This window comes from Roseomonas genomospecies 6 (assembly GCF_008365375.1).
In the GTDB taxonomy this organism is placed as follows: Bacteria; Pseudomonadota; Alphaproteobacteria; order Azospirillales; family Azospirillaceae; genus Azospirillum.
This window is the reverse complement of sequence record NZ_QOKW01000008.1, coordinates 1-115,343: the sequence shown is the minus strand read 5'-3', so window position 1 is coordinate 115,343 and position 115,343 is coordinate 1. Positions and strand designations below refer to the sequence as shown.

The 115,343-nt window shown below is 68.6% G+C and carries 88 protein-coding genes and 3 pseudogenes (1 of these 91 running past the window's edge); 59 read left to right on the top strand and 32 right to left on the bottom strand.

The window, feature by feature from the left end; genetic code table 11:
- The 3 genes in view from DS843_RS12620 to DS843_RS12610 are tightly spaced (at most 8 nt apart) and all read right to left on the bottom strand, a layout consistent with a single transcriptional unit that may run on beyond the window.
- On the bottom strand, positions 1-1,579 hold the 5' portion of the coding sequence (locus tag DS843_RS12620) for an ATP-binding protein (RefSeq protein WP_149469235.1). 830 nt of this gene lie to the left of the window's left edge; 1,579 of the gene's 2,409 nt are visible here — the first part of the coding sequence; the start codon lies at positions 1,577-1,579; its stop codon lies off the left edge, out of view.
- Complete coding sequence (locus tag DS843_RS12615) at positions 1,576-2,967, bottom strand: ABC transporter substrate-binding protein (RefSeq protein WP_149469234.1); 1,392 nt, start codon at positions 2,965-2,967, stop codon at positions 1,576-1,578. The genes DS843_RS12620 and DS843_RS12615 overlap by 4 nt, the downstream gene beginning before the upstream one ends.
- 8 nt (positions 2,968-2,975) lie before the next feature.
- Positions 2,976-4,337, bottom strand: a complete 1,362-nt coding sequence (locus DS843_RS12610; RefSeq protein ID WP_149469233.1) for a lipopolysaccharide biosynthesis protein — start codon at positions 4,335-4,337, stop codon at positions 2,976-2,978.
- Between the two features lie 107 nt (positions 4,338-4,444).
- Here DS843_RS12610 and DS843_RS12605 point away from each other — a divergent pair, with 107 nt between their 5' ends.
- On the top strand, positions 4,445-4,801 hold the full coding sequence (locus tag DS843_RS12605; RefSeq protein WP_149469232.1) for a hypothetical protein: 357 nt from the start codon (positions 4,445-4,447) through the stop codon (positions 4,799-4,801).
- A 53-nt stretch (positions 4,802-4,854) separates the two neighbouring features.
- Here DS843_RS12605 and DS843_RS12600 read toward each other — a convergent pair whose 3' ends face one another.
- Positions 4,855-5,679, bottom strand: a complete 825-nt coding sequence (locus tag DS843_RS12600) for an FkbM family methyltransferase (RefSeq protein WP_149469231.1) — start codon at positions 5,677-5,679, stop codon at positions 4,855-4,857.
- Between the two features lie 353 nt (positions 5,680-6,032).
- Between DS843_RS12600 and DS843_RS31750 the strand changes: the two genes are divergently transcribed.
- The 8 genes from DS843_RS31750 to DS843_RS12560 all read left to right on the top strand — a co-directional run bounded on the left by DS843_RS31750 (position 6,033) and on the right by DS843_RS12560 (position 15,520).
- Positions 6,033-8,111, top strand: coding sequence for an exopolysaccharide transport family protein (locus DS843_RS31750; protein ID WP_286192071.1), 2,079 nt, complete (start codon positions 6,033-6,035; stop codon positions 8,109-8,111).
- Positions 8,112-8,116: 5 nt separating this feature from the next.
- Positions 8,117-8,857 carry a polysaccharide biosynthesis/export family protein gene (locus DS843_RS12590; protein WP_149469229.1) on the top strand — a complete coding sequence of 247 codons (741 nt, stop codon included), beginning with the start codon at positions 8,117-8,119 and terminating at the stop codon, positions 8,855-8,857.
- Positions 8,854-9,663 carry a WecB/TagA/CpsF family glycosyltransferase gene (locus DS843_RS12585; RefSeq protein ID WP_149469228.1) on the top strand — a complete coding sequence of 270 codons (810 nt, stop codon included), beginning with the start codon at positions 8,854-8,856 and terminating at the stop codon, positions 9,661-9,663. The genes DS843_RS12590 and DS843_RS12585 overlap by 4 nt, the downstream gene beginning before the upstream one ends.
- Positions 9,660-10,991 carry a hypothetical protein gene (locus DS843_RS12580; protein ID WP_208852230.1) on the top strand — a complete coding sequence of 444 codons (1,332 nt, stop codon included), beginning with the start codon at positions 9,660-9,662 and terminating at the stop codon, positions 10,989-10,991. The genes DS843_RS12585 and DS843_RS12580 overlap by 4 nt, the downstream gene beginning before the upstream one ends.
- A complete protein-coding gene (locus DS843_RS12575; RefSeq protein WP_149469227.1) occupies positions 10,988-11,917 on the top strand; it encodes an FkbM family methyltransferase in 930 nt (309 codons plus the stop codon). Before DS843_RS12580 ends, DS843_RS12575 begins: the two co-directional genes overlap by 4 nt.
- A gap of 204 nt (positions 11,918-12,121) precedes the next feature.
- The gene (locus DS843_RS12570; RefSeq protein WP_286192070.1) at positions 12,122-12,970 is read left to right on the top strand and encodes a class I SAM-dependent methyltransferase; all 849 of its coding nucleotides are present in this window, start codon (positions 12,122-12,124) and stop codon (positions 12,968-12,970) included.
- A gap of 10 nt (positions 12,971-12,980) precedes the next feature.
- Positions 12,981-14,513: an exopolysaccharide biosynthesis polyprenyl glycosylphosphotransferase gene (locus DS843_RS12565; protein ID WP_149469226.1), complete on the top strand. Its 1,533-nt coding sequence runs from the start codon at positions 12,981-12,983 to the stop codon at positions 14,511-14,513.
- Positions 14,514-14,557: 44 nt separating this feature from the next.
- Positions 14,558-15,520, top strand: a complete 963-nt coding sequence (locus DS843_RS12560; RefSeq protein ID WP_149469225.1) for a glycosyl hydrolase family 18 protein — start codon at positions 14,558-14,560, stop codon at positions 15,518-15,520.
- A 74-nt stretch (positions 15,521-15,594) separates the two neighbouring features.
- Here DS843_RS12560 and infC read toward each other — a convergent pair whose 3' ends face one another.
- The 3 genes from infC to DS843_RS31165 all read right to left on the bottom strand — a co-directional run bounded on the left by infC (position 15,595) and on the right by DS843_RS31165 (position 16,651).
- Complete coding sequence (infC, locus tag DS843_RS12555; protein WP_149469224.1) at positions 15,595-16,128, bottom strand: translation initiation factor IF-3; 534 nt, start codon at positions 16,126-16,128, stop codon at positions 15,595-15,597.
- Between the two features lie 92 nt (positions 16,129-16,220).
- Positions 16,221-16,424, bottom strand: coding sequence for a 30S ribosomal protein S21 (rpsU, locus tag DS843_RS12550; protein ID WP_149469223.1), 204 nt, complete (start codon positions 16,422-16,424; stop codon positions 16,221-16,223).
- Positions 16,425-16,498: 74 nt separating this feature from the next.
- Positions 16,499-16,651, bottom strand: a complete 153-nt coding sequence (locus tag DS843_RS31165) for a hypothetical protein (protein ID WP_167525286.1) — start codon at positions 16,649-16,651, stop codon at positions 16,499-16,501.
- Positions 16,652-17,034: 383 nt separating this feature from the next.
- Here DS843_RS31165 and DS843_RS12545 point away from each other — a divergent pair, with 383 nt between their 5' ends.
- Both DS843_RS12545 and DS843_RS12540 read left to right on the top strand, forming a co-directional pair.
- Entirely contained in the window at positions 17,035-17,448 is a 414-nt protein-coding gene (locus tag DS843_RS12545; RefSeq protein ID WP_208852229.1) for a CopG family transcriptional regulator, read from the top strand.
- An 80-nt stretch (positions 17,449-17,528) separates the two neighbouring features.
- Positions 17,529-18,725, top strand: a complete 1,197-nt coding sequence (locus DS843_RS12540; protein ID WP_149469221.1) for an extracellular catalytic domain type 1 short-chain-length polyhydroxyalkanoate depolymerase — start codon at positions 17,529-17,531, stop codon at positions 18,723-18,725.
- Positions 18,726-18,757: 32 nt separating this feature from the next.
- Here the strand turns inward: DS843_RS12540 and DS843_RS12535 are convergent, their stop codons facing one another.
- Both DS843_RS12535 and DS843_RS12530 read right to left on the bottom strand, forming a co-directional pair.
- Positions 18,758-19,606, bottom strand: a complete 849-nt coding sequence (locus DS843_RS12535; protein WP_149469220.1) for a sugar phosphate isomerase/epimerase family protein — start codon at positions 19,604-19,606, stop codon at positions 18,758-18,760.
- Between the two features lie 130 nt (positions 19,607-19,736).
- A complete protein-coding gene (locus tag DS843_RS12530) occupies positions 19,737-20,468 on the bottom strand; it encodes a GntR family transcriptional regulator (RefSeq protein WP_149469219.1) in 732 nt (243 codons plus the stop codon).
- Between the two features lie 365 nt (positions 20,469-20,833).
- Here DS843_RS12530 and DS843_RS12525 point away from each other — a divergent pair, with 365 nt between their 5' ends.
- The 13 genes from DS843_RS12525 (at position 20,834) to DS843_RS12465 (ending at position 35,365) form a co-directional block, all read left to right on the top strand.
- Positions 20,834-21,832 (top strand): C4-dicarboxylate TRAP transporter substrate-binding protein, encoded by a 999-nt coding sequence (locus tag DS843_RS12525; RefSeq protein WP_149469218.1) that lies wholly within the window; start codon positions 20,834-20,836, stop codon positions 21,830-21,832.
- A gap of 140 nt (positions 21,833-21,972) precedes the next feature.
- Complete coding sequence (locus tag DS843_RS12520) at positions 21,973-22,476, top strand: TRAP transporter small permease (RefSeq protein WP_149469217.1); 504 nt, start codon at positions 21,973-21,975, stop codon at positions 22,474-22,476.
- A gap of 2 nt (positions 22,477-22,478) precedes the next feature.
- Positions 22,479-23,759, top strand: a complete 1,281-nt coding sequence (locus tag DS843_RS12515; RefSeq protein WP_149469216.1) for a TRAP transporter large permease — start codon at positions 22,479-22,481, stop codon at positions 23,757-23,759.
- A 114-nt stretch (positions 23,760-23,873) separates the two neighbouring features.
- Complete coding sequence (locus DS843_RS12510; RefSeq protein ID WP_149469215.1) at positions 23,874-24,617, top strand: SDR family oxidoreductase; 744 nt, start codon at positions 23,874-23,876, stop codon at positions 24,615-24,617.
- Positions 24,614-25,741 carry an Ldh family oxidoreductase gene (locus DS843_RS12505; RefSeq protein ID WP_286192069.1) on the top strand — a complete coding sequence of 376 codons (1,128 nt, stop codon included), beginning with the start codon at positions 24,614-24,616 and terminating at the stop codon, positions 25,739-25,741. The genes DS843_RS12510 and DS843_RS12505 overlap by 4 nt, the downstream gene beginning before the upstream one ends.
- Positions 25,742-25,840: 99 nt before the next feature.
- Positions 25,841-28,738, top strand: a complete 2,898-nt coding sequence (locus DS843_RS12500) for a monovalent cation/H+ antiporter subunit A (RefSeq protein WP_149469214.1) — start codon at positions 25,841-25,843, stop codon at positions 28,736-28,738.
- 1 nt (position 28,739) lies between these two features.
- Positions 28,740-29,117: a Na+/H+ antiporter subunit C gene (locus DS843_RS12495; protein ID WP_149469213.1), complete on the top strand. Its 378-nt coding sequence runs from the start codon at positions 28,740-28,742 to the stop codon at positions 29,115-29,117.
- The gene (locus DS843_RS12490; protein ID WP_149469212.1) at positions 29,114-30,649 is read left to right on the top strand and encodes a monovalent cation/H+ antiporter subunit D; all 1,536 of its coding nucleotides are present in this window, start codon (positions 29,114-29,116) and stop codon (positions 30,647-30,649) included. The genes DS843_RS12495 and DS843_RS12490 overlap by 4 nt, the downstream gene beginning before the upstream one ends.
- Positions 30,650-30,651: 2 nt before the next feature.
- Positions 30,652-31,143, top strand: a complete 492-nt coding sequence (locus DS843_RS12485; RefSeq protein WP_208852228.1) for a Na+/H+ antiporter subunit E — start codon at positions 30,652-30,654, stop codon at positions 31,141-31,143.
- Complete coding sequence (locus tag DS843_RS12480; RefSeq protein ID WP_149469211.1) at positions 31,140-31,409, top strand: K+/H+ antiporter subunit F; 270 nt, start codon at positions 31,140-31,142, stop codon at positions 31,407-31,409. The genes DS843_RS12485 and DS843_RS12480 overlap by 4 nt, the downstream gene beginning before the upstream one ends.
- 9 nt (positions 31,410-31,418) lie before the next feature.
- On the top strand, positions 31,419-31,829 hold the full coding sequence (locus DS843_RS12475) for a Na+/H+ antiporter subunit G (RefSeq protein ID WP_149469210.1): 411 nt from the start codon (positions 31,419-31,421) through the stop codon (positions 31,827-31,829).
- 112 nt (positions 31,830-31,941) lie between these two features.
- Positions 31,942-33,972 carry an FAD-dependent oxidoreductase gene (locus DS843_RS12470; RefSeq protein WP_286192068.1) on the top strand — a complete coding sequence of 677 codons (2,031 nt, stop codon included), beginning with the start codon at positions 31,942-31,944 and terminating at the stop codon, positions 33,970-33,972.
- 13 nt (positions 33,973-33,985) lie between these two features.
- On the top strand, positions 33,986-35,365 hold the full coding sequence (locus DS843_RS12465) for an OmpP1/FadL family transporter (protein ID WP_149469209.1): 1,380 nt from the start codon (positions 33,986-33,988) through the stop codon (positions 35,363-35,365).
- 39 nt (positions 35,366-35,404) lie between these two features.
- On the opposite strand, the gene DS843_RS12460 is transcribed toward DS843_RS12465, so the two are convergent.
- Positions 35,405-36,370, bottom strand: coding sequence for an acetoacetate decarboxylase family protein (locus DS843_RS12460; protein WP_149469208.1), 966 nt, complete (start codon positions 36,368-36,370; stop codon positions 35,405-35,407).
- The gene (locus tag DS843_RS12455) at positions 36,367-38,649 is read right to left on the bottom strand and encodes an NAD(P)-binding protein (RefSeq protein ID WP_208852227.1); all 2,283 of its coding nucleotides are present in this window, start codon (positions 38,647-38,649) and stop codon (positions 36,367-36,369) included. Before DS843_RS12455 ends, DS843_RS12460 begins: the two co-directional genes overlap by 4 nt.
- A 263-nt stretch (positions 38,650-38,912) precedes the next feature.
- On the opposite strand from DS843_RS12455, the gene DS843_RS12450 reads away from it, so the two are divergent.
- The gene (locus DS843_RS12450; RefSeq protein WP_149469207.1) at positions 38,913-44,669 is read left to right on the top strand and encodes a trifunctional serine/threonine-protein kinase/ATP-binding protein/sensor histidine kinase; all 5,757 of its coding nucleotides are present in this window, start codon (positions 38,913-38,915) and stop codon (positions 44,667-44,669) included.
- Between the two features lie 194 nt (positions 44,670-44,863).
- Positions 44,864-44,989: a PIN domain-containing protein gene (locus DS843_RS12445; RefSeq protein WP_149469206.1), complete on the top strand. Its 126-nt coding sequence runs from the start codon at positions 44,864-44,866 to the stop codon at positions 44,987-44,989.
- 126 nt (positions 44,990-45,115) lie between these two features.
- On the opposite strand, the gene DS843_RS12440 is transcribed toward DS843_RS12445, so the two are convergent.
- The 11 genes from DS843_RS12440 to DS843_RS12390 all read right to left on the bottom strand — a co-directional run bounded on the left by DS843_RS12440 (position 45,116) and on the right by DS843_RS12390 (position 54,610).
- On the bottom strand, positions 45,116-45,463 hold the full coding sequence (locus DS843_RS12440; RefSeq protein WP_149469205.1) for a RidA family protein: 348 nt from the start codon (positions 45,461-45,463) through the stop codon (positions 45,116-45,118).
- 25 nt (positions 45,464-45,488) lie between these two features.
- Positions 45,489-46,268: a transporter substrate-binding domain-containing protein gene (locus DS843_RS12435; RefSeq protein ID WP_149469204.1), complete on the bottom strand. Its 780-nt coding sequence runs from the start codon at positions 46,266-46,268 to the stop codon at positions 45,489-45,491.
- A 48-nt stretch (positions 46,269-46,316) separates the two neighbouring features.
- Complete coding sequence (locus DS843_RS12430; RefSeq protein ID WP_167525285.1) at positions 46,317-46,679, bottom strand: RidA family protein; 363 nt, start codon at positions 46,677-46,679, stop codon at positions 46,317-46,319.
- A gap of 32 nt (positions 46,680-46,711) precedes the next feature.
- Positions 46,712-47,839 (bottom strand): NAD(P)/FAD-dependent oxidoreductase, encoded by a 1,128-nt coding sequence (locus DS843_RS12425; protein WP_149469203.1) that lies wholly within the window; start codon positions 47,837-47,839, stop codon positions 46,712-46,714.
- Between the two features lie 13 nt (positions 47,840-47,852).
- Positions 47,853-49,271, bottom strand: coding sequence for an FAD/NAD(P)-dependent oxidoreductase (locus tag DS843_RS12420; protein ID WP_208852226.1), 1,419 nt, complete (start codon positions 49,269-49,271; stop codon positions 47,853-47,855).
- Positions 49,268-49,528: a 2Fe-2S iron-sulfur cluster-binding protein gene (locus tag DS843_RS12415; RefSeq protein WP_475849106.1), complete on the bottom strand. Its 261-nt coding sequence runs from the start codon at positions 49,526-49,528 to the stop codon at positions 49,268-49,270. Before DS843_RS12415 ends, DS843_RS12420 begins: the two co-directional genes overlap by 4 nt.
- Positions 49,529-49,544: 16 nt before the next feature.
- Entirely contained in the window at positions 49,545-50,675 is a 1,131-nt protein-coding gene (locus tag DS843_RS12410) for an NAD(P)/FAD-dependent oxidoreductase (protein WP_149469201.1), read from the bottom strand.
- Between the two features lie 8 nt (positions 50,676-50,683).
- Positions 50,684-51,484 carry an ABC transporter permease gene (locus DS843_RS12405; RefSeq protein ID WP_149469200.1) on the bottom strand — a complete coding sequence of 267 codons (801 nt, stop codon included), beginning with the start codon at positions 51,482-51,484 and terminating at the stop codon, positions 50,684-50,686.
- Positions 51,481-52,431: an ABC transporter permease gene (locus DS843_RS12400; protein WP_286192067.1), complete on the bottom strand. Its 951-nt coding sequence runs from the start codon at positions 52,429-52,431 to the stop codon at positions 51,481-51,483. Before DS843_RS12400 ends, DS843_RS12405 begins: the two co-directional genes overlap by 4 nt.
- Entirely contained in the window at positions 52,428-53,480 is a 1,053-nt protein-coding gene (locus tag DS843_RS12395) for an ABC transporter ATP-binding protein (RefSeq protein WP_149469199.1), read from the bottom strand. The genes DS843_RS12400 and DS843_RS12395 overlap by 4 nt, the downstream gene beginning before the upstream one ends.
- 95 nt (positions 53,481-53,575) lie before the next feature.
- On the bottom strand, positions 53,576-54,610 hold the full coding sequence (locus DS843_RS12390) for an ABC transporter substrate-binding protein (protein WP_149469198.1): 1,035 nt from the start codon (positions 54,608-54,610) through the stop codon (positions 53,576-53,578).
- 160 nt (positions 54,611-54,770) lie between these two features.
- On the opposite strand from DS843_RS12390, the gene DS843_RS12385 reads away from it, so the two are divergent.
- The 5 genes and pseudogenes from DS843_RS12385 (at position 54,771) to DS843_RS12365 (ending at position 60,445) form a co-directional block, all read left to right on the top strand.
- A complete protein-coding gene (locus DS843_RS12385) occupies positions 54,771-55,676 on the top strand; it encodes a LysR substrate-binding domain-containing protein (protein ID WP_149469197.1) in 906 nt (301 codons plus the stop codon).
- Between the two features lie 54 nt (positions 55,677-55,730).
- Positions 55,731-55,911: pseudogene (locus tag DS843_RS12380) on the top strand (IS630 family transposase); the annotation flags it as partial.
- A gap of 231 nt (positions 55,912-56,142) precedes the next feature.
- Positions 56,143-57,198 carry a ferritin-like domain-containing protein gene (locus DS843_RS12375; RefSeq protein ID WP_149469196.1) on the top strand — a complete coding sequence of 352 codons (1,056 nt, stop codon included), beginning with the start codon at positions 56,143-56,145 and terminating at the stop codon, positions 57,196-57,198.
- Positions 57,199-57,254: 56 nt separating this feature from the next.
- A complete protein-coding gene (locus DS843_RS12370) occupies positions 57,255-59,297 on the top strand; it encodes a LodA/GoxA family CTQ-dependent oxidase (RefSeq protein ID WP_149469195.1) in 2,043 nt (680 codons plus the stop codon).
- A complete protein-coding gene (locus tag DS843_RS12365) occupies positions 59,294-60,445 on the top strand; it encodes an NAD(P)/FAD-dependent oxidoreductase (protein WP_167525284.1) in 1,152 nt (383 codons plus the stop codon). The genes DS843_RS12370 and DS843_RS12365 overlap by 4 nt, the downstream gene beginning before the upstream one ends.
- Positions 60,446-60,497: 52 nt before the next feature.
- Here the strand turns inward: DS843_RS12365 and DS843_RS12360 are convergent, their stop codons facing one another.
- Entirely contained in the window at positions 60,498-61,382 is an 885-nt protein-coding gene (locus DS843_RS12360; protein ID WP_149469193.1) for a heme-binding protein, read from the bottom strand.
- Positions 61,383-62,226: 844 nt separating this feature from the next.
- On the opposite strand from DS843_RS12360, the gene DS843_RS12355 reads away from it, so the two are divergent.
- The 23 genes from DS843_RS12355 (at position 62,227) to DS843_RS12245 (ending at position 86,003) form a co-directional block, all read left to right on the top strand.
- Positions 62,227-63,108 (top strand): outer membrane lipoprotein-sorting protein, encoded by an 882-nt coding sequence (locus tag DS843_RS12355; protein WP_149469192.1) that lies wholly within the window; start codon positions 62,227-62,229, stop codon positions 63,106-63,108.
- Between the two features lie 149 nt (positions 63,109-63,257).
- Entirely contained in the window at positions 63,258-65,741 is a 2,484-nt protein-coding gene (locus DS843_RS12350) for an efflux RND transporter permease subunit (protein WP_149469191.1), read from the top strand.
- The gene (locus tag DS843_RS12345; protein ID WP_149469190.1) at positions 65,731-66,435 is read left to right on the top strand and encodes a phosphoribosylanthranilate isomerase; all 705 of its coding nucleotides are present in this window, start codon (positions 65,731-65,733) and stop codon (positions 66,433-66,435) included. Before DS843_RS12350 ends, DS843_RS12345 begins: the two co-directional genes overlap by 11 nt.
- Positions 66,347-67,222: a beta/alpha barrel domain-containing protein gene (locus tag DS843_RS12340; protein WP_353618350.1), complete on the top strand. Its 876-nt coding sequence runs from the start codon at positions 66,347-66,349 to the stop codon at positions 67,220-67,222. Before DS843_RS12345 ends, DS843_RS12340 begins: the two co-directional genes overlap by 89 nt.
- Entirely contained in the window at positions 67,219-68,694 is a 1,476-nt protein-coding gene (locus DS843_RS12335) for a UbiD family decarboxylase (protein WP_149469189.1), read from the top strand. The genes DS843_RS12340 and DS843_RS12335 overlap by 4 nt, the downstream gene beginning before the upstream one ends.
- Before the next feature lie 4 nt (positions 68,695-68,698).
- The gene (locus DS843_RS12330; RefSeq protein ID WP_149469188.1) at positions 68,699-69,595 is read left to right on the top strand and encodes a hypothetical protein; all 897 of its coding nucleotides are present in this window, start codon (positions 68,699-68,701) and stop codon (positions 69,593-69,595) included.
- Positions 69,592-70,734, top strand: a complete 1,143-nt coding sequence (locus tag DS843_RS12325) for a beta-ketoacyl synthase N-terminal-like domain-containing protein (protein WP_149469187.1) — start codon at positions 69,592-69,594, stop codon at positions 70,732-70,734. Before DS843_RS12330 ends, DS843_RS12325 begins: the two co-directional genes overlap by 4 nt.
- Positions 70,735-70,751: 17 nt before the next feature.
- Positions 70,752-71,006: an acyl carrier protein gene (locus tag DS843_RS12320; RefSeq protein ID WP_149469186.1), complete on the top strand. Its 255-nt coding sequence runs from the start codon at positions 70,752-70,754 to the stop codon at positions 71,004-71,006.
- A gap of 13 nt (positions 71,007-71,019) precedes the next feature.
- Entirely contained in the window at positions 71,020-72,585 is a 1,566-nt protein-coding gene (locus DS843_RS12315; RefSeq protein ID WP_149469185.1) for a class I adenylate-forming enzyme family protein, read from the top strand.
- Positions 72,563-72,820: an acyl carrier protein gene (locus DS843_RS12310; RefSeq protein ID WP_149469184.1), complete on the top strand. Its 258-nt coding sequence runs from the start codon at positions 72,563-72,565 to the stop codon at positions 72,818-72,820. The genes DS843_RS12315 and DS843_RS12310 overlap by 23 nt, the downstream gene beginning before the upstream one ends.
- A 3-nt stretch (positions 72,821-72,823) precedes the next feature.
- Positions 72,824-73,900: an anthranilate phosphoribosyltransferase gene (locus DS843_RS12305; RefSeq protein WP_149469183.1), complete on the top strand. Its 1,077-nt coding sequence runs from the start codon at positions 72,824-72,826 to the stop codon at positions 73,898-73,900.
- A complete protein-coding gene (locus tag DS843_RS12300; RefSeq protein ID WP_149469182.1) occupies positions 73,893-75,263 on the top strand; it encodes an FAD-dependent oxidoreductase in 1,371 nt (456 codons plus the stop codon). The genes DS843_RS12305 and DS843_RS12300 overlap by 8 nt, the downstream gene beginning before the upstream one ends.
- On the top strand, positions 75,260-76,081 hold the full coding sequence (gene trpA / locus DS843_RS12295) for a tryptophan synthase subunit alpha (protein WP_149469181.1): 822 nt from the start codon (positions 75,260-75,262) through the stop codon (positions 76,079-76,081). Before DS843_RS12300 ends, trpA begins: the two co-directional genes overlap by 4 nt.
- Positions 76,078-76,908, top strand: coding sequence for an AfsA-related hotdog domain-containing protein (locus tag DS843_RS12290; RefSeq protein ID WP_149469180.1), 831 nt, complete (start codon positions 76,078-76,080; stop codon positions 76,906-76,908). The genes trpA and DS843_RS12290 overlap by 4 nt, the downstream gene beginning before the upstream one ends.
- A 21-nt stretch (positions 76,909-76,929) precedes the next feature.
- Positions 76,930-77,304: an ectoine synthase gene (locus DS843_RS12285; RefSeq protein ID WP_149469179.1), complete on the top strand. Its 375-nt coding sequence runs from the start codon at positions 76,930-76,932 to the stop codon at positions 77,302-77,304.
- A 79-nt stretch (positions 77,305-77,383) separates the two neighbouring features.
- On the top strand, positions 77,384-78,523 hold the full coding sequence (locus tag DS843_RS12280) for an acyl-CoA dehydrogenase family protein (protein WP_149469178.1): 1,140 nt from the start codon (positions 77,384-77,386) through the stop codon (positions 78,521-78,523).
- A 141-nt stretch (positions 78,524-78,664) separates the two neighbouring features.
- Positions 78,665-79,474, top strand: a complete 810-nt coding sequence (locus DS843_RS12275; RefSeq protein ID WP_149469177.1) for an ABC transporter ATP-binding protein — start codon at positions 78,665-78,667, stop codon at positions 79,472-79,474.
- Entirely contained in the window at positions 79,471-80,847 is a 1,377-nt protein-coding gene (locus DS843_RS12270; protein WP_149469176.1) for an ABC transporter permease, read from the top strand. The genes DS843_RS12275 and DS843_RS12270 overlap by 4 nt, the downstream gene beginning before the upstream one ends.
- A gap of 13 nt (positions 80,848-80,860) precedes the next feature.
- Positions 80,861-81,679, top strand: a complete 819-nt coding sequence (locus DS843_RS12265; protein ID WP_149469175.1) for an outer membrane lipoprotein-sorting protein — start codon at positions 80,861-80,863, stop codon at positions 81,677-81,679.
- A gap of 1 nt (position 81,680) precedes the next feature.
- Complete coding sequence (locus tag DS843_RS12260; RefSeq protein ID WP_149469174.1) at positions 81,681-83,141, top strand: hypothetical protein; 1,461 nt, start codon at positions 81,681-81,683, stop codon at positions 83,139-83,141.
- Positions 83,142-83,222: 81 nt separating this feature from the next.
- Positions 83,223-83,987 carry a response regulator transcription factor gene (locus DS843_RS12255; RefSeq protein WP_149469173.1) on the top strand — a complete coding sequence of 255 codons (765 nt, stop codon included), beginning with the start codon at positions 83,223-83,225 and terminating at the stop codon, positions 83,985-83,987.
- A gap of 14 nt (positions 83,988-84,001) precedes the next feature.
- Complete coding sequence (locus DS843_RS12250) at positions 84,002-85,294, top strand: sensor histidine kinase (protein ID WP_149469172.1); 1,293 nt, start codon at positions 84,002-84,004, stop codon at positions 85,292-85,294.
- A gap of 13 nt (positions 85,295-85,307) precedes the next feature.
- Positions 85,308-86,003 (top strand): transglutaminase-like domain-containing protein, encoded by a 696-nt coding sequence (locus tag DS843_RS12245; RefSeq protein ID WP_149469171.1) that lies wholly within the window; start codon positions 85,308-85,310, stop codon positions 86,001-86,003.
- Between the two features lie 72 nt (positions 86,004-86,075).
- On the opposite strand, the gene DS843_RS12240 is transcribed toward DS843_RS12245, so the two are convergent.
- From DS843_RS12240 to DS843_RS12230, 3 genes are read right to left on the bottom strand one after another with little or no spacing between them, the layout of a single operon-like run.
- Positions 86,076-87,440 carry a TrpB-like pyridoxal phosphate-dependent enzyme gene (locus DS843_RS12240; protein WP_149469170.1) on the bottom strand — a complete coding sequence of 455 codons (1,365 nt, stop codon included), beginning with the start codon at positions 87,438-87,440 and terminating at the stop codon, positions 86,076-86,078.
- Between the two features lie 53 nt (positions 87,441-87,493).
- Positions 87,494-88,111 (bottom strand): LysE family translocator, encoded by a 618-nt coding sequence (locus tag DS843_RS12235; RefSeq protein ID WP_286192066.1) that lies wholly within the window; start codon positions 88,109-88,111, stop codon positions 87,494-87,496.
- Complete coding sequence (locus DS843_RS12230) at positions 88,108-88,716, bottom strand: antibiotic biosynthesis monooxygenase (protein WP_149469169.1); 609 nt, start codon at positions 88,714-88,716, stop codon at positions 88,108-88,110. Before DS843_RS12230 ends, DS843_RS12235 begins: the two co-directional genes overlap by 4 nt.
- A gap of 604 nt (positions 88,717-89,320) precedes the next feature.
- On the opposite strand from DS843_RS12230, the gene DS843_RS12225 reads away from it, so the two are divergent.
- The 3 genes and pseudogenes from DS843_RS12225 to DS843_RS12215 all read left to right on the top strand — a co-directional run.
- The gene (locus DS843_RS12225) at positions 89,321-89,629 is read left to right on the top strand and encodes a hypothetical protein (protein WP_149469168.1); all 309 of its coding nucleotides are present in this window, start codon (positions 89,321-89,323) and stop codon (positions 89,627-89,629) included.
- Between the two features lie 192 nt (positions 89,630-89,821).
- Entirely contained in the window at positions 89,822-91,051 is a 1,230-nt protein-coding gene (locus tag DS843_RS12220; protein ID WP_149469167.1) for an efflux RND transporter periplasmic adaptor subunit, read from the top strand.
- A gap of 14 nt (positions 91,052-91,065) precedes the next feature.
- Positions 91,066-94,212: pseudogene (locus DS843_RS12215) on the top strand (efflux RND transporter permease subunit); the annotation flags it as partial.
- Between the two features lie 393 nt (positions 94,213-94,605).
- Here the strand turns inward: DS843_RS12215 and DS843_RS31745 are convergent.
- Positions 94,606-94,725 (bottom strand): annotated as a pseudogene (locus tag DS843_RS31745) (IS5/IS1182 family transposase); the annotation flags it as partial.
- A 753-nt stretch (positions 94,726-95,478) separates the two neighbouring features.
- Here DS843_RS31745 and rnk point away from each other — a divergent pair.
- A complete protein-coding gene (gene rnk / locus DS843_RS12210; RefSeq protein ID WP_149469165.1) occupies positions 95,479-95,871 on the top strand; it encodes a nucleoside diphosphate kinase regulator in 393 nt (130 codons plus the stop codon).
- A gap of 104 nt (positions 95,872-95,975) precedes the next feature.
- Positions 95,976-97,943 carry a hybrid sensor histidine kinase/response regulator gene (locus DS843_RS12205; protein WP_286192065.1) on the top strand — a complete coding sequence of 656 codons (1,968 nt, stop codon included), beginning with the start codon at positions 95,976-95,978 and terminating at the stop codon, positions 97,941-97,943.
- A 16-nt stretch (positions 97,944-97,959) separates the two neighbouring features.
- On the opposite strand, the gene DS843_RS12200 is transcribed toward DS843_RS12205, so the two are convergent.
- From DS843_RS12200 to DS843_RS12180, 5 genes are read right to left on the bottom strand one after another with little or no spacing between them, the layout of a single operon-like run.
- A complete protein-coding gene (locus DS843_RS12200; protein WP_149469163.1) occupies positions 97,960-100,146 on the bottom strand; it encodes an HlyD family efflux transporter periplasmic adaptor subunit in 2,187 nt (728 codons plus the stop codon).
- A complete protein-coding gene (locus DS843_RS12195; protein ID WP_149469162.1) occupies positions 100,131-101,483 on the bottom strand; it encodes an efflux RND transporter periplasmic adaptor subunit in 1,353 nt (450 codons plus the stop codon). Before DS843_RS12195 ends, DS843_RS12200 begins: the two co-directional genes overlap by 16 nt.
- Positions 101,480-102,352 (bottom strand): efflux RND transporter periplasmic adaptor subunit, encoded by an 873-nt coding sequence (locus DS843_RS12190; RefSeq protein WP_149469161.1) that lies wholly within the window; start codon positions 102,350-102,352, stop codon positions 101,480-101,482. Before DS843_RS12190 ends, DS843_RS12195 begins: the two co-directional genes overlap by 4 nt.
- A complete protein-coding gene (locus DS843_RS12185; protein WP_167525283.1) occupies positions 102,349-103,959 on the bottom strand; it encodes a TolC family protein in 1,611 nt (536 codons plus the stop codon). Before DS843_RS12185 ends, DS843_RS12190 begins: the two co-directional genes overlap by 4 nt.
- A 47-nt stretch (positions 103,960-104,006) precedes the next feature.
- Positions 104,007-115,322 (bottom strand): VCBS domain-containing protein, encoded by an 11,316-nt coding sequence (locus DS843_RS12180; RefSeq protein WP_208852224.1) that lies wholly within the window; start codon positions 115,320-115,322, stop codon positions 104,007-104,009.
- Positions 115,323-115,343: the final 21 nt, after the last annotated feature.

The window sequence follows — 115,343 nt, the reverse complement described above, 5'->3', positions numbered from 1 at the left end:
TCATGTCGGTCAGGGTGACGATGAAGCGCTGCTGCCGGCGCCGCCGGAAGGGCCGGATGCCCACCTGCACCGGCACCCGACGTCCGTCCGGCCGCCGCCCGGCGGTCAGGATCGACAGGGACGGTGCCGCCTCGTCCGGAGCCTCGCGGGCCTCGCGGAAGAACTCCTCCACACGCCGCGCGCCGGCGGGTTCCAGCCGGTCCGCCAGCCGTCCGTCTGTGCTTCCTTCCGGCGCGGCGATCAGCCCGGCAGCCGGCGGGTTGACGAACTCGATCACCCCGTCGGCGTCGGTGGTCGCCAGTCCGGCCTGGGCGTTGTCGATGATGGCCTGGGCGTTGGCCTCCTCCACCGCGATGGCTGTGTCGCGGAAGACCAGCAGGGCCGCGGCCATCTGCGACAGCTCGTCGTTGCCGCCCAGCGGAATGTCCGCCTTCAGGTTCCCGGCGGCGATCTCGTGCGCCGCGCTGCCCAGCCGCGTCAGGCGGGAGATGATGCTGCGGTTGACGTAGAGCCAGGCGACCAGCACCGCCACCAGCAGGCTGACCAGCGCGCTCGCCAGCAGGGCCGAGCGCCCCTCGGCGATGGCCTGTGCCGAACGGGCGGCGGCGGCGCGGGAGGTGGTCTCCACCGACTGCACCTGCCGGGCGATCAGGCCGTTCAGCCGGGCCACCAGTTCCCGGTTGTCGGCCAGCAGCGCCTGACCGCGGTCCGCCGCCGCCAGTTCCGCGCGGCGCAGGTCCGGGATGCTGCCCTCGCCGCGGGCCAGTTCCAGCAGGCGGGCGACCACCTGCCCCAGCGAGACGCCGTCCGCCCAGTCCTTCAGCGTGGCGAGGTCGTGCTGCAGCCGGTCGGCGGTCTCCTCCAGGAAGCCCGCGTTGTCGTCCAGCGCTTCGGCGGTGGCCAGAGTCGCGGCCCGCGCGATCAGCCCTACCGCGAGGTTGCCGTTCGCGCCGATCTGAAGCACCGCCTCGCTCCTCCGGCTCTCCTCGCGCAGGATGCGGACCGCTTCGGCGGAACGGGTGCCGGTCTCCACCGAGCCCAGCGCGCTCTGGATGTTGAAGCGGGTGTCGGCGACCAGCGGCTCGATCTCGTCGAGGAAGTCGGCGTGCAGCCAGCGCAGCCGCTCGATGCTCTCCTGGTTGCGGCGGGCCAGGGTCAGCCGGTGCCGCACCGTGGCGTCGAGGTCGCTCAGGTTGCGGCCAAGCGCGTCCACCATCGGGCGCAGTCCGGGAACGCCCCGCTCCCCTTCCGCGGCCAGAAGGCGGAGCGCGGCGAGCCGGCGGCCCAGAACGTCGCGGATGGCTCCCAGTTCCGCCTCCGTCTGCGCGTTGGCGAGGATCGGCGCGGTCGCGATGATGCCGCCGCCCTCCTCCGCGAGGCGCGCGGCGAGGCCGAGGGCGGGCAGGTGGCTTTCCGCGAACTCGTCCAGCGTGCCGCCCAGCCGGTCGTAGGACAGCCAGCCCAGCCCGCAGGCGACCACCGACAGGACGGCGACCGCGACGAAGGCCAACAGAAGCCGCGCCCGGATGCCGAACCGCACGGGGCCGGGGGCCTGCCCGGAAACGGACGCCGCGGTCACGGCCACACCCCCTCGCCGCCGGAGACGCGCAGGATGATGAGCGCGCGCTCCGCCAGGGCCAGCGCCTCGTCCAGCCGCTGCCGGGAGAAGGCCCGCCACGCGGATTCCAGCTCCGCCTGCCGGTCGGACACGGGAAGGCCGCGCGCCGGCCGGCGCAGCGCCGCGGAGAAGGCGGGGTCGGCGGCCTCCGCGGCGGAGACCGGGACGGCGGTTGCCGCCGCCCGCGCGGCGCGCAGCAGGTCCGCCGCGACCGGCTCGTGGTCGGCCGAGCCGTAAAGGGCGGACAGGCGTCCCTCCCCTTCGTGGATGAGCTGCCACACCCGGTTCAGCGTCTTGACCCGGAAGGTCACCAGCTCGTCGAAGAGCAGGTTCACCAGCTCGTAGCGGGCGCCGGACAGGGCGCGGTCGAACAGGAACCGGTCGTCCCCGGTGTCCGTCCGGAACGGGTCGGGATAACCGGGGGGAGCCGCCGCGTAGGCGTCGGGCCGGACCGGCAGGCGCTGGATGTCCGGACGGACCAGCAGGGCCTGACCGGCGGGGGACAGCAGGAAATCGATGAAGGCCGCCGCCCCGTCCGGGTTCGGCGCGCCGCGCAGCACGGCCACGCTGGCCGGCAGGAACAGGCTGTCCGCGGGATAGGCGAAGCGCAGGTCCTCCTCGTCCGACCCGGCGGACTGCCCGAGGAAGTCGATGCTCAGCCCGATGCCGAAGCGCCCCTTGGCGACTCCGTCCACCACGCCGTAGCTGCGCGCCGTCACGGTGGCGAGGTTGCCGGCGATCTCCAGCCACGTCGCCCAACCGCGCTCCCACCCCTGCATCTGAAGCACGGTCTCGACCATCAGATGCATGGTGCCGGACCGCGACGGGGCGGTGATGCCGAGATGCCGGGCATAGACGGGGCGGCGCAGATCCTCCCAGCGCCTGGGCGTCGGCAGGCCGTGACGGTCCAGGTACCGCTGGTTCCACAGCAGCCCGTAGCCGGACAGCGCGAAGCCCAGATAGGCGCCGTCCGGATCGTTGATCGGCTGGTTCCCGACCGTCGGCGGCGCCCCCGTCGGGCGCGGGGACACGGGCTCCAGGCGCCTGGCCGCCTTCAGCACCTCGAAGGCGTCGGGGGCTGAGGCCCAGAAGGCGTCCACCCCGTCCTCCCCCCGGTCCTGCAACTGGCTGATCGCGGCGGTGGTCTTGGTGTTGACGATGCGCAGGCGCCACTGCGGGTGCGCCGCCTCGAACGCTTCCCGCACGGGCTCGTAGAAGCTTGCGGGGAAGGAGGTCAGCACGGTGACGACGGCGCCCGCCTCCCGCCCGGCGGCGATCTCCGGCGGCAGGAACGGGAACAGCAGAAGAGCGGCAGCGAGGCGCCTGGCGAAAGCACGCAATCCAATCATGGCGGCTGTCACTGTGCGGGGCGCGCCGTCTCTTTGTCCAACGGTTCCGTCGCGTCCCGCGGCGGCGCCCCCTCGTCCGCCCGGTTCCGCTGCGGCCCGAACCGCTCGAACACCGCGAAGCTGACCAGGCTCGTGCCGATGGCTCCCTGCGCCACGGCGACGGCGGTCACGAAAGCCGCGCCGGTCATGCCGAAGGCGGGGATCAGGATGGCGCCCAGAGCCGCGCAGGTGGCGAGTTGCAACAGGTTCAACCGGCGCAGGACGTCCCCGCGCCCGGTCATCGCCAGCCGGATATCCTGGCATGCCAGGAGGCAGTTGACCATCTGGCCGGCGGCGAGGATGCACAAGGCCGTCGCCCCGCTGCCGAACCCCTCCCCCACCAGACCGAGCAGCCGGTCCGGCACGGCCATCATGACCGTCACCAGAGGCAGGCCCAGCGCGGCCACGGACAGCATCACCCCGCGGTTCATGGCCTTCAGGCGGGCCATCTCGCCGCGGCGGTGCAACTCGGCGTAGTTGGGCGCGGCGAAGGTCCCGATGCTGATGATGACGACCCAGACGAGCATGGAGATGCGGTTCGCGACGCTGAAGGCGCCGACCGACGCCGCGTCCACGAACATGCCGAGCGCGAGGACCGGCAGGGAGGCCAGGGACACCTGCACCAGTTCGACGACGAAGAGCGGACGCGCCGTGTGCCACAGGGCGGGAAGCGTCTCGGCATGCTCTTCGGCCGGGGTGGGGCGGTCGGCGAAGCGGTGGCGGTCGCGCGCGAGAAGGACCATGCCGGCCAGAGCGCTCAGCGCCAACGCCCCAGAAAGCGCCAGGACAAGGGCGTCGAGATCGCCGACCCCCGCCAGCAGGGCGGCCAGAGTCAGCACCGGCCACAAGGCGTTCTGCACGAATTGCGCCGCGACGCCCCGCTTCAACCCGGCCAGGGCCGACCCGATGGTGATGGTGAGCGTCTGCGGCACCAGGGCGAGGGCCGACAGGCGCAGCGGCGTTTCCAGATCCGGCGCCCCGAACAGCAACTGCGAAACCGGACCGGCCATGGCGGCGGTGAGCAGGGCGATCGCGGCGGCGGCGAGGCCGGTCCAGATCAGCCCCGTCCGCAGGGCGCGCCCGGCGGCCCGCCCCTGGCCGACCGCCAGTTCGGCGGCGACATGCCGCGTGACGGCGCGTTCGAGTCCGAGGCGTGCAAAGGTCGAGGCCAGACCGATCCAGGTCAGGCACAGGAAGAACAGGCCGGCGTCATGGACGCCGAGCGACCGCGCCGCGATGATGTAGAGGCCGAGCTTTCCGGCCACCTCCACCCCGCGCAGCCCGAGGCCGGCGGCGTAGCGCCCGAGGGTATGCCATGTCTGGAGACGCATCACGCCGTATGGGATATAGGGGTGCGGGATATGGGGGCATCGCGGCGGCGGAGCGCCGCACGAGGAGGATGACCGGCGGATGATGACGGTGACGAGGAAGCGGTGCAATGGATAAGGGTCGCGCGGCCCTGGCGATCGGCCTTGCCGGCGCGGCGCTTGCCCTTGGGAGCCCGGCGTGCGCGCAGGACACGGAGACGGAATGGCGCCCCGTCGACATCCGGCAGGAGATCCGCGCCCATTTCGCCCGCCTGCCCTATGGGTGGTGGATACGCGAGCCCGAACTGCACCTGAACGCCTACGAGGTCGAGGTCAACATTCCGGACTGGTGGCATGGAAACCCGACGTCGGCTGTGAACAATTTGTGTCCCGAGCGGCAGAGCCGGATCTGGAAGGTCGCGAAGATTCTCACGCTGCGCCCCTTCTACCAGAAGCGTCCCTGGCCGGAGGTGGATTGCCGTCGCTGATGTTGGGCGTCGCTGATGTTGGGCCCCGCTGACGTCAGGAACGGGCGCCGGTCTCAGCCCGACCGCCCCAGCAGCGCGCGCAGCCGGTCCGCCGCGCCGTCGCGCGCGACGAAGATGAAGTTGTTGATGTAGACGCTTCCCTTCCTGCGGTGGGTGCCGGCCGCGTTCAGGGCCGCCCGCGCCTGATGGCGCTCCGGGTCGAAGCCGTCCAGCGCGCACAGGCGGTCCGACAGGACGAAATAGCCGCAGTAGCCCAGCGGGTCCAGCAGCGTCCGCAGCTTCGCCAGGGCGCCGGGGTTGTGCCGTTCCTCCGCTTCGATCAGCAGGTTGGGCCGGTCGCGCCCGATCAGGCGGAGACCGCCGCCGATCACCGCGGCCTCATGCCCCTCGACGTCGATCTTCAGAAAGCCGACCGGGCCATGGTCGAAGCGGTCGAGCGTGAAGCGCGGAACGGTCACCGCCTCCACCGCCTGTCCGTGGGTGTCCACGGCCCCCGCCTCGACCGACGCCAGGGCGGACGATTGCGGGACGTGGAGCAGGATGGAGCCGTCCGCGTCGCTCAACGCGCAGCCTTCCACCCGCAGCCGCCCCGATGCGATCAGGGGGGCGAACTTGTCCTTCAGCAACGAGACGAGCTTGGGATTCGGCTCGAAGGCCGTCACGCGGTCCGCGGCCCGGCAAAGCCAGAAGGTGTAGATGCCGCTGTTGGCACCGATGTCGTAGGCGGCCTCCCCCGGCGCGCACAGGGCCGGGAGAAGACGCAACTCCGGCTCGGCGTAATAGGGCGCCAACCGGTCGCGCACCCAGGTCAGACGGCGAAACAGGGCGGGGTGACGGGCTTCGATCCCGGCCTTCAGGGCGGACAGTCGGTTGTTCATGGGCGCTGCTCGGATGGGCTCGGTGCGGATCGGAAAGGCTCGCCAAGAATGGGTTGGTTCGGTCGGATCAAATAGCTAAAAATTGAGACAAAATGTTTCAAATGCCCAACCACCTCATGACAGACTTACACCTGACGTGGTAAACCGTGCACCGAAAGTGCCCGCTCCACACCCTCCGGTGCCCGCTAGAGATGCTCTCCCAACATCTGGAAAACCGCAGTCAAAGTCAATCGGCTGGCCCGTCGGATGTCTCTCCGGCGCCGCAGCCGCATGGCGTGCTGTTTTCCGGCGGCGCGCCGGCATTTACGCCGCGGGACCTTCTGATACTCGCTTTTTATCACAAGCGAATAATTTTGATTGTCGTTCTCCTTTCCATCATTGCCGGACTGATCGCGGCAACTTACGCGCGCACGCGCTACGCCGCGGAAAGCCTGGTCCTGATGATGGTCGACCGCCAGCACGCGGGCATCCAGGACATGGCCGGAAACCTGCCCTCCGTCCTGTCCATCGACGGGCTGAAATCGGTGGACAGCGAGATCCGCATCCTGGAAAGCCGCCGGGTGATCGAAGACACGCTGACGGTTCTGGACCCCCTCACCCTGTTCCCGGAACTGGCGCGCCCGCGCCTGTTCGGGCTTCTGCCGGACGATACGCCGCAGGACCGGCTCGAAAAGGCGATCGACAAGTTCAAGCGCCGCCTCCAGGTGGAGCAGCAGTCCTCGTCCAACATCGTGCGCCTCAGCTTCAGCCACGAGAATCCGGACATCGCCGCCGACACCGTCAACGCCCTGGCCGACGCCTATCTGAAACGCCGCCGCGCCATCTTCGACATAGCGCGTTCGCCCTTCCTCGCGTCGGAGCTGGCCCGCCATTCCGATCAGTTGAAAAGCATCGAGAAGCAGATCCAGACCCTGAAGTCCGAATACGACATCGTCGATCTGGGGCAGGAAAGCCTGCTGGCCGCCAACCAGGTGGACAGCATCGTCCAGCGCCGCCGGCAGACCCAGGAGCGTCAGGTGGCGCTCCAGGCGGAGGTCGCGGCGGCCAAGACTCGGCTCGCCGCCCTGCCGGAGCGGGTGTTCGACTTCAGGGAACAGAGCAACCAGTCGCACAACGACGACGACCGGAACGTCCTGCTCCGCCTGGAGCTGGAGCGTGACCGTCTGGCCGCGCAGTTCCTGCCGGAGTACCCTCCCCTTCAGGAGCTGGAGAAGAAGATCAGGACCGTCCGCCAGTCCATGAAGGGCGCGGACAAACCGGTGTTCAGCACCACGCGCGAGGTCCGCAACCCGACCATCCCCTTTCTGAACAACCATCTCCTGACGCTGGAGATCGAGCAGGACGCGGTGGCGCGGCAGTTGGCCGAGCTGGACCGCCAGCACGCGGTGGCGGTGGAGAAGGTCGGGCGTCTGCGCATGGCGGACAGCGAGCTGCGCGACCTGGAGCGCACGCGCGGCGTCCTGGAGGACATCTACCGCGACTACGCCCAGCGGACGGAGGCCGCCCGCGCCGAGGAGGAGGCCGCCAAGGTGCGATTCTCCAACGTGCGCGTGGTGCAGCCGGCGGTGGCCCCGGCGACCGGAACCAGCATGGGGCCGAGCTTCATCATCGCCGGTCTGGTCGGCGGCGTCCTGCTGGGCGGGGCGGCGGGCGTCCTGGCGACGTGGCTGCGCCAGGTGTACATCCTGCCGCACGAGATCGAGCGCGATCTGGGCGTTCCGGCCATCGCCAGCTTCGCCGCCACCGACGGGGAGCTGGTCTCCCCCGGCGCCCAGCAGGAACTGATCCATCTGGCGGCCCAACTGCGCGACCACGGCATGGACGACCAGCCGATGGCCCTGCTTCAGTTCGTGACCGCCAACGATGGCGACGGCGACGCCCCGGTGGCGCGCGGGCTCGCGCTGGAATTCGCCAAGGGCCGTGGCCTGCGCACGCTGGTCATCGACCTCTGTGGCGACGGCACGGGCCAACTGGCCGCGATCAACGCCGCCACCGAGGCCGAATCGGGAGCCGATGCCGAAGCGGAGACCGGGGCGGTGGAACGGCTGCCGGCCATCGACCTGCAGGGGGCCGGCGATCTGGAGGCCGTCCTCTCCGCCGTGCCCCTGCTCTGGGTGTCGCGGCAGGCCCCGGCCTCGGCGCTGGGCAGCCTGCGCACGCCCATCACCCAGTCGCGCCAGATGATGGAAAGGCTGCGCCAGCGCTTCGACATCGTCTTGATCCTGTCCCCTCCGATCGGCGGCAACCATCTTGCCCGCCGCCTGTCGCCGATGGTGGACGCGAACATCCTGGTCGCCCGTGCGGAGCACACCCGCGCGCCGGTCGCGGCCCGGATGCGCGATTCCATCCTGGCCTCCGGCGGCGACATCGCCGGGCTGGTGCTGACCGGCCGGCATTTCCACATTCCCCAGGTGATCTACCGATGGTTGTAAGGCCGATGGCTGTAAAGGCGAAGGCCGCGGCGCGCGGCATTCTTCTGGCGGCGGTGCTGGCGCTCGGCGCGTGCACCGGCCAGTCCGTGCAGCCCAGGGAAGCGATGCCGGAGGGCTTCGCCCGGTGGGAAGATGCCATGCCCCCCTACCGGCTGGGGCCGGGGGACCGCTTCCAGGTCAAGTTCATGCTCGTGCCCGACATGGACGAGGAGGTGCTGATCGGTCCCGACGGGTCCGCCGGCCTGCGCATGGCCGGTCAGGTCGAAGCCGCCGGCCTGACGCCCGCCGAACTCGCCGGGGTGGTCGAGACCCGCGCGCGGCGCTGGATGCGCGCCCCGCAGGTCAGCATCGGCCTGAAGGAGACGCCGTCGAACCGCGCCTATGTCGGCGGCGCCGTCGCCCGCCCCGGCCCCTACCTGCTGAACGGGCGGATCGGCGTGATGGAGGCCATCATGCTGGCCGGCGGCTTCGACCGCGAGGCCCGGTACGAGGAGGTGGTGCTGATCCGCCGCAACCCCGAGAACAAGCCGATGCTGCGCACCATCGACACGCGCCGCTTCCTGGAGACGGGAAAGGCGGAGGGCGACGTGCCGCTGGCGGCTGGCGACATTCTGTTCGTGCCGCGCAGCTCCATCGCCGAAACCGGCCTGTGGGTCGAGCAGTTCATCAACCGCGTCGTGCCGTTCGAGCGCGGTTTCAACTACACCATCAGCCGCCAGACCGGAGCGATCACGACCTTCCCATGACGATCCCGGACACCATCCCGGCAGACATCATTCCGGCAGACACCGTCCTCGGCGTCGCCATCGCCCGCCTGGACGTGGCCGGCGCGGCGGAGGTCATCGCCGGACGCGCGCCGGACGAGCCCTTCGCCTATGTCGTGACGCCGAACGCGCAGCATGTGGTGCGGCTGCACCGCGGCGACCCGCGCTTCCGCGCCGCCTATGACGGCGCCTGGCTGCGGCTGTGCGACAGCCAGATCATGCGGCATCTGGTCCGCCTGCTGTTCGGCACGCGGCTGCACAGCGCCAGCGGCAGCGACCTGACCGCCCATCTGTTCGCGCACGTCATCACGCCGGGGGATTCCGTCACCGTGATCGGCGGCGACGAGGAACTGGAGCGCCGCCTGCGCAGCCGCTTCGGCCTGACCCGGCTGGCGCGGCACGCGCCGCCGATGGGCTTTGCCGCCGACCCGCGGGAGGTGGAACGCTGCGTCCGGTTCGTTCTGGACCACCCGGCCCGCTTCGTGTTCCTGGCGGTCGGCGCGCCGCAGTCGGAATGCCTGTCGCTGGCCATCCGGGAAACCGGGCGGGCCACCGGCGTCGGGCTGTGCGTCGGCAGTTCGCTGCTGTTCGTGACGGGGATGGTCGAGCGCGCTCCGCCGCTGTTCCGCCGTCTGGCCCTGGAATGGCTGTTCCGTCTGGCGCTGAATCCGCGCGGCCACGCCCGCCGGGTGTTCGTCGAGTCCCTGCCGTTGGTCGGCATCGCCCTGTCCTCCTGGTGGTCGGAGCGGCGGAGCCACGGAAACACCCGTCCGGCGGCGCGCCTATGATCCTCGATCTGGCGGCCCGGCAGCGTGGGCGCATCCTGTTCCCCGTTCGGGCGGCGGCCCCGCGCCGCGCCCGGCCCCGGTCCCTGATCGTGCTGATCCTGCTGGCGGCCCTGCCCCTGTTCGGGCAGAGCTTCCACTATCTGGTCGATGTCCCGCCGCTGTACGCCCTGTCGAAAAGCTGGCCGGTCCTGACCATCCCGCTGGCGGTCTACGCGCTGGCGCAGATCGACATGCCCTTCAAGTCGCTGAGCGTCGCCCTGCTCGCCTATCTCGTCGGGATCACCCCGGCGGTGTCCATGGTCCAGCTCGGCAACGGACTGACCGACGCGCTGGCGACCACGGTCAAGGTCTGGCCCTTCGCCTATTGCTTCTCGCTCGCCGCCCTGCTGACGCTTCTGAAGCCGACGCTCGCGCAGGTGCGCGGCGCGCTGATCGCGCTGGGGGCCGGGACCTTCGTCGTCATGCTCGCCCTGTGGCTGGTCGTCCCGCCGGAGGCCTACGCCACCGACCCACTGAAGAGCAAGCTGCTGATGTATGATTTCGAGCGCGGCTACCGCATCTTCATGCCGATGTTCTTCGGGGTGCTGTTCCTGCTCTACCTGTCGCGGCGGTTCTGCGCGTACCGGGAATGGTGGACCATTCCGCTGTTCCTGATCGGCCTGCTGCTGATGGTGCTGATCTACAAGCAGCGCACGGTGCTGGGCGGCGTGGTGCTCGTCGCCGGCTACGCCATGATCACCTCGGCGCGCGGCTGGTGGCGCATCCTGGCGGTCTCCTCGGTCCTGGTGGCGGGCCTCGGCCTCGCGGTCGTCTACAGCGCGGAACTCGCCAGCCGGGCCGAGCAGATGCTCGGCGCCTCCCTGTCGATCCGGCAGAATTCCATCGTCCTGGCGCTGGACTTCCTGGAGGTGACGCCGTTGCGCTGGCTGCTGGGGGTCGGAGCCATCACCCGGTTCAGCAGCGTGACCCTGGCGGACATCCTGGGCAGCAACCAGTTCTACCTCGCCGACATCGGCTGGATCGGCGTCGTCTTCGAATACGGGGTCATCGGCGCGGTTCTGATCGCGGCCTTCTACGTCGCGGCCCTGCGCACCGCCCGCAGGACGGGGGCCGGGGACGACCCGATGGCGATGGCGCTCGGCGACTATGTCCTGTTCGCCCTGGCGACCTCCACCGTCTACTCCGTCGTCTTCACGCCCGGCGAGGTCGCCAGCGTGATGGCGCTCGCCCTCTTCTGGCGCACCTCTCTCCAGAACTCCGGCGGCGGCGACGCCGCCCTCCGACGCCCCCTCCGCTCCCGAACCCTCTTCAGCATGGGAAGGCCATGAACGCCGTCACGTCCCCCACCTCCGCGTCCCCGGCCTTCCTCCGCCGTCTGCGGCGCCTCCTGACCCATCCGGGTTTCCGCGCCGAGCCGCTGCTGGTGCTGGCCCGCGCCGCAGTCTGGCTCGGCTGCGTCGCCCTGAAGCGCAGCCCGCGCTTCAGCCTGACCTCTGGCGGCGAACAACTGCGCGTGCCGGCGGACCTGCGCTACACGTCGGTGACCTCCTTCGTGCTGCGGGACTGGTCGGAGCCGGAGCTTCGGGAGCTTCACCAGTTCGTTTCCCCCGGCGGCGTCTTCATTGACGCGGGCGCCAACATCGGCCTCTACACGCTGAAGGCGGCCCGCCTCGCCGGGCAGGAGGGCATCGTCGTCGCGGTGGAGCCCGGCACGACCGCCGCCGACCGGCTGGCGGCCAACGTCGCCATGAACCGCTTCGCCACGGTGCGTCTGGTCCGCAAGGCCCTGTCCGACCGGAACGGCACGGCGGTGCTGCACCATGTCTCGGCGGGGGGCGATCTCCAGGCCTTCTCCCTGCTGGGCGACAGCGCGACCAGGGACGGCGAGGAGGTGGCGACGGTGACCCTCGACACCCTGGTCGAGGAGTTGAAGCTGCCGCGCATCGACTGCATCAAGATGGACGTGGAAGGTGCCGAGCCCATGGTGGTCGAGGGGGCGCGGCGCAGCCTGGAGCGCTGGCACCCGACCATCCTTTTCGAGGTCAACAGCGCCATCCTGCACCGCCGCGGCGAACGGACGGACGGCTGTTGGGAGCGTCTGGAGGCGATGGGCTACCGGTTCTGGCGCCTTCAGCAGGGCCGGCTGGCGCCCATCGCCGAGGTGCCGTCCGACTTCTGCAATGTGGTCGCCATGCATGAGGCCGCCGGGGCGGAGGCGCCGGCAACGGCCGCTCTCGCATCGGAGGTGAATTAGGCCCGCGCCTGCTCCAGGGAGTTTCCCGTGCGCATCGCCCCCTGCGGGCATCGCCCCGGGCGCTCGAAGTACATTTTCGGAGATTCGTCGAAATGTGACGAAAGGCGATAATATGCGCAACGAAATTTCTTCAAAAATTAACATCCTTATTCCGTCGCCGACGTTTTAAATTTTTGTAAACATGTTGGCGAATAATGGGTGACCATGATGTCTCAGCCGCTTCTTGTCCCAAATTCTTCGCTGCACCGCTACGTCCGCGCCGGCCATCGCCGCGTCGACGGATGGCTGTCGCGCCTGGACGCCCTTCTGATCGCCACGGTCGGCCAGTGGCAGAACGCCCAGGGGATCTCGGGGTCGGTCGGCGAGATCGGCGTTCACCACGGGCGGCTGTTCATCCTCCTGGCCCTTCTGCGCAAGCGGGAGGAACGGGCCTTCGCCATCGACCTGTTCGATGCCCAGGAGTTCAACGTCGACCAGTCGGGCCAAGGCGACGAGACGGCGTTCCACAACAACCTCGTGCGCTTCGGGATCGAGCCGGCTTCGATCGAGGTCGTGAAGGGCAACTCCCTGGATCTTGCCTGGACCGGCCTCGCCGGCCGGCTGGGTCCCTCGGCCCGGCTGTTCAGCATCGACGGCGGCCACACGGCGGAGATCACCCGCCACGACCTCGGCATCGCCGACGACGGTCTGGCGGATGACGGCGTGATCGTTCTGGACGATTACTTCAATCCGGAATTTCCGGCGGTGTCCGAGGGACTGTGCCGATTCATGTTCGAGCGTCCCGGGACCCTCGCGCCCTTCGCCATCGGCGACAACAAGCTGCTGCTGGCCCGCCCGGACTGGGCCGGGCGCTACCGCGGCGTGCTCGCCGACGCGGTGCCGCTGCGCCATTTCGTGCGGGAGACCGAGCTGTTCGGTGCCCCCGTGACCGTGTTCCGCACGCCGCGGACGCCGATGCAGTTCATCCGGCAGACCAGCCTGACCCGCCGGCTTCGCTCCCATCCGCTGGGACAAGCGCTGAAGCCAATCATCCGCCGCTTCGTGCAGGGGTAAGGCGACCGCCATGCGCGACGACGTGCAAGTCCGTTTTCCGGCTGAGGAGCGAAGCGCCGTACCGGACCTTGCCGCGCCGCCGCCGAAGGCCGCCTTGCCGCCCCCCAGCGACTTCGCCGGTGCCCGGGACGGCTGGCTGCATTGGACGCATGGGCTGGTCAACCGTCTGGTGAAGGGGACGGACGGTTTCCTGCTGGTGCTCGCCGGGCTTGCCGCCTGGACCGCCGGATCGCCGTACGACGATAACCGGCTGCCCATCCAGGCGATCATCTTCACGGCCATCACGCTCGTCATCTATCTGCGCACCATGACCACCATCGGCGCCTACCGTGTCGAGAACTACCGGCACTGGGGGAAGGCGTTGCTGGACGTGACCGGCGGCCTTCTGCCGGCCGGGACCGTCCTGTCGCTGCTCGTCTGGTTCTTCCTTCCGGACGTCGATCCTTCGGACATGCTCGCCCTGTGGGGTGGTACGGCGCTCGCCTTTCTGGGGGCGGGACGGGCCGCGGCGGCACGGGGCGTGCGCCTTCTGGAGGAGCGCGGGGTGCTGCGCCGCCGGATCGTCATCCTGGGCGCGACCGACGTGGCGGAGCGGATGATCGCGCATCTGAACCTGCCGGAGCACCGGGCCAACTACAACATCCTGGGCCTTTTCGACGACCGCGGCGCCAACCGCCGGCCCACGTCCCTGGCCGGTTTTCCGGTGTCCGGTGACCTGATGGATTTCAAGAGGTTCCTGCCGGACAACCGCGTGGACATGGTCGTCATCGCCCTGCCCTGGCGCGCGGCGCTGCGCATTCACAGCCTGCGCATGCAGCTCCAGACGGTTTCCCTCGACATCCTGATTCCGCTGGACGAGGAGGATGCCAAGCCGCGGTTCACCAACCTGCGGCACATCGGAAGCATCCCGGCGCTGCTGGTGATGCGGCAACCGCTGCGGGGAATGCAGATCATCGTCAAGCGGATCGAGGACGTGGCCGTCGCCGGCCTCGGCCTGCTGGTGGCGGCCCCCTTCATGCTGGCCGCCGCCGCTGCGATCCGTCTCGATTCGCCGGGACCGGTCATCTTCCGGCAAACCCGCGTGGGCTTCAACAACCGCCCCTTCACGATGCTGAAGTTCCGCACGATGGCGGTGGACGACCGGGACGACGGCGCCGACGGCACCAGAAAGGACGATCCGCGCATCACGCGCGTGGGCCGCGTCCTGCGCCGGACGAGCATCGACGAGCTGCCGCAGCTCTTCAACGTGCTGGCGGGCGACATGTCCGTCGTCGGCCCCCGCGCCCATGTTCCGAACATGCGGGTCGGCAGCCACCGCTACGCGGAGGTGGTGCGCGAATACGCCGCGCGCAGCCGCGTGAAGCCGGGGATCACCGGTTGGGCCCAGATCAACGGAATGCGCGGCGGCATTCACACGGTCGAGAAGGCTCGCGTCGGGGTTGACTTGGATATCCATTACATCGAGAACTGGTCGCTATGGCTCGATGCGAAAATCATCATCAGCACCGTGACCACCGGCCTGTTCGGGCGCGACGTCTTCTAGGGTGCCTGGCCCTCGCCGCGGGCTTTCTGGCCGGTGCCGGAACGATGGCGCATGGAGGGGCGGCGCACGGAAGGGCGGATGGCCTGCCGCAGCGTCCGCTGTTGGTCTATCACGACAGTTGGTACGAGCGACCGGCCACCGGCCCGGCGGCAACGACCCTGGCGGCGCTGCCCGGCTACATGAACATGGTCGCCCTGTCCTTCGTCCGGCCCGACGCGGTTTATCCCGGCCGGCTCGACCTCAAGGGCACAGGGCTGCAATACGGCTTCTCGGGCACGGTGCTGAAGGACGCCATCGCGCTTCTGAAGCAGCGCCAGCCGGGCACCCGCGTGCTGCTCGCCGTCGGTGGGGCCAACTACGCGAACTGGGGGGCGCTGAACCTGGACGCCATCGCGCGTCTGGTGCGGGATCTGGGCGCCGACGGGGTGGATCTGGATTTCGAGCCGGAGGTTCCCGGCTGCTCGGTCAGACCGCCAGGGCGCGTGCGCTGCCTGTCCGACGCGGCGTGGCAGGATCTGGTCGCGCGCTTCCGCAGCGCCTTTCCGCGCCCGCTGCTGCTGACCGTTCCGGGCTGGAGCATCGGCGCCTATGGCGAGGGCGCGTTCCAGAACGCCACGCCGCGCGGCCCTTACACCGGCTCCATGCTCAACCTGCTGCGCTCGCCGCAAGCCGAGGCGATCGACCTCGTGTCCATCATGGCTTACGAGGGCGGGCCGACCTTCGACCCCTGGCAGGCCTATCAGGCTTACCGGCAGGCCTGGAAGGGACCGCTCGCCCTGGGCGTGCAGGTTCCGCCGAGTCAGCTCGGTGGGCCGGACTACACCGTGCCCATGGCCGAGCGGCTTGCCCGCAACGTGGCGCAGGACCCGCAAGGCGGCATGATGCTCTACCCGCTTCTGGGGCGTCCGCCCGGCGCGGTTGGACCGGACAATCCGGACGGCCTGCTTCTGGCCCAGGCGCTGTGCCGTGGGCTGGGCCTTGCCGACTGCGCGCAGACGCTTCGCTGAGATCCCTTCAGGCGCGACCGCACCGGCGGGGAGCGGGCCGAACCCGCTCCCCGGCCGTCGATCGGTGCGGAGTCTCAGCGCGGCGCGATGACCATGACCATCATGCGCCCTTCCATCCGGGGCATCTGCTCGACCTTGGCGATGTCCTGGAACTGGTCGCGCACGCGGATCAGCACGTTCATGCCCAGATCCTGGTGCGCCATCTCGCGGCCACGGAACCGCATGGTCATCTTGACCTTGTCGCCCTCTTCCAGGAAACGCCGCGCGGCCTTCATCTTCACGTCGTAATCATGATCATCGATGTTCGGCCGGAGCTTCAGCTCCTTGATCTCGATGATCTTCTGCTTCTTGCGCGCCTCGTTGGCCTTCTTCTGCTCCTCGAACCGGTAGCGTCCGTAATCGAGGATCTTGCAGACCGGCGGTTCCGCCTGGGGCGCGACTTCGACGAGGTCGAGTTCGGCCTGCGCCGCCGCCTCGAACGCGTCGCGCAGGGAGACCACGCCGATCATATCGCCGTTGGCGCCGACGAGGCGCACCGTGCGTGCAGTGATTTCACGGTTGATGCGCGGACCTTCGCGGACTGGGTCCGCATCGTAGAGTTTGGCTATGTCCAGTCTCCAATGGTTGTTCCGGCAAAGAGCCGGAATGAGGCCCGGCGGCCCTGATGCCGCCCGTCAGCCCGTGGAACCGGTGGTTGGGATCAATACCCCTCGCGCAGAAGGCGTTTGCGGAGCAGCTTGCGCTGCCTGCGAATCGCCTCCGCCGCCCGCCGGACCCGACGCTCCGATGGTTTTTCGTAACGCCGATGCTGCTTCATCTCACGAAAAAGCCCCTCGCGCTGCATCTTTTTTTTCAGGACGCGCAGAGCGCCCCCCACATCGTTGTCGCGGACCTGAACGAGCATGGGCTGCGGCTCCCCGATTGTTGCCTGTGTGAAGATTATCCGGTTGTGAAGATTATCCGGTGCGGGCGTCTCTCTCAGCCCAGCGTGTCGAGAACGATCTGGCGGATCTCGCGCGGGGTGAGGCGGGGCCATTCCGGCGCCCAGGCCGCGCCGACGCCCGGAGCGGGCCGCGGATGCTGGGGCCGGGCGGCCTGAACGGTCCCGGTCGCGGGAAGCTTGATGGTCATGAGAATCCTCCAGCCGATGCGGGTGCAGCCCGCCGGCCCTTGTTGTTTCTGTTTGGATTCCGGCGTCCCCCGCGCTCGCAGCGCGGATTTTCGGCCAAAACCTTGGGGTCCGTTCTCTTGCCGATGGCGCCCCGCCCGACATCGAGGGGGATCTGAGCCGTTTCGGGACGGGAGACCCGGATCGGAAGGCCGGGGCTGGAAAAGACAGGCCCCGGATCATGTTCGAGCATCCCCACATGGGTACCGGCACCGGCTTTGGCAAGCGAATCCTGAGCGGTGGCGGCCGGGCGGCCCGGCCCACGACTCCAATTTCCCTTGATCGAGTCGCCATAGGCTCCATATACCATCCCACTGGATGGCGAGAGGATGGAATGAGGACACTGATGGACGCACGCGATCAGAAGCCGAAAGCCGGAGACAGCGAGAAGATCACGATCAACCTCGGCTATGTCGATCTCGGCAACATCGATCTCCTGGTGCAGGAAGGGTTCTACGCGAACCGTACGGACCTCATCCGCACCGCCATCCGCAACCAGATCGACCGCCACGGCGACGCCCTGCGTCAGGCCGTGACGCGAAAAAGCGTCGACCTCGGCCTGCGCCACTACAGCCGCGAAGATCTCGAAGCGGTGCGGGATGCCGGACAGACGATCCACATCCGTGTCCTCGGGCTGGCCACCATCGCCCAGGACGTCACCCCCGAACTCGCCCGCGCCACCATCGCCTCGGTCGCCGTGCTGGGGGCGCTGCACGCCAGCGGCCCCGTCAAGGCGGCTCTTGCCGACCGCATGCGCTGAGTCGCGCGGGCCGCATTCCTGAAAGACGACGGACCGGGCCTTTCCGAACGCCCCGGTCCGAGCACAGAAAGTTTTCCCACATGACCGACCGTGTCCCCTCCGGAATGGCCGAGGCCCTGCGCCTCACCCGGGCCGGCGACCTCACCGGGGCGACCGCCCTCATCCAACGGCTGCTGACGGGTGCCGCACCCATACCGCCCGGCGCGGACCCGACCATCATCGACGTCGAGCCCATCACGGTGGACGCTCCGATGGACACGCCCGCCGGGCGGTTCGCCGGACGGTTCCACCCCGGTCCGCGGGCCGGGCTGGGCGAGACCCTGCGCGGCCTCGCCGCCCGCGCCATGCCGGACAACCCCGGTTTCGGGGCCGGTCCAGGGCTTCGCGGCGCCCTGCGGCCTTCCGCCGAACCCCTACCGGAGGGCGCCTCGTTCACGGCCGGGACCTACGCCAACAAGGCCGGCACGCGCTCCTACAAGCTCTACGTTCCCGCCAACCGCGGCGACGGGCGTGCGCGCCCGCTGGTGGTCATGCTGCACGGCTGCACCCAGTCGCCGGACGATTTCGCCGCCGGCACCCGCATGAACGCGCTGGCGGAGGAGCATGGCTGTCTGATCGTCTACCCGGCGCAGCCCTCCTCGGCCAACGCCCAGAAATGCTGGAACTGGTTCAACCCGGCTGATCAGCGGCGCGGCGACGGAGAGCCCTCGCTGATCGCGGGGATCACCCGGCAGATCATGCGCGACCACGCCGTCGACGCCGACCGCGTCTTCGTCGCGGGCCTTTCGGCCGGCGGTGCGGCGGCGGCCATCATGGGAGCGGCCTATCCCGATCTCTACGCCGCCGTGGGCGTGCATTCCGGCCTTCCCCGAGGGGCCGCCCGCGACATTCCCTCGGCCTTCACCGCCATGCGCCAGGGTGGCGGACCGGTGGAACCGCCCTCCGGTGCCCTCGTTCCGACGATCGTCTTCCACGGCGACCGCGACGGCACGGTTCACCCCCGCAACGGCGACGACGTCGCCGCGCCGTTCAGGACGGGAACGCGCGCCGTGGAGGAACAGGGCCGGGCGCCGGGCGGGCACGGCTACAGCCGCAAGATCCACACCGACGCCTCCGGCCGTGCGCTGTGCGAGCAGTGGACGATCCGCGGCGCCGGGCACGCCTGGGCGGGAGGCAGCCCGGCGGGTTCCTACACCGACCCGCGCGGGCCGGATGCGTCGCGGGAGATGCTGCGCTTCTTCCTCGCGAACCCACGACGCCGCACGTCCGCGCCGTAACCGCCCGCCGCGCCGCGCGGTTCAACCGTTCGTCAGAAGCCGTGCTGATCCAACAGCAACTGCCCCTCGCGCGCCACCTCGTCGCCATGGCTGAACAGGTTGCGCCAGGAGGCGACTCCGGCGGTGATGTCGGGGTGGGAGACGGCCGAGGAGAAGGCCTCCACCCCGATCAGCCCCTGGTAGTTGGCGGCCTTCAGCCGGCGCAGCATCGGCGCGAAGTCGATGGACCCCTGGGTCAGGCGGCCCCGGTGGTTCTGGTCGATCTCGAAATAGCCGAGATGGGGCATCGCCCGTTCGAGCGCGCCCAGCATGTCGTCTTCCTCGATGTTCATGTGGAAGGTGTCGAGATGGACGCGCACATTGCCGGCACCGATCAGCTCGATCATCCGGACGGCCTGCTCCGCCGTGTTGATCAGGTTGGTCTCGTAGCGGTTGACGACCTCGAGCGCCAGCAGCATGCCCTGGGACGCGGCCCGTTCGGCGACGATCCGCAGCCCGTCCGCAGCGGCCTGGAAATTGGCCTCGCCGGGCACCTTCGACGCCTTTCCGAAGGCGCTGTAGAGAATGCCGCCCATGCGGTCGGCGCCCATGTCGCGCGCGAGGGAGAGGGCCGCGCAATGCCGCTCGATCCCCCGCCGGTGCACCTCCGGGTCGGTGCTCGAAATGTCGTTGTCGATTTGAAGCGGCGACGTCGCGATGGGCCTGATCCCGGCCTTCTCGCAGAGCGAGGCGATGGCCGCCGGCTCGATGCTGTCATGGTCGCGGATCGGCACGACGATCCGGCCGTAACCGAAGGCCGCGGCGCGCTCGATCGCGTAGGCGCCGTCCTTGGTGGACCATTTCGGAATCCAGGTGTAGCTGTGAATCGCGCGTTGGTTCATCTCGTCTCCTCCTCGTCTTTGTGACCGCATGGGCGGTGTTCGATCCGGTCCGCGGGCATGCGGCGGCGTTTCCCGCCGGTTGTCCGCCCGGCTTGGGACCTGTGCCTGCGTGTGGGATGGGGTGGGCCCGTCAGGCGATCTTGTCGGGCAGACCCAGGGGTGGCGCCGGTTCGAAAAGAGCGTCGTGGCGCTTGAGGATGTCGTCGCGCATCGCCTCGATCATTTTCAAATGCGTCAGCAGGAGCGATTGCGTCCCCGCGACATCGTTGGCCATGATCGATTTCATCAGCTTGACGTGGTCGGCGATGGCGTCGTCCTCGTGGTGCGCCTCCTTCAGTTCGAGGAAGCGGACGCGCGTCAGATGCATCCTCACGTCCCGGAGCATCTCGAGCAGCATGACGTTTCCCAGCACCCCGATGACGGTGTCGTGAAAGGCCACATCCAGTTCGGTGAACCCGACATAGTCCTTTTCCTGGACGACCTGCCGTTGCTGTTCGATCAGCGACAGCGCCTTGGTCTGCGCCGCGCTGTGGTCGGCGGTCCGGTTCCAGATGCGCGCCACCTCGCCGAAGGCCGAGACCTCCAGCGCCTCCCGGATGAACTGGGCCTCCCGCACCTTTGCGGCGGACAGCCGTGACACCTGAGCGCCGCGCTGCGGCAGGATGCTCAGCAACCCCTCGTTCGCCAGCCGGGAGAAGGCTTGGCGGACCGGCGTCCGGCTGACCCCGAATTCATCGGCGACCGCATTCTCGTAGATCATCGAGCCGGGTTGGAGCGAAAGCGAGATGATCCTCTTGCGCAATTCCTTGTGGATCACGCTGTCGAGCGTGTTGCGTTCCAACACCAAGCGTTCGTTCTTCACCTTTTCCCCCAGCTCTTGAACGAGCGGACATCTGCCCTTCCCGAGAAGCGGATTCCGAATATCGCCGGACCGGACGCATCCGCGCAAGGTTGCGGCACCGCCCTGTGGATTCGTGCCGGAGGTCCGGTCGGATTGCCCGTCGATCAATTCACTGTCTTAATGATCCGTACCATCTTGCATCCTTGGATACAAGTGTGCAAGATGCCCCCGCGATGCGTTGGCGTGGCCTTTCATCGCCGGTGCATCGCCCCTCCTTCCCGCCGGCACGAGCCGTGACGGGTGGCGGACGGGCAATCGCAGGCTCCGCATCCAGAGCGACGGGCGCCCTTCATCTCCGCAGCCAAAAGAAATCCTAGGGAGTAGGTATGAGCAGCATGTCCAAGCGCCTCGGCGCACTTCTCGGAGCCACCGCGCTGACGCTGATCGCGGGCATGGGAATGGCCCAGGCCCAGACGCAGAAGCACATCCTGCGCTTCAATCACGTCCACAGCCCGGTTGAAGCCTATCACTCGGCTTTCCAGGAGTGGGCCAAGCGCGTCGAGGAGCGGACCAACGGCGGCCTCAAGATCGAGGTGTTCCACAGCGCCCAGCTCGGCAACGAAGAAGACATCATCGAGCAGATCCGCCAGGGCGCCAACATCGGCCAGAACACCGATGCGGCGCGCCTCGGCAATTATGTCCGCGAGATCGCGGTCCTGAACGGCCCGTATTTCGTCGATACGCTCGAAGACGCCTTCGCTCTGTCGAAGCTCGACACCGTCAAGAAGTGGAAGGCGGAGCTGGCGGACAAGCACGGCCTCCAGGTGGTCTGCTTCGATTTCGTGCAGGGCAAGCGCCATATCTTCGCGAACAAGCCGGTCCGCAATCCGGGCGACCTGTCCGGACTGCGCATCCGCACCCCGCCGGCCCCCATCTGGCAGGAATCGGTGCGCGCGATCGGCGCGGCTCCGACGGCCATGAGCTTCGGCGACATCTACCCCGGCCTTCAGCAGCGGGCGGTCGACGGCGCGGAACTGACCTACGCCAACATCCGTCCGTCCAACCTCCAGGAGGTCGTCAAGAACGTCAGCGAGACCGGCCACATCACGCTGATCAACTTCGAGGTGGTGAGCGCCTCCTGGTTCAAGAAGCTGCCCGCCGACTACCAGACCGCGCTGGTCGAGGAATGCAGCGCCGCCGGCCAGAAGGTGTCGAAGGTGCTCGCCGACGCGGCTGAAAGCGAGAAGGCCGCGCTGGTCAAGGGCGGCATGAAGGTGACCGACAACGTCGATCTGGAGGCCTTCCGCAAGGCCGGCGACGCCGCCTACAAGGCGCTCGGCCTCACCGACGTGCGCGCCGCCGTCTACAAGGAAATGGGGCGCTAACACCAGCGGTCATCGATGGTGGCCGCCGGCATCCGCGCCGACCGGCGCGGCGGCGGCCCATGCCGACGAAGCGCTTGATTCTGACCCGTCAGGATCAAGCGCCGCTGGTATAAGTCATCCGAAGCCGGCGAGGCCTGTTCATGAAGTCTCTCTATAACTATGTTCTGAAGCTGGAGGCGATCCTCGCCGGCCTTTTCCTGATGCTGATGGTTGGGTTGCTTCTGCTGGGCGGCGTGGCGCGGATGATGCAGCACCCGCTCAACTGGACCATCGATCTGGCGACCTGCTTCTTCGCCTGGGCCGTCTTCCTGTGCGCCGACATCGCATGGCGCAAGAACATGCTGATGTCTCTCGATCTGGTGACCGCGCAGCTTTCCGAGCGGGTCCAGCGGACCCTGCTGTTCGTGAACTACGCGGTGATCGCGCTGTTCCTCTGCTACGCCATCTATGGCGGGACCCTGCTCGCCTGGACCAGCCGGTCCCGCACCTTCAACGGGATTCCCGGCGTCAGCTATTCCTGGGTCACCGCCAGCATCGCCGTCGGTGCGGCCCTCATGCTCATCACCACGCTTCTCAAGATTCGGGCCCTGATGCGGTCCGACGGCGTCCCGTGCGCCGCTGCCGCCAGCGGGGAGACCGCCTGACCATGTTGCTTGTCCTTCTGGCCTTCACGGTCTTCCTCCTCATCGGCATGCCGGTCGCGTTCGCGATCGGCATCTCGGGGGTGCTGTTCTTCCTCCAGCACCCGGAGCTGCCCTTCACCATCCCGCTCCAGGTGACGGTTTCCCAGACCCAGAACTTCGCCCTGCTCGCCGTTCCCCTGTTCATCATGGCGGGCAACTACATGAACCGTTCCGGCATCACGGAAGGCCTGCTGAATCTGGCGTCGGTGGCCACCGGTCACCTGAAGGGCGGGCTTGCGCAGATTTCCATCGTCCTGTCGGCGCTGATGGGCGGCGTGTCGGGATCGGCCATCGCGGACGCGGCGATGCAGTCGCGCATCCTCGGCGAGGAGATGACCAAACGCGGCATGTCGCGCGGATTCACCGCCGGTGTGATTTCGTTCACGTCGCTCCTCACCCCGCTGATCCCGCCGGGCATCGGCATGATCCTCTACGGGACCATCGGCCAGGTGTCGATCGGGCGGATGTTCGCGGCGGGCTTCGCCCCGGCGCTCCTGCTCGGCATCGCCATGAGCGCCGCCGTGTGGTACACCTCCAACAAGCGCGGCTACCCCCCCGAACGGGCGAAGCGGGCGTCGCTGGCCGAGGTCGGCGGTGCCCTGAGGGGCGGAGTCTGGGCGCTCCTGTTCCCGGTCATCCTGCTCGTCGGGTTGCGCATGGGCATCTTCACGCCCTCGGAGATCGGCGCCTTCGCCGTGCTCTACGCGCTGTTCATCGGCTTCGTGATCTACCGCAGGCTCAAGACCAAAAGTTTCCTCGAAGCCCTGGAGATCAGCCTCGCCGACGTCGGCGCCGCGATGTTCCTGATCAGCCTGTCGGCGATTTTCAGCTACGGCATCGTCTTCGAGCGCATTCCCGAACTCATCGCGTCCTCGCTGACCAGCCTCACCGACAACGTCCAGCTTGTGATGGTCCTGATCGTCCTGCTGGTGCTGGCAGCCGGGCTGTTCATCGACGCGACCGTGATCATCATCATGATGACGCCGATCTTCCTTCCCGCCGTGCGGGCGATGGGTGGCGATCCGGTGCATTTCGGCATCGTCTTCATCGTCGCCGCCACGATCGGCAACTTCACCCCTCCGGTCGGGGCGGCGATGTTCACCGTCTGCTCGATCCTCAGGGTATCGGTGGGCGCCTATGTCCGGGAGTCCCTGCCCCTGATGGTCGCCATCGGGTTGACAACCTTGCTTCTGATCTTCGTGCCCGATCTGGTTCTCCTGATCCCGAACCTGCTCTTCGGCTGACGCCGGCGATCCGGGCGACGCGGTCGAAAGGCCGCGCGTCCGACCGGCGGGCCTCCCGAACCACTGCGTCCGATCCGGCGCCGCGGACGGCGCCGAATGATGGAGTTCAAGACTATGACCGGCAGACTCGTCGGAAAACGCGCCCTCGTGACGGGGGCGGGACAGGGCATGGGGCGGGCCATGGCGCTCGCCTTCGCCCGTGAAGGCGCCATCGTCGTCGCGGCAAGCCGCACGCTGTCCAAGATGGAGGATCTGCCCCGGATCGATCCGGCGATCACTCCCGTCGCGCTCGACGTGACCGATCCCGCCGCCGTCCGGCGCGTCGTCGCGGAGGCCGGGCCGCTCGACATCCTCGTCAACAACGCCGGCTGGGTCCACAACGGCACCATCCTGGACTGCTCCGACGAGGACTGGGCGCGCAGCCTGGACCAGAACGTCACCTCCATGTTCCACACCATCCGCGCGGCGCTTCCAGGCATGGTCGAGCGGCGCCGGGGGGCCATCGTGAACGTCGCCTCGGTGGCGTCCAGCCTGTCCGGCGTCGCCAACCGCACCGCCTATGGAACCAGCAAGGCCGCGGTGATCGGCCTGACCAAGGCCGTGGCGCGCGACTTCATCGCCGCTGGCGTCCGCTGCAACGCGCTGTGCCCCGGCACGACCCATTCGCCGTCGCTGGAGGAGCGCATCCAGTCGAGCGCCGACCCGGAGCAAATGCGGGCGCAGTTCCTCGCGCGCCAGCCGATGGGCCGGCTCGGCACCGTCGAAGAGATGGCCGCAGCGGCGGTGTATCTGGCCAGCGACGAGTCGGGATTCATGACCGGCGCCGTGCTGGTCGCCGACGGAGGGCAGACGCTGTGACGGAACACATTCAACCACCCGCGGCGGCGCCCGCCCGCTACGACGCGGACGCTTTGGAGACCTTCTGCCGCGCCGTGTTCCTGGCTGCGGGCGCGGACGAGGCGACGGCGGAGGCCGCCACGCGGGCGATGATGCACGGCTCCCGGTTGGGGGTGGACAGCCATGGCGTCCGGCTGCTCGGCCACTATGTCGCCACCATGACCGGGGGGCGCGTCAACCCGCGTCCGGACCTGCGCTTCCTGACGGAGTTCGGGGCCGTCGCCACGCTGGACGCCGGCGACGCGCACGGCGCGCTGGGCGCCTACCACGCGCAGCGGAAGGCGGTCGAGCTGGCCGGGCGGTTCGGCATCGGGGCGGTCGCCATCCGCAACAATTCCCACTTCGGGCCTGCCGGCGCCTTCGCGCTCGCTGCGGCCGAGGCGGGCTGCATCGGTCTGGCCTTCTGCAACTCCGACAGCTTCATGAGGCTGCATGAGGGCGCCGAGCGGTTCCACGGCACCAACCCGATCGCCATCGCCGTTCCGGTGAAGGGCGGCAATCCCTGGCTGTTCGACATGGCCACCAGCGCCATCCCCTACAACCGCGTCCAGCTCTACCGCAGCCTCGGCAGGCCGCTTCCCGAAGGCACCGCCTCCGATCCCCGGGGGCGGAACACCACCGATCCCGAACAGGCCGAGATGCTGGCTCCGCTCGGCGGCGAGTTCGGCTTCAAGGGGGCCGGGCTCGCGGGGTTCGTGGAGATTCTGAGCGCCGTCCTGACCGGCATGAGGCTGAGCTTCGAGATCCTGCCGATGCCGGGACCGGACATGAGCACACCGCGCGGCATGGGCGCCTTCGTCATGGCGATCCGCCCGGACGCCTTCCTGCCGCAGGAGGAGTTCGAGAGCCGGATGGCGCGCTACCTGGAGGCCCTGCGCGGGTCGCAGGCGGTGCCGGGCGGAACGGTCATGGCCCCCGGCGACCGCGAATGGGCCGAGGCGGAGCGCCGCAGGACCCTTGGCATTCCCATCGACCGGGCGACCATGGACGCCTTCGCGCGCCTTGCCGGCACCTACGGCATTCCCGCCCCGGTTCCCCTGGCGCCGCCCCCCGACGGCCCACTCCGCCGGCACACCGAGAAATAATCCCATCTATTTTTGCCGCGGGAGGCCATAGGAGGGCGAGACACCGGCACATCAACACGGTTAAGGTCACGATACACCTGTGACGAACCGGCCCCGCCCATGAGCATCGCCCTCACCGTCCTGGCCCCTCTCTTCGGCGCATTGCTCGCCCCGCTGGCGATCCGGTCCGGGCGCAACGTCTGCGCCGCGACGGCCGGCGCGGCGGCGTTCTTCTCCTTCTGTCTTCTGCTCAGCCATGCCCCGGCGGTCTACCGGGGCGAGGTGATCCGCGAGACGATCGACTGGGTGCCGCAGCTCGGGCTGACCTTCAGCTTCTTCATCGACGGGCTCGGCCTGTTCTTCGCGGCGCTGATCCTCGGCATCGGACTGCTGATCATCGTGTACGCGCGTTACTACCTGTCGCGCGACGACCCGATGGGCCGCTTCTACGCCTTCCTGCTGCTGTTCCAGAGCGCCATGCTCGGCGTGGCGCTCAGCGACAATGTGCTGCTGCTGCTCGTCTTCTGGGAGGTCACCAGCCTCAGCTCCTTCCTGCTGATCGGCTATTGGCGGCATCTGCCGGAGGGGCGGCAGGGGGCGCGGATGGCTCTGGTGGTCACCGGCGGCGGCGGGCTGCTGCTGATCGCCGGCGCGCTGATGCTCGGCCACATCGCCGGGTCGTACGAGATCTCCGAGATTCTGCAACGCGGCGACATCATCAAGGCGCATCCGCTCTATGCGCCGACGCTGCTGCTGATCCTGGCCGGCGCCTTCACCAAATCCGCCCAGTTCCCCTTCCATTTCTGGCTTCCGCACGCGATGGCCGCACCGACGCCGGTGTCGGCCTATCTGCATTCGGCCACCATGGTGAAGGCGGGCGTGTTCCTTCTGGCGCGGCTCTGGCCGGCGCTCGCCGGGACCGATCTCTGGACGCTGATCGTCGCCCCGGTCGGCCTCGTCACCATGCTCGTCGGAGCCTGGATCGCCATCTTCAAGGACGACCTGAAGGGGCTGCTGGCCTTCTCCACCGTCAGCCATCTGGGCATGATGACGATGCTGCTCGGCTTCGGAACGCCGATCGCCGCGGTGGTCGCGATGTTCCACATGCTCAACCACGCCACCTTCAAGGCCGCCCTCTTCATGAGCGCCGGCATCGTCGATCACGAGGCCGGGACGCGGGACGTGCGCCGGCTCGGCGGGCTGCTGCGGCTGATGCCGATCAGCGCCGCCCTGGCGATGCTGGCCGCCGGTTCCATGGCCGGCCTGCCGCTCCTCAACGGCTTCCTGTCCAAGGAGATGATGCTGGAGGCCGCCGCGGGAACGGACCTCGGCGGCGTTCCGTATCTGGTGCCCGTCCTGGCGACCCTGGCCGCCGTCTTCTCCGTCGCCTATTCGGCGCGCATGGCGATCCACACCTATCTCGGCCCGGTGCGGGACGACTACCCGCACCACCCGCACGACCCGCCGGTCGGCATGTGGGGGCCGGTCGCCGTCCTGGTCGCGCTCGTCGTCGCCATCGGCCTGGTGCCGACGCTCGCCGGGCCGGTGGTGGCGCGGACGTCCATGGCGGTGATCGGGACGGACGCCCTGCCCTACTACTCGCTGGCCATCTGGCACGGCCTGACCCCTGCCCTGTTCATGAGCGCCCTGGCCTTCGCCGTCGGCGCGGTCATGCTCAAGCGCCACGAGGGGCTGAGCCACTGGCACGCTTCGCTCCCGCGGCCCGACGCCAAGAGGATGTTCGACGCGACGGTCTCCGGACTGATCGCCGTGTCGCGGGGCGTCACGCACCGCCTGCACACGGGGTCGCTGCAACGGTACATGGCGGTGATCCTCGTCACGGTGGTCGCCATCGGCGCCACGGCGTTCCTGGCGGCGTTCCAGGCGGGCGGCCATGCGCCCGGCGGGCGCGGGACGCTGCCGGCGAACCTGCCGGCCATCGCCGTCTGGGGCATGCTGATGGCGACCTGCGCGGCGGTGGTGGTGGTCCACCGCAACCGGCTGCTGACCCTGATCCTGACCAGTGTGGCCGGTCTGGTCGTGTCGCTCGCCTTCCTGCAATTCTCCGCCCCGGACCTCGCGCTCACCCAGATCTCCGTGGAGGTGGTGACGACGATCCTGCTCCTGCTCGCGCTCAACCTCATGCCGCGGCGGAGCGAGGCGGTCGAGAGCCTGCGCCGACGGCTGGGCGGCGGGCTGGTGGCGGTTGCCACGGGAGCCGGTGTGGGCGCGCTGGCCTACGCCGTCATGACGCGGGACATCTCCTCGATCTCGCAGTACCACTTGGGACAGTCGAAGCCCGGCGGCGGCGGCACCAACGTCGTCAACGTCATCCTGGTCGATTTCCGCGGCTTCGACACCTTCGGCGAGATCATCGTGCTGGGCATCGCCGCGCTCGCCATCGCCGCCATGCTGCAATCCGCCCTGCGCGGCGCCTCGGCGCGGCGTCTGGACGCGATGCGCCCGGGCGTGGAATCGGCGGACGCCCACCCGCTGCTCCTCGTGGTGGCCACCCGCGTCCTGCTGCCGCTGGCCCTGACGGTCGGCGTCTACATCTTCCTGCGCGGCCACAACGAGCCGGGCGGCGGCTTCATCGCCGGGCTCATCGTCGCCATCGCCCTGATCATGCAGTATGTGGCGAGCGGCTACGGTTGGGCCGCGTCCCGGGCGCGGCTCGACGCCCGCGGCATGATCGGCGCGGGCATCCTGATCGCCGGGATGACCGGGATCGGCGCGCTGGTCTTCGGCGCCCCCTTCCTGTCGACGAGCTACGATTACTTCCACCTGCCGCTGATCGGCGAGTTCGAACTCGCTACCGCCATGGCCTTCGACCTCGGCGTGTTCCTGACGGTCGTCGGCACGGTCATGCTCGCGCTCGTCGAGATCGCGCGCATCCAGCGGCGGGCGGAGCGCGAGCGCGTGCCCGAAGGGCCGATGGACGTCCTGCTGCATTCCGACGCCGATCCTCCTGGCGAACGCTCTCCGAATGCCGCGGCCTCCGAACGGAACGAGGTGTGACATGGAGTTCCTGATCGCCAGCGGGATCGGCGCCCTGACCGCCGCGGGGGTCTACCTGACGCTGCGCCGGCAGACCTTTCCGGTCATCATCGGCCTGGCCTTCCTGACCTATGCGGTGAACCTGTTCCTCTTCGCGATGGGGCGCCTGACCATCGACCGGCCCCCGATCATCGCGACGGGGGCGCCCGGCTACGCCGACCCGCTGCCGCAGGCGCTCGTGCTGACCGCCATCGTGATCTCGTTCGGCATGACCGCCCTGATCGTGGTGCTCGCGCTGCGGGGATTCCTCGAAACCGGAAGCGATGCGGGGAGCGCGGAGCGCGGCGAGGACGGCGTTCCCGGCGCGCCGGACCGGAGCCGCCACCGGAGCCATTCATGAACCACTGGATCATCGCCCCGATCGTCCTGCCGGCCTTCGTCGCGGCCTTCCTGGTCCTGGTGCTGAGCCACGACCTGAAGCGCCAGCGGCTCGTCTCCACCGCCGCGACCGTCTTCCTTCTGGGAACGGCGGCCGGGCTGTTCCTGCTGGCGTCGGACGGGACGACGCGCGTCTACCTCCTCGGCAACTGGCCCGCCCCCTTCGGGATCGTGATGGTGCTGGACCGGCTGTCGGCGCTGATGCTGCTGGTCACCGCCGTCCTGGCGCTCGCGGTCGTGGTCTACGCCTGCGGCGGCTGGGACGCGAAGGGCCGGCATTTCCACGCGCTGTTCCAGTTCCAGTTGATGGGCATCTGCGGCGCGTTCCTGACCGGGGACGCCTTCAACCTGTTCGTCTTCTTCGAGGTGATGCTGATCGCCTCCTACGGCCTGATGCTCCACGGGGGCGGGCCGTACCGCCTGAGGGCCGGTTTCCAGTACGTCGCGATCAATCTCGCCGGCTCGACCCTGTTCCTCTTCGCGGTGGGGCTGATCTACGCCACGACCGGCACGCTCAACATGGCCGACATCGCGGTCAAGGCGCGGTCGGTCGCCGAGGGGGACGTGGCCCTTCTGCGCACGGGCGCGCTGCTGCTGCTGCTGGTCTTCGCCCTGAAGGCGGCGCTGGTGCCCCTGCACTGGTGGCTGCCGACCGCCTACGGCGCGGCGCCGGCACCCGTCGCCGCGCTGTTCGCGATCATGACCAAGGTGGGGGCCTACTGCATCATCCGCATGTATGGCATGGTGTTCGGCCCGGAAGCCGGCGCGGTGGCCAACGCGGCGGCGCCATGGCTGTTGCCGGCGGCCCTGCTGACGCTGGTGACCGGCGCCCTCGGCGTTCTCGCCACACGCCGCCTGCTCGACCTCGTCGCCTTTTCGGTGGTGTGGTCGATGGGGTCGCTGCTGGTTGCCGTGGGCCTGTTCGACGCCGGCGGCCTGACCGCCGCCCTCTATTACGCCGTTCATTCGACGATCGCCGCCGCCGCGCTCTTCCTCGTCGCCGACATGGTCATCCGGCATCGGCGGCATTGGGAGGACCGGCTGACCGTGGCGCCGCCGGTCCCCTACGCCAACCTGCTTTCCGGGCTGTTCTTCCTGGCGGCGATCACGATGGCCGGCCTGCCGCCCTTCTCCGGCTTCATCGGCAAGCTGCTGGTTCTCGACGCCGTCCGCGGAACGCCCCTGGCGGCCTGGACGTGGGGCCTGATCCTGGCGACGAGTCTGGCCGTCATCATCGCTTTCAGCCGCGCCGGCAGCACTCTGTTCTGGAAGGCGGAGACCCGGGCGGAGGAGGCGCTGCCGGCCGAAGGCGCAAGGCCGCCCATGACGGCCGTTCTCGCCACGGTCGGCATGATCGGTGCCGCCGGTCTTCTGGCAGCCGGAGCGGGACCGGCGACCGCCGTCTTCGCCGCGACGGCCGGGCAGATCATGGACGTCCGCGGCTATGTGGCCGCGGTTCTCGGACCCGACACGACTCTTGCGCAGGGGAGGTGACGATGATGGCACGCCTGCTGCCCCACCCGCTTCTGACCCTGATGATCGCGGTCGTCTGGCTTCTGCTGGCGAACGATCTCTCGGTCGGCCATCTGGTGCTCGGCCTCATCATCGGGGTCGTCGTGCCGCTGGTCACCAGCGTCTATTGGCCGGACCGTAGCCGCGTCCGCAACCCGGCGGCGATCCTCGGTTACCTTCTGGTGGTGGCGTGGGACATCGTCGTCTCCAACGTCCAGGTCGCCTATCTGGTGCTGTTCCGCCGCGGTGACACGCTGCGCTCGCGCTTCGTCACGGTGCCGCTCGACCTGCGCACGCCCGAGGCCGTCGCCGTTCTGGCCGGCACCATCACCATGACGCCGGGAACCGTCAGCGCCGACACCTCGGCGGACGGGCGCGCGCTCCTGGTCCATTGCCTGGAGACCGACGACCCGGACGCCGTGATCGCGCAGATCAAGGACCGGTACGAACGCCGCCTGAAGGAGATCTTCGAATGATCGCCACCGCCTGCCTCATCGCCTTCGCCGGCATCGTGGCCGCGATGCTCCTGAACGTCTATCGCCTGGGGGTCGGCCCCGACGTGCTGGACCGGGTGCTTGCCCTCGACACGCTGGTGATCAACGCGATCGCCCTGATCGTCGTGATCGGCATCTGGTACTCCACCGCGATGTATTTCGAGGCGGCGCTGCTGTTCGCGATGGTCGGCTTCCTGTCGACGGTCGCCTTCTGCAAGTTCCTGCTGCGCGGCAACGTGATCGAGTAGGAGGCTGTCATGAGCGTCATCGGCGAACTGATCGTCTCGGCCCTGATCCTGATCGGCACCTTCTTCCTGCTCGTCGGGTCCATCGGGCTGGCCAAGCTGCCGGACATCATGCGCCGGCTGCACGGACCGACCAAGGCCACCACGCTGGGCATCGGCGCGATGCTCGTCGCCTCGATCCTGTATGTCGCCTTCAGCGGGGCCGGCGTTTCGCTGCACGAGATCCTGATCACGCTGTTCCTGTTCCTCACGGCGCCGGTTTCGGCCTACATGATCGCCAAGGCGCACATCCTGCGCAGCAAGCCGACCCAGGAGAACCTGCCGGCGACGGGCCGGCGCGCGGGCTGGGCGACGCTCCATCGCGCGCCGCCGGCCAAGCCGGCGCCCCACCCCGAACCCGGCGCCGGGCGGACGCCGACATAGACGGCGCGCTGTTCACCGGACGGCGCCCTCGCTGTAACAACGTCACTCAACCCCATTGCTACAACTTCCGATACCAAGCACAATTGCCCTGCAAATCGGATCGGGGGGCGGGATGGCTGGAGCGGGAAAGACGCGTGTGCTGGTGCTGGGCGGTGGGTTGGGGGGCGTGTCCGCCGCGCTGACCCTCACGGCGACCGAGGCGTTGCGCGAGAAGTTCGACGTGACGCTGGTCAGCCACGGCTGGCGGCTGGGCGGCAAGGGAGCCAGCGGACGCAACGCCGCACAGGGCCAGCGCATCGAAGAACACGGGCTGCACATCTTCCTGGGCTTTTACGACAACGCCTTCCGGCTGGTGCGCGGCGCCTACGCGGAGTGGGAGAAGCCCGCCGGATACGCCTTCCAGACCTGGTCGGACGCCTTCCGCCCGCTGTATCAGGTGACGCTGATGCAGGACATCCCGCGCTCCGGCAAGACGCATTGGCACGCCTGGAACCTCGACTTCCCCGAGCGCCCCGGAACACCGGGCGACCCGCGTCCGCTCGGCCCGAACGGCTTCGCGGCGCTGCTGATCGACGCGCTGCTGGCCCTGGTCGCCAAGCACGACCACCTGCCCGGTCACCTGACCACGAAGATCGGCCTGGACGCCCTCGACAAGGCGCGGGCACACATCGAGGCGGCGGGCGACGGGGCCCTGGATCACGGGCTGCTCGTCGATCTGCTCACGCTGGTCCAGAAGGGGTTCCAGAAGGTCGTGGAACCGCTGCTGGAGTTTTCGGACGAAGGCTGGGAGTTCGCCTGCTTCGCCGATTTCGGCCTCGCCTTCGCCATCGGCTGCCTGTCCGACGTCCTGCCCTATGGGAAGGACGGGTTCGACCGGATCAACGGCGAGGATTTCCGTGAATGGCTGCAGAAGCACGGGATCTCCGACACCTTCGCGTGGTCGGCCCCGGTGCGGCTGCTCTACGACATGTGCTTCTCCTACCGGAACGGCGAGGCGACCGACGGGCCGGAGAACGCGCGCTTCGCCGCGGGTGCGGCGGCGGAGATCCTTCTTCTGATGGGTTTCGCCTACAAGGGCGCGCCGCTGTGGAAGATGAACGCCGGGATGGGCGACACCGTCTTCACGCCCGCCTGGTTCGTGCTGAAGCAGCGCGGGGTGGACATCAAGCTGTTCCACCGGCTGACCAAGCTGGAAACCTCCGAGAATGGGGCCTGGGTGGAGCGGGTGCGCCTGAACCGGCAGGTCGATCTCGTCAACGGCGCCTATGACCCCTTCGTCAAGGTCGGCTACGGCGCCGAGGAAGGCGAGGACGGGAAATGGCTCTACTGCTGGCCGTCCGAACCGGACTGGAGCCAGATCGTGGACGGCGACACGATCCGCGACGCCGGCATCAATCTGGAGTCGGTGTTCTGCCACTGCTCCGCCGGAGAATCGGTGCTGGAGGTCGGCAAGGACTTCGACCTCGTCGTTCTGGCCATGCCGCCCGCGGCGCTGGCCGGTCCCGCGGCGGAGCTGATGCAGGCCGATCTGCGCTTCCGGCAGATGGTCGAGGTGACCCCGGCGGTGCCGACCCAGGCGGTCCAGCTCTGGATGACGCCCAGCATCGAGGAGATGGGCTGGAAGGCCGGCCCGACCGCCATGACCAGCTATGTCGAGGAGTTGGACAGTTGGGGCGAGATGAGCCATCTCATCCCCGCCGAATCCTGGCCGCCCGGCACGGTCAAGGCCGTGGAGTATCTGTGCGGCACCGCCCGCTGGCCCGTCGGCGCCCCGCCCTACGCCTGCGGCCTGCCGCAGCGGATGGCCGCGGACGTGCGCCGGGACGCGACGGAGTGGCTGAACGCCAACGCCGGGGTGCTGTGGCCCAACACGGTCAAGAACGGCGTGTTCGACCAGAGCCAGGTCTATTCCGCCTACTACCGCTACAATCTCGACCCGTCGGAACTCTATGTGCAGTGCTTCCCGGCGACGGTGGAGACGCGGTTGAAGCCGGGCGACAGCGGGTTCGTCAACGCCTTCCTGGCGGGTGACTGGACGCGCACCTGGTTCAGCGCGGGCAGCGCCGAAATCGCCGTCCTGTCCGGAAAGCAGGCGGCGGAAGCCATCGCCCGTCAATCCATCGACCTCACCCCGTCCGACTGAGATCTCCCGATCAATGCGCGTCCTTGCAGCTTTTGCCGCGGCGGCCACCCTGGCCGCCGCGTTTCCGTCCCATGCCACCGACGTCTACAGCTTCGAAGGGTTCGGGGCCGTGTCCATGGGAATGGGCGGCACCGGAGCGGCGTCCGACATCGGCGGCGCCGCCATGATCCTCAACCCTGCGACCCTGACGCAACGCTCCTCCTCCTATCTGGAAGGCGGGCTGGTGGTCGCCGCGCCGACCGGGTTGAGAGCCACGCAGACGCGGACCGGCGAGGTGGCCCACGGCAAGGACACCTTCCCCTTCCAGGGCTACTACATCCCCCAGGGCGGATTCGTCTGGCGGCATGAGAAGCTGGCCCTCGGGCTCGGCGCCTACGCCCAGGGCGGATTCGGCACCGATTACGGGGAGGGAAGTTTCATGGCCCGCCTGCCGTCCGGGGTCGACAGCGGGCTGCGCACCAGCAGCGAGGCGATGTTCATGCGCGTCCCGCTGGCCGCCGCCTGGGACGTGACGCCGACGGTCACGGTGGCGGGCGCCGTCGATTACGTGCGGGCGGGTCTGGGCTTCCGCGTTCTCCAGGGGGCCGACCAGCTCGGCGCGCTGGCCGCCACGGGGCGGTTGACCGGCCAGGGGGCGATGCTGCCCGCGGCCAGCGCCATGGTCGGGATGGGAGGCGGCGTCTATTTCGACATTTTCGACCCATCCATCGCCCGCGCCGGGGTGGAGGGCGACGGGGTCGGCGGACGGCTGGGCCTGACCTGGAAGCCGCAGGCCGACACCACCATCGGCGCCTTCTACCAGTTCCGCACGGCGCTGAACGACCTGACCGGCGACGGTTCGGTGCTGGTCCTGGCGCCGGACGGAACGCGCCTGTCACAGCCCGCGAAATACACGCTGGAAAACTTCCAGCTTCCCGCCGAAATCGGCATCGGTATCAGCCACCGGCTGCGGTCCGACCTGACCCTGGCCTTCGACTACCGGCGCGCCTTCTGGGCGCAGGCGCTGCGCCAGTACAACATCCGCGTCGATGTGCCGGGCCTCGGCACGGTGTGGGAAACGCTGCCGCAGCGCTACCGCGACGTCGACATCTTCGCCATCGGCGGCGCCTATCGGGTGACCGACGCGCTGACCCTGCGCGCCGGCTTCCGCTGGGCCGACAAGGTGGCTCCGGCGGAGGACATCGTCTCGGTCATTCCGGTGGTCATCACCAAGCACGCCGGTTTCGGCGTCGGCTACGCGGTTTCGGAGACGGTGCGGCTGGACGGCGCCTATTCCCACGGCTTCCAGGAATGCGTGAGCAACGGCACGCCGCCCAACGGCTCCGCCGTCAATCCGGGGAAGTTCTGCAACGGCACCGACATCGTGGCGCTGAACGTCAGCGTCTCGTTCTGAAGACAGCGCCGGCCCTCGCCGGGGCCGGCGCCCTTTCCCTCACTCCGCCTGCCAGACCACCCGGCCCGGATTGGCGCGGAAATCCATGTGGATCTGCATGGCGAAATCCACATGCACGGCGGCGCTTCCATCCGGTCCGGCCTCGAACCCGAAGTCCGAAATGACCTGATGGCTGGCGTAGTCGGCCACCCGCAGCGTCCAATCGCCCCGCATCGGCCACGCGCCGCGGAAGCGGTCGACGTGCATCGGGCAATCGATCAGCGCCTGATAGCAGGCCCGTTCGCTGTCCGGTGCGTCGCGGAACTGCTTCAGGTTGATGACCGGAACCGTGCCGGCGAGCAGCGATTCCACCGCCTTCACGGCGACCTCCACCCCCTCGACCAGACCGCCGGGACGAAGCAGGGACTTCAGCGCGTCTCCCAGGTCGGCACCGAGATCCTCCAGGCTTTTCCAAGCCGAACCGGGTGTCCACGGTCCGCCCTCCACCGTCAGCAGCGGGGCGAGAACCCCCTCGCAGTCGGAGGACAGGGTGCGGAACAGCGTCGTCTCGCAGACGAAGTGCGGGGCCTCGGCCCCCTCCTCCGGCAGCGTGACGCGGCCCAGCGACTTGGCGAAGCCCCAGCCTTCCCGCCCGCAGACCAGCGGAATGGTCGCGTCCGGGAAGACGTAGGGCATCCACAGGACCAGACGCGGCCACTGGCCGGGCCGGTGCTCGATCAGCGGCAGCCACAGCGAGGCCTCCCGGTAGGGAATCCAGCCGAACGGTTCGGTCGGGCTGGTGCAGCGACCGACCGACAGGAAGGTGCACAGCGCCACCGGACCGGCCACCGTGTAGCGCACCGCACCCGCCGGAGCGGCGTTGAGCAGTTTGTCCACCAGCGCCTGGGTGTTCACCGGGTTGCTTCGCACGACGAAGGCGGTGGCGAGGCTGTCGGCGAAGACGCCGGGTGCGGCGATCGACACCTCGCCATGCCCGGCGAAGGAGATGTAGCGGGGGCCGGTCACGACGGCGCCCCGTTCAGGAAGTTCTCGCCGGAGATGAACAGCGGCGTCCCGGAGATGGCCCGCGCCGCCTGCATGCCCGACATCACCGTCGCCTCGATGCAGGAGGTGTTGAAGCCGGTGCGGACCCAGCAGCCCGCCAGGAACAGGTTGTAGAACCCGCTCTCGTCGGTGCGCAGCCGGTATTTGGTGGAGCCGGCGGCGCTGCCCGGCAGGGTTTCGGTGGGATCGACGTTGGCGCGGATGATCTGGTGCGACAGCCGCTCCCGCCCGGTTCCGTTCCACGGATCGTAGAGGACGTTCCAGTTGAAGCCGACGCCGCCCTGGCCGGACACCGTCGCCTTCGGCCAGAAGTTGCCCATGTAGGCGTCGAGCCACTCCGCCGCACTGTTCGTCACATTGTCCAGCGCCTCCTGCGGCACCGCGAGGTCGGTGGTCGGACGGGCGACCAGCCCGGTCTGCCAGACGCCGCAGATGTAATGCACCGACTTCGGCGCGCCGGTCTCACCAGGGCGGAACTCGTAGGGCAGCGTCTGGCCCATCTCCGCCCAGATCGACCAGGGCTCCGGCCCGGCGACGGCGGCGGGTTGCGCCGGCTCCCAGCCCAGCCCCTGGAGGTCGGGACCGCACCAGAGTTGCATGGACAGCGTCGGAATGATGCCGATGTTGGTGGTCATGGCGTCGAAGGCCGGGGAAGCGGCCTGAAGCTCCGCCGCCAGGGTCGGCTGGTCGTTCATCGCCTTGAAGCCGCCCATGGAGATGCCCAGAACGGCGACGTCGAAGTCCCGCCCGCGCTGCAGCGTCTCGGACCCGACCGGCTCCCACGCGCACCAGTGCGATTCCAGCGAGGAATTGTTGGAGGCGAGCGCCGCCTGGACCTTGTCCGCGTCCTTGATCTGATCCCAGAGCGGCTCCAGCGGCCAGGCCAGCAGGAACTTCCGGTCCTCCAACGGCACGGAGATCAGCGGCTGGTACTCGTCCACGCCGTCCGCCAGATCGACCTGCCGGGCCAGACGGACCGTCTCGACCAGCGCGCGGTCGGCGGACAGGCCGATGTCCTCGACGCGGCGGAAGAACTTCACCTTCACGCCGTTCTGAAGCAGGGTCTGGTAGATGGGCGCGATGATGACCTCGCCCATCCCCGCCTCCATGTTCCACATCACCGATTCACGGCAGGTGGCGAACATGCGCACGCAGGACAGCGCCGCGACGCCCGCCCCCCAGTTGGGCTGGCGGTAGTCGCCGTCCTTGTACTGCATGAAGGTGTCGTAGCAGGTGCGCAGCGAGCAGCTTGCCTTCAGCGCTTCCGCGTCGCCGCCATGCCCGATCAACCAGTCGGTGAACTCCCGGTCGTCCAGCGAATCGGCGGTGCGCTTCTCGATCACGAAATCGGTGAGGACGCCGACGCAGAAGGGAATCACGAAGGCCAGCAGGTCGCGCGCCACATGGTTGCGCGGCAGCGTGGCCGCGGCGGCCTCGATCAGCCGCAGCAGCCGCATCAGGTCGTGGAAATGCTCCGCCGGCGGGGAGGCGGAGGGGGCGGACTCCGGCGCGTCGGCCAGCGCCCGGATCAGGCGATGGGCGGCCACGGCGGCGTCCTTCGCGGTGGTCACGGCGGCGCCCTTCAGCAGCGCCTCGGCCTGCGCCAGATGGTGGACCTCCCGGTCCTTCCAGCCGCGGATCGCGTCGGCGAAGCGGGTGGCAAGCGGGGCGGGCAGAACCTGTTGCTCCGCCGGCAGGACGGGCATCGGCGCGACGGTGCGGCCATCGACATGGACCAGCTTGCCGTCCACGATCAGGCCGCTCAGCTCGTCCCAGTTCTCGAACAGGTCCCGGACCATGCCGACCATCGACGCGATGGCCTGCGGCAAGGTCGGCATGACGTTGGCCGAGCCGGGTTCGCCGCCCAGCACCGGCCAGCTCAGCGGCCAATAGGCCGGCTTGCCGTCGTCCAGCACCATGCCGATGGGGGTGAAGCGCTGAGGCTTCAGCACGTCCCGCCAGGACTGGAACGCGTTGTCCGGTGAACGTTTCCAGACGTCGAAGACGTCCTGGAGCATCTTGAAGGCGTTGTTGTAGAAGCCGAACCAGACGTGCAGCCCGTGCTCCTGGATGCGGTTCCACTGATCGCGCCCGGTGGCGCCCTTGCCGCCGACCCGCCAGCCCATCTGATAGATGGTGACGTCGTAGCGCGCCCGCTTCTCGTCCGTGTCGGACAGGAAATGCGCCGTGGTGAGGGCTCCGACGCCGCCACCGAGAATTGCAACCCTCGTCTTCGCCATGCTCTCCCCCGGCAAGTCGGCATCTTTGCGACGGCGCCGTGGAATTTCGCGGCACTCGTCAGAAATTGCTGGTGAGGTTAGCATAAATTGTCGTACCGCAATTGAACTATTGCGCCGTTTTGCCGATGTCCCAGACCCATGAGCCACGCGACCGCAGAGCAAAAATCGTGCAAAGCCCCGACCGGCACGCCCTGCGCTTGCTCCGCGGCGTCGCGACCTTCTATAACGGATGGTGCAGCCACACGACATAAGGATGCAGCGTCGTGATCGGGGCCGTCCCCACCGCAACCTTGGCCACGTTACCGGGCTTCCGCGTTGTCGAGACGCTGCATGTGGGTGCGCGATCCACCGTGCTGCGCGCCGTCCGGCGGGGCGACGGCCTTCCCGTCGTCTGCAAGCTTTTGTCCGGCACGGACATCGGCGGCGAGGACAAGGCGGCGTTCCTGCGCGAATTCGCGATCACCCGCCGGTTGCGCCACGCCGGAATCGTCGAGGCGCTGGACTGCGTGCCCCACGGCGGCGGGCTGATGATGGTGTTCCGGGACATCGGGGGCGCCGCCCTGGACAACCTCCCGGCCGTCCGGACGGACGTCCCTGCCTTCTTGCGGATGGCGCTCCAGGCGGTCGACGCGCTGGCCGCCGTGCACGACGCCGGGGTCGTCCACAAGGACATCAGCCCCGGAAACCTGATCTGGAATCCGGCGACCGGCCAGTTCAACCTCATCGATTTCGGCATCGCGTCGGAACTGTCGCGCGAAGAGGCGGGGGAGCCGGACGTCGGCACCATGGAGGGCACGCTCGCCTATATGGCGCCGGAGCAGACCGGGCGCATGAACCGGTCGGTGGACTACCGCGCCGACTTCTACGCGTTGGGCGCCACCTTTCACGAATTCCTGACCGGCCACCCCCCCTTCCCGTCCGGCGACCCGCTGGAGCTGGTGCATTGTCACATCGCGCGGACACCGGTCCCGGTGCACACGCTCAACCCGCTGGTGCCCGAACCGCTGTCGGCCATCGTGGCGCGGCTGATGGCGAAGAATCCGGAGGAGCGTTACCAGAGCACGTTCGGCCTGCGCGCCGATCTCGAACGCTGTCTGACCGAATGGCGCAGCCACGGCCGCATCGACTCCTTCGTGCTGGCCAGCCGGGACGTCCGTCCGGTGCTGCGCATTCCGCAGAAGCTGTATGGCCGCACCGCGCAGTTCCGCGTCCTTCTGGACGCCTTCGGGCGCGCCGCCGCGGGCGGGTTCGAGTGCCTGCTGATCTCCGGATATTCGGGCGTCGGCAAATCGGCCCTGGTGCGCGAACTGCACAAGCCGGTGATCGCCCGCCACGGCTTCTTCATCACCGGCAAGTTCGAGCCGCTGAAGCGCGACATCCCCTACGCCCCGGTGATCGACGCCTTCAAGACGCTGGTGCGGCAGACCTTCGCCACCGGCCCGGAATCGCGGGAACGGTGGCGCGCCCGCCTCCTCGCCGCGCTCGGCCCCAACGGGAGGGTCATCACCGACGTCATTCCGCACGTCGAACGGCTGATCGGCCCCCAGCCGCCGGTCCCGGAACTGGGGCCGGTGGAGGCGCACGAGCGCTTCATCTACGTCTTCCGCAACTTCGTCCGCGTCTTCGCCGGGGCGAGGCACCCGCTGGTGCTGTTCCTGGACGACCTGCAATGGGCCGACCTCGCCACGCTGAAGCTTCTGGAGGGGCTGGCGGGCGATCCCGATCTCGGCCATTTCATGCTCATCGGCACCTGCCGCGACACCGAAGTCGATGCGGTCCACCCGTTGCGCCACACGATCCGGACGTTCGGCGAACGCGGCGTCCCGGTCGGCGAGGTGACCCTCGGCGGTCTCGACGCCGACGCGACGGTGGCGCTGCTGTCCGACACGCTGCACGCGACCCCCGAGGCGGTCCGGCCGCTGGCCGAACGCCTGATCGCCAACACGCTCGGCAACCCCTTCTATCTCGGCCAGCTCCTGGAATCGCTGGAGCGGAGCGGCCTGATCGCCTACGACGGTCTCGCCGGGAGCTGGGTCTGGAACCTGGAAGCCATCGAGTCCCAGCGGATGGAGCGGATGGTCGACGACGTCGTCACCTTCGTCGTCCGCCGAATCCGCGAGTTGCCCGCCGAGACGCTGTCCATCGTGCAGACCGCCGCCTGCATCGGCAGCGCGTTCGATCTCGCCACGCTCGCCGAGGCGAGCCGGCGGACGCCCTACGCGACGGCGGCGGCGCTGTGGCCCGCCCTGCACAGCGGGCTCGTCGTGCCGGTGGGCGAGGCCTACCGCTACGCCGACATGGAAAGCGTGTCGCCCCGCGCCTCCTACCGCTTCGTGCATGACCGGGTGCAGCAGGCGGCCTACGGCATGCTGCCGGACGCCGACGCGCTGGCCTGCCACCTTGCGATCGGGCTGGTCCTGGAAAAAGGCGAGGCCGCAGCGAGGGACCGGGCGGGGGACCGTCTGTTCGCGATCACGAATCAGTTGAACCGCGCCGTGACGCTGCTGACCGCGGAGCAGAGGGAACGGCTGGCCCGCTACAACCTTCTGGCCGGTCAGGCGGCGCGTGCCTCGGCCGCGCTGGGACCGGCCTTCGACTATCTCGACACCGGAGTCGGGCTTCTGCCGGAGGACGGCTGGTCGCGCCTGTACGAACTGGCGCTCAGCCTGCACGCCGGGGCGGCGGAGATCGCGGCGGTGAAGGGCGACGTGGCCGCGGCGACGCGGCTGGCCGACGCCATCGCGGCCAACGCCCGCACCGTCCTCGACCGTGCCCTGGGCTACGAGACGCAGATCCAGATGCATGTCTCGCGGCAGAACCTGCCGGCGGCGCTCGACGCCTGCCGGGCCGCGCTGCGCCAGCTCGGCAGCCCGATCCCGGAACGGGCGAGCACCCGGAATGTGCTTCAGGAACTCGCCAGGACCAAACTGGCCCTGCGCGGCAAGGACGAGGAGGATCTCGTCAACCGCCCGCCCCTCACCGACCCGCGGCTGCTGACGATCGGGCGCATCGTGTCGCGCGTGCTGGCGAGCGCCTATCTGCACGACACCAACCTCTACACGGTCCTGCTGCTGCGCATGGTGCGCCTGTCGGCGACGGAAGGGATACTGCCCGCGTCGGGCATCACCTACGCCACCTATGGGCTGCTTCACTGCGCGATGCTTGGCGACGTTCCGGCGGGCGCCATGTACGGGCGGGTGGCGCTGCGCGTTCTCGACCGGCTGAACGCCGACCAGGGGCGCGCCCAGACGCTGTTCGTGGTCAAGCTGTTCGTCGAGGTCTGGCACCAGCCGGTGGCCAAGGCGCTGCCCGGCCTTCTGGACGCCCACCGGATCGGCCTGGAAACCGGCGACATCGAATACGCCGCCTATTGCCTGAACAACGCGGTCGCCCAGGGGCTGTTTCTCGGCCATCCCCTGCGCCAGCTCCAGCAGACCGCGGCGAACCACGCCGCCGCCATCGGGCGCCTCAACCAGCAGACCGCGGCGGGCGCCCTGCGGCCCTACCAGCAGATCATCGCCAACCTGCTGGGCGAAGCCGATGATCCCACCGTCTTCGCCGGTCCCTTCGTTTCGGAGGAGACCGACGCCCCGGCCCTGTCCGCCAGCGGCAACCGGCTCGCCGTGGACACGATATACAGCCACCTGGCCTATCTGAACCTGCTGTTCGGCCGGATCGACGAGGCCCGGCGCTGCGTGGCGAAGCGCCGGCCCTTCGCCGACGCCTCCATGGGCATGGTGGTGAACCTGCGCACGCGGGTGATCGCCGCGCTGGTCGACTTCGCCGCCTGGAACCGCCTGGGCCGCGCCGGGCGGCTGCGGGCGCGGGTGGCGGCGCTCGGGCTGGAGCGCAGGCTCCGCGGCGCGGTCCGGCACGCGCCGGCCAATTTCCGTCACCTGCTGGCCCTCCTGGTGGCCGAACGGCTGCGGGCGTCGGGACGGCTGGACAAGGCCCATCGGCATTACCAGACCGCCGCCGAATGCGCCCGCGAGCAGGGCTTCACCCACGACGAGGCGTTCGCGTGCGAGCGCGCCGGGGAAGCGGCGCTGGCGCGCGGCGACCGCTTCACGGCGAAGGCGATGCTGTTCCAGGCCCGCCACGCCTACCGGCGCTGGGACGCGCTGGCCAAGGTGAAGGCGCTGGATGCCCGGCTGGCCGAGCTGTTCGGCGAAATGGCGGACGATCAGGCGGCTCCCAACGAAACACCCGCCCGGCAACGTCCGGCGACGGCTTCGTCACGGCACCGCTCCTCCGTCGGCTCCAGCTCCCACATGGTGGATGTGGAAACGGTGATCCGCACCTCGCGGGCGCTGGCGCAGGACATCCGCCTGGGCGACCTGCTGTGGACGCTGATGAAGCTGGTCATCGCCAACGCCGGCGCCACGCGGGGTTGCCTGCTGCTGCCGACCGACGGCGTGTGGCGGATCGAGGCCGAAGCATCCGGCGAGGGCGACGCCACGGAGGTGCTGCAATCCCGTCCCCTTGACGATGCGGCGCCGGTCCTGGTGCGCGGTGTGGTCGATGCGGTCATCCAGACCGGGGAGCCGGTCGTTCTGGCCGACGCCGCGAACGACGGCGACTTCCAGTACGACCCCTACACGCGGATGGCGCAGCCGCGCTCCGTCCTGTGCCTGCCCCTGCGCAACCGCAACCGTATGGTCGGCATCCTCTATCTGGAGAACAACCTCGCCGCCGGCATCTTCAGCCCGGAGCGGCTGGAGCTGCTCGACCTTCTGTCGGTGCAGATCGCCATCTCCCTCGAAAACGCCCGCCTGTACGACGGGCTGGAGCGGCTGAACCGCACGCTGGAAGCCCAGGTGGCCGAGCGGACCCGTGAAGTGGCCGAGCAGTCGCAATTGCTGCGCGCCACCCTGGCCAGCATGTACGACGGCCTGGCCGCCTTCGACTCCGAGGAGCGGCTGCGCGTCTGGAACGAGCGCGCCATGGCCCTCTTCGATCTGCCGGATGCGCTGCGCCGGGTCGGCGTGCCCTACCGGGAGCTGAGCACCGCGGTGAACGCCTCCGGTCAGCTTCTGACGGCGCTGGTGCCCTCGCCCCTGGCGAGCAGCCCCAAGGAGATCGAGTTCGCCGATGGCCGCGTCATCCAGGTCCGCAGCAACCCCATGCCGGACGGCGGCATGGTGCAGGTCTATGTGGACGTGACGGTGGACCGCAGCCGCGAAAGCGAGCTGCGCGACGCCCACGATCAGCTCCACACCGCCCACGCCCAGCTCAAGGCCGCCCAGCAGCAGCTCGTCCAGGCGGAGAAGATGGCCTCGCTGGGACAGTTGGTCGCCGGGGTGGCGCACGAGATCAACACGCCCATCGGCATCGTGATGACCAGCGCCTCCTATCTCGGCGAGAAGATCAGCGCTCTCGAAACGCTGTCCGAAACCGGCAAGATGCGCCGGGCCGACTTCCAGGACTTCATGCAGGCCGCCCGGGACGCCGCCACGCTGATGATCAGCAACGCCACCCGCGCGGCGGATCTGGTGCAGAGCTTCAAGCAGGTCGCTTCGGACCAGACGCGCAGCGACCGCCGCCGGTTCGACCTCCGCGACTATCTCGCGGAGGTTCTGGTCAGCCTGCGCCCGACCTGGCACCGCCCCGGCCACGAGGTGCGGCTGGATTGCCCCGAGGACATCGAGCTGGACAGCTATCCGGGCGTGATCGCCCAGATCGTGACGAACCTCATCACCAACTCGATCAACCACGCCTACCGGGACGGGGCGAAGGGCCGGATCGCCATCACGGTGCAGGCGCTCGAAAATGACGCGGTGCGGCTGGTTTATCAGGACGACGGCTGCGGCATCCCGCCGGAAAACCACGGCAAGGTCTTCGAGCCCTTCTTCACGACGCGGCGGAGCACGGGTTCGACGGGGCTGGGCCTGCACATCGTCTTCAATCTGATCACCGGGCAACTCGGGGGCACCATCCAATTGGATGGCCAAGCCGGCGGGGGAGCGCGATTCGTCATCGAATTTCCCCGCCTCACTCCTGGAAAGTCACAGCAAGGCTAGAGCATGGCGGCGAGACGTCCCTTCAAACGCCCCCTGACCAATTTGAGCGAGCTCAAGGCACCGCCCGTAACGGAGCCCCGCAACCCGGCTCGGGCGCTGGACGCTATCCGGATCGCGCCGGACTTTGACGCTCCCGACGCACAGATCGAGACGCTCTTTGCCGGAGACATCCCAGACGACGAAGCGGGCCGCTGATGGACCTGCTGCTCGACACGCGTGTGTTCCTCTGGTGGGACGTTGGCGCCGATCCGATCAGCCCGTCTGTGCGGGCCGTGATCGCCGATTCCAAAGGCGTCGCGCAGATGTGGGCGCGCCCATAACAAACGCCCTCCTGCCGACGGCACCGGTAGGCGCCGCCGGCATGACCGTAGCGATCAATGCCAGGGTATTGATCCGACGGACTTCACGGTTGGAAAATGATGGGAGAGATCATTTTCCGAACCGCATCAGACGGCCGCCGTCACCACCACTTCGATGAGGATCGACGGGTCGCCCAGGTCGGCCACGCCGACGGTGGCGCGGGCCGGGAGGTCGTTGCCGTCCAGCCATTCCAGCCACGCGGCGTTCATCTCCTCCTTGGCGGCCATCTTGGTGACGAAGAGCTGGGCGGACAGCAGCTTGCTCTTGTCCGTGCCGGCCAGAGCCAGCACCGCGTCCAGCTTGCGGCAGATCTGGGCGGTCTGCTCCCTCATGCCGACCGACACGTCGTCGGCGATGATGCCGCCGAGGAAGGCGATGCCGTTGTGCACCACGACGCGGTGCATGATCTTGGTCTTCTCGATGCGCTGAACCATGGGAAACTCCCTTCGGTGTTCGTGATTACGGGGTGACGGAGAAATCGACGTACTTCGCCGCGATGCGGGCGAGCGTTCCGTCCTGCACGACCGACGCGATGGCCGCGTCGAACGATGCCTTCAGGTCGGTGTCCTCCTTGCGCAGGCCGACGCCCACGCCGGGACCGAACACGTCCTGATCCACCAGCGGCTTGCCGGCCAGGGCAAGCGCCTTGGACGCGTCGGCCTTCACCCAGTCGGTCGCGGTGGCGCCGGTGGTGATGGCGGCGTCCACACGCCCGCTCTTCAGGTCGGCCAGCAGGTTGCCGGCGGTGTCGTAGCTTCTCAGCGTGACCGCGTCGCCGAGATGCTTCTCGACGTAGCGGTAATGGGTGGTCGAGGTCTGGGCGCCGACCGTCTTGCCCTTCAGCGTCTGCGGCGTGCCGTCGATGCCGGAGTCGGTGGCGGCCACGAAATAGGCGGGGACCACCATGTAGGGCACGGAGAAGGCGATGGCCTTCGCGCGTTCCGGCGTGATGTTCATCGTCGCCATGATGGCGTCGTACTTGCGCGTCATCAGGCCGGGAATGATGCCGTCCCAATCCTGGGTGACGATGGTGCAGGTGCGCTTCATGCGTTCGCACAGGGCGTTCGCCAGATCCACCTCCAGCCCGCCCACCTGCCCGTCGGGCTTGGTCAGGTTGAACGGCGGATAGGCGCCCTCCGTCGCGATGCGGAGCGCCGGCCCCTCCGCGAGGGCCGCCGTGGAAAGGCCGAGGGTGGAGACGCAAAGGCTCATCGCCAGGCCAAGGGCCAGACGTTTCATGGGAATGCTCCGGGATGCGAGGGGAAGGGACGGGGCGGGAAAGGCGGATTACAGCGCGGCGACGACCTGGATCTCGACCCGGTATTCCGGAGCCGCCAGCTTCGCCTCGACCGTGGCACGGGCCGGGGCGTTGGCGCGGTCGACCCAGGCGTCCCAGGCCGTGTTCATGGCCGCGAAGCCGCCCATGTCCGCCAGATAGACGGTGGCGGTCAGCAGCTTGCTCTTGTCGGTGCCGGCGCGGGCCAGCAGGGTGTCGATCTGGCGCAGGACGTCACGGGTCTGCGCCTCCACGTCGGTGGAAACCTCCCCCATCGCGTCGAAATCGGCGATCTGGCCGCACAGATAGACGGTGTCGTTGTGGACGACCATTTCGCTCATGCGCGGGCCGCAATCGAAACGCTGGATCGGCACGGATACACTCTCCTGAAAAGAACGGAAATGGGTCAGGCCGCGACCGCCGCCTGACGGAAACGCTGGATGCGGAAGGGCGCGATCGGCAGGTCGGTCTCGCCGCGGGTGACGAGATCCGCCGTGATCCGCCCGACGATGGGGCCGAGCTGGAAGCCGTGGGCGGAGAAGCCGAAGGCGTGGAACACTCCCTCCTCCGTGCCGCTCGGCCCGATGACCGGGATGTCGTCCGGCATCCGCGCCTCGATCCCCGCCCAGCAGCGGTTGATGGTGGCCGCGCGCATGCAGGGGAACAGGTCCCACACCGTGCGCGCGTTGACGGCGAGGCGGGCGAAATCCAGATCCGTTCCGTTCTCGTCCCGCCGCGCGCGGCCCAGCAGGCCGCCGCCGATCAGCACGGTCCCGTTGGGGAACTGCTTGAAGGACAGCGTGCGCCCCGTCGCCCCGACCACCGGCTTGAGGAACGCGGGAACGCGGGTGGTGATCATCAGCATCGGCGCGACGACCTCCAGCGGCACCGGCTCGCCGAGCTGGGCGGCGATGCGGTCGGCCCAGGCCCCGGCGCAGTTGACCAGCACGGACGCCGTATGGTGGGCGCCCTCCGCCGTCTCCACGCGCCAGTTCCGCCCATCGCGGGCGATGCGGGCGACCGTCACCCCCTCGTTGAAGCGGGCGCCGAGGCTTTCCGCCTTGCGCTTGAAGGCGAAGGTCGTGCGGTAGGGGATCGCCGCCCCGTCCCGGCGGGACACCAGCGCACCGACGCAGTGCTCCGCGATGGCGGGCACGAGGCGGCGCAGCTCCGCCTGATCCACCACCTCCTCGTGCGTGAAGCCCAGCGCGTTGAGCTGGTCCACGCGGGATTGGCAGGCCGCCAGCTCCGCCGCGTTCTCCGCCACGCGGATCTGCCCGTGGCTCTCGAACCCGCAATCGTCCTCGACCAGCTCGCCGATGCGGTGCCAGAGCGCCATGGAGGCGACGGACAGCGGCACCTCCGCCACATGGCGGCCGAGCTGCCGGACCCCGCCCGCGTTCACGCCGGACGCATGGCGGCCGATGTAGTCCTTCTCCAGCACGAGAACGCTGGCCCCGCGCTGCGCCAGGAACAGGGCGGTGGAGCAGCCGTGCAGGCCGCCGCCCACCACGATGACGTCGGGTCCGGGCATCGGACGGTCCCCCTCAGTGATGCATCACGGCGGCGACCTCGTCCTCGCTCTTGGGCAGCGAGGCCAGCTCGGCCAGCGTGATCGGCTTCACCGGCGGGCGCAGGCGGTAATAGCCGACCTCCGCCGGGGAGACGCCGCGCGCGTCGGCGATGACCTCCACCACCGTGGGACCACACAGGCGGCCCTGGCACGGCCCCATGCCGCAGCGCAGGAAGGACTTGGTCTGGTTCGGCCCGCTGACCCCCAGCGTCACGGCCTCGCGCACCTGCCCGGCGGTGACCTCCTCGCAGCGGCAGACGATGGTGTCGTTCTCCGGCACGCGGAACGCCTTGGACGGCCCGTAGAGCGTGTCGAGGAAGACGCGCCCGCGCTCCGCCCTGTCCAGCGCCGCGCGGTGCGGCCCGGCGTCGGCGTCGCGGGTCTTGCGGTCGATGCGGCCCAGCCGGTGCAGCGCGTCCAGCGCCGCCAGCCGCCCGCGATGCTCCGCGGCCAGGGCGCCGCCGATTCCGGCGCCGTCGCCCGCGACCGACACACCCTCGACCGAGGTGGCGCCCCACGCATCCACGTCCGGAATCCAGCAGCGCTGCGTCTCGTCCCAACTCTGGGCGCAGCCGGTGGCGTTGGCGAGGTTGATGTTCGGGATCACACCGTGGTGGAGCAGCAGCGTGTCGGCGGGAATGCGTCGCTCCGCGCCGTCGCCCTGGCGGTAGAGCACGGATTGCACCCGCCCGTCCCCATCCGCGCGCAGCGCCGTGACGTTGCCGATCACATTGACCTTGCGCCGGACCTCCAGAAGCAGCTTCAATCCCTTGCCGACATAGCCGGAGCGGGCGAAGGTGCCCATGTGCGGCAGGGCCTGCCGCCAGTTCTCGCGCGGAGTGGTGTCGAGGATGGTGTCGATGCGCGCCCCGGCGCGCAGATACTGCCACGCCAGAAGCCACAGCAGCGGCCCCGTGCCGGCCAGCACCACGTTGCCCGACGCCACGAGGCCGGAGGTCTTCAGCAGGATCTGCGCGGCCCCCGCCCCCATCACGCCCGGCAGGGTCCAGCCCGGAATGGGAAAGGGCCGCTCCAGCGCGCCGGTCGCCAGGATGATGTGGCGGGCCGGCAGGATGTCCGCCTTGGAGTCCCGCGACAGGCCGATGTCGAGGCTGCGCGACACGCTCCACACCGTGGCGCCGGGCCGGTACTCCGCCCCGCTGTCGCGGAACGGCCCGACCAGATCCAGCCCGTGCCAGTAATCCGTTCCCAGCACGCTGGGGTTCCGCACCGGTGTCCGGGTGACGGCGCGGTAGATCTGGCCGCCGGGCGCGCCCTGCTCGTCCAGCAGGACGGTGGACAGGCCGCGCCGGGCGGCGAGCGTCGCGGCGGCGAGGCCCGCCGGGCCGCCGCCGATCACCGCGAGGTCGTAGCGCTTGGTCTGGGTGGTCACCGCTCGATCTCCCGCTTGCCGTTCTGGGTTTCCACGGCCATGCCGGGGGCGACGCGCACCTGGCAGCCCTGGCGGTTGCCCACCCCGTCGATGGTGACGAGGCAGTCGAAGCACACGCCCATCATGCAGTAGGGCGCGCGCGGCGCGCCGGACACCGGGGTGCTGCGGCAGGTCCGCACGCCGTTGGCCAGCAGGGCGGCGGAGACGGAATCGCCGGACAGCGCCTCCGCCGGGCGGCCGTCGATGGTGAAGGACACGCGCTCTCCGGACGCGTCAGGCAGCCGTTGAAACATCGAACCTCCGGGCGCTGAAAGCGGTGAACGTCTCGGGCAGGGAACCGGCCGCGATGTGCGGCGCCAGCGCGAGGGCGTGGTTGGCGGCAAGGGTGACGCCGCTGTGGCAGGTGGCGACGAAGGCGCCGGGCATGCTGGCCGACTGCTCGTAGATCGGGAAGCCGTCCGGGGTCAGCACGCGCAGCGCCGCCCAGGTGCGCACGACGTTCAGCTTGCCCAGCAGCGGGAAGATGCGGATCGCGCGGTCGGCGATGGTGGAGGACACGCCGTTGCGCACCGTGGTGTCGAATCCGGCGTCCTCGAAGCTGTCGCCGATCATCACGCCGCCCTCGTCGGTCTGGCGGATGAAGCCGACCGGGAATTTCAGGAAGGGCGCGGTCTTCTCGGTCACGATGATGTGGCCGCGCTCGGGCCGGACGGGGGCGCTCAGCCCGACCATCGGCGCCAGCCGGCGGCTGTCGTGCCCGGCTGCCAGCACCACCTTGCCCGACCGGACCTCGCCGCCCGCGGTGACGAGACGGAATCCGCCGTCGCGCGGCTCGATCCGCTCGACCCGGCGGTTGGGCAGATAGGCGACGCCGGACCGCTCCAGACCCGTGTGCAGAGCCCGCAGGAGCTTCAGCGAGTTGCAGTGGCCGTCCAGCGGGCAATAGCTCGCGCCCACCACGTCCTTGCCGATGAAGGGCATCTCCTTCTCGACGGCGGCGCGGTCCAGCATCTCGTAGTCGTAGCGCACCATGTCCGGCTGGTTGTGCAGGCGGCGGAGCTGGCTGGCGCGCTTCTCCACCTCCTCCTCCGACAGCAGGGGCATGAAGCCGCCGGGCCGCTCGTAGCGGACGTCGATCCCCGTCTGCTCGCGGAGCTGGTCGGCGAAGCCGGTCCAGCCGTCGGCGGACCGCTTGGTCCACCCCGCGTATTCCGGCATGCCGAGCCCCTTGCCCTGCACCCACACCAGCGCGAAGTTGCCGCGCGACGGGCGGACGGCGATGTCCCCCTCGTCCAGGATGGCCACCGTCTGCCCCTGGCGGGCGAGGCCCCAGGCGATGGCCGACCCGACCAGCCCGCCGCCGACCACGGCGACGTCGTAATCGGATCTCGTAGGTTCGCTCATGGTCTGCGTCACTCCTGTCCGCGGCCGACCAGCAGCCGCTCAAGCCCGTACAGGCGGTCCAGCACCAGCATCGCGGCCACCGTCATGAAGATCAGCGCCGCCGACACGGCCGCCACCAGCGGGTCGATGTTGTCCTGGATGTAGAGGAAGAGGCGAACGGGCAGCGTCGTCGTCTCGGGCGAGGCGATGAAGACGGTCATCGTCACCTCGTCGAAGCTGTTGATGAAGGCCAGCACCCAGCCGCTCGCCACGCCCGGCAGGATCAGCGGCAGGGTCACCCGGCGGAAGGTCGTCCAGGAGGTGGCGCCCAGCGACGACGCCGCGTTCTCGATGGACCGGTCCATGCCGGTGGAGGCGGCCAGGATCAGCCGCAGCGCGAAGGGCAGGATGATGATGACGTGGCTCAGCACCAGCCCGGTGAAGGTCCCGCCCAGCCCGATCAGCGTGAAGAAGCGCAGGAAGGCGATTCCCAGGACGATGTGCGGCACCATCAGCGGCGACAGGAACAGCGCCGTGATGGCCTCGCGCCCCGGGAAGCGGTGGCGGGCGATGGCCAGTGCTGCCGGGATCGAGAAGCCCACCGCGAGGGTGGAGGAAAGCGCTCCCAGCACGAGGCTGTCGCGGAAGGCGCGCAGGAACTCCGGGTTGTCGCCGATGGCCCTGAACCAGCGCAGCGACGGCCCTTCCGTCGGCAGCGACAGATAGCCGTGGGACGTGAAGGCGACCACGCACACGATCAGGATCGGCGCCAGCAGGAAGGCCAGGAACAGCGTGTGGAAGATCAGCGCGACGGGGCCGTTGCGGTTCATTCGAACACCTGCTTGTAGCGACGCTCGACCAGGCGGTTGCAGCCGACGATGATGACCACGTTGGCGACCAGCAGCAGGATCGCCACGGCGGCGCCCAGCGGCCAGTTGAGCGTGTTCAGGAACTCGTCGTAGGCCAGGGTCGCGGCCACCTTCAGGCGCCGCCCGCCGATGATCGCCGGGGTGGCGAAGGCGCTGGCGGCCAGCGCGAAGACGATGATCGAGCCGGACAGGATGCCGGGGACGACCTGCGGCAGAACCACGCGGCGCAGCACCGTGAAGGGCTTGGCGCCCAGCGACAGGGCGGCGTTCTCCACCTGCGGGTCGAGCCGCTGCAGCGACGCCCACACCGACAGCACCATGAAGGGAACCAGCACATGGGTCAGCGCGATGATGACGCCGGTTTCCGTGTACATGAACTCGATGGGCGTGGCGATCAGCCCGACCGACATCAGCGCCGTATTGATGATCCCGGTCGACCCGAACAGCAGCGCCCAGCCCAGCGTGCGCGACACCACCGAGATCAGCAGCGGACCCAGCACGATCAGCAGGCACAGGCCCCGCCAGGGCGACCGCATCCGGCGCAGAACGTAGGCTTCCGGCGCCCCGAGCAGCGCGCACAGAAGCGTGACCGCGGCGGCGATGCGGAAGGTCCGCAGGAACACCTCGTGGAAGTAGCCGTCGGTGGCAATGTCGATGTAGTTGCCGAGCTGCCAGACGTCCTGGATGCCGGTGTAGAAGCCGAAGCTGTTCAGCGACAGCAGGAAGGTCATCGCCAGCGGAACCAGCAGCAGCACGGCGAACAGCGCCAGCGCCGGCAGGCTCAGCAGGTACGGCGCCAGGGCGCGGCGCTCCGGCTCGGCGGTTGGGGCCGGGGCCGGCGGTGCGGAGGAGGCGGTGTCCGTCGCCATGGCCGGGTCCATGTTCTTGTCCGTGGGAATCGCGGTCACGGCGCACCGGCCTGGCCGGGAATGACGCGCATGTCCTCCGCCCGCCAGCCGACCCGCACCGGTTCGTCCTCGCCCGGCATCGTCCGCCCGTCGTGCTGGCGGATGACCGTCAGCGGTCCGGCCTCGGTCGTCACTTCGAACAGCCATTGCGTGCCCTGGAAGACACGCGCCTGGACGCGGCCCGGCACGCCGTCACCATCCACGAAGGTCACCTTCTCCGGCCGCACGGTCAGCACGCCGGGTCCGGCGGGCACATCGGCCCCGACCGGCCAGACGGCGCCCGCGACGTCGATGCGTCCCCCTCCAACGTCGCGGCTCACCACGCCCTGCAACAGGTTGGTGCGGCCAAGGAAGTTGGCGACGAAGGCGCTGGCCGGGTTGTCGTAGGCGTCCTGCGGGGCGGCGACCTGTTCGACCTTGCCCTTGTTCATGATGACCACGCGGTCGGACAGCGCCATCGCTTCCGCCTGATCGTGGGTGACGAGGATCATCGTGGTGCCGACGGTGCGCTGGATGCGGCGCAGCTCGATCTGCATCTCCTCGCGCATCTTGGCGTCGAGGTTGGACAGCGGCTCGTCCAGAAGGAGCAGGCTCGGCTTGATGACCAGGGCGCGGGCGAGCGCCACGCGCTGCTGCTGGCCGCCGGACATGCGGCGCGGGTAGCGGTCGCCGAAGGCGCCCAGCCCCACCAGTTGCAGGGTGTCGCGCACCATCCGGTCGCGGTCGGCCCGCGGCACGCCGCGCATCTCAAGCCCGAAGGCGACGTTCTCCGCCGCCGTCATGTGGGGGAACAGCGCGTAGCTCTGGAAGACGATGCCGAGGCCGCGCTCGTTCGGCTTCCTGGCCAGCAGGTCGGCGCCGTCCAGCGTCACCCGCCCGCCGCTGGGGTCGAGGAAACCCGCGATCATCTGCAAGGTGGTGGTCTTGCCGCAGCCCGACGGACCGAGCAGGGAAATCAGCTCCCCCTTTTCGACCGTCAGCGACAGGTTGTCCACGGCGAGCCATTGGCCGAACCGTTTCGTCAGCTTGTCCAGGACGAGATAAGGCATGGTTCCGTCTCCACCAGGGTCCTCATGCGGGCGCTCCGCCGCGCCGGCCCACGGAACGTTTCCGTGCACCGGCGCGGCGGGATCGCTCGGATGCGTCAGCGCTCGATCTCGCGGGTCCAGCGCCGGTTCCAGGCTTCGCGGTTCGCGTTGATTGTGTCCCAATCGACGACCAGCAGCTTGTTCATCTGCTCCGGACCGTAGGGGATGCCGGCCTGCTGCTCGGGCGCCAGCTTGACGGTCTTGTTGACCGGGCCGAAGCCGGCGCTGACGGCCATGGCGGTCTGCACCTCCGGCGACAGCATGTGCTGGATGAACTGCTGGGCTTCCGCCGCCTGCTTGCTGCCCTCGATCTGGCAGGCCGCCGAGGCCAGCACGATGCCGCCTTCCTTCGGATAGACGAAGGCCGCCGGGAAACCGGTGTCGGCCAGCGCCTTGGCGCGGCCCGAACCCCACACGGCGATGGTCGCCTGCCCGCTCTGGAACAGTTCGGTCATCTTGCCCGGCGACGGCTCGTAGGCGAGCACGTTCGGATTGACCTTGTCCTTGAACGCCTTGAATCCCGGCTCGATGCTCTTCTCGCCGCCGCCGTCCAGCCGCGCCATCATCACCAAGGCGTGCAGGCCGTAGGAATTGTTGATCGGCGGGACCACCAGCTTCTTCTTGAACTTGGCGTCCTCGATGTCCTTCCAGGAGGACGGAGCCGACCAGTTGTTCTCGTCAAAGACCTTCTTGTTGTAGACGATGCCGGTGCCCACGGCGCCGAAGTTGACCGCCTTGCCCGACGGAATCCTGGCCAGATCGTACAGGTCGTCGTAGACCGGCGCCTTCGCCAGATCGGCGCAGAAGCCCAGCGCCACCGCCTGGTACATCGGGCCGTCGTCCAGCATCACCACGTCGATCTGCTGGTTGCCCTTCTGGGCCTGGAGCTTGGCGAGGTTGTCGGTCGAATTGCCCGCGACGTATTCGACCTTCACGCCGGTCTTCTGCTCGAAGGCCGGGATGACGTCCTTGCGCATGGTCTGCTCGAACGAACCGCCGTAAGCGGCGACGTACAGTGTCTTCTGCTGGGCCTGCGCCGTGCCGCACCAGACCGCCGCGGTCGCCATCAAGCCATAGACCAATGCCCGCATCTGTCCCTCTCCTGTTTTGGTTCGTTCCCAGCGGTGCGCGTTTTGTCGCACCATGGGAGCGTCGCTTTCAGACGGCATAATCGTCAAATCGAATTGTTGGTGGTATCCATACTGAAATGTTATGCTGCGATGCAATCCATCACAATTCGATGGCCCTGGAATGCTGAATCCGCGACAGATCGAAGCCTTCCGCGCCGTGATGCTGACGGGCGGGATCACCGCCGCCGCGGAGCTTCTGAACATCTCGCAGCCGGCGGTCAGCCGCCTCATCAGCGACCTGCAATACACGCTGAAGCTGACCCTGTTCGAACGGCGGGGATCGCGCATCGCCCCGACCAGCGAGGCGCTGTCCCTGTACCAGGAGGTGGAGCGGTCGTTCGTCGGGCTGGAACGGATCGAGCAGGCCGCACGCGACCTGGAGGCCCGCCGTGCCGGCACCCTGCGCGTTGCGGCCATGCCGGCGCTGGCCATCGGCTTCCTGCCGCGCTTCGTCGCGCGCTTCCTAAGCCAGCGCCCGCGTGTGGACGTCTCACTGTTCGGCAGCAGTTCGACGCTGGTGCTGGACTGGGTGGCCGCCGGTCAGTGCGAGCTTGGATTCGGCCAGTCGCCGGTGGAGCACGCGACGGTGCTGAGCGAGAAGCTGCCGCCCGTTCCCGTCGTCGCCATCGTGCCCAGCGGCCACCCCCTGGCCCGGCGCAGCCGTCTGGTGCCGGAGGATTTCGCCGGGGAGGCGTTCATCTCGCTCGGGGCCTCGACGCTGTTGCGCTACCGCATCGACGCGGCCTTTGCCGATCATGGCGTCCAGCGGACCATGCGGGTGGAGACCCAGCTCACCATGATCGCCTGCGCGATGGTGGCCGCAGGGGCCGGCGTCTCCATCGTCGATCCCTTCACGGCGGAGGAATATGCAGGCCGGGGCGTGGTCATCATCCCATTCGAGCCGCGGGTGAACATCGAGATGGCCGTCCTGCATTCGGCCCAGCGGTCCCTGTCCACCCTCGCCCAGGATTTCCTGAACGAGTTCCGGCTGGAGGTCGCGGCCTTCGGTCTCAGGGAGTCCGCCTGAGACGGACGGACGACCTCGACGAGACCTGCGCCAGCACCAGCACGACTTGGCGCCATGACCCGGCGCCATGGCCGGTGCACGCGCAGGCTTGCGCCTGCCGGCCCCCGTCCCGCATGACCATTGGATGACGGCCACGCCGCTCGCCGGGCCGCGCGCCACCGGCATCGTCGCGCCGTGGCTCCCCCCCCCAGCTTCTGCGACGGCACCACAAAGGCACCTTCCGCAGATGCATGCATAAGAAATCACTCGATGACTACATTTGAATTCTTATAAAAGTACTGGAAAAAGAAATATTGCGTAAATACGCTCTGAACTTCTCTGCCAACGCGGCAGCGAAAATGCGCTTTGCTCTGTCATTTGATTTGTTCCGGCATGCGCCGGCGGTTTCTTCGCTTACAAAAATGAACCAAACGCCGTCCGCAGCCCCGTCCTAAAACCAATCGCCACGGCGCAGGAGAGACTTTCCATGGCTGATAACGACCAGTGGACACTGAAGCAACTGCAAGAACACCTGCAAGCGGCGGTGGACTTGGAGTTCTGGACGATTCCCTTCTACATGTCCGCCATGTATTCGATCAAGAATCCGGGCGAGCAAGCCTATCAGGCCATTCTGTCGGTCGTGAACCAGGAGATGCTTCACGTCCAGTTGGCGGCCAATCTGGCCAACGCCTACGGCCTGAGCCCGAGCTTCGCATGCCCGGTTTACCACGGGCAGTTCATTCCGCATCTGGACTTCGATCTCGACGATCCCGATCCGCGAACGAAGTTCGCCGGATATTCGGCTGAGATCGGTCCGTTCGACCAGGCGCGGCTGAACACCATGTGTCTGATCGAATACCCGATGTGGATCGGCGATGAGCAGCCGCGGCCCGGCCCGGACTACACCTCCTACGGTTCGATCGGCGAGTTCTACTCGTCGGTGGCCGTCGGTGCGCAGCAGTTCGCGGACTGCATCAAGCCCGTCAACCAGGTGAACCATTTCGCCCGGTTCTACAACGGCTTCAAGGGCATGACCATCACCGGCCAGGGCGCCGAGGCGTTTCCGCAGGTGTCCAACATCGTGACGGCGATCTGCGACCAGGGTGAAGGCCAGACGGACCAGGGCACGTCCTGGATGGCGCACAGCGTTCCCCCGGAATACCAGAACACCGCCGACGACACCGACCCGAGCTGGTCGCATTTCCAGAAGTTCATGGCGCTGTGGTCGGCCGATCACTTCCCGGAAACCTACGAGGCCGAAAAGCACCCCGCCCCCGGCACGCCCGGTCATCGGGCGCAGGAAATCCTGATGGCGAATTTCGGCACCTTCCTCGACACGCTCGACGCGTTGTTCAAGGGCGGCGAGCCGGCGGCGTTCGGAACCCAGATGATGACGCTGGGCGGCAACATCCTGAACTGCTGGAAGAACGGCGCGGTGCCGTGCTTCGGCCTGCCGGTCGGCGAGCGGAACAACAGCCTGCGGCGCAGCTTCCCGAACGTGGACCGCGTGCTGAAGAAGACCAGGGTCCTGGAAGGCGCCTGATCGCCCCGTCCCGATCGCCAAGCATTGCGTCACCGAAGTCATTTACGGAGTTCATAATGACATCGAGCGTCTTCCGCATTCATCCGGCCATCGGCTTCGCCCGGGTCGGCGACAGCGAGGAATTCTATCTGGCGCCGGAAACCATGGCCGGCCTGCCCGATCCCTACAACCCGGGCCTGACCGGCGGCCTTCCGGTCGTCCCCGGGACCGAAACGACGCCCATCACGTCCAGCGATCTGCGCGACGCCGAAGGCCGCCTGAAGCGGCAGGCCGCGCGCTTCCGCATCTATGCCTACGCGTCCGAGGACACGGCGGTCTACCCGTCCGGCGGCGGGACCGAGATCACCATCGGCAGCCGCATCGGCGACCTGGAGGTGGTCGATATTCAATGGACCGTCCATGTCGCGAACAAGAAGGGCAACGCCTACGTTCTCGACGTGCCGGGCTATGACGGCTCCGTGATCGAGCGCTACGCCGACGGCCGCACGCCCCCGCTGCGCAACGCCAAGAACGAGGTCGGGCAAACCCAGCTCGTCACCGACGTCCCGAACATCAACGACCCGGCCCGCGTCGCCCTGTGGACCACCGATCCCGGCCCGCGCTCCGTGAACAGGGACCTGCGCAAGGCCGCCTTCGATCGGGCGACCGAAGCCCGCGCCGGCAACAAGCCGGTGCCCGATTACTGCAAGCTGTTCCCGGCGGCCAGCGAGGACGTCGTCTACGCCCCGCGCGGCCCCATCGACACGCTGGGCCACATCGAAACCGACGACCAGGGCCGCCTGATCGTGGCCGGCGGCTATGGCCGCGCCTGCGCCTTGTGGAACCAGACCACCCTGGGGTCGAGCGTCGACAACGATGGCTGGTACGACGACACCAGCGACGGCCCGGTTTCCGCGACCATCGTTCTGCGCGGCAAGGGCGCCGACCCCATCGTGGAACGCATCGACGCCTCCCCCGCGTGGGTGGTGACGGCGGACCCGGCCTATGCGCCGCAGATCCTCAACACCGTGTCGCTGTGGGACGAGCTGTACGACACCTTCGTCCGCGAATTCGAACTCCAGCCCGACGTCTACAGCCACGGCCGCTACAACGAGGACTACCGTCCCGCCTTCGGCGAGGATGTGCAGCCCTTCTTCAAGGCCGCGTCGCTTCAGGAATGGACCACCAATCTGCCCAAGGGCGCCAAGGCCGCTCACCGGATGGTGGGCGACATCACCGCGACGGACGATCCGGCGGCGACCATCATGGCCGGGCTCGCCTATGTCCGCGACCCCAACAAGCCGACTCAGGCGAATCTCGGTCCGCCCCTGATGCCGCTGGGCCTCGGCGATTCGGGCAAGGCGTTCCTGGCGCCCACCTACACCCAGTATTTCTTCCTGAACCAATGGGACAAGGGCACGTTCGACGCTGAGCCCAAGCGGAAGCTGGGACCGGGTGAAGCGCTGGACAAGGCGTCGCTGATGGCCTGCCTGGGCGGCCGTTTCAGCCCCGGGATCGACCTGACCTTCACGGTCCGCCAGCCAGACGTCTATGTGCCGAACTGGCGGGGTGGGAACGGCCCGTTCCGCATCGCCGCCCGTCCGCTGGACTATTCGCGCGCCACCAAGGACCAGCCCTTCCTGACCGGCGGCTATGTGCCCATGAACACCGGCGCCCACACCGTGGAGCCGGGCGACATGACCAAGTTCATGTCGATCCCCTGGCACACCGACTACAACTCCTGCGCCACCCACCCGACCTCGCCGTCGATCCGCAACATCACCACGCTGTACTGGTCGTGGCCGGCGCAACGCCCGGTCAACGTCTATGTCGCCGACGAGGTGCAGGACGGCAAGCTCGGCCCGCAGCGCTACTCGGTCCGCGGTTCCGGCACCGGAAGCCCCGATCCGGCCAACCAGGGACGGTACCAGTACATCGCGGAGATCATCCCGAACTGGTCCGGCATCGGTGTGATCCTGCAGGGCAAGGCCATCGACGGCGACCCGGGCCGGCCGCTGCCGCCGGACGCCTATCTGGAGGTCGGCAGCCTTCTGACGGGCGAACCGGACGAGGTCGTGGCGCCCTGGCCGATGAACCAGTTGCCGACGACGTCCTCGTGACGGGTCCCTGGGACGTCGTGATCCTGGGCGGGGGGCCGGCGGGGTGTGCCACCGCGCTGTCCCTCCGGCGCCGGGGCGTCGAGCGGGTGCTGGTCGTGGAGGCCGGCACCTACGACGCGGTTCGCATCGGCGAGAGCGTGCCGCCGGACATCCGCCGCCTTCTCGGCGACGAACTCGGCCTGTGGCCGGAGTTCGTCGCCGAAAGGCACGAACCCTGCCATGGAAGCCGTTCCGCCTGGGGCAGCGACCGGCTCGGCTACAACGATTTCCTGTTCAACCCCTACGGCCAAGGATGGCACCTGGACCGCCGCCGCTTCGACGCCTTCCTGGCCCGCAAGGCGGCGGACCGGGGGATCACCGTCCTGACGGGCCGGCGTTTCGAAATGGCCGAGCCGGTGGAGGCCGGCGGCCATCGCCTGCGTATCGCCTGCGGAAATGGGGCCTGCGGGGATGGGGCCTCCGAGAACGGCCGGTACGACACGGTCGAGGCTCGGTTCGTCGTGGATGCCACCGGTCCGCGCGGCCGGTTCGCCCGGCGCCAGGGCGGGCGTCCGCGCCTGCTCGACCGGCTGGTGTTCGTCGCCGGCTTCTTCGCCCTGCCGGAGAACAGCCCGCTCACCCGCCAGACCATGCTGGAGGCGGCGGAGCACGGCTGGTGGTACGCCGCCCGCCTGCCCGACCGGCGGTGCGTGGTGGCGCTCGCCACGGACGCCGACATCGTCCGTTCGAAGGGGCTGAACCGCGAAGGCCCGTGGCTGGAAAGTCTGCTCGACACCCGCCACATCGTCGCGGCTCTGGCCGGGTCTGCGCTGGAAGCGCACAGCGTCGCGACATGGGTCGCCGTGTCCTTCCTGCGCGACCGGATCGCCGGGCCGGACTGGCTGGCGGTCGGCGACGCGGCGTCCGGATACGATCCCTTGTCGTCGCAGGGAATCCAGAAGGCGATGACCGACGCGGTGGACGCGGCCGAAGCCATCGCGGAGCGGCTGAGGTCCGGTGCCGACACCGTCGGTGCCTATGTGGACAAGGTGACCGGGCGGTTCGACGACTATCTGGCCAACCGGAACCTTTTCTACGGCCAGGAAACGCGCTGGGCCGACGCGCCTTTCTGGCGCACCCGCCGCGAACGGACGGCGCTGCGCGACTGATGCGGGTCGCCCCCGCCCGGCGCCCGCCGGGCCGGGGCGACCCGCTTGCGCTTTACTGCTTGACCAGCGTCGCCACGGAAATGTGCGGCCAGTCGATTTCATCGAAGCGCAGGTTGACCGTCTGCGTGTACTGAAGCTGCATGAACTCCGTGCCGTCCGGCTGCACCACGGTTTCGATCCAGAAGATCGCATCCAGCTTCGTGGCTTCCGCGTTCTTGTCGATGAACGGGATGTTGACGATCTTGCCGACCGGGTGTGTCGAGACCTCGATGACCACGGTCTTGCTGATCTCCATGCCCTGCTTGGCCTGGCTGTCCAGTTTGCTGGTCAGCACGATGTTGGGGTTCTCGATGGCGCCCTCCGGAATGCCGGGCGGAAGGGGGGTGGGCGTCGAGGAGTCGTTGAAATAGCCGAACGGCAGCGGCTTGTGATCGACGCGCGTCGGCGTGGAGCTGACCGGGGCGATCGTCGGGCCGCCGGCCACGGTTGCGAGGAAGGTGCTCTGGGCCAGCAAGGAGTCACCGTGCGGGATGGTCGACTGGCGCACGATGGTGCCGTGCGGGACGTCCGGGTCGCTGGTCGGCGGCACGTTCAGCCACAGACCGGGTTCCAGATGCAGCCCTTCGAACGTGACGGCGTCGCTGACCTGCTGGAGATAGTGCAGCCCATGCAGCATGATGTCGCCCTGCACCGAACCACGGTTGGGGATCGGGCCGCCGATCGGGGTGAAGGTCAGCGTCTCCACCGTCGCGTTCAGCTTCAGGCGGAACGTCTTGTTGTCGGCGCGGTCGGGCAGCGAGATCAGGTTGAAGCCGCCACCAACCCAGCTTCCCGGCAGGTCGGACAGCAGGCCGAGGTTTGAAGCGGCGACGAGAAGCGGCGCGCTGGCGCGGAGCGGCCGACGAGTCTTTTCCTTGACGCTCAGATCAGTCGTCATGTGCCGATTCCCCTTTTTGTATGTCATGGCTGTATTGAAGGCGTGACAGTTCGCTCGCTGAAAAACAGAATCTTTCACTCAGCGAAAATTGGGTTGTATTTCTCGGACTCCGGAAAGCGGCCCCGGATATTGGAAGAACGATCCGTTGATTGGATCGCGTGATGTTAGAGAAAAGCTAACAATGCAATATTGTGAATGCAACAAAGATCAATTTACTACCAATGTATGACTTTTGCTTGATGGAAGAGGTCATCATAAAACGACGGCGACCGCGAACCGCCTGAACCATCACTTGCGCCATGCCCGGCTCGCCTTCACCCCAGACTTCTGCAGTTGGAGGTGCAATTGCGCGATGTTCATCCGTCGGTGTGGCGCCGGGTTCGCGGATCGTTCGGGCCGCCAGGCGCGCTTCGGTATTGGGGATTGTCGAAGTGGCAGGAGTATTTCCACACGCAGCCGTCGCGTCACATCCGATCCACATTCGTTCACATTGCAGAAAATTGTTCGTCGAAGGGCAACGAGCACTGGCGCCTCTTCTAGAAAATATGCATTCAGGAGAATGCAAAATCCGCCGCGACCTCCAAGACATAATAAAACTTTCGTTTCTAATGATTTTCAAAAATCATCATGAATGAGTTAAAGTTCGCGCACATTCCGTAAAAAATACATATGTGATAGTAATAAGCACTTACACAATGTGACTAATAATAAATTTCTGCGAAAAATTATCATTTCAACATCATTGACATGATTACTCGGCTACGTTACCAATCAATCACGAAGTAAAATAACTGCGATTGATTTCGATAATTATCCACTCGTTGGTGGTTACGTCATATGTTTCATGGAGGTTGATGTGAAAGGAAAGCTTTTTGGCGTCAGGAGGCTGGTTTTTGCTTCTCTGGGCATTTTGACGATGCTTTCCGGAATCGGCGAGCCGCGTGCCGAGAGCGGCGCAACCGACTGCCGGGACGTGATCGTCGGGATTGAGAAGCGCTTCAACGGTTACGACAGTTGGCGCATCATGAACATGGAAATCACGGACAGCAACGGCGGCAAGAAGATGCGCCGCATCATGGCCGCGCACCAGAACATCGGGACCCAGCGCCGGCTGCGCAGCAAGGTCCTTGAGCCGGCGGAGCTGAAGGATTTCGAGGCGATGGCCTACGACTACTTCGGCGACAACGAAACCGACAAAATCTGGTCCTGGCTGCCGTCGCAGAAGAAGTTGGTCGATGTCAAATCGGAAGATCTCAGCGGCCGTCTCTATGGGTCCGACCTGTCCATCGGCGAGATGCTGATCCGCCGCGCCAAAGACTACGAATGCAAGTATCTGGGCGAAGACATCTACCAGGGGCTGCCGGTCTGGAAGATCTACGTGAACCCGCTGAAGGAGAGCGAGGTCATCCGCCTCGGCCTGCGCGACGGCGAAGTGTGGGTGGAGAAGGCCACCTTCCTACCGGTCTGGAGCACCTTCAACGCCGACGCTCCGAGCGAGCAGCGCGTCTTCACCACCGACAAGATACGCTGGGTGGACGGCGTGTATGTACCGGCCTATTTCAAGGTCTTCACGCGCAAGGAAGGCCGCGTGATTTCCACCTCGGTCTTCGAGGTCGAGGGCGAACGTTTCAACATCAATCTGCCGGGTGAATGGTTCGACATCAAGGACCTCGGCGGCACGACCAGCGGCTGGACCGAGTGGCGCTCAAGCACGCTCGCCAACTGACCCGCGCGTGAGGGGTGGGCCGGCGCGCCCGCCTCGACGCACTCCGGCACCCCACCGAAACCCACGAACACACGCCCGTCCGGTGCCCCCGGCGCGCGCAAGCGCCCAAGGTCGCCCTGGCGTCAACCTCCTTTCCCGCGGGGAACGGCATGTTGCGGATCATCGGCCAGTTCGCCCGAGCGGCGGATCGCCTTTTCCAGGCGACCGCGCGGGCCATCCTCCTCCATCCGGTCAAGAGCGCGGTCGCGGCCCTGATCGTCACCGGCGCGGGCCTGGCGGCCCTGCCGCAGTTGAAGTCGGACGGCCGGATCGAAGCCTTCATGCACAACAGCGATCCGGCGCTGGTCGCGTATTATGACATGCGCCGCTCCTTCGGTCAGGACAACCGCATCGTCGTGACCGTCGGTTCGCCGGATCTCTTCTCCAAGCCTTTCCTGCAAAAGTTCACCCAACTGCACCGCGACATCGAGCGGGGCGTTCCCTACATCGCGGAGATCTTCAGCCTCTACAACATTCCGTTCATCCAGTACCAGGACGGCGGGGTTTACCTGGAGGAACTGGTCCACAACATGATCGTCCGGGACCAGGACCCGCGGGTGATGCGCGACCGCATCCTGGCGACGCCGCTGTACCGGAACTTCATCATCTCCGAGGACGGCAGGACCGCCTCCATCGTGGTGGAACCCTACCGGTACGCGCCGCACGCCGAGGACTGCGTCGCCCGGCCTCAAGACGGGACCTCCTGCGGCGGTGACGAGCCGGACGGCGTCAAGCGTCAGCTCCTCGGCCCCCCGCACTACGCCGAGATGGCCAGGACCATCGGGGAGATCGCCGCCCGCTACCACGATCCGGCGGGATTCGACATCCATGTGTCCGGCGCGCCCATCGTCAGCACCGAGATCGTCCGGTTGATGTCCAAGGACATGCCGCGTTTCACGCTCCTTTGCTTCGCCGTGGCCGTCGCCGTCATCATGGTCATGTACCGCAGCATCCTGGTGTCGCTGGCCGCGCTGTTCGCCTTCATGTCCAGCATCGTCGTCACGTTCGGGATGATGGCCGTGCTGGGCGAGCCGGTGACGCCGCCGACGCAGCTTCTGATCCCGCTTCTTCTGGTCAGCAGCCTGTGCACCTTCATCCATTTCATCAGCGGCCTGTTCCGCGCCCACCGGGAGACGGGCGACAAGGCGGCCGCGGTGTCGGTGGCGATGACGCGCGGCCACGCGCCCATCCTGTTCTCCGCCCTGACCACCGCCGCCGGCCTGATCGGCTTCGTCACCTCCACGCTGGCGCCGATCACCGTTCTCGGCCTCTTCGGCGCGGTGGGAACGATGGTCGCCTACGCCATGGGCATGGTCTGCACCATCCTGGTGTTCCGCATGCTGCCGAAGCGGTTCTTCGAGCGGCGCTACGAGGATTATCCCGCCGTCATTTCGGTGATGACCGCCATGTCCCTGTTCGCCGTGCGCCGTCCGAAGTTCGTGCTGGCCGTGGCGGTGCTGGTGGGCGTGGGCGCGCTGGCCGGCATCCGGCACCTGGAATACTCCCACAATTCCCTGCTGTGGCTGCCCGCGGACAACGCCGTCCGGCAGAGCACCGCCCACATCGACGACACCTTCAACGGGACCGTCAACCTGGAGGTGGTGATCCGGCCGCAGGGCGGGCGCGATTTCCGCGACGAGGAGCTGATGCGCCGGGTGGACGAGGTCGCGGCCCGCGTTCATGACGCCTCCGACATTCCCATCGGCCGCCACACCAGCATCATCGACTTCCTGAAGGAAACCAACCAGGCGCTGAACGACGGCGATCCGGCCGCGCACGGGGTTCCCAACCAGCGGGCGATCTGGGACCAACTGCTGCTTCTGGAAGGCCAGGGCAACGACGACATGCTGCGCTACACCACGCTGTCCTACGACGCGGGACGGGTGTCGTTCCTGACTCCCTGGCTGGAGGCCAAGCGCTTCACCGCCTTCATCCACACCGTCCAGTCGATGTTCGAGGAGGCGCTCGGCCCGATGGCGGAGGTGCGCACCACGGGACTCATCGCCCTGCTCGCCATGACGTCCACGGCGGTGCTGGACAGCATGACCTCCAGCTACATCGTGGCGCTCGTCCAGATCATGGTGCTGATGTGCATCAGCCTGGGGCGGGTGCGGCTCGGCGTGCTCAGCATGCTGCCGAACATCGTGCCGTTCCTTCTGCTGCTGGGCTACATGGGGGCGGCAGGCATCCCGCTCGACACCTTCACGGTGCTGATCGGCGGCATCATCACCGGCCTGATCGTGGACGACACGACCCATTACTTCTTCCAGTACAAGCGCAATCTGGAGGAGATCGGCGACGTCGAGCGGGCCATCCGCGCGACCATCGAGGACATGGGCGTGCCGATCTTCACGACCACGATCGTCGTGATGTCCAGCTTTGCCGTCTTCACCATCTCCTCGCTCAACAATCTCCAGTCCTTCGGCCTGCTGATGACGCTGGGCGCGTTCCTGGCTCTGCTCGCCGACCTGCTCGTTTCACCGGCGCTGCTGGTCACGTTCAGCCATGCCCCGGCGAAGGCCGGCAACGCCTTCCGGGACGCCGGGGTGGACGGCGGGGTGGATGCCGTGGTGGAGGTGCGCCATGCGTCTTAAGATCTGCGGCATCACGCAAACCGGCGACATCGAGACGCTGCGCGGGCTGCCGGTCGATTTCATCGGCCTGTGGCACGGAGTCGAAGGCGGGCACGCGAACCTGCCGCTGGCGGAGTTGAGCCGCCTGGCCGGAGCGGCCCGCGCGGCCGGCGAAGCGGCGGGCCGACTGGAGCCGGTGCTCGTCACCTTCCTCAGCGACGCGGAGGCCCTGCGCCGGGCGGTCGGGGAGTCCGGCGTGCGCTGGGTGCAACTGCACGGCTTCCAGACGCCGGCACTGGTGTGTGCGCTGCGCGGCGCGCTGCCGGCCGGAACCCGCATCGTCAAGGTCCTGCACGTCCATGGCGACCGCTGCGCCGAGCGTCCGCTGATCCGGGCTTACGAGAATGCCGGGGTCGATCTTTTCCTGATGGACTCCGCCACCTCGGACGGTCGGATCGGCAGCACCGGCCTACCGCTGGACGCGGCGACCGCGCTGTCGTTGGCGGACGCTGTGAGCCGGCCCTTCTTCCTGGCGGGCGGCATCTCCGCCGACAACCAGGCGCTGCACGGAGCGGCGATCCGGCACCCCCGCTTCTTCGGCATCGACGTGGACAGCAAGGCACGCGATGCCGCCCGGCGGCTGTGCCCGGCCAGCGTCGCCGCGATCACCCGCAACTGGGCGCCGGGCCGCCGGACAGCAGCCGGTCATGAGTGAGGACGCGATGAGGAAGGCGATCATGGCAGGCGGTTTCGTCGATGCATTGCTCGCCGCGCCGATCCCCGTCATCGCGGAGATCAAGGCGCGTGCCTCCGACGGCACGGACCTGCTCCGGGGACGCCCCGTGGCGGAAATCGTGGCCGCCTACCGGGCGGGCGGCGCGCCGTGCCTTTCGGTGGTGACCGGGTCCTGGTTCGGCGGCAGCGACGCCATGCTGGAGGAAACGGTCCGCCACGCCGGCGTCCCCGTCCTGAAGAAGGATTTCATCACGCGGGAAGACCAGATCCGCCAGGCGGCCGGGGCGGGCGCAGCGGCTGTTCTGCTGACGGCGCGCCTGCTGCCCCGTTCGGCGCTGTGCCATCTGGCGGAGGCGGCGCGGCGTCATGGTGTGACGGCCTTCGTCGAGGCATCCTCCGAAAAGGAGCTGGACGGGCTGCGCCTCGATCCCGGCTGCGTCGTCGCCGTCAACAACAAGGACATCGCCCGCCGCGAGCGGGACGCCGGGGACATCGGGCGCAGCCTGTCGCTTCTGCCGCTGGTGCGGAGGACCGGCACGCGCTGCCCGGTCAGCGCCAGCGGCATCGGCACGGCGGAGGACGCCGCCCGGCTGATCGCGGCGGGGTACGGGGGGGTGCTGGTCGGCACCGGGCTGCTGAAGTCCGGCGACATCGCCGGCTGGTTCGCCGCCCTGGCGAAGCGGATGACGGACCGCGAGGCGACGGACCGCCGGGCGTCCGACTGCCGCGCGTCCGACTGCCGGGCTTCGGCGGGAGAAGCGGCATGATGGAGCATCCGGCCTGCTCGGTGCGCGCCGCCCTGGCGGATCTGCGGGAACGCGCCCCGACGCGCTGCCACGAATACGCCGGGACCATGGCGCGGACGGAAATCGCCGGGCATTTCGCGGAGCGCCATGCCGGGACCCCGGCGACCGGACGGGCGGGGGCGGAGGATGTGGCTCTCTACAGTGGTGTCGAGGGCGCGGCCCTGCCCGTTCTGCTGGGGCTGTACGGCGACGGCGCACGGGTGCGCGGCTGGCTGCCCGGCCTGCCCCGGCGGGTGCGCCCGGACGACGCGCGGCGGCGGCTGGCCGGAGGGCCGGACCCCGTGTGGACCGGCGCCGCACCCTGCCGGCAGGAGGTCTGGGCGGGGCCGGTCGATCTCTCCCGGCTTCCGGTCCTGACAGCCACCCCGCGCGACGCTGGACCCTATGTGACCATGGGCCTGATCCATGCCCGCGATCCTGAAGGCGGTCCGGAGGGCGGTGAGGACGCGCTGTCGGTGCACCGGATGCTGGTGACGGGGCGCGACCGTCTGACCGTCTGGATGCTGCCGGGACGCCGCCTGCGCGCGCTGTACGACGCCGCCACGGCGCGGGGAAACCGGTTGCCCGTCACCGTCGGCATCGGCGCGCCGCCCGCCGCGGTGGTCGCGTCGGCGCTGGGCACCGCCTTCCTGCCCGCCGGCACGGGCAAGCTGAAGGCGGCGGGCGCGCTCGCCGGACGGCCGATCGCCCTGGCGCCCGCGCTCACCCAACCCGCCGTCGCGCTGGCCGCGTCGGAAATCGTTCTGGAAGGCTATTTCGATGGAACCGTCGCCGACGAGGCCGTCCCTGGGCGCGACCGACCGTCCGGCGTCTCGCTGCCGGAATTCCTGGGCTACGACGGGCGGACCAAGCCGGACGTGCCGGTGATGACCGTCACCGCGGTCACGACGCGCCGCGACGCCCTCTATCAGGCGGTGATCGGGCCGGGGCGCGAGCAGTCGGTCGTCCTGGGCATCGCCGGGGCGCTGTCCGTCGGCCTGTCGCTGGCGGCGGAAGAGCCCGCGCTGGCTGCCCTGGTGTGCGACCTGCATTTCCCGGCGGCGGGGGGCGGCATGCTCCTGCTGGCGGTCGGGATCGCCAAGACCGGTCCGGAGGACGACGGCCGCCTCGAACCGCTGGCCCGGCACGTCTTCGCGCGGCACCCCTTCGTGAAACTGATCGTCTTCGCCGACGAGGAGATCGACATCGCCAACGAGGAGGATCTGCTATGGGCCGTGGTGACGCGGTCCAATCTGCGCACCGACTGCGCCAGCTTCGCCGACGCCCCGAATATGCCCATGGACCCTTCGCAAGGCGCGGCGTGGCTGGAAGCGCGCGGTGCCGGTGACGGGCGGGCGGGCCGCAGCTTCATCGACGCCACCACCCCTTTCCGGCTGAAGGCGGAAACCGTCCGCAGCTTTCCCTGGCCACCCTCGTCCCGTTGGAAGGACTGAGCGCATGAGCCACCCCTCTGAAACCGGCATCCGCATCATCGCGGCCACGGGCCGACGCTTCGCCTGCGACCGCCCGGAGCACCTTCTCAAGCACGGCGACCACACGCCCCTGTCGCGGGGGATTCACGACGCGGTGGAGCAACTGTTCGCCGAGGCCGGCGCGGTCATGCCGGAGGACGGCTCGACGATCGGCGTGGTCGGCACCTCCCGCTTCGGGGAGCTGAGCACGCTCGACGGCGTGACCCGCAAGCACAGGAACGGGGGACTCTACGGCATCGACCCCGTGGTCTTTTCCAAAGCCAACCAGTTCTACCCGCTCTTCGCCATCGGCAGGAGCTTCCGCTGCCTCGGCCCGGCCTCGTCCCTGTTCACGTCCGGGAGCGGCTCGGCGGAGGTGCTGTATTTCGCCGTCCAACTGCTGCGCCGCGGCGACGCCACCCATGTGCTGGCGCTCGACTACGACGAGGATGCGCCCACTGGAGCCGTGCCGGTCACGGGGCATGTGCGCGCCCTTCTGCTCGGCCACGGAAACGGACGGGCGGAAGGGCGGCCCGTCGGACCGGCGATCACCGCCTGCCGGCTCGGCCCGCACCTGACGGTGAACGGACCGCGCGCCGCCGCGCTCACCGCCTTTCTCGACCGGCAGGCCGTGCAGGGCGGGCATCAGGTGCTGCTGGCCGGCACCCGGGATGCCGACACGGCCAAGCGGATGGAGGCCGGCTTCGCCGTGGAACGTCTGGACGCCGGCAGGGACACGCTGGCGCAGGTGATCGACAGGCTGACCGGGTGGACGGACCGGATCGCGGGCGAGACGTGCCTCCACGTCGTGCCGCCGGGTCGGGGAAACATCCTGTCCGTGTGCTGCCGCTTCGACGAGCCGCAAAGGGAGGGGCGCGCATGACGGACCCCGTCGTCATCACCGGGGTCGCCTTCGACGCACCGTTCGGGCGGACCCTGGAGGACCTCGGTTCCCTGCTGGATGGGGGCATCCGCCGCCCGAAGCCGGTGGACCGCTTTCCGGTCCGGGACTGCAAGGTCGGGAGCGCGCACCTGCACTGGCCGGCGCAGGACATCGGCGTGCTGTTCGACGGCGCCGCCCGGACCGGGCGGGCGGCCCTGGATTCGGCGCGGCTGGCCGTGGAGGGCCGGGTTGGAGGGCGCGTCGGGCTCGCCCTCGGCAGCATCAGCGGCATGGATTTCGACGCCGCCGGAGATCGGGACGCGGACGACGGCGTCAACGCGCTGGGCCGGCACTGTTTCGACCGGCTGGGGCTGAGCGGGCCGCTTGTCCACGTCATGTCGGCCTGCACCAGCAGCGCCGCCGCCCTGCTCTGGGCGAAGTCGATCCTGGAGCACGACGACGCCGACGTGATGCTGGCCGGCGGCGCGGACCGCATCCGGGCCGTCGATTTCGCCGGATTCAACATCCTGCGCGCCATGGACCCCGAAGGCGCCCGCCCCTTCCATGCCCGGCGCCGGGGCATCACCATGGGCGAAGGCGCCTGCTTCCTGGTGCTGGAGCGGATGTCCCACGCGCTGAGGCGGAGGGCCGACATCCTCGCGGTCTTTTCCGGCGGCGGGTTGAGCAGCGACGGGCATCACGCGACGGCGCCGCGCCACGACGGATTGGTCGCGGCCAGCCGCCGGGCGCTGGCCTCCGCCGGCCTCGCCCCATCGGACATCCAGTACGTCAACTGCCACGGGACCGGAACCCAAGCCAACGACAGCGAGGAGCTGAAGGCCCTCCAGTCGGTGTTCGGTCCCCACCTGCGGGACGTCTGCGCCGGCTCCACCAAAGGCTTCACGGGCCACTGGCTGGGCAGCGCCGCGGCCATCGAGGCGGCGGTCCTGCTTCTGGTCCTGCGCCGGCAACGGGCGCCCGGCATGCCCTGGCTGACCGGAGCGGACAGCATCCTCGCCCCGCACACCGCCGGGGCGGAGGAGGCGCCGCGCGCCTTCCGGCACGTCATGTCCAACTCTCTCGGGTTCGGCGGGAACAACGCCAGCCTGATCCTCTCCCGCTACACCGGCAACGCATAGGAACAAGGGGGATATCCATGTTCGACCTTCACGAGATCCGCAAAGGCGTCGTCACGGCGCTGGCCCAGACCGTCGATGCGCCGGAAGCCGGCATCGACCTGTCCGGGGCGCTCGATTCCCTGGGCGTCGATTCCCTCGCCTTCCTGCGGCTGAAGCTGATCCTGGAAAAGACCTTCGGCATCGGCCTGCCCGACGCGTTCGGCGACCGTCTGGCGACCGGGGAGGACGTCGTCGCCGGCGTTGCGGACGCCCTGAAATCGCCGGCCCACTGAGGGAGACGCCGCCATGGCACCCACCCCTCTCCTGCGCGCCTTCCTGGACAGGGCGGCGCGGCAGCCGGAAGCGCCGGCCCTGCTTCTGCGGCATGAGCCGACCAGCTACGGCGCGCTCTACCGCCTCGCCTGGGCGGCGGCGGAACGGCTCCGCGCGCTCGGCCTTCCCGACGGCCTGCCCGGAGGGCGCCCGGTCGGCATCGTCGCCCGCAAATCGCCCCGGGCGGTGGCGCTGATCCTCGGTTGCCTGATGGTCCGGCAGCGCTTCGTGCTGCCCTCGGCGGACCTGGGCGAGGCTACGCTGAGCGCCCTGTTCGACCGCGCCGGCTGCGCCCGGGTCCTGGCGCCCGACGCCGACGCCGCGGGGCGCGTTCCGGGCCTGGAGGCGACTCCCGTGTTCGATGGCGGCGCGCTGCCCGTGCCGCCGGCTCCGCAGGACGTCCTCCTGCCCGCCCCGCCGCCGGACGAATGCGCCTTCATGCTGACCACCTCCGGCTCGACCGGCCTGCCGAAGGTCGTTCCGCTTCCGGCGGCGGCGGTGGACGCCTTCACGGACTGGGCCTGCACGCGCTTCGGCATCGGCCCCGGCCAAACGGTGCTGAACTACGCTCCGATGAACTTCGACCTGTGCTTTCTGGACATCTGGGCGACGTTGAAGGGCGGCGGCTGCGTGACGCTGGTGGAGGAGGATCAGGCGACCAACCCTGCCTACCTGCTGGACCTCCTGGGATCGGCCCCGGTCCAGGTCATCCAGGCCGTGCCGATGCTGTACCGCCTGCTGATCGACGCGACGCGCCAGGACGGCCGTGCGTTCGAGGCCGCGCGCCACGTCGTCTTCACCGGAGACAGCATGCCCGCGGCCAGTCTGGCGGCGCTGCCGCGCCTGTTTCCGAACGCGCGTTTCTGCAACATCTACGGCTGCACCGAAACCAACGACAGCTTCCTGCACGAGGTCGATCTGGCCGGCGGGCCGCCGCGCGGCCCCCTGCCCATCGGTGCGCCGCTTCCCGGCGTGCGCGCGCTGATCGTCGGCGAGGACGGCGCGGTGGTCGAGCGGGCCGGCATCGGCGAGCTGCTGGTGTCCACTCCGTTCCAGACCGGAAGCTATCTCGATCCCGCCGTGAACGAGGGCAAGTTCTCGCGCCGCAGCGACGGCGGCACCGAGGCGGTCTATTTCCACAGCGGCGATCTGGTCCGCCGCCACGACGACGGCAGCATCACCCTTCAGGGGCGCAAGGACTTCCACGTCAAGGTCCGCGGCGTGCGGGTCAACATGCAGGAGGTCGAGCGCGCCATCCTGGAACACGGCAACGTCCAGGAAGCGGCGGTCATCGCCGTCCCGGACGACACGGCCGGCCACCGGCTGCACGCCATCGTGCGGCGCAAGCCCGAAGCGGGGCTCAACAGCCTCGGCCTGCGCCGGCACTGCGCCGGGCGCCTGCCCCGCACCGCCATCCCGTCCGGCATCGAATTCGTCGAGGCGGCCCTGCCCAGGACGTCCACCGGGAAGGTGGACCGCCGCCAGCTTCTGCAAACCCACCTGAAAGGAGACCACGATGGCATACCGCGCTTCTATTAAGCAGTTCCTGGTCGAAGAGTTCATGCCCGACGTTCCGGCGGACCAGATCGAGGAGGAGTTCGACCTGATCGCCAACGGCGTGATCGACAGCCTGGGCCTGCTCAAGGTCATCGCATGGCTGGAGAGCCGCCACGAACTGGCCATCGACGTGATGGACATGGTGCCCGAGAATTTCAGTTCGGTCGGCGCGATCAACGCCTACCTGAACCGGGCGAAGCAGCCGGCGGCGGCCTGAGCGATGAGCGACCTCGTCGGCGCCCTGCTGCTCCGGGAACGGCCGGTTTCCGTCACGCCGTGGCGGGACCTGTGGGACCGGCTGCACGCCCGCGAAGTGACGGCGGCGGAGGCCGCCGCGGTGCTGGCCTCCCTTTCGACGCGGCTGCCGGACGCCGACACGCTGGCGGCCTTCCTCGCCTCGCTGTGGGAACGGCGGGGCGGGGAGACGCTTCGGGAAACGCCCGCCCGCGCGGTGAACATCGTCGGTACCGGTGGCGGCCCATCCACCTTCAACATCTCCACGGCGGCGGCCTTCGTCGCCGCCGCGCTGGGCGTGCGGGTCGTCAAGACCGGATCGCGCGCCTACTCCAGCCGGTGCGGCTCCATCGACCTGCTGAACCGGCTGGGGGTGCCGCTGACCACCTCGCCCGCCATGACGGCGGAGATGGTGGACCGGTTCGGCATCGCCTTCGCCGGCCCGTACGTCTATCCGCGGGAGCTGACGCTGCTGGCCAAGGCCGTCCTGCCGCTGGACATGAAACGGCTGGGACGTGCCCTCAACCTGCTGGGTCCGTTCCTCGCCGACGCGCCGGTGGCGGTCCAACTCACCGGCCTGTCCGATCCGGCGCTGCTTCCCACCTTCCGGGCGTTGGCGGCGGGCTTTCCGGAGCGCCGCTTCTGGTTCTGTGTGAACAGCCTCGGCGCGGACGAGCTGCTCGGCATCGCCCCCAACACCGTCACGCGGGACGGCGCGGACGGCACCGCCGGGACGGACACGATCGAGTTGTCGCCCGGCGCGCTCGGGCTGGCCGGGGGCACGCTGGAGGACCTGCGGCCCGCGGCGGACGGCACCGGCATCGTGCCGCATGCGCTGGCCGTCCTCGCCGGGGACGCTCCGGCGGCGGCCATCGACACCGTGTGCCTGAACGCCGCCGCGCTGGCGCTGGCGGGCGGCGTCACCGGCGATTGGGAGGACGGCCTCCGCCTCGCCCGCGCGGCGGTGGTGCGGGGCGACGCCCGGCGCCTCGTCGAGGCGATCCGCAAGAACGCTCATGGCCCCGGAGAAGCCACGCCCTTGAGGAGAACGGTTCATGGATGACGTGGTCTACATCGTCGGGGGCGGTATCGCCGGCCTGGGTGCCGCGCACTTCGCCCGGCTGCACGGCCTGACGCCCGTGGTGCTGGAGGAGTCCGACGGCCTGGGCGGGCGGGCCGGCGCGGTCTGCCGCGACGGGGAATGGTTCGAAACCGGCGGCAAGAACTTCGCGTCCGACTGGACGCTGTTCAACGGCATCCTGCGCGGCTTCCATTCGCAGCGCTTCGACCGCCAGCATCCCAATTTCCACATCGTCATCCGCGGCCGGCTGCACGGATTCGACAAGAAGGCCACGCTGACCAACGGCCTGAACATGATCCGCAGCATCGGCCTGCGCGGCGTCCTGCGCTTCAACGGCCTGCTGAAGCGGACGGCCCGGGAACGGGCCGATCTGACCTATTTCGGCGACGCCATCCGCCGTTACGAGGACCGTTACGACACCCGCCCGGTGACCGGGCACGTCCCGGCAGCCCTCGCCGAAGGTCCGTTGCGCATGTTCACCATCATCATGGGCGCGGCCGAACCGGATGAGTTCTCCTTCGCCACGCTGCTGCTGCTGCTGTCCTCCTTCGGCAAGGGCAGCCATCATTCGCTGCCGGAGACGACGGCGGCCCTGTTCGATCATCTGGCCCAGGGAACCGACGTCCGCACCGGGCACCGCGTGACCCGCATCGCCGTCCGCAATGGCCGCGTGGCCGCGGTGGAGGGGCGTTGCGGCGACACGCCCTTCCGCTTTCCCGCCGCTCGGGTGGTGGTCGCCACACCCCTGCACCGCGTGCCCTTCTTTTTGGAACTGGGCAGCGAGGCGGCGCACGCCGTGGCGTCCATTCCCTACCACCCGCTGGCGCTGATCAACGCAGACTATGACGAGGACGTCTTCACGCCGGACATGAACTCCATCATGTTCGATCCGGCGAGCCCGCTGGGCCATTGCTCGGCCAACCGGATGCACAAGCGCCATTCGGTCCGCTTCACCCTGTCCGGGCGGCGGGCGCGCCCGTTGCTGACGCTGGACGACGACCGGCTGCTGTCCATCGCCGAGGACGCCTTCCGCCGCGTCCATCCCATCCGCGGACGGCGGCGTCACGCGCATGTGCAGCGGCATCTCGGCGGGCTGTGCGCCTATGGCTTCCACTATTCGGATTCGCGGCGGCGCCTGCTGTCGGCGCTGGACGAGGTGCAGGGGCTGGCGCTAGCCGGGGACTATCTGTACGGCCACAACATGGAAGGCTGCCTCCAATCCGCCATGGCGGCGGTCCGGCGACTGACCGGAGAGGCCGGCAGCTATCACCGTCTCCACGACTATCCCGAACCCGCGGAGGACGGGCAAACGGGGACCGGGCGGGAAGCGGCGGTGCCGTCATGACCGGCTTCTTCACCGCCCGCCCGGTGGGGGGCATCGGACTCGTCCTCTTCCTGAACGCCGGCGATCCGCCGCTGGGGATTCTGGAGCCGATGCTGCGGGCGCTGGATGCGGCGCGGGTGGACTGTCTGGAGCTGGCCGTTCCCTTTCCGGACTCCGTCAGCGACGGGCCGCTGATCCGCCGCTCCGCCGACCGCGCGCTCGCCAACGGCACCGACCTGGACGGCGTGCTGTCCGTCGTGGCGCGGCTGCGTCCGCAATTGCGCCACCTGAAGATCGCGCTGCTTGCCGACTGGCGCCATACGGTCCGGCACCAGCCACTGCCGGACTTCCTCCGCCGGGTTTCCGGCACGGGCGCCGACGCCGTGCTGGTGCACGGGCTTCCGCCCCGGCTCGGCCCCGCCCTTTCCGAGGAGGCGGGGCGGATCGGCCTGCCGCTGGTCACCTCCTGCTACGCCTCCTCCACCTCCGCCGTGATGGACGAGGCGGCGCGGCGCGCCACCGCATACCTCTATCTGGTCGCGCACTACGGCCGGACGGGCACCACACCGCCGCAGGGATTCGCGGCCCTGGCCCCCGTCATCGGGCGGCTGCGCAATGCCGGACGCGCGCCCGTCGCGGTCGGGTTCGGCGTGAAGGAGCGGGCGCATCTGGACGCGCTGCGCTTGGCCGGAGCCGACGCCGCCATCGTGGGCAGCGCCTTCGTCGCCCTGATGGAAGCGGCGCAGGCCGGCGGGCGCGATGCGGTGGCCGAAGCGGTCGCCTGGGTCGAGGCTTTACGGCCATCCATCCCCGCCGTTCAACCGGAGCCGATGTCATGACCAGCCCGCTCGACGATGCCGTCCTTCCGGCCTACCGGCTGGAGTTTCCCGACGGCGTGGACGGTCTTCGCGCCGTTCCCGACCCCGGCCACCCCTTCTATTTCGACCACCCGCTCGGCCATCTGCCGGGGCTGCTTCTTCTGGACATCGCCACCGCCGCCGTGGAACGCGCGGCGGCTCCGCACGGCGCGGAGGGCTTGTGGTTCGACCGGTTCGAGGTGACGTTCCGCGCCCTGGCGGCGCTTCACACGCCGCTCGACATCCGGGTGACGGAAGAAGGGCCGGACGGCTCGCATCGCTGCATCCTGTCGCAACGGGGCAAGACCTGCGCCGAGTTCGCCGGCCATGGGACCGTCCGGCAGCCGGACACGGGCGGAGCCCCCGTCGCCGGGCCGCCCTTCACCCCGGTGCCGCTGGCCGCCGTGCGGAAGCTGCGCCCCGAGAACGTGTTCCTGGGCGAGCCGCGGGACGGGGAGCACCGCCCCCTGGCCGCCGCCGGACGGGGCGCTTCGGCCCTGGCGGCGGCGCATGGCGGGTTCTACAGGCCGGTCTATCTGGCGGAATGCTTCCTGCAACTCTGCCGCGCCAGCCGCCGGGAGGCCGGCCCCAAGCCCGGCGTGATCCCGGCGTCGCGCGAGGTGCTGGTCCGGCTCGGCGGGCATCTGCCCCGCCCGGTGCCGGACACCGCCGCGCTTTCCATCGCCTTCGACGAAAGCGATCCGGTCGGATTCTCTCCCGCCGATCCCCGCTCATTCAGAAGAACGGCATCGATACTGTCGAACAATGATCCCGTTTGTCACTTTTTCTGTGACGTCATTCAACTCTGATAACAAACAAAGGGGATTGTCATGATTGTGCGCCATCTTTCCGATGTGAAGACGGTCGAGTGGGGCGCCGGTCTCAGCCGCCGTTTTCTTCTGGAGTCCGACGGCATGGGCTATTCGCTGACCGACACGATCGTGCGCGCCGGCACCCGGTCGCTGCTGGAGTACAAGCGCCATCTCGAAGCCTGCTATTGCATCGAGGGCCGGGGTGCGGTCGAGACGATGGATGGAAAGGTGCACCCCATAGAGCCGGGCGTCATGTACGCCCTCGACAAGCACGACGCGCACTACCTCATCGGCGACCCGGAGGTGGATATGCGTCTGGTGTGCATGTTCACGCCGGCCCTGAAGGGCGACGAACGCCACAATCTGGGCGACGGCCAGTCCTCTCACTACTGATTGCCCATTGGCGATCGAAAGGCACCCCATGCCCCGGCCCGGCCACGCGGCGGGCCGGGGCATCATGCGGAGAACAGCCATGATCGAATGGAACGACGAGCAGCGCGGTTTCCAGGAAGCCTTCACGCGCTGGCACGCCGACCTCAGCGCCGACCACATCGATCTCGACCGGCGGGGCGGCTTCGCCTGGGAAAAATGGGACCTGATCCGGCAGTCCGGCATCCTGCGCCTGCCCTTCGACGAGGAATGGGGCGGCATGGGGCAGGATTTGCTGACCACCATGGGCGTGCTGGAGAATTTGGGCTATGGCTGCCGCAACGGCGGACTCAATTTCTCGGTGTCCACGCACATCGTCAGCGCGGGCATCCCCATCCAGCGCTTCGGCTCGCGCGCGCTGAAGGAACGGTTTCTGCCGCGCATCTGCGACGGCGCGGCCATCGGCGCGCACGCCATCACGGAGCCCGGAAGCGGTTCCGACGCCATGAGCATGCGCACCAAGGCCGTGGCGGATGGCGACCATTATGTGCTGAACGGCAGCAAGACCTTCGTCAGCAACGGCCCGGTGGCGGAACAGTTCGTCGTCTACGCGCGGACCAACCCCGCGCTCGGCGCCTGGGGCGTCACCGCCTTCGTGGTGGAACGCGGCACCCCCGGTCTGACCGTGGGCCAACCCATCGAGAAGATGGGGCTGCGGAATTCACCGCTGTGCGAGCTGTTCTTCGACGATTGCCGAATTCCGGCGGCCGATGTGATCGGCAAGCCCGGCCTGGGTTTCTCCATCCTCGATTACGTCATGAAGTGGGAAATCCTGTGTTCGTTCGTCATAAATGTGGGCGAGATGCAGCACCGGCTGGAGCGCTGCGTCGAATACGCCCGGTCGCGCCGCCAATTCAACCAGCCCATCGGGTCGTTCCAGTCGGTCGCCAACAAGATCGTGGACATGAAGATCGGCATGGAAACGGCCCGCAACTGGCTGTACGGAACGGCGCAACGCTTCCTGGCCAACGGAAACGTCACGGTGGACATCGCCGTAGCCAAGTTGCTGGCGAGCGAAAGCAACTTCGCCTCGGCGGCGAGCGCCGTGCAGATTTTCGGCGGCAACGGCTACATGACCGAGTACGGGCTGGAAAAGGACATGCGCAACGCCACGGCGGGGACGATATATTCCGGCACCTCGGAAATACAGCGGAGCCGCATTGCGAAAATGCTCGGCTTGTAACGGCGCCGAGTCTGTGACAGGAACGCACATACATGCGCACTTAAAATAATAAATCGTCACACAACAAAACACCATAATACACGCTTTGGTGATTTAATGGATGGCAGGGGAAATCCGAAACATTGAAGCCGGATCAGACTCATGCCACGCAAAGTTTCTCTTGAAAAGAGCAGGCCATACAGCACAGCGGTCGAGCAGAACAGCCGGTTCCTGAAAAGCGCCGGTCTGAAGGACGCCGGTCCGACCGAGACGCCGAATGCGGAAGAATGCGTTGCCGAGTTCTCGGGCGTGTCGAAGTCCTATACGACCGGACGCGTCCAATTCCAGGCCTTGCGCAACATCAGTTGCCGCATTCCGAAGGGCCAGACCAGCTACATCTTCGGTCCGTCGGGCAGCGGGAAGACGACCTTCCTCAATCTTCTGGGGGTGATCGACCGGCCCGACAGCGGGTCGGTCACGATCCTCGGGACGCGGGTCTGCGAACTGTCGGACTCCGCCGCCGCCGACTTCCGGCTGCGGCACATCGGCTACATTTTCCAGAACTTCAACCTGATCCCCGTGCTGAACGCGCTGGAGAACGTCGAGTACATCCTGCTGCGACGGGGGCTGTCGCCGCGCGAGCGCCGCGAACGCGCCGAGAATTACCTGCAGGCGGTCGGACTGGGCGACCTCATGAAACGCCGCCCCGGCGAACTGAGCGGCGGCCAGCGCCAGCGCGTGGCCATCGCCCGCGCGTTGGCCGGAGAACCCAGCATCATCGTCGCCGACGAGCCGACCGCCAATCTGGACAGCCGGACGACGGGCGAGATCGTGGAACTGATGCAGCGCATGCAGGACGATCTCAAGACGACCTTCGTCCTCTGCACGCACGACATCGACCTGATCAACGGCTCCGGCAGTCTCCTGCGCATCGTGGACGGGCAGATCGACCATACGGAGAGGCTGTCATGATCTGGCAAATCGCTACCCGCAACCTGTTCCGGAACAGCCGACGCTCCCTGATGACGGTGTTCGCCATCGGTGTCAGCGGTCTGGCCATCCTGCTGTTCGGCGGTTTCGTCACGTCGATCTGGTTCGGCCTGCAAACCTCCATCGTGCAGGAGCAGGGCCATATCCAGATCTTCAAGCGCGGCCATCAGGACTACGGCGCCGCCGATCCCGACGCCTACACCATCGACAGCTATCCGATGGTGATCGACACGATCATGGCCGCGCCCGAACTGCGCGGCAAGATCGCGGTCATCACGCCGCAAGTGTCGCTGGGCGGCATCGCCGGCAACCAGCGCGAGGACAACAGCAAGACCTTCATCGGCAAAGGCGTCGTTCCTTCCGATTACAACAGCATGCGCCGGTGGGATGGCTGGAGCCTGGGCATCCGCCAGGGCGACGCGCCGCTGCGCGACGACGATCCGGAAGGCGCGATCGTCGGCGTCGGCATGGCCCGGATGATCGGCCTGTGCGACGAACTGCGCATCGCCGAATGCAAGGACCCGCCGTCGCGCGTCCGTTCCGCCGCCGCGAAGGGCGCGGACTTCTCCGACCTGGTGGCCGCCGACCTTCCGGGCGTCCAGGACAAGGACGCGCGCCCGCGCCTCGATCTGCTGGCGGCCAGTTCGGGCGGAGCACCCAACATCGTCAGCGTCTTCGTAAACGCCGCCCAGACCCAGGCGTCCCGTGCGGTGGACAACGCTCTGGTCATGCTGCCCTTCGAACAGGCGCGCAAGCTGCTGTACGGCGACGCCCGGCGGGCCACCGTCGTTCTGGTGCAGTTGCACGATCCGGGCACGGTCCAGGCCACAAAGCCACTGATCGCCCGGGCGCTCGCCGCCAAGGGTCTGGATATGGAGGTCCTGGCCTTCAACGAGGTCGATCCCACCTTCAACCGCGTCTTCGCGATGTTCTCCTTCATCTTCGTCGTGGTGTCGCTGGTCCTGGCGGTGGTGATCGTCTTCACGATCGTCAACACGGTCACCATGAACGTGATGGAGCGCATCAACGAGGTCGGTACCGTGCGGGCGCTGGGCTTCCACCGCGCCGACGTGTTCCGCCAGTTCCTGGCCGAAAGCTTTCTTTTGGGCCTTTGCGGCGCGACGCTGGCCCTGGTTCTGGGCGTGGTGCTTGCCAAGCTGCTGAACGGTGCCGGCATCCAGTGGACCCCGCCCAGCAACGCCGCGCCCCTGACCATCAAGCTGATGGTGGCGGACAACCTGCTGCTGATCGGCGGCACCGCCGGGTTCCTGGCGCTGGTCACCGTGGCGGCGTCGATCCTGCCCGCCTCCAAGGCGGTCCGCATCCCGATCGTCCAAGCCCTTCATCACGCGTGAGGGAGGGTGCCCCATGAAGCCCATCAATCCAACGCGCGCCGGTCTGGTGCTGGCGCTCCTGGCGGCCGTGTCCAGCATTCTCGCCGCCCCCGATCTCAAGGCCGCGGACCTCAAAGCCGCAGACCTCAGGGCGGTGGAAATTCTCGCCAAGGCCGACGCCATCCGCAATCCGCAAATGTCCTTCGTCGTGGACGTCGCGCTGACCGCCTACGAGAACAGCCAACAGACCGACAGCACCCTGGTCACCACCCATTCCCGCAAGGAGACGGAAACCGGACAGTTCCTGTCGCTGGTGCACATCAACCAGCCGGTGCGCGACGACGGCAAGCTGCTGCTGCGCAATGGCAACATCCTGTGGTTCTACGACCCGGCTTCGAAGGCCAGCGTGCGCCTGTCCCCGCGCCAGCGGCTGGTCGGCAACGCATCCAACGGCGACGTGGTCACCGCCAACTTCGCGCTCGACTACGCGGTGGAACTGGCGGGAGAGGAGGAGGTGACGGACGGCGACCGCAAAAGCCGCCCCGCCTACCGCCTGAATCTGGTTTCGCAAAGCGACATCACGCCCTACCACGCGATCACCCTGTGGGTGGACCGCACCAACCACCGGCCCCTCAAGGGCCAGTTCTTCGCACAGAGCGGGCGCTTGCTGAAGGTGGCGTGGTACCGGGGCTGGGAACCGGTCCTGGGCGAAACCCGGCCGACCGAGGTGATCATCGCCGACGGCTTCGACCCAAAGAAGGTCACGGTGATGAAGATGTCCAACTACCGCCCCCAGGATCTGCCGCCATCCTGGTTCTCCAACAGTTGGTTGCCGCATTTCCGGAAACAGTGACATGCCGTGCCTCCACGACAGCCTGCGCCGTTTCGCGGCGGCGTCCGTTGCCTTGGTCCTGATCGGGTCCGTGCAGGGGGCGGGGGCGCAGACGGGCGTCCCCGACCTGCCGCCCGATCTTCCCCTTCCCGAACTGCCCCCCGGCTCAGCCGGAGCGGGAGAGCGGCCCGCGGCGGGGCTTCCGCCCGGACCGGAGGCGCCCGGCCGGTCGCTGCTGCCCTTCCAGCTCCAGGCCGGCACCATCCTGTCGCTGAACGGCCACCGCGACCCGGTTGTGCCAGCCGGTCAAAAGGGACCGGACTGGGCCCAGCGCTTCGACCTCCGGATGTTCGGGCATCATTCGGCGAGCGAACGCATCGGTCTTCTGGCCAACCTGCGCCTGCGCACGCAGGCGACGGGTGGCGAGGACTACCGCTTCGGCCCTGACAGCCACCTCGACGTGCAGGAACTGGCCGTGGACGTGAGGGCGGCCGACTGGCTGACGGTCGAAGCGGGGCGCATCAACGTGCGCAACGGCGTGGCGACCGGCTTCAACCCGACCGACTGGTTCAAGGCCGACAGCCTCGTCGTCGCCGACAGCTTCGACACGGTGGACCGGCGGGAGGACCGGCTGGGGACCGTCGTTCTGCAAGGGGTCTGGCACAACGAAAAGGCCGTCCTGGTGACCGGCTACCGTGTGCCGGTGGCGGGCGGCACGGACACGTGGCTGTCCGACCGCAGCTTCTTCGGGCAGGGGCTGGACCGCACGAACGGGCAAAGCGCCGTCTACGCCAAGCTGACGCCGCTGGGATCGCAGAACCTGTCGACCACGCTGAACGCCTTCTACGAGCCGGATCAGCCGGGGCTGGGCGCCGAGGCCAGCGGCGCCGTGTCGGAAACCCTCGTCCTCTTCGCCGAATGGTTCGCCCAGCGCCGCCGTTCCCTGGTGGACGAAAGCCGGCGGCTGGTCCCGCTGCCCCGCTCCGTCGCCGACCGGCTGGGAGCGAAGGACGGACGCCGGCTGCTGAATCAGGCGGCGGTGGGCGCCACCTGGTCGCTTCCCCTGGAGGCCGTCGGCAACAAGGACGTCAGCCTGACGGCGGAATACCATTACAACCAGGCCGGCCTGTCGAAGGGCGAGGTGGATGCGTGGTTCGACGCCGGCCTGTCGGGTGCCGCGCGGTCGGGGCCGCTGTGGGCGGTCCGCGGCACGGCGGTGCGGCTTCAGGAACCGCTGACCCGGCACGAGCTGTTCCTCCGCTTCTCCTACAAGGAAGTGGTCACAGACGTGGACGTCGGTGCGATCGCCTTCGTGTCGCCCCAGGACGGCAGCGCCCTGGTCCAGGCCGATGTGGACGTGAAGGTTCTGGTCAATGGACGTATGAGGTTCACCGTCTTCACGGCGGCGGGACCGGAGAAAAGCGTGTTCGGAAGCCTGCCAAGTGATTACGGTTGCAGGGTATCCCTTTCATATACATTCTAGTTTGCATTCTGTGAACATTGCTAACCTGTCGTTGCGCGCGATTCGCAAGTCCCGCATTCGCAGGCGGAAAGGGAGCCGAACATGAAAGTGCTGGTGATCGACGACGACAGCGAGCTGGCGCGCGCGATGCAGCCGGTGCTCAAGACCTACAGCATCGACATCGACGCGGCGCACACGCCCGAGGAAGGGCTCCAGCGGTTGCGGCAGGAAAGCTACGACCTGCTTCTGCTCGACGTGATGCTGCCCAACACCAACGGCTTCGAGTTGTGCCGGCAGATCCGGATGTCGTCGGATACCTTCAAGGGCATTCCGATCATCATGCTGACCGCGCGGACCGACCTGACCGACCTCGTCGTCGGGCTGGAGACGGGAGCGGACGACTACGTCACCAAGCCGTTCGAACCGCGCGAGCTGGTCGCCCGCGTCCACGCCGTTCGGCGGCGGTTCTGGGAACGCAGCCAGCCGGCTCCGGCGGAGGAACCCGAGAGCGAGGAGATGATGTGTTTCCAGCTCGACGACACGTATCTCGTCATCGACCCGTTGAAGGTGCGGGTTCATGTCGGCCGCCGGAACGTCGTGCTGACCTCCATGGAGTATGAGTTGCTGCTGTTCCTGTCCAGGGAGCCGGGACAGGTCTTCACCCGTGACGACCTGATCTATTCGCTCCAGGGCATCAGCCGCATCTGCACGCGCAGCATCGACGCCATCGTCTACCGGTTGCGGCACAAACTGCGCAACGTCAACCCCAAGGCCGACTTCATCCGGACCGTGCGCGGGCGCGGCTACAGCCTGATCGGCATGAGGATGGCCTCCCCCCCGCCCGACCAGACACCGCAGGCGGACTGACCCCGGAGCGCGACGTGTTTCGCAAGATGACCTCCTATTCCGTGTTCGCGCTTTTGCTGCTGAACACGTTGGTATCGACGATCGTCGTGGCGCTCGTCTCGGTCTCGTCCCTGCAGCGGGTCGCCGACGAGCATCCCCGGCGCTACCTGTCGAAGACCTTGTTCAGCTACGTCGTCAACAGCTTCCCTCCGGAGGAGCTGAGCCAGGTCAGGCTGGACGGGGCGCGGTTCGAGGTCTTTCCCCTGGACCGCCTGCCGGCCAGCGCCGGCCTGCCCTTCGACACGCTTCTGGATGGCATCCGCAAGGACCCCGACGGGGTGGCCATCACCGTCTTCCACGACCGCTACATGGCTGCGGCGATCCACGGGAACATGCTGGTGGTGCTGCCCCAGTTCGGCCGCGCGCTGTCCACCCAGGCGCTGGCGCTGGTCGGACTGGTCGTCGCCACCGTTGCGGCGGTCCTGATCCTCAACATCATCGCGATCCGCTACCTGACCGCGCCCTTCTCGGAGTTCAAGCGGGTGGTCAAGAACGTGGACGACGGCAACCTGTCCTTCCGGGTGCCGCTGGAGAAGACCTATGGCGAGTTCCGCGATCTCGCCAACAGCTTCAACGGCATGCTCCAGCGCCTCGACCATGTGAACGCGGCCCGCCGGCACATGCTGCTGGCCATCCCGCACGAGGTCCGCACACCGCTGGCCCGGCTGAAGGTGCGCAAGGAACTGGTCGCCGATCCCGATCTGCGCCGGGAAATTTCCCGCGACATCAACAGCCTTGAGGAAATCCTCGACACCATTCTCCAGACCGAGCGGTTGCAGTCCCGCGAAGGCAAGATCAAAAGGGAGGAAATCGACGTCGAAGCCTTCTTCTGCGACATCGTCGATGAATTCCGCGAATACTACGACAAGCTGACGCTGGTGCTGGACACCGCCAACGACACTTTCCATGCCGACGGCTTCAGCGTCGGGCTTCTGCTGAAGAATCTGATTTCCAACGCGATCCGCTATGGGCGGGACCGTCCGATCACGGTCACCGTGACCCAACCGGCGAACAGCCCGGACACGCTGGTCCTGTCGGTCGCCGACGAGGGCGTCGGCATACCGGAATCGCAGATCCCCTACATGACCGAGCCGTTCTGGCGGCTGGACGAATCACGCCAGCGCAAGTCGGGCGGATACGGGTTGGGGCTGTATCTGTGCGACACGATCAGCAAGGGCCACGACGGCAAACTTACCATTCGCAGCAAGGTGGACCAGGGGACGACCGTGACGGTCACCCTGCCGGGCGCCTTCGCGCCGCATCGCTGACAGGGAGAAGAGTATGGTGCTCGAAGATTCGCTCCGGCCGACCGGCTTTCTCGACTACGAGTCGCCTCCGGTGCGCCGTTTCGTGGAGCAGGCGCTGCCCCGGGACGGGCTTTCGGCGGTCGAAAAGGCAACCCGCCTCTACTACGCGGTGCGCGACACCATCCTGTACGAAATCTACGGCGCCGACCTGTCCCGCACCGGCCTGCAGGCCAGCGCCATCATCGCCGCGGGCAGCGGGTTGTGCATCCACAAGTCCATCGTCTACGCCGCCGCCGTCCGGTCGGTCGGCATCCCGAGCCGGCTCGTGCTGACGGACGTGCGCAATCACCTCACGTCCGACCGCCTGCGCCGGTTCGTCGGCGGCGACGTCTTCCACTATCACTGCCTCGTCTCGGTGTTCATCGAGGGGCGCTGGGTCAAGGCCACGCCGGTTTTCAACAAGAAGCTCTGCCAGCTCTACCGCATGAAGCCGTTGGACTTCGACGGGACGCAGGACAGCCTGCATCACCCCTACGACGACAATGGCCACAAGTTCATGGAGTTCATCCGCGTCCACGGCGATTTCGATGACTTTCCCTATGATTCCGTCATTGAAGGACTGCGCAAGGCGCATCCGAACCTGTTCGGAACACGCGACCGGTTCCGCACAGGCTCTCTGGTGGCTGAAGCCGTCGCCGCGGCGCGGGCGGAGGACTGCGCGTACCCGTAACCGGTCACCGCAACGCCAATGGCCCGGCGCATCCTTCGGAATGCGCCGGGCCTTGCCATTTGTCGAGCGGTGTTACGCCTTCGCGAAGGCCGGAAGCCTGGCAAGCGAGCGGTCCAGCCTCTCCTGATCGCACGCCTCGTCGTGCAGTTGCCCGGTGAGGTGGCGCGTGTAGGCCGGCAGGTCGAACAGGCCATGCCCCGACAGGCAGAACAGGATCGTTTCGGCGCGGCCCTCTTCGCGGCAGCGCAGAGCCTCGGCGATGGCGACCTGGATGGCGTGCGTCGATTCCGGCGCCGGCACGATGCCCTCCGACCGGGCGAACTGGACTCCGGCGGCAAAGCAGCTCGTCTGGGGGACCGCCACCGCCTCCATCAGGCCATGCGCCAGAGCGTGACTGACCAGTGGCGCGATGCCGTGGTACCGCAGCCCGCCGGCGTGCAGCGGTGGCGGCACGAAACTGTGACCGAGCGTGTGCATCATCAGGCACGGGGTCAGGCCGGCGGTATCGCCGTAATCATAGGCGCGGCGGCCCTGGGTCAGGGTCGGACAGGACGCGGGCTCCGCCGCGACGACGCGCACCTTGCGGCCCTTGCGCAGGGATTCGCCGATGAAGGGGAAGGACAGGCCGCCCAGATTGCTGCCGCCGCCCGCGCACCCGATCACGATGTCCGGCCAGTCCCCTGCCATGTCCATCTGCAACAGGGCTTCCTGCCCGATGACCGTCTGGTGCATGACGACGTGGTTCAGCACGCTGCCGCCGGCATAGTTGGTCCGGGGGTCTCCGATGGCCACCTCGACGGCCTCCGACGTCGCGATGCCGAGGCTGCCGCTGCACTCCGGGTCCTCGGCGAGTATGGCGCGTCCGGCGGCGGTTTCCCGGCTCGGGCTGGGCACGCAGACAGCCCCGTAGGTCTCCATCAGGGACTTGGGATAGGGCTTCTGATGGTAAGTGACCTTGACCATGTAGACCTTGACGTCCAGGCCGAACATCGCGCCCGCGAAGGCCAGCGACGATCCCCACTGCCCCGCCCCGGTTTCCGTGACCAGCCGCGCGATGCCGGCCTCCTTGTTGTAGAAGGCTTGGGCGATGGCGGTGTTCGGCTTGTGGCTGCCCGTCGGGCTTGCCCCTTCGTACTTGTAGTAGATCCGCGCCGGCGTCCGCAGCGCCCGCTCCAGTCCCCTGGCGCGGAACATCGGCGACGGGCGCCACCGGGCATAGGCTTGGCGTACGGGTTCGGGAATCTCGATCGCGCGCTCAGTGCTCAATTCCTGGGCGATGAGCGCCGGGGGCATGATCGGGGCCAGATCGTCCGGCGTGACCGGTCGCCCCGTTCCGGGGTGAAGCGCCGGGGGCATCGCAGGCAGGTCCGCAGCCGGATTGTACCAGCACTTGGGAATCTGCGTCTCATCGAGAAGATATTTTATCCGCTCACTCATGACCGGTTTCCATTCGGATGTGCAGGGCTTCGACAGGCCGCCCGTCCTGGGCCTCACCGAAAGGCGATGAAAAGCCCGGTTGCGACCATCAGGCACGCGGCGGTGCGGTTCAGGATCATCAGCGCCCGCGGGCTGCGGAACAGCGCCCGTGCCGTTGCCGACGCAACCGAATAGGTCGTCATGACCCCGAACAGGACACCGCCGACGACAAGCGCCACCAGCACCGTGTCCGGCAGCGTCAAATGGGACAGATCGACGAAGGCCGGCAGGAAGGCCATGTAGAAAAGGATGGTCTTCGGGTTCGACAGCGTGATGGCGAATCCACCGACGAACCCGCGTGCGTTCGACGGCGACGGCGACGGCGACGGCAGCGAGGCCGCGTTGGTTGCATGGCGCCAGCAGCCGACGCCCAGATGGATCAGGTATGCGGCGGCAAGATAGGTGAGGATCTGGAAAACATCGCCCAGGACCGTCGCGACCGCCGCCAAGCCGGACATTGCGAGGCCCAGCAGGACGAGGTCGCCCAGGACCATTCCACCGATGAAGCCCATGGTCCGCCGGGAGCCGATGGCCATCGACCGCGACACCACGGCGAAGACGCCCGGACCGGGACTGGCCATCGCGACGAAGCACGCGCTCGCCAGAAGCAGCACCTGATCGAAACCCATCATTGGGAACCTCTTCTCGGCTGGCGTCCCGCCGTCCTCAGCCAGGGGCCGAGACACGCGGTCACCCACGGCACGATGAACCAGACCATCAGGGGCACCATGACGACGGACAGCGTCAGGGTGCGCAGCGGCAAAGGCAATCCCTCGACCAGCGGCCACAAGAGCCACAGCAGCGCCGTGATGGTGGGATACACGCTGACCCACATTACGACCGCCATCTTCGCGCGTGGCGGCGGTTCTCCGCGGCGGAGGTGCGGCAGGACGAGCCCGGAGCCCTGACCGTGGTGTTCCTGGATGGCGGGAGCACCGGCCAGCGTGGACAGGTGGGCGGCCCAGCCCGTCCATTCGGCGCCATCGTGCCATCGCCGCCAGCACGCCGCTCCATCGAACTGGGCCACCAGGCAGACCGTTCCGGGCATTCCCGGCGGCGGCCCGAGCACCATCACGGCACGGCAGCCGGGCGCTCTGCGAAGCGCCGCGAGCGCCCGCGACAGTTCGGCGCGGAACTCGGCGGCCCGGTCCGGTGCCGGGCTGTAGCTCAGCATGACGCTGACCGAATCGTCGTGACCGTCCGTGGCCGGAGGCACCGCCACTTGGGAGCGGATCATGGCGCCTCCTTCATCTTCTCGGCATCCGGGCGGGCGAAGCAATGAACCGAAACGCGCACCCCTATCCGCGGATTGGTAACTACTGTTTTCAACAGCGTTGTTTCCACATCAATTATACATGCGGTCCGATAACTTCTGGAATTATTATGCATATGCCATTCATTTTTGGCGTCATTTTTTTTGACAGTGGATGATAAAAAGTAACCCGCCTTTCCTTCCCAACACCCTGTCGGGTTGGACACCGGATCTCTGCGAGATTTTACCCTCAACTCGACTTTGCTCAACCGCGCCGGAAGGCAAGCGGCCCGAAAGCACCAGCGCGATGCCAGCAACGACGGCGAGCGCGCGACAGGTCGTCCAGAGCCATCGGGAGCCATCCGATGGAGACGCCAGCGCCCATGGCGGTTCCGATTCGGTCACGCCGACACAATCGGGCTGCCCATGATCAAGTGTCCAATACGATGCGAACTTGCTTTCAACAGGTTCCGGCGGCGCTCAACGCCGATGCATATCTCCATCGGCGCCCTCAGCCATATTCCCTGGAGCGGATCGGCTGCAATCTGATAGGTTGAGCAGGGCTTTAACTGGCAAGTGGGTGTCTTGGATGCCGTTGACGGAAAGGACCGCCCAGGGCGACCAATATGTCCTTCCGGGTGCCGAGCGCCGGACCGAGCCCGGTCTCCCCTACGCCGTCGAACCCGACGGCCAGCTTGCCCTCCATTTCTACGAGCCCCCACGCGCCGACGAACGGGACCCCGGCAAACCGCCCCCTTTGCCGCGTGCGCTCCCTTGCCCCACGCCGATCAGCGAAGGTCCGCTTGCCGGACGCGTCGCCTTCTTCCCGCAGGTGATGATCGATGCGACCGAAGCGTTTTTGGCCTTTTCCGGCGTAGCGAGAGAACATCGGGACTGAACGGTCGGACGGAACGCCCGAATATCAGGCTACGTAGCATCCAGCGATGCCGACCGCCATCATTGCGCGTCCACACGAAGAGGCTGCACCACACCCTCTTTATAGAGGCTGACGGCTGCAACCTTCGCGTCCTGTGGAACTCTGCCGATCCATGCAACCATCCCTGCGCCGGCAACGGGAGCGGAGACGGTCATGACAGGAGCAGCGACGGGCGGGACCGCATCCGCCAGCCGGATGAAAGCCGCTCTGGCGGCGCTCCTGGCCGTGATCGCGGCGATCGGCGGCCTGTGGATGGCCGGTCCGCCCGGTGACGGCGCCCGTGCCGCCGAGACCGCCCAGACTGCCCAGAACGCCCCGCCGCCGGTGACCGTCAGCCCGCCGCTGCGCAAGGAGATCGTCGAATGGGACGAGTTCACCGGCCAGTTCCAGGCGGTGGACTTCGTGGAAATCCGGGCGCGGGTCAGCGGCTATCTCGACTCCATCGCATTCCAGGACGGCCAGCTCGTCAAGCAGGGCGATCCCCTGTTCGTCATCGACCCGCGTCCGTTCGAGGCGGCACTGGCTTCGGCGCGGGCGGAGCAGCAGCAGGCCGAAGCCAGGCTGGAACTGTCGAACCGGCAACTCGCCCGTGCGTCGGAACTGCGGCGCAGCGACAACGTCGCGGCCAGCGTCTTCGACGAGCGCCAGCAGCAGGTCCGCGTCGACGCCGCCGGGGTCGAGGTGGCGAAGGCCGCCGTCCGCACGGCGGAGCTGAACGTGGACTTCACCCGCATCACCGCCCCGATCGCCGGACGCATCAGCCGGCGCGAGGTCAGCGTCGGCAACCTCATCTCCGGCGGGGACAGCGGCACGGCGACGCTGCTGACCACCATCGTCTCGCTCGATCCGATCTATTTCACCTTCGATATGAGCGAATCCGACTACCTCGCCTACCAGCGGGCGGCGGCGCGCGGCGCGTTGAGGTCGCAACGCGACGGCGGCATCGAGGTCGAAGGCCGCCTGTTCGACGAACAGACCTGGACCCTGAAGGGCACGCTCAACTTCGTCGACAATCAGGTGAGCCCCGGCGCCGGCACCATCCGCGCCCGCGCCGTCTTCCCCAACCCGTCGCTTCTGCTGACGCCCGGCCAGTTCGGGCGCCTGCGCCTGCCGGGGTCCGAGCGCTACACCGCCACGCTGATCCCCGATCAGGCCGTGGTCAGCGACCAGGCCAACAAGATCGTCCTGACGGTTGCCGATGACGGAACGGTGGTGCCCAAGCCCGTGCGCCTCGGCCCGATCGAGGACGGGCTGCGCGTCGTGCGCTCCGGGCTGGACGAGGCGGACAAGGTCATCATCAACGGCCTCGTCCGGGCGCGGCCGGGCGCCAAGGTGACGCCGCAAGCCGGACGGATCGAGCCACCGAAGCCGCCCGCCGGTTGAGCGGAGCCGGGGCCATGACCATCTCGCACTTCTTCATCAACCGGCCGATCTTCGCGGCGGTGCTGTCCATCTTCATCACCCTGATCGGGGTCTTCGCCTATCTGACCCTGCCGGTCGCGCAATATCCGGAGATCGCACCGCCGACCATCGTGGTCAACGCGACCTATCCCGGCGCTTCGGCGCAGGTGGTCGCCGACACCGTGTCCGCTCCCATCGAGCAGGAGATCAACGGCGTCGAGAACATGCTCTACATGGCCGCGCAGGCCACCAGCGACGGGCGCCTCCAACTGACCATCACCTTCCGGCTGGGCACCGATCTGGACACCGCGCAGGTGCTGGTGCAGAACCGCCTTGCCGTGGCGGAGCCCCGCCTGCCGGAGGAGGTGCGGCGCATCGGCGTGACCGTGCGCAAGAACTCGCCCGACATGCTGATGGTGATCCATCTGAACTCGCCGGACGGATCGCGCGACCAGCTCTACATGTCGAACTACGCGCTGTTGCAGATCAAGGACGTGCTGGCGCGTCAGGACGGGGTGGGCGACGTCCAGGTGTTCGGCGCCCGCGACTATTCCATGCGCGTCTGGCTCGACCCCGACCGGGCGGCGGCGCGCGGCCTGACCGCCGGCGACGTGGTGCGGGCGATCCAGGCGCAGAACGTCCAGGTGTCGGGCGGCGTCATCAACCAGCCGCCCGTGCCGGCTCCCGGCGCCTTCCAGCTCAACGTCGAGACGCTGGGCCGCCTGACCGACGCGCGGGAGTTCGGCAACATCATCGTCAAGACCGACGGGGCCGCGGTCACCCGCCTGCGTGACGTGGCCCGCGTCGAGCTGGGGGCGCTGGACTACAACCTGAACGCCTATCTGGACCGTCAGCAGGCCGTGCCGCTGGTCATCTTCCAGAGGCCGGGCTCCAACGCGCTGGAGACCGCCGACCGCATCCTGGCGACCATGGCGGATCTCTCCAGGGGCTTCCCGAGCGGGATGCGCTACGACGTGGTCTACAACCCGACGGAGTTCATCGCGCAGTCGGTGGAGGAGGTCTACAAGACGATCTTCGAGGCCGTGGCGCTGGTCGTCGTCGTCGTCATCCTGTTCCTCCAGACGTGGCGCGCGTCCATCGTGCCGATCGCCGCGATTCCCGTCTCGCTGATCGGCACCTTCGCGGTCCTGGCGGCGCTGGGGTACTCGCTGAACACGCTGTCGCTGTTCGGGCTGGTGCTGGCGATCGGCATCGTCGTGGACGACGCCATCGTCGTGGTGGAGAATGTGGAGCGGTTCATCCGTCAGGGCATGAAGCCCAAGGACGCCGCGCACGAGACGATGAACGAGGTCGGCGGCGCCCTGATCGCCATCGCTTTGGTGCTCACCGCCGTGTTCATCCCGGCGGCCCTGGTCAGCGGCATCTCCGGCCAGTTCTTCCGCCAGTTCGCGGTGACCATCGCGACCGCCACGGTGATTTCCTGCCTGGTGTCGCTGACCCTCAGCCCGGCGCTGTGCGCGCTGCTGTTCAAGCCGCACGAGGAGCACCCGCCCAAGCCGTCGCCGCTGACGCGCCCGGTCCACGCCTTCTTCCGCGGCTTCAACCGGGGTTTCGACCGGCTTTCCGACGGCTATGCCGGACTGACCGGGCGGCTGGTGCGGCTGCCGGTGATCGTGCTGTCGGTGTATGGCGTGCTGCTCGCCCTGACGGCTTGGCAGTTCACCCGGGCGCCGACCGGGTTCATCCCGAATCAGGACCAGGGCTATCTCATCACGGTGGTGCAGTTGCCTCCCGGCTCGTCGCTGGCCCGCACGGACGAGGTGGTGCGCACCGCGGTGGACACGCTGCTGAAGACGCCGGGCGTGATCCACGCCGTGCCCTTCGCCGGGCTTGACGGAGCCACCTTCACCAACGCGCCGAACGCGGGAGCGATCTTCGTGACCCTCGCCCCGTTCGAGGAGCGCATTCCGAAGAGCCAGACCGCCGAGTCCGTGCTGGGCGATCTGAGGACCCGGCTGGGGACCATCGAAGACGCCTTCATCATCACCATCCCGCCGCCGCCCGTGCGTGGCATCGGCAACTCCGGCGGCTTCAAGATGATGGTCGAGGACAGGCGGGGCCGCGGCCTGCCCGCGCTGGAGGAGGCGGTGAACGAGCTGTCCGCCGCGGCGAACCAAATTCCGGGCCTCGTCGGCGTGTTCTCGCTGTTCAACACCAAGACGCCGAAGGTCTTCGCCGACATCGACCGCCAGCGCGCGGAAATGCTGGGCGTCACGGCGGATCAGGTGTTCGAGGCGCTGCAGATCTATGTCGGCTCCTCCTTCGTCAACGAGTTCAACCTGCTGGGCCGCACCTACCGGGTCACCGCGCAGGCCGATGGGCGGTTCCGCCAGACTCCGCGCGACATCGCCAACCTGAAGACCCGCAACGCGCAGGGTGACATGGTCCCGATCGGCGCGGTGGCGGAGTTCCGGGACATCACCGGCCCCTACCGCGTCGCCCGCTACAACCTGTATCCGGCGGCGGAACTCCAGGGGAACACCCTGCCCGGCTTCTCCACCGGATACGCGCTGGCGGCGATGGAGAAGGCCGCGGCGGAAACATTGCCGGACGGTTTCGGTTTCGAATGGACCGAACTGGCCTACCAGGAGAAGGCCGCGGGCAACACCGGCCTGTTGGTGTTCGGGCTGTCCGTCGTCTTCGTCTTTCTGGTGCTGGCCGCGCAGTATGAGAGCTGGGCGATGCCGCTGTCGGTCATCCTGATCGTGCCGATGTGCCTGCTGGCCTCGGTGACCGGCCTGCTGATGCGCGGGCTGGCGGTCGACATCCTGGCGCAGGTGGGGTTCGTCGTGCTGGTCGGGCTGGCCGCCAAGAACGCCATCCTCATCGTCGAGTTCGCGCGCCAGAACGAGCTGTTCGAGGGCAAGGACCGGTTCGAGGCCGCGGTCGCGGCGGCGCGCACCCGGCTTCGCCCGATCCTGATGACGTCCTTCGCCTTCATCCTGGGCGTCGTGCCGCTGATGATCGCGCAGGGGGCGGGGGCGGAAATGCGCCAATCGCTGGGCACTGCGGTGTTCACGGGAATGCTGGGGGTCACGGTCTTCGGCCTGATCTTCACCCCCGTGTTCTACACGGTGATCCGCCGCCTGTTCAGCGGACCCCTGGCCGTCAACCAGCATCCCGTCAGCCAGCAAACCGCCGAGGCGCCCATCCGAGCGCACGCCGGAGCGGACGCCGCGGCTTCCGGAGAGTACAATCCAGCAGCCCGTGAAATCCCGGGAACCTCCGCCCCCGACCGTTGATCGAGGGTGACCTTGCCCCGTTGTGTGATGGGCTCCCTGTCGATCCCATTCTCGTCTCCACCGCCGCCGCCGCCGTGTGTGCGTGTGTGCCTGCGCGGGAGATTATCGATCAGGCCAATCAGTTGCTACGTGGGGAGGCCACGCCGGATACGATGATGCATGCCAGGATTCGATGCCCATCCTGGAAATCACTGAGAGTCTGTCCTGAAAGATCATTTCCGAGTGAGGCGCCGAAGCATCACCCAGATCATGGCGATGCGGATGAAGGCGACCGAAGCCCTTGGCCTGATCGGAGCGCTTGACGATCTCCAACCGCCAGTCACCGGTGTCCCTCACCTTGGTGGCCGCGACGTTCCCTTGGTAGCCGCCGTCGGCGAAGATGACTTGGAGGAATGACGAGCACGCAGACAACGACCTCGTCTCGCAGCAACATGCAGCCTTTCCTTGCGCTCAACTACGTCATCTGCGAAGCGATTTACGTCGTCGGTTGACCAGGCACCGATTCCGGCCGCACATCCGCTGGCCCCGACTGCCCGGATTGGACCTCGTTTCCCGTCAGGGAGGGCGCTCCGTGCGGTGGAGGCCAACACCAACGGGTAAGCCCGGCAACACCAGCTTGCTACCGGGCCCGGTATCGGCCATGATTGGAGCCGCCATGATGATCGTCGCCCTCCAGAACCGTCCTCTCTTGCGCGCCGGTTGCGTGCATTCAGGCACGTCCGCCCCGGATCTGGGCCGCTAGGCAGCGCCCCGGTCCAGAACCGGGGCTCACATTCCCGACATCGCCGCAGAGCCGGGGGAGATCCGCGATTCATGCGGGCAGTCCCTCGGGCTCGTTCCTGTTGACCGCCGTCGAGGCCGCCATCGCGGCCTTGGACGTCGACTTTGTAGGTGACCCGATGATGACGGAGCGTGACGTGACGCCGCCGAACCGCCCTGCCGAAGCCGAGACCCGCACAACCCAGGTCGTGCCCCAGGTCGTGCCCTTCAAACGAAGGCCGCAGCGACCGCCCGCGTCCCAGCCTCGCCCGCAGGACGGCGGCGATGACACCCCGCCGCCCGCCGCGTGACACGGCCCTTGGCGGATGGGGTTGTCCCGCCGCCTCGCCATGGAGTTTCCGGACCCACGTATGAAAGGATAGAACCATGCCCTCTCCCGAACTGTTTCCGGCTGTCACGCTGTCATCCGACGACTACGTCTGCCTGCTCGGTCTCGTGGCCGCTTCCGCAGCGTCGGAACCCGACGTCTCCGACTATCTGGGCGCGGAACTCGAGCGAGCGACGGTGGTGCGGTCAGGCGAGGTCATGCCGACCGTGGTTGCGATGAACGCGCGTGTCACCTTTCGCAACGAGGCGACCGGACGGGTTCGGACCGTTACCCTCGTCTATCCATCGGAGGCCGACTTGGCCGCGGGAAAGGTGTCGGTCCTGACGCCGATCGGCGCCGCGCTCATTGGCGTCGCCGAAGGGCACGCGATCTGCTGGTACACGCGTTCGGGCGAGGCCAAGACGTTGACCGTGCTGGAGGTGGAACAATGAGGGCGCCGAACCGCGCCGGGCCTCCCTGAGGCCGGCTTCGTTGAATGACGTCTCCAACAGCGATAGAGTGCCAACCATCTTTCAGAGTGCTTTGGAGAACCCTGGTGGAGATTGAGTCGTCGACCGGCGTTGGCGGGCAGTCGCTGTCCGGCGAGCGGCGATTCGAACTGCTCGTCAACAGCGTTCGCGATTACGCCATCTACATGCTCGACGCACATGGGATCGTGACAAGCTGGAACCCGGGCGCGCAGCGGTTCAAGGGATACACGGCCGCAGAGATCATCGGACAACATTTTTCCCGCTTCTACACCGAGAACGATCAACAAGCCGGAGTGCCGCAGCGGGCGCTCACCATCGCCTTGACCGAAGGAAAATTCGAAGCGGAAGGTTGGCGCGTTCGCAAGGACGGCACGCGCTTCTGGGCCCATGTCCTCATCGATCCGATCCGGGACGACGACGGCAACCTGGTTGGATTTGCCAAGGTCACGCGCGACATCACCGAGCGCAAGCAGGCCCAGGAAGCCCTGCGGCAGAGCGAGACGCGCTTCCGCCTGCTGGTCCAGGGTGTGATCGACTACGCGATCTTCATGCTCGATACGACCGGGCATGTCACGAACTGGAACGCCGGCGCCCAGCGCATGAAGGGCTACACCGCCGAGGAGATCATCGGGGAGCACTTTTCGCGCTTCCACACCGACGAGGATCGGGCCGCCGGCATCCCCATGCAGGGGCTGCGCACCGCGGAGCAGACCGGGAAATTCGAAACCGAAGGCTGGCGGCTCCGCAAAGACGGCACCCGTTTCTGGGCCAGCGTCGTCATCGACGCGATCAGGGACACCAACGGAAACCTGATCGGTTTTGCCAAGATCACCCGGGATATCACGGAGCGCAAGAAGGCGCAGGAGGCTCTGGAGGAGACCCGTGCGGCACTCTTCCAGGCCCAGAAGATGGAGGCGGTGGGGCAGCTTACCGGCGGCATCGCACACGACTTCAACAATCTGCTCCAGGCCATCGGCGGCAGCCTGGAGATCATCGAGCGGCGGCTTGCGGCCGGGCGAGGCGACGTCGAACCCTATGTGACCGCCGCCCGGACCTCGATCGAACGGGCAACAGCCCTGACACGGAGGCTGCTGGCCTTCGCGCGCCGACAGCCCCTCAAACCCGAGCGCACCGATTTGAAGCCGCTCGCGGATGAACTTCGGGACCTGATCGAACGCTCGGTCGGCGAAGCGGTCCGGGTTGAAACGCGGCTGGCTCCCGAACTGTGGCCGATCTGGGCAGACGCCAATCAGGTCGAGGCCGCGCTGTTGAATCTGGCCATCAACGCCCGCGACGCGATGCCCGATGGCGGACGGCTCACCGTTCAGGGCGCCAACGTCCATCTGGACGAGGCCGCGGTGGCTTCGCAAGCCGGAATGCAGCCCGGCGATTATGTGCTGCTCGAGGTGGCCGACACCGGCACCGGCATGCCTCCGGAGGTTCTCAACCGCGCCTTCGAACCGTTCTTCACGACGAAGCCCGTTGGCCAGGGAACCGGCCTGGGACTCAGTCAGATCTACGGCTTTGTCCGGCAGTCGGGCGGATGCGTCCGCATCGACAGCGCGGTGGGACAGGGAACGTCGGTGAAGCTGTACCTGCCCCGTTATCAGGGTGCGGAGCAGGCGGAACCCACCCCCGGAAAGGCACCCGATCAGCCGCCGCCGATGCCGGGAACCGTGCTGGTGGTGGAGGACGAAGCCATTGTCCGCATGCTGCTCGTGGAGGCGCTCCGGGAACAGGGTTCGACCGTCCTGGAGGCCGAGGATGGACACGCAGCCTTGACCATCCTCGCCTCTCCGACGCGGATCGACCTGGTGGTGACGGATGTGGGCCTGCCCGGCATCAGCGGACAGCAGCTCGCGGAAACGGCCCGCTCAATGCGGCCGGAGCTGAAAGTGCTGTTTCTGACCGGCTATGTCGGCAACGCAGCCATGGACAAGGAACAGCTCGGGCCGCGCACGCGGCTTCTGGGCAAGCCCGTCGCCATCGACCAGTTCCTCGCCCAGGTGCGCGCGATGCTGGACAACGGCTGAGGCGATCCGTCCCATCTCACCAGCCGCTTTCGCGGATCAGCACGCCGACGGCGATCCGCCACAGGCGCCGGCCCCGGCTTTCCCGTTCGCCCTCGATCAGGACGGTGCCGCGGCTGGCGTGCGGCAGGGTCAGGCCGTCCACCGGCGCTAGGGTGGCGCGGTAGACGGCCTCCTCGGTGACGGTCTTGCCGTTGGGCAGGGTGCGGGCTGCGACTCCGCCACCCTGGGTGGAGGCCAACTCCGCGGAGTCCAACTCACGGGTGGCGAGCGCGTCGATGGAGCGCAGCCGCAGCGGGATGGGTCTCGACCCGTCCTCCGGGACAAACCGCGCGGGCGCACCGGCCGTCAGGCGCGACAGGTCGGCCTCCGCGACATAGGCCTCCGCCACCACGCTGTCGGGCGCGACCAGCAGCGCCAGGGGTTCCTTCGCCGCCACCCAGGCGCCGGGGCGCAGATGGTCGGCCAGTTCCAGCACGCGGCCCGTGAAGGGCGCCCGCACGGTCATCTCGTGGCGCTGGGCGGTCAGCGTCTCCAGGTCGGCGACCGCGCCCTCCATCTGCTGCCAGGTGACCGGCAACTGCGAGGCCTGTTCGGGATCGGCGGCCTGGGCGTTGGCCTGCACCTGATAGAGCCGGACCTGCCGCTCCGCCTGCGCGATCCGGTAGGACAGGTCCGGAGATTCCAGAACGAAGGCCGCGGCGTCGGCATCGAGCCCGGCGCCGATCCCCTCCGGCAGGGTCCTCACCTGACCGGCGTGCAGCGCATAGAGCACCGCCTGCCGCTCCGCGTGGAGAAGCGCGGGCGCCGTCACCTCGCTCCGCCAGGGGACGAGGAAGGCGGCGGCGAGCAGCCCGACGGCGGCCAGCGTCGTCACGCTGTTGCGGTTCCAGCGCATGGCGCGGCGTTGCGCCATCCAGGCTGCGAGTTCGGACACGATCGGGCGCACGATGAACCAGCCGATCTCCACGATCATCAGGAAGAGGCCAAGAAGCTTGAAGAACAGGTGATAGACGAGTAGCGCGATGCCCATGAACAGCAGGAAGCGGTAGACCCAGATGGCGAAGGCGTAGCCGATCATGAAGCGCCGCCGCCCCGGCGTCTGCACCTCCGGCGGCGGCGCGCCCAGGCCGAACAGCCGCTCCCGCAGCCACCAGCGGCCCATGGCGAAGCTGCGGTCCTGGAGGTTCGGGATGTCCAGCGCGTCGGCCAGCAGGAAATAGCCGTCGAAGCGCATCAGCGGGTTCAGGTTCACCGCCAGCGTCATGATCCAGGTCGTGCCGGCCAGCATGAAGACGCCCGAGCGCAGCGGCCCGTCCGGCAGGAAGCTCCAGGCCAGCGAGGCGAAGGCGGCCACGGTCAGTTCCGCCAGCATGCCGCCCGCGTCGATCAGCAGCCGCTTGCGGCGCGACGTCAGGCGCCACGCCTCCGTGGTGTCGGTCCACAGCACGGGCATCAGCACCAGGAAGGCCACGCCCATCGCCGGCACCCGGCAGCCGCTCAGCCGGGCCGCGTAGCCGTGCCCCATCTCGTGGATGATCTTGGCGAACAGCAGGGCGGCCCCGCCCAGCGCCGCCCCTTCCAGCGTGAACAGGTGCAGGAAGCTGTGGGTGAAGCTGTCCCACTGGCGCCCGATCAGGTGGAGGCCGAGCATCGCCACGACCAGCACCAGAAGCAGGAATCCCCGCGTGAAGAGAGGACGGACGAGCGGCAGCGTGGCGCGCAGAAAGCCATCGGGCCGCACCAGCGGCACGCGCAGGAACAGGTAGTTCTTCAGAAGCCATTTCAGCGGATGCTGCCGGCGCGCCGCGACCCGCTGCGCCATGCGCGCGGTGCCCTGCGGGCCGATGGGGTGCAGAAGCTCGCCGCGCTCCGCGAACTGGACGAAATGCAGCACCTCCTCCGCGGAGACGGCCAGCGGAGTCTCCCGCGCGATGGCCTGCGCGATGGCGTCGGCGCGGCCGAGCGGCCAGCGCTGAAGGATCTCGAACTCCAGCCAGCCGATGCGCAGGAAGCGGTTGGCCGCCGGGTCGTGCAGCGTCCAGGTCGGCGCCCCTTCGTGGGTCGGCGGGCCGGGCAGCAGGGCCAGATCGTCGCGCAGGGGCGGCAGCGGCGTTTCGGCAGGTGACGGGGCGGGCGACGGAGCGCGCCGGATGGGAGCGGCGCCGCCGGGCGGGGCGTCGGTTGCGGTCAGAAGGTCAGCCATTGCCGAGCCGTGGCGATGGGACGACGGAGAATCCACAGCGCCAGCGGCGCCGTTTCACCATAAACCTTCGCGGTGCCCTTGAAGCCGAGCCGCGGCGTGCCGCCCTGCCCTTCCCCGGCACCGTCGAAACCGGCCTTCAGCTTGTAGGCCACCACCCCGTCCGGCATGGTCTGCGCGCGGTAGCTGCCGGAATGGAGCGTCGCCCGCATCGGCGCGTCCGGCGCCACGTTCAGGAAGAAGGCGACCTCCGCGCGCTCGTCCAGCGGGATGGCGTCGCCGACCGGCAGGCGGATTTCCAGCTCCACGTCCGCCGGGTTGGCGACGATCATGATCCGCTCGCCCTGGGTGACCGGGCGCCCGATCCAGTCGTTGGGGTCGTCGAAGACGGCCACGCCCGCCGCCGGGGCGGTCAGGGTGGCGCGGTCGAGCATACCCTGCAGATAGGCGATCTCCGCCGCCTGCTGCTCCAGGTGCCCCTGGAGGATGGCCAGCTTCGCCTTGGCCTTCGGGTCGAACACGGCGAGCTGGGCGGCCTGCTGGTATTCGGTCTGGGTGACCTCGCGCGCCTTCTGCGCGACCTTCAGCTTGCTGCGCAGTTGCGCCGTGTCCAGCGTGGCCAGCGGCTGGCCGGCGCCGACGGGCTGGTTCGGCGTCACGGCGACGCTGTCCACCACCCCGTCGAAGGGCGCGCGCACCAGCGTCGGCGTGCGCGGCACCACCTCCGCCGGGGCCAGCACCGACTGCCGCACCGGCAAAGCCCCCGCCCCGACCACCAGCGTCACCAGCGCGGCCAAGGCGGCCTTGCGCCACAGGGCGCCTTTCCGCTTCAGGCGGACCCGGCGGGCGTGGGCCAGCAGCCAGGCGTGGGCGTAGGCGTCGGCGAGGTGGGCCAGCAGATGCCGGTCGGCCTCGGTCCAGGGTTCCGCGCGGGCGAACAGCAGGCCGCCGACCCGCTGGTCCCCCGGCGCCACCAGCGGGACCCACAGCGCGCAGGGCGCCAGATGCTCCGCCCAATCCCGGCTGACAGCGGCGGGCACGTCCTCCGCCGTCACCGCGCGCGGCTCCGTCCCGTCCGGCACTCCCGCCAATTCGGCGCACAGCCGCGACACCCACTGCCCGTAGGGCGCCGCAAGGTCGGCGACCGCCACCCCGGACAGCGCGTCGATGCGTCCGCGCGCGTCGCCGATCCACACCGCCGCCTGCTGGTAGGGCATGACTCCGGCGGTCTCGTTCGCCATCACGAAGGACAGCTCGTTCCGTGCGGCGTGGCGCGCGCGCCGTTCGATCTGGAGCAGAGCCGACAGCCGAAGCAACTGCCGGTTCAACTGGGCGCTCATGGAGTTTTGTCCGCCGGTTTCTTGTCCGAAGGCACCGCTTGTACCGGGTCGGCAACACCGCCGGTTGTGTTCTGGGAAGGCGAAATTTGGGTAGGCGTGTCTTGAGGTGGCGCAATCACGGCGCGCCCGCTCATGCCGGGCAGCAGGTCGCCGGTCGCGCCCGTGATCGACGCGTAGATCTTCACCGACTGGCTGACCGGATCGACACGGCCCGACAGGCGCGACACCTTGGCCTGATAGAGCTTGCCCGTCTCGTCCACCTCCACCTGGAATCCGGTGCCGACCCCCAGCCACGCCAGCCAGCGGGAGGGGATGATCGCTTCCAGTTCAAGCTGCTGGTCGTCGAGGATGTCCAGCATCGGCTGTCCCTCGCCGATGAACTGCCAGCGCTTGACCGACACGCCGGCCACCCGCCCGGCGAAGGGTGCGGTGACGGTGCAGCGGTCCACCATGGCCCTGGTGATGCTCACCTCGGCGGCGGCGGTGGCGACGTCGGCGGTGGAGACGTTCATTTCCTTGACGCTGACCGAACCCAGCTTGCGCAGGCGCTCGTTCACCGCCTGCAACTGGCGGTTCTTCTCCAGCAGCGCGACGGCGCGGGCGTGCTGCCCCTCCTGCACCGCGCAGTCGAAGCGGACCAGAACCTCGCCCTTCTTGAATCGGTCGCCGTCCTCGATGGACAGGTCGTGGATGCGCCCGGCCATCGGGCTGGACAGGGTCGTGGCGACGCGCGCCGTCACCTGGGCGCGGATCTCCCGCGGAACGATCGGCAGGATGTCCCCGCCGGTCTCCGCCGCCACCCCCGGCCCCACGCCGGACATGAGGAGGAGGAAGGCGGCGGCGAAACACGTCGCGAAGCGAAGCGTCATGATACCGGGGCGGTCTGGGGTTGCGTGGACGGTTCGGACGGGGGCGCCGAGGGGGCCTCGGCCTGCGGCGGTTCGGAAGGCTGGCCGGGGACCTGATCGGGGGCCGGCTCCAGATGCGGGATGTCCGGCAGGCGCCCGGCGTCGAGGTCGTCGAGCGACCGCTTCACCACGGCGGTCAGCGTTGTCAGGTCGTCGGTCTCCACCGCCGCGGGCACCGGATCGAAGCCGAGCGAGGTGTAGAGGTTGGCGAGCGAAGCCTGCAGATCGGTGAAGGCGCGGTCGCGGTCCAGTTCCGCGGCGACCGCCGACAGGCCGCGGCGGATGCGCTCGAACTCCGGTTCCGCCTCGGCGAGGCCGCCGTCCGACACGGCCTTGGCGATGCCCGCCTCGACCTGCGAGATCTCCTGCGCCGAATCCAGCGTCTCCACGGAGCGGAGATACTGCTGGTGGCTGACGTTCACCTGGGTCAGCACCGCGACGCTGAGGGCGAGGCGGCGGACCTTCGACACCTCGATCTGCTTGCGGGCGGCGTCCATGGCGATCGGCCCGCTGATCAGGTTGACGAGGTTGTAGGTGGCGCGCACCCCCGCCTCGGCCCACAGATTGTTCACGAGGTAGGAGTTGCTGTCGTAGTTCAGGCCGCCCAGCACCGAGAGGCCCGGCACCAGCCGGATCATCTCCTTGTAAAGGTTGTTGCGGTCCACCCGCTCCTGGTAGGCCTCCTCGCGAAGCTCCGGGCGCTGCGACAGGGCGATCAGCTCCAGCGAGGGCAGGTCGGCGGACAGGCCGCGCGGGAAGGACGGCGTCTCCGGCGGCAGCTCCACCGTGAATTCGGTGCGCGGCGGGATGTTGACCAGAGCGGCGAGCTGCGCCTTGGCGACCGACAGGTCCGACTTCAGGCGGCGAAGCTGCGTGATCACCTGCAACAGGTTCTTGCGGTATTCCAGCGTTTGGAGCACCGGCTCCAGCGAGTTCCGGCTGATCTCCGCGTTCGCCTTCAGCGCCTTTTCGGCATCGGCGAGCAGCGGGTCGATCTTCGGCAGCAGGCGCTGCGCCGTCGCCGTGCGCCAGTAGGCGCTGCGCACCTCCTTGGCGATGTTGTTGATGACGCGCCGCCGCCGCTCCACCGCGATCAGCGCCCGGTCGCCCTGCTGGCGCGCCTGGAAATAGCCGACACCGAAGTCCAGCAGGTTCCAGGAGAAGGTCAGGTCGGCGGTGCCGCGGTTCCGGTCCTGCGAGGTCGAGGGCTCGAGCGACTGGCGGCGGGTGAGAACCGACAGCGACGAGGAGGCGTTCTCGTTGTTGCGCACGTTGTAGCCGGCGCTGGCCGCCAGCCGCGGCAGCATGTTCATCACCGCGACGTCGAACTGGCTGGTCTGCAAGGCCGATTCGACGCTGGCGAGCTGCTGGTCGTAGTTGTACTTGAGCGCCCGCGCCACCGCCTCCGACGCGGTCAGGGGACCGGCGAGCGGCGCCTGATCCTTGTAGAGTTGCGCGTAGTCGGTCCTGGCGCGCGCCAGATGCTCCTCCGGCAGGATCGGGGCCGGGGCGACGGCACAGGCTCCGAGGAGGGCGACCGCGCCTAGCGGGCCGAGGGAGCGTAGCATGCGGTGGGGGCTCATGCGGGTCGTAGGCTCTGTGTGATGCCGCCGGGTCAGGCGGCGTTGCGGTCATCGGTGACGAGAAGCGCGTTCAGAAGGCTGCGGGCCTCCGCCAGCAGGCCGGGCCGCCCGGCGGCGTGAAGCTGAGCCGAGAAGGAGGCGCGGCCGGCCGGCGGCGTGGCACCGGAAGGAGCAAGGTCGGCGATGTTGCGGTCTGTGGCCGTCCAGGCGTCGGCCCCCTCCATGGAGTCCGGCGCTCCGGCATCGGCACGCTGGTCCCTTGGCACCTGGAGCGCCGGTTGGTCCTGCTCGCCGCCCTGGTTTCCGATCGGATTCCCGCCCTGCCCCTCGCCCGGGGGTTGCTGCCCCTGGGCCTGTGGGCGGCCCTCGCCGCCGCTCGGCTGCTCGCCGCGGCCGTTCCCGACGGGGGTCTGGGTGTTGAGGTCCTGGGTGACCAGCACGCGGAACTGCGCCGCCGCCTGATTGCCGCGGCTGTCCTTGGCGACGATGACGATGTCGAGCGCCCCGCGTGCCTCGGTCGGCGGCGCGCCGCGGAAGGACAGGTTCTGCGCGTCGAACTGCAGCCAGTTGGGCAGCGGGCTGCCGTCCGGGCGGGTCGCCTGATAAACGAGCCGCTCGTTCGGGTTGGTGTGCCGGAAGATGTTCTTCGGCACCTGGAAGCTCGTCTGTTGCTGCGGCAGCAGGGTCTGGTTGCCGACCGACCCGGCGAGGAACAGCTCCACGTTGGCCTGGCTGGACTGCCGGAAGATGGCCGAGGTGGACAGGTCGCCGTTGCCCTGGCGGTTCAGCAGGCTTGCGGTGTTCACCGCCCCGGCGCCGAAGCCGCCGTTGTCGCCCGCCTGCACCTGGGTGAAGGGGGTCGCGGTGAAGCCGGTGGTCAGCCCGTCGCCCGCCGGCGTGGTGCCGGTGACGAGGGGCGCGTTCGGGGTGGCGTTGCCCGTCCCGGTGATCAGCGAATCCCCGTTGGTGGGCGTCGTCGGGGGGGTGCCGGGTGTCGTCGGCGTCGTGGCGGTCGGGGTGCCTGGCGTCGGCGTGTCGGCGCGCGGCACCTCCGCCGTGATGCTGAACGTCACGCCCAGCGTCGCCGAGGCGCCCGCGGTGTCGGTGGCCCGCAGGATCAGCGCGAGCGTGCCGGCGGCATCCTGCGGCGGAGTCCCGCGGAAGGTCAGGGTCGCCGGGTCGAAGGACAGCCAGGAGGGCAGCGGGCGGCCATCGGCCAGGGTCGCCGTGAAGGTCAGGCTGTCGCCGCGGTCCACATCGGCGAAGCGCGAACGGTCGACGGTGAGCGCCATCTCCTGCCCGGCGTTGCCCGACACGGCAGGCGGATCGCCGGTGACGGTCGGGGCGTCGTTGGTGCCGGTGATGGCGATGACGACGTTGCGGGTGACCGTGCCGCCCTTCCCGTCCGACACGGTGATCGCGTAGGTCTCGGTCAGCGTTTCGCCCGCGCGCAGGAATTGAAGCGCGGCGTTGTCCGCCGTGTAGGTCCAGGTGACCTGCCCGCCGGCTCCCGTACCCGTCGTGTCCGCGGTCCGTACGGCGGTCAGCACGCCGAGCTGGCCCGTGCCGCTCGTCGACACGAAGACCGCCGTGACGCTGTGCGCGTCGGTCAGGTCCACGTCGGTGAAGGCGACGGTGCCGCTGTCGGTCAGGGTTGCGCCGCCACCCGCATCCTCGGTCACGGCACCGGTCAGCTTTGCCGGGCCGATCACCGGCGCGTCGTTGGTGCCGGTGATGGTGACCGTGACGTCGCGGGTCACCGTACCGCCCTTCCCGTCGGAGACGGTGAGCCTGTAGGTCTCCGTCACCGTCTGACCGGCGGCCAGGAACTGCACCGCGGCGTTGTCCACGCCGTAGGTCCAGGCGATGACGCCCCCCGTGCCGGTCCCGCTGCTGTCCGTCCGGACGATAGCGGTCAGCGTTCCCAGTTGCGCCGAGCCGGTGGTGGCGGTGAAGGCCACCGCGACGCCATGGGTGTCGGACAGATCCGTATCGCCGAGATCGATGATGCCCGTGTCGGTCAGGGTGGTGGAGTCCGCGTCCTCGGTCACGGCGCCGGTCAGCTTGTCCATGCCGACGACCGGCGTGTCGTTGGTGCCGGTGATCGTGATCGTGACGTCGCGGGTCACCGTCGCGCCGCTCGGGTCCTTCAGGGTCAGCGTGTAGACCTGGGTCACCACCTCGCCGGCAGCGAGCCCCTGCACGGCGGCATTGTCCACCGTGAAGGTCCAATTCACCTGCCCGGCGCCCGACAGATCGGTCGTGTTCTCCGCCACGCTGGCCGTGAGAACCCCGAACCCGCCAGCCGGGACGAAGCCGGAGGGGACTCCCGCCGAAGCGCTGACCGTCGCCGTGCCGACCGCGACCGTGTGCGTGTCGCTGAGGTCCAAATCGGTGAAGGCGATGGTGCCCGTATCGGTCAGCGTCGGCTTATCGGCGTCCTCGGTCACCGAACCGGCGGTCTTGCCGGTGCCGATCACCGGCATGTCATTGGTGCCGGTGATGGTGATCGTGACGTCCCGGGTCACCGTGGCGCCGCTCACGTCCTTCAAGGTCAGCGTGTAGACCTGGGTCACCACCTCCCCGGCTGCGAGCCCTTGCACGGCGGCGTTGTCCACCGTGAAGGTCCAGTCGATCCGGGCCGTGTTGCCGAGGTCGGTGACATCCTCGACGATGTTCGCCGTCAGAACTCCGAAGCCGCCCGCCGGGGCGAAGCCGGAAGGGACACCAGCCGAAGCGCTGACCGTCGGCGTTCCGACCGTGACCGTATGGGTGTTGCTGAGGTCCACGTCGGTGAAGACGATGGTGTCGCCGCTGGTCAGTGCCGGGCTGCTCGCGTCCTCCACGACGGCCCCGCTCGTGCCTTGCGTGCCGATCACCGGAACGTCGTTGGTACCGGTGATCGTGACCGTGACATCGCGGGTGACCGTCGCGCCACTCGGGTCCTTCAGGGTCAGCGTGTAGACCTGGGTCACCACTTCGCCGGCTGCGAGCCCCTGCACGGCGGCATTGTCCACCGTGAAGGTCCAGCTCACCTGCCCCACGCCCGACAGATCGGTCGTGTCCTCGACGATGCTTGCCGTCAACGTGCCGAACCCGCCCGCCGGGACGAAGCCGGAGGGAACGCCGGTCGAGGTGCTGACTGCCGCCGTTCCGACCGTGACGGTGTGAGTGTTGCTGAGGTCCACGTCGGTGAAGGCAATGGTGCCCGTGTCGGTCAGCGTCGGCTTGTCGGCGTCCTCGGTCACCGCACCGGCGGTCTTGCCGGTGCCAATGACCGGGGTGTCGTTGGTGCCGGTGATCGTGATCGTGACATCGCGGGTGACCGTCGCGCCGCTCACGTCCTTCAGCGTCAGCGTGTAGACCTGGGTGACGGTCTCACCAGCGGCCAAGCTCTGCACCGCGGCGTTGTCCACTGTGAAGGTCCAGTCGATACGGGCCGTGTTGCCAAGGTCGGTGACGTCCTCGACGATGCTCGCCGTCAGCGTGCCGAAGCCGCCGGACGGGACGAAGCCGGAGGGGACACCCGCCGAAGCGCTGACCGTAGCCGTTCCGACCGTGACCGTGTGGCTGTTGCTGAGGTCCAGGTCGGTGAAGGCGATGGTGCCCGTGTCGGTCAGCGTCGGCGTATCGGCGTCCTCGGTCACCGCACCGGCGGTCTTTCCGGCGCCGATCACCGGCGCGTCGTTGGTGCCGGTGATCGTGATCGTGACGTCGCGGGTCACCGTGGCGCCGCTCGGGTCCTTCAGGGTCAGCGTGTAGACCTGGGTCACCACCTCGCCGGCAGCGAGCCCCTGCACGGCGGCGTTGTCCACCGTGAAGGTCCAATTCACCTGCCCGGCGTTGGACGCATCGGTGGCGTCCTCCACCACACTGGCCGTCAGCGTGCCGAAGCCCCCCGCCGGCACGAAGCCGTTGGGAATGCCGGTCGAACCGCTGACCGTCGGCGTTCCGACCGTGACCGTATGGCTGTCGGTCAGGTCGAGATCGGTGAAGGCGATGGTGCCGCCGCTGGTCAGCGTCGGGCTGCTCGTGTCCTCCACGACGGCCCCGCTCGTGCCCTGCGTGCCGATCACCGGGGTGTCGTTGGTGCCGGTGATGGTGATGGTCAGGGTGGAACTGCTGGACACGCCCGCGGTGTCGGTGACCGTGTAGGCGAAGGTCTCCGTCAGCGTTTCCCCGGCCGCCAGGGCCTGCACGGCGGGCGAGCCGTTGTCGATGGCGTAGGACCAAGTGCCGTCCGCCTTCAGCGTCAGCGAGCCGTAGCCGCCGGCCAGCGCCGTGCCGACCGTGCCCGTGGCAGTGCCGAAGCCGACCGCCGTGACGGCGCCCGGATCGCCCGCGTCGATCTCCACGTCGTTGGTCAGCACGGAGCCGATGGCCGGGGTGGCCGCGTCCTCCTGGATCGCGCCGGTATCGGGCTTGGCGACCGGAGCGTCGTTCACACCGGTGATGGTGATCGACAGCGTACGGCTGACCGCGGCGCTGCCCACGTTGCTGCCGTCGGCGGCCAGCACGTCGTCCACCGTGTAGGTGAAGACCTCGTCGTTCAGCGTCTGCCCCTGGCGGAGCTGCTGGATGACGTCGAGGCTGCTGTCCAGCGTGTAGCTGTAGCTGCCGTCGCGCTTGATGGTCAGCGTGCCGTAGCTGCCGGCGACCGTGGCGCTGTTGTTGGCGCTGGTGTCGATGGGGCTCGCCGCACCCGTGCCCTGGATCGCGGTGACGTAGAGAGTTTGCGGCGCAATGGTGCCCAGCGAGTCGCGGTCGAAATCGTTGGCGAGCACGTTGCCGGTGGCCGGGGCCGCCGCGTCTTCCGCGATGCCGTTGGTGTCGTTCGCCGCCTCGATGGCGTCCTCCACCGCGGTGACGGCGGTGCCGAGCGTGACCGTCGTCGCGGACCACGGGCTGGTGCCGCCGATGGACAGGGTCTGGCCTGCGGCGGCGCCGCCGACCGTGGCGTCGGACAGGCGCACCGCCAAGCCGCCCGGCGTGCCGTTCCAGTCCGCGACCGGCACGAAGCGCAGGCTGGCGGTGGTCGGCAGGACCAGTGCGTTGGTGTCCGACAGGCCGGCGGGCAGAGCCGTCCACGCCGTGCCGTCGGTCGAGTAGAACCACTGCCCCTGGGCCGCCGTCGCGGCGTTGCCGACGATGGCGATTCCGGCCAGCGCTTGCGTGCTGGCGTCGGCACCGCCCGTTGTGCCCGTCCGGTCGTCCGCCGCGTCGCCGTAGAGCGGGCCGAACAGGCTCGCCACCGTGGCGCCGGGGATGGAGGCGGCGGGGGTGTCCTCCGCGATGGCCGGCAGGGTCGCCGTGCCGCTCGCGGTCGGGGCGTCGTTGACGTTGGCGACGGTGGGTTGCAGGTCGATGCTGGCCACCGACCAGCGGCCCGTCTGCCCGGTCCCGCCGTTCACCGACAGGTCCTTCAGGTCGGAGGCCGATCCGCTGGCCGTGACCGGGTTTGCGGAGCCGTCGGCCAGCCGCAGCGTCAGCGCGCCCGGCGTGCCGTGGAAGTCGGCGGCCGGCACAAAGCGCACCTGCGTGGCCGCGTCGAGCACCAGGGCCGACGCCGCGGACAGGCCCGTGGCGGGAATGTCCGTCCAGGTCGTGCCGTTGGCGAGATACTGCCAAGTGCCCTGCCCGGCCACGGAGGCGTTGCCGACGACGGCGACGAAGCTGAGCGCCGTGGCGTCCGCCGAACCGCCCTTGGTGGTCTGGTCGTCGGTGGCGTCGGTGTAACGACCGGTCAGCAGGCTGGCGAAGGTGGCGCCAGCCGGGGCGCTGTCCTCCGTCACCGCGATGGCGACGGGGCCGCTGCCGGTGACCACCGGGCGGTCGTTCACCGCCGTGACGCTGGTCGCCAGCGTCAATTGGTTGGCCGCGTCGGAGTAACGGCTCTCGCCGCCCGTCGCCGTGGCGCCGCCGAGATCGACGACCGTGCCGCCGACGAGCGCCGCGCCACCGTCCTCCACGAGGCGGAGTCCGAGCTGCGGCGCCGGGCCGTTGAAATCGCCCGCCGGCTGGAAGCGCAGCCGGTCACCGGACCCGAGCAGCAGCGCGGTGCCGAGCGTCCGGTCGCCGACGTCGATCCAGGCGCCGCTGCCGCCGATCCGGTACTGCCATTGGCCCTTGGCCGCGTCGGCGGTGCCCGCCACGATGGCGATTCCGGCGAAGCCGTTGGCGCTGCTGCCGCCGGTCACCGCGTCGGGCGCGTCGGACAGCCGGGCGGCGAACAGGTCGCCGACCGTGGAGCCGCTGTTGGCCGTGCCGTCGATGTCCTCCGCCACCGGCGCCAGGGTGACCGTGGCGGTCGAGGTCGCCGTGGGCGCGTCGTTCACCGCCTGCACCGTGAAGGTGACGGTATCCACGTCCTGCAAGGCGCCGCCGGAACCGTAGTTGCCGCGGTCGTTGGTGGTGATGGTGATGCTGTCGGTGCCGTTGAAGTGGGCGTTGCCCTTGTAGGTGACCGACGCCAGCAGCGCCTGCAGGGTGGCAAGCGTACCGGTCGCCGTCACCGTGGCGTCGGCAACGCCGTCGCCGCTGGTGAAGGCCACCCCGGCGCGGCTGGCCGCGTCGCCCAGCGTCAGCACGCCGTTCTGCGCGGTCAGGGTGACGGTCAGGGTCCGGTTGGCGACGTCCGGATTCTCGTTCACGTCGACATCGGTGATGGAGAAGGCGTTCGACCCGGAGAAGGTGAAGGCCGTGTCTTCCTTGATGCCGGTCAGGGTTGTCGGCACCGTGTTGACCGGCGCGTCGTTGACCGCGCCGACGCGGGCGGTCAGCACCACCGTGGTGCCGCTGAACTGGTCGTTGTCGCCCTTGTTGCGGTCGCCGTCGGTGGTGTTCGCGTCGTCGGCGGTGGTGTCGGTGCCATTGCTGGTGCGGTCCCACAGCTTCAGCGTCAGCCGCGCCCCGGCGTCGCCGTTGAACAGGGCGGTCGGCACGAAGCGCACGCGGTCGGTCGGGTTCAGCAGCAGCGCGGCGGTTGCGGAGGTGCCGGTCGGGATGTCGGTCCAGGTGGTGCCATCCGTGGAATACTGCCACCGCCCATCGGTGTTGAGCACGCCCGTGACGGCGAGGCCCAGCCCGTCGGTCGGCGTGCCGACGCCGCCCGCGCGGTTGTCCGCGTCGCGGGCGTCGGCGCCCAGCAGGGCGACCAGCGACGCGACCGTGTCGCCGCTGTTGGAATAGGTGCCGGTGCCGTTCCACTCCGTGATGGTGGTGCCGAGGATGGTGCTGCCGTCGGCGCGGCCGATCACCGGGGCGTCGTTCTCCGGCGTGACCAGGACGGTGTTGGTGAACAGGCCGGTCGCGGTCTGGGTGGTGGCCGCCCCAACGGCCCCGTTGCGCACGTCCATGGACACGGTGCGGATGGCCCCCGCCCCGCCGACCGGGTCGTCGCTGCCGTTGGCGAAGGCGATCTGGCGGATCAGCGCCAGCACCGCCGCCGGAACGGCGTTGCCGTTCAGCGCGATAGCCAGGGGGGTGTTCGCGTCGGTACCTCCCGACAGCGTGCCGATCACCACCGCCACCCCGGAGCCCGCCCCGTCGGCGTCCCACAGCACGTCGGACCCGGAAACGCTGATCCAGTTCGACGCGGCGTCGCCGCTGCCGACCACGACCAGCCGGTCCGACGCCTGCCCGCCGCCGGTGAAGCTTGCCGTGACGACGCCGCCGTTGAAGGTGGCGTTGTCGTTGTCGGTGATGGTCACCGCCGCGTCGTTGAACAGCCGTTGCGGCGCCGCGTTCTCGGCGTAGGCGACCTGGGTCAGGACCGGCGCGGCGCCGGTGCGGATCGGTTCGTTGACCGGGACGACGGTGACGGAGGTCGCGGAGGTCGCCGTCAGCGCGCCGCCGTCGCCCTGATCCACCTGGGCCGTCCCGTTGCGGTCGTCCACCGTCAGGTCGATGGACACCGGGCCGGCGGACACGCCGTCCACATTCTCGCTCAGGTTCGTGTAGGTGACGGCCTGGACGACCCGGCTGGCGACGTCCTGGGTCACCGCCGCCGCGCCGCCCAGCGTGATGCGCAGGCGCCCGGCGGTCGTCGTGTCGATGCTGCCGATGACCACGTCGTCCGACGGGTCCGCCGTGCCGTTGGCGAGCCGCAGCTCCGTCCCGACGGCGTAGATGGAATTGGCGGTGGCGGCGTTGCCGCCGAAGCCGAAGCGGTCGTCCGCGTTGGGCGTGCCGCCGCTGCGCTGGAAGGTCAGGGTCACGCCGCGGTAGTCGTTCGGCCCGCCGCTGGCATCGCCGATGTCGGCGTCCCGCAGAGTCGCGTCGGCGTCCAGCAGGACCGCCGCCCCGTCCTCGGTGAAGGTCGGGCCGCTGGAGCCGAAGTTGCCGATGACCGGCCGGTCGTTCTCCGGAACCACGGTCAGGGCCAGGGTCGTCGCGCCGGCAACCCCGCTGCCGCCGTCGTTCACGGTGATCGTCAGGGTGCGCGGACCCGGCGTCGGGCGGTCGCTGCCGTTCTGGTAGGTCAGGGCCTCGATCACGCGCTCGACGTTGGCGACGGTGCCATGGGTGGCCGCGTCGGCGCCGTCGATGGCGATGGTCAGGGTGGCGCCGTTGCCGCCCGACAGGGTGCCGATGCTGCGCCAGTCGCCCCCGGAATAGACCTGAACGCTGGTGCCGCCGCTCAGCCGCACGGCCCCCTCCACCGCCGTCACCGTCGCGGGCAACGACAGCAGGTCGTCCGCCGCGAGGCCGGAGACGGTGACCGACCCGCCCACGTAATTCGGGCTGTCGGCGTCGTTCAGCGTCACCGCCGCCGGATTCCCGATCAGCGCCACCGGCGCGCCGCCGGTCACGTTGACCGCGTTCTCCCGCACCGTCCGATCCTGGTAGCTGCCGGAGAAGCGCGGCTGGTCGTTGGCGGCGACGAAGGAGATGGTGGTGACCGGCAGGTTGCTCCCCCGCTCGTCGTCCGCCGCGATGGCGTCGTCCGTGCCGGCGTCGGTCACTTGGACCTTGACCGTGCGCGTGCCCGACGGGTTGTCGCTGGTGTTGCTGTAGGTGATGCCCTGCAACAGGCTGGCGAAGTCCGCCTTGGTGTCCACCGTGGCGGTCGAGCCGGCACCCAGCGCGCGGATGTCCACCTGCCGGTCGCCGCCGACCGTCGCGATGGTCACGCTGAAGCGGCCCAGCGCCCCGGCGTCCACCATCTGCGCGGTGACGTCCGTTCCGATGGCGAAGCGGGTGCCGCCAATGGTCAGGAACTCGCGCGCACCGTCGGCGACCGAGCCGACCGTCAGCACCATCCGCGCCAGGTTGGCGTTGTCGATGTCGGTCAGGGTGCCCGCGGAGGCGATGGCCAGTTCCGGCTCCGTCCCGTTGGCAACCTCGGCGTAGGTGATCGCGTTGTCGGACCCGGCGGCGGCGCCGTTCAGGTCGACCACCGGGGCCTCGTTGGTGGTGACCACCGTCACCGTGGCCGCCGCCGTGTTGCTGGCGAGGCCGGTCCCGGCGGGCGTGCCGTCGTCGTTGCTGCCGGCGTCCGTCACCTGCACCGCGAAGCCGCGGGTGCTGCCGGTGTTCGGCTTATCGGAGGTGTCGCGGTAGGTGATTCCGGCCAGCAGCGCCGCCGTGTCGGCCAGAGCCATGGCGCCGCCCCCGGCGGGCGTGATGGTGACGGTGGCGCCGGTGCCGCTCGCGGCCACGTTGACGTGGAAGTTCGTAGTTCCCGCCGTGACGGTGACCGGGGCGCCGGTGCTGGTGGCGAGCGCGAAGTCGGTGCCGCCGATGCGCAGGACTTCGGCGTTGCCGTCCAGGATGTTGCCGGCGGTGATGGTCAGGCTGGCGAGCTTGCCGCTGTCCGGGTCGGACAGGGTCGCCAAGGGCCAGAGCGCGCTGCCCGTGCCGCTGTCGGTGCCGTCCACCTCCGTGTAGGTCAGAGTCGTGCCGGTCCCGGCGACCGTGCCGTTCAGGTCCACCACCGGCGCGTCGTTCAGGCCGTTGATGGTGACGGTCAGCGTCGCCGTCTTCGCCGCGCCGAGCTTGCCGGTGTCGTTCACGGTGTAGGTGAAGACGTCGGTGCGCGTCTGCCCGTCGCGCAGGAACTGCACCGACGCGGTGTCGAGCTGGTACGTGTAGGAGCCATCCGCGTTCAGCGTCAGTCGGCCCCAGGACCCGGTGACCGCACTGCCGACGCCGGTGCCGTCGGTCAGCGCCGTGGCGGTGGCGCCGGCGGCGACACCCTGCACGCTCAGCGTCTGCTCCAGATCCACGTCGCTGTCGTTGGACAGCACGCCGGTGGCGGCGGTCTTGGAGACGCTGGCCGTGTCCTCGGTCAGGCTGTCGGTGTCGTTGGTCGGCACCGTGTCGTCGCTGACCGGGGCGACGTTCAGGATGATGGTGCCGGTGCGCGTCGCCGCCGTGGCTCCCTGGTCGGAACTGTAGGCGGTGACGGTCAGCGTCGACGCGGTCTTGCCCGGCTGCTGCGCGTTCCAGTCCTGCGGCGGGCGGATGGTCAGCGTCGCCAGCGTGCCGCCGGTCAGCACGCCCGTGTTGAAGGTGCCGTCGCCGTTGGCGACCAGCGTCAGCGGCGTGCCGTTGTCCTTCACCACCCAGCCCGCCGGAATGCCGTCCAGCTTGAAGCTGATCGTCTCGTCGACGCCCAGCGTGTCGGTCTCGCCGATCACGGTGGCGAGGGCGATGTCGCTGTCCTCGTTCCCCGTCACGGTAACGGCTACGGACGGATTGAGGGTGCCGTTGATGGTCAGGTTTGGCGTATCGGAGACCGGGTTGACGGTGATCGCCTTGGTCGCGGTGTGGCTCAGCGCGCCCGTGCCGCCGTTGCCGCCGTCGTTGACGGTCAGCGTCAGCGTGTCGGTCCCGCTGTAATCCCGCGCCGGGGCGTAGGTCAGCCGCTGCAAGGCCGCGTTGACGTCGGCCAGCGTCCCGCTCAGCGTCAGCGTCGCCGCGCCGTTGGAACCGGTCAGCGTGCCGGTGGCGCCGCCCAGCGTCAGCGTGCCGTGCGCCACGCCCACCGTCACGCTCACCGTCGCGTTCGCCACCCCGCCGAACGGCACGTCCAGACCGTCGCTCACCGACAGGCCCGTGCCCAGCGCCAGCGATCCGTCCTCGTCCACCGCATAGGTCCCGGTGATCGCCGCCGCCGGCGTGTCGTTGACCGGCGTCACCGTCACCACGAAGCTGCGCGTCGTCTTCAGCTTGGCGTCGGTCGAACCGGCCGAGGTGTCCACATAGGCGTAGTCGCCGTTGCCCGTGGCCGCGTCGTTGGCGTCGCCCTCCAGCGTTGCCGGGCGGCTGCCCAGGTTGCCGAGGTCCTCCACCACCACCGTCACGGTGATGGCCCCGTTCCAGTCCGACGCCGTCGCCCCGCCCACCGCCGGGTAGGCGACGGTCAA

Bases quoted from the DNA above. Each gene is read 5' to 3' on its own strand.
- DS843_RS12565 (WP_149469226.1), top strand. From the start codon at position 12,981: ATGCGCGACGACGTGCAAGTCCGTTTTCCGGCTGAGGAGCGAAGCGCC.
- DS843_RS12370 (WP_149469195.1), top strand. From the start codon at position 57,255: ATGACATCGAGCGTCTTCCGCATTCATCCGGCCATCGGCTTCGCCCGG.
- DS843_RS12235 (WP_286192066.1), bottom strand. From the start codon at position 88,111: ATGATGGGTTTCGATCAGGTGCTGCTTCTGGCGAGCGCGTGCTTCGTC.
- DS843_RS12510 (WP_149469215.1), top strand. From the start codon at position 23,874: ATGACCGGCAGACTCGTCGGAAAACGCGCCCTCGTGACGGGGGCGGGA.
- DS843_RS12405 (WP_149469200.1), bottom strand. From the start codon at position 51,484: ATGAACCGCAACGGCCCCGTCGCGCTGATCTTCCACACGCTGTTCCTG.
- DS843_RS12610 (WP_149469233.1), bottom strand. From the start codon at position 4,337: ATGCGTCTCCAGACATGGCATACCCTCGGGCGCTACGCCGCCGGCCTC.
- DS843_RS12600 (WP_149469231.1), bottom strand. From the start codon at position 5,679: ATGAACAACCGACTGTCCGCCCTGAAGGCCGGGATCGAAGCCCGTCAC.
- DS843_RS12300 (WP_149469182.1), top strand. From the start codon at position 73,893: ATGGATGACGTGGTCTACATCGTCGGGGGCGGTATCGCCGGCCTGGGT.
- DS843_RS12485 (WP_208852228.1), top strand. From the start codon at position 30,652: ATGATGGCACGCCTGCTGCCCCACCCGCTTCTGACCCTGATGATCGCG.
- DS843_RS12245 (WP_149469171.1), top strand. From the start codon at position 85,308: ATGGTGCTCGAAGATTCGCTCCGGCCGACCGGCTTTCTCGACTACGAG.
- DS843_RS12585 (WP_149469228.1), top strand. From the start codon at position 8,854: ATGACGATCCCGGACACCATCCCGGCAGACATCATTCCGGCAGACACC.
- DS843_RS12435 (WP_149469204.1), bottom strand. From the start codon at position 46,268: ATGAAACGTCTGGCCCTTGGCCTGGCGATGAGCCTTTGCGTCTCCACC.
- DS843_RS12425 (WP_149469203.1), bottom strand. From the start codon at position 47,839: ATGCCCGGACCCGACGTCATCGTGGTGGGCGGCGGCCTGCACGGCTGC.
- DS843_RS12545 (WP_208852229.1), top strand. From the start codon at position 17,035: ATGGACGCACGCGATCAGAAGCCGAAAGCCGGAGACAGCGAGAAGATC.
- DS843_RS12570 (WP_286192070.1), top strand. From the start codon at position 12,122: ATGATGTCTCAGCCGCTTCTTGTCCCAAATTCTTCGCTGCACCGCTAC.
- DS843_RS12275 (WP_149469177.1), top strand. From the start codon at position 78,665: ATGCCACGCAAAGTTTCTCTTGAAAAGAGCAGGCCATACAGCACAGCG.
- DS843_RS12410 (WP_149469201.1), bottom strand. From the start codon at position 50,675: ATGAGCGAACCTACGAGATCCGATTACGACGTCGCCGTGGTCGGCGGC.
- DS843_RS12385 (WP_149469197.1), top strand. From the start codon at position 54,771: ATGCTGAATCCGCGACAGATCGAAGCCTTCCGCGCCGTGATGCTGACG.
- DS843_RS12470 (WP_286192068.1), top strand. From the start codon at position 31,942: ATGGCTGGAGCGGGAAAGACGCGTGTGCTGGTGCTGGGCGGTGGGTTG.
- DS843_RS12395 (WP_149469199.1), bottom strand. From the start codon at position 53,480: ATGCCTTATCTCGTCCTGGACAAGCTGACGAAACGGTTCGGCCAATGG.
- DS843_RS12490 (WP_149469212.1), top strand. From the start codon at position 29,114: ATGAACCACTGGATCATCGCCCCGATCGTCCTGCCGGCCTTCGTCGCG.
- rnk (WP_149469165.1), top strand. From the start codon at position 95,479: ATGCCCTCTCCCGAACTGTTTCCGGCTGTCACGCTGTCATCCGACGAC.
- DS843_RS12465 (WP_149469209.1), top strand. From the start codon at position 33,986: ATGCGCGTCCTTGCAGCTTTTGCCGCGGCGGCCACCCTGGCCGCCGCG.
- DS843_RS12495 (WP_149469213.1), top strand. From the start codon at position 28,740: ATGGAGTTCCTGATCGCCAGCGGGATCGGCGCCCTGACCGCCGCGGGG.
- DS843_RS12445 (WP_149469206.1), top strand. From the start codon at position 44,864: ATGGACCTGCTGCTCGACACGCGTGTGTTCCTCTGGTGGGACGTTGGC.
- DS843_RS12320 (WP_149469186.1), top strand. From the start codon at position 70,752: ATGTTCGACCTTCACGAGATCCGCAAAGGCGTCGTCACGGCGCTGGCC.
- DS843_RS12350 (WP_149469191.1), top strand. From the start codon at position 63,258: ATGTTGCGGATCATCGGCCAGTTCGCCCGAGCGGCGGATCGCCTTTTC.
- DS843_RS12310 (WP_149469184.1), top strand. From the start codon at position 72,563: ATGGCATACCGCGCTTCTATTAAGCAGTTCCTGGTCGAAGAGTTCATG.
- DS843_RS12225 (WP_149469168.1), top strand. From the start codon at position 89,321: ATGCCGTTGACGGAAAGGACCGCCCAGGGCGACCAATATGTCCTTCCG.
- DS843_RS12375 (WP_149469196.1), top strand. From the start codon at position 56,143: ATGGCTGATAACGACCAGTGGACACTGAAGCAACTGCAAGAACACCTG.
- DS843_RS12260 (WP_149469174.1), top strand. From the start codon at position 81,681: ATGCCGTGCCTCCACGACAGCCTGCGCCGTTTCGCGGCGGCGTCCGTT.
- DS843_RS12270 (WP_149469176.1), top strand. From the start codon at position 79,471: ATGATCTGGCAAATCGCTACCCGCAACCTGTTCCGGAACAGCCGACGC.
- DS843_RS12220 (WP_149469167.1), top strand. From the start codon at position 89,822: ATGACAGGAGCAGCGACGGGCGGGACCGCATCCGCCAGCCGGATGAAA.
- DS843_RS12535 (WP_149469220.1), bottom strand. From the start codon at position 19,606: ATGAACCAACGCGCGATTCACAGCTACACCTGGATTCCGAAATGGTCC.
- DS843_RS12345 (WP_149469190.1), top strand. From the start codon at position 65,731: ATGCGTCTTAAGATCTGCGGCATCACGCAAACCGGCGACATCGAGACG.
- DS843_RS12590 (WP_149469229.1), top strand. From the start codon at position 8,117: ATGGCTGTAAAGGCGAAGGCCGCGGCGCGCGGCATTCTTCTGGCGGCG.
- DS843_RS12575 (WP_149469227.1), top strand. From the start codon at position 10,988: ATGAACGCCGTCACGTCCCCCACCTCCGCGTCCCCGGCCTTCCTCCGC.
- DS843_RS12330 (WP_149469188.1), top strand. From the start codon at position 68,699: ATGAGCCACCCCTCTGAAACCGGCATCCGCATCATCGCGGCCACGGGC.
- DS843_RS12190 (WP_149469161.1), bottom strand. From the start codon at position 102,352: ATGACGCTTCGCTTCGCGACGTGTTTCGCCGCCGCCTTCCTCCTCCTC.
- trpA (WP_149469181.1), top strand. From the start codon at position 75,260: ATGACCGGCTTCTTCACCGCCCGCCCGGTGGGGGGCATCGGACTCGTC.
- DS843_RS12390 (WP_149469198.1), bottom strand. From the start codon at position 54,610: ATGCGGGCATTGGTCTATGGCTTGATGGCGACCGCGGCGGTCTGGTGC.
- DS843_RS12305 (WP_149469183.1), top strand. From the start codon at position 72,824: ATGAGCGACCTCGTCGGCGCCCTGCTGCTCCGGGAACGGCCGGTTTCC.
- DS843_RS12255 (WP_149469173.1), top strand. From the start codon at position 83,223: ATGAAAGTGCTGGTGATCGACGACGACAGCGAGCTGGCGCGCGCGATG.
- DS843_RS12290 (WP_149469180.1), top strand. From the start codon at position 76,078: ATGACCAGCCCGCTCGACGATGCCGTCCTTCCGGCCTACCGGCTGGAG.
- DS843_RS12560 (WP_149469225.1), top strand. From the start codon at position 14,558: ATGGCGCATGGAGGGGCGGCGCACGGAAGGGCGGATGGCCTGCCGCAG.
- DS843_RS12315 (WP_149469185.1), top strand. From the start codon at position 71,020: ATGGCACCCACCCCTCTCCTGCGCGCCTTCCTGGACAGGGCGGCGCGG.
- DS843_RS12520 (WP_149469217.1), top strand. From the start codon at position 21,973: ATGAAGTCTCTCTATAACTATGTTCTGAAGCTGGAGGCGATCCTCGCC.
- DS843_RS12480 (WP_149469211.1), top strand. From the start codon at position 31,140: ATGATCGCCACCGCCTGCCTCATCGCCTTCGCCGGCATCGTGGCCGCG.
- DS843_RS12580 (WP_208852230.1), top strand. From the start codon at position 9,660: ATGATCCTCGATCTGGCGGCCCGGCAGCGTGGGCGCATCCTGTTCCCC.
- DS843_RS12335 (WP_149469189.1), top strand. From the start codon at position 67,219: ATGATGGAGCATCCGGCCTGCTCGGTGCGCGCCGCCCTGGCGGATCTG.
- DS843_RS12475 (WP_149469210.1), top strand. From the start codon at position 31,419: ATGAGCGTCATCGGCGAACTGATCGTCTCGGCCCTGATCCTGATCGGC.
- DS843_RS12455 (WP_208852227.1), bottom strand. From the start codon at position 38,649: ATGGCGAAGACGAGGGTTGCAATTCTCGGTGGCGGCGTCGGAGCCCTC.
- DS843_RS12280 (WP_149469178.1), top strand. From the start codon at position 77,384: ATGATCGAATGGAACGACGAGCAGCGCGGTTTCCAGGAAGCCTTCACG.
- DS843_RS12240 (WP_149469170.1), bottom strand. From the start codon at position 87,440: ATGAGTGAGCGGATAAAATATCTTCTCGATGAGACGCAGATTCCCAAG.
- DS843_RS12355 (WP_149469192.1), top strand. From the start codon at position 62,227: ATGGAGGTTGATGTGAAAGGAAAGCTTTTTGGCGTCAGGAGGCTGGTT.
- DS843_RS12360 (WP_149469193.1), bottom strand. From the start codon at position 61,382: ATGACGACTGATCTGAGCGTCAAGGAAAAGACTCGTCGGCCGCTCCGC.
- DS843_RS12230 (WP_149469169.1), bottom strand. From the start codon at position 88,716: ATGATCCGCTCCCAAGTGGCGGTGCCTCCGGCCACGGACGGTCACGAC.
- DS843_RS12325 (WP_149469187.1), top strand. From the start codon at position 69,592: ATGACGGACCCCGTCGTCATCACCGGGGTCGCCTTCGACGCACCGTTC.
- DS843_RS12195 (WP_149469162.1), bottom strand. From the start codon at position 101,483: ATGAGCGCCCAGTTGAACCGGCAGTTGCTTCGGCTGTCGGCTCTGCTC.
- DS843_RS12615 (WP_149469234.1), bottom strand. From the start codon at position 2,967: ATGATTGGATTGCGTGCTTTCGCCAGGCGCCTCGCTGCCGCTCTTCTG.
- DS843_RS12525 (WP_149469218.1), top strand. From the start codon at position 20,834: ATGAGCAGCATGTCCAAGCGCCTCGGCGCACTTCTCGGAGCCACCGCG.
- rpsU (WP_149469223.1), bottom strand. From the start codon at position 16,424: ATGCTCGTTCAGGTCCGCGACAACGATGTGGGGGGCGCTCTGCGCGTC.
- DS843_RS12500 (WP_149469214.1), top strand. From the start codon at position 25,841: ATGAGCATCGCCCTCACCGTCCTGGCCCCTCTCTTCGGCGCATTGCTC.
- DS843_RS31165 (WP_167525286.1), bottom strand. From the start codon at position 16,651: ATGACCATCAAGCTTCCCGCGACCGGGACCGTTCAGGCCGCCCGGCCC.
- DS843_RS12540 (WP_149469221.1), top strand. From the start codon at position 17,529: ATGACCGACCGTGTCCCCTCCGGAATGGCCGAGGCCCTGCGCCTCACC.
- DS843_RS12605 (WP_149469232.1), top strand. From the start codon at position 4,445: ATGGATAAGGGTCGCGCGGCCCTGGCGATCGGCCTTGCCGGCGCGGCG.
- DS843_RS12265 (WP_149469175.1), top strand. From the start codon at position 80,861: ATGAAGCCCATCAATCCAACGCGCGCCGGTCTGGTGCTGGCGCTCCTG.
- DS843_RS12285 (WP_149469179.1), top strand. From the start codon at position 76,930: ATGATTGTGCGCCATCTTTCCGATGTGAAGACGGTCGAGTGGGGCGCC.
- DS843_RS12515 (WP_149469216.1), top strand. From the start codon at position 22,479: ATGTTGCTTGTCCTTCTGGCCTTCACGGTCTTCCTCCTCATCGGCATG.
- DS843_RS12200 (WP_149469163.1), bottom strand. From the start codon at position 100,146: ATGGCTGACCTTCTGACCGCAACCGACGCCCCGCCCGGCGGCGCCGCT.
- DS843_RS12440 (WP_149469205.1), bottom strand. From the start codon at position 45,463: ATGGTTCAGCGCATCGAGAAGACCAAGATCATGCACCGCGTCGTGGTG.
- DS843_RS12340 (WP_353618350.1), top strand. From the start codon at position 66,347: ATGCCGCCCGGCGGCTGTGCCCGGCCAGCGTCGCCGCGATCACCCGCA.
- DS843_RS12185 (WP_167525283.1), bottom strand. From the start codon at position 103,959: ATGCTACGCTCCCTCGGCCCGCTAGGCGCGGTCGCCCTCCTCGGAGCC.